The organism is Enterobacter asburiae, from assembly GCF_024599655.1.
Taxonomy (GTDB): Bacteria; Pseudomonadota; Gammaproteobacteria; order Enterobacterales; family Enterobacteriaceae; genus Enterobacter; species Enterobacter asburiae_D.
Genome location: NZ_CP102247.1, coordinates 571368 through 686710 on the forward strand (window position 1 = coordinate 571368; position 115343 = coordinate 686710).

The 115343-nt window shown below is 55.8% G+C and carries 112 protein-coding genes and 2 tRNA genes (2 of these 114 cut by a window edge); 59 read left to right on the forward strand and 55 right to left on the reverse strand.

The features are described 5' to 3' along the window. Positions 1-820: the final stretch of an AsmA2 domain-containing protein YhdP gene (gene yhdP, locus NQ230_RS02750; protein WP_257259845.1), read on the forward strand. The gene continues 2984 nt to the left of window position 1, outside the view; only the last 820 of its 3804 coding nucleotides appear in the window; its start codon lies beyond the left edge, outside the window; its stop codon occupies positions 818-820. A gap of 84 nt (positions 821-904) precedes the next feature. Continuing rightward, positions 905-2350, forward strand: a complete 1446-nt coding sequence (tldD, locus tag NQ230_RS02755) for a metalloprotease TldD (protein ID WP_121424795.1) — start codon at positions 905-907, stop codon at positions 2348-2350. A gap of 47 nt (positions 2351-2397) precedes the next feature. Here the strand turns inward: tldD and NQ230_RS02760 are convergent, their stop codons facing one another. Further along, the gene (locus tag NQ230_RS02760; protein ID WP_121424794.1) at positions 2398-3012 is read right to left on the reverse strand and encodes a YagU family protein; all 615 of its coding nucleotides are present in this window, start codon (positions 3010-3012) and stop codon (positions 2398-2400) included. Between the two features lie 218 nt (positions 3013-3230). Further along, the gene (aaeR, locus tag NQ230_RS02765; RefSeq protein ID WP_023616809.1) at positions 3231-4157 is read right to left on the reverse strand and encodes an HTH-type transcriptional activator AaeR; all 927 of its coding nucleotides are present in this window, start codon (positions 4155-4157) and stop codon (positions 3231-3233) included. A 179-nt stretch (positions 4158-4336) separates the two neighbouring features. On the opposite strand from aaeR, the gene aaeX reads away from it, so the two are divergent. The 5 genes from aaeX (at position 4337) to NQ230_RS02790 (ending at position 9316) form a co-directional block, all read left to right on the forward strand. After that, positions 4337-4540: a p-hydroxybenzoic acid efflux pump operon protein AaeX gene (gene aaeX / locus NQ230_RS02770; RefSeq protein ID WP_003860416.1), complete on the forward strand. Its 204-nt coding sequence runs from the start codon at positions 4337-4339 to the stop codon at positions 4538-4540. Positions 4541-4547: 7 nt separating this feature from the next. Further along, on the forward strand, positions 4548-5480 hold the full coding sequence (gene aaeA, locus NQ230_RS02775) for a p-hydroxybenzoic acid efflux pump subunit AaeA (RefSeq protein WP_032659667.1): 933 nt from the start codon (positions 4548-4550) through the stop codon (positions 5478-5480). 5 nt (positions 5481-5485) lie between these two features. Continuing rightward, positions 5486-7453 (forward strand): p-hydroxybenzoic acid efflux pump subunit AaeB, encoded by a 1968-nt coding sequence (gene aaeB, locus NQ230_RS02780; RefSeq protein ID WP_121424793.1) that lies wholly within the window; start codon positions 5486-5488, stop codon positions 7451-7453. A 90-nt stretch (positions 7454-7543) separates the two neighbouring features. After that, a complete protein-coding gene (locus NQ230_RS02785; protein ID WP_213751841.1) occupies positions 7544-8998 on the forward strand; it encodes an NAD-dependent succinate-semialdehyde dehydrogenase in 1455 nt (484 codons plus the stop codon). Positions 8999-9043: 45 nt separating this feature from the next. After that, positions 9044-9316: a barstar family protein gene (locus NQ230_RS02790; RefSeq protein ID WP_063143598.1), complete on the forward strand. Its 273-nt coding sequence runs from the start codon at positions 9044-9046 to the stop codon at positions 9314-9316. A 62-nt stretch (positions 9317-9378) separates the two neighbouring features. Here NQ230_RS02790 and yhcN (NQ230_RS02795) read toward each other — a convergent pair whose 3' ends face one another. The 3 genes from yhcN (NQ230_RS02795) to argR form a co-directional block, all read right to left on the reverse strand. Continuing rightward, positions 9379-9645 (reverse strand): peroxide/acid stress response protein YhcN, encoded by a 267-nt coding sequence (gene yhcN / locus NQ230_RS02795; protein WP_023333630.1) that lies wholly within the window; start codon positions 9643-9645, stop codon positions 9379-9381. Positions 9646-9756: 111 nt separating this feature from the next. Next, a complete protein-coding gene (gene yhcN, locus NQ230_RS02800; protein WP_023333629.1) occupies positions 9757-10020 on the reverse strand; it encodes a peroxide/acid stress response protein YhcN in 264 nt (87 codons plus the stop codon). 375 nt (positions 10021-10395) lie between these two features. Continuing rightward, the gene (gene argR, locus NQ230_RS02805; protein ID WP_023309388.1) at positions 10396-10866 is read right to left on the reverse strand and encodes a transcriptional regulator ArgR; all 471 of its coding nucleotides are present in this window, start codon (positions 10864-10866) and stop codon (positions 10396-10398) included. Between the two features lie 397 nt (positions 10867-11263). Between argR and mdh the strand changes: the two genes are divergently transcribed. Next, positions 11264-12202: a malate dehydrogenase gene (gene mdh / locus NQ230_RS02810; RefSeq protein ID WP_121424792.1), complete on the forward strand. Its 939-nt coding sequence runs from the start codon at positions 11264-11266 to the stop codon at positions 12200-12202. Between the two features lie 58 nt (positions 12203-12260). On the opposite strand, the gene degS is transcribed toward mdh, so the two are convergent. The 3 genes from degS to zapG all read right to left on the reverse strand — a co-directional run bounded on the left by degS (position 12261) and on the right by zapG (position 15357). Further along, entirely contained in the window at positions 12261-13328 is a 1068-nt protein-coding gene (degS, locus tag NQ230_RS02815; RefSeq protein WP_032659674.1) for an outer membrane-stress sensor serine endopeptidase DegS, read from the reverse strand. 91 nt (positions 13329-13419) lie between these two features. Then, complete coding sequence (gene degQ, locus NQ230_RS02820) at positions 13420-14787, reverse strand: serine endoprotease DegQ (RefSeq protein WP_257259853.1); 1368 nt, start codon at positions 14785-14787, stop codon at positions 13420-13422. A gap of 171 nt (positions 14788-14958) precedes the next feature. Next, positions 14959-15357, reverse strand: a complete 399-nt coding sequence (gene zapG, locus NQ230_RS02825; protein WP_008502832.1) for a Z-ring associated protein ZapG — start codon at positions 15355-15357, stop codon at positions 14959-14961. A 189-nt stretch (positions 15358-15546) separates the two neighbouring features. Between zapG and zapE the strand changes: the two genes are divergently transcribed. The 5 genes from zapE to sspB all read left to right on the forward strand — a co-directional run bounded on the left by zapE (position 15547) and on the right by sspB (position 19247). Further along, positions 15547-16671, forward strand: coding sequence for a cell division protein ZapE (gene zapE / locus NQ230_RS02830; protein ID WP_257259856.1), 1125 nt, complete (start codon positions 15547-15549; stop codon positions 16669-16671). 289 nt (positions 16672-16960) lie between these two features. Beyond that, a complete protein-coding gene (gene rplM / locus NQ230_RS02835; RefSeq protein WP_006178824.1) occupies positions 16961-17389 on the forward strand; it encodes a 50S ribosomal protein L13 in 429 nt (142 codons plus the stop codon). Between the two features lie 15 nt (positions 17390-17404). After that, on the forward strand, positions 17405-17797 hold the full coding sequence (gene rpsI, locus NQ230_RS02840) for a 30S ribosomal protein S9 (protein WP_003860436.1): 393 nt from the start codon (positions 17405-17407) through the stop codon (positions 17795-17797). 308 nt (positions 17798-18105) lie between these two features. Continuing rightward, on the forward strand, positions 18106-18744 hold the full coding sequence (gene sspA, locus NQ230_RS02845) for a stringent starvation protein SspA (RefSeq protein ID WP_023333624.1): 639 nt from the start codon (positions 18106-18108) through the stop codon (positions 18742-18744). 5 nt (positions 18745-18749) lie between these two features. Then, positions 18750-19247 carry a ClpXP protease specificity-enhancing factor gene (gene sspB / locus NQ230_RS02850; RefSeq protein WP_024906337.1) on the forward strand — a complete coding sequence of 166 codons (498 nt, stop codon included), beginning with the start codon at positions 18750-18752 and terminating at the stop codon, positions 19245-19247. 28 nt (positions 19248-19275) lie between these two features. On the opposite strand, the gene gltD is transcribed toward sspB, so the two are convergent. Together gltD and gltB are read right to left on the reverse strand one after the other, a co-directional pair. Beyond that, positions 19276-20694, reverse strand: coding sequence for a glutamate synthase subunit GltD (gene gltD / locus NQ230_RS02855; RefSeq protein WP_023333622.1), 1419 nt, complete (start codon positions 20692-20694; stop codon positions 19276-19278). 9 nt (positions 20695-20703) lie between these two features. Beyond that, positions 20704-25164: a glutamate synthase large subunit gene (gltB, locus tag NQ230_RS02860; RefSeq protein WP_257259859.1), complete on the reverse strand. Its 4461-nt coding sequence runs from the start codon at positions 25162-25164 to the stop codon at positions 20704-20706. A 687-nt stretch (positions 25165-25851) separates the two neighbouring features. On the opposite strand from gltB, the gene mnmL reads away from it, so the two are divergent. After that, complete coding sequence (gene mnmL, locus NQ230_RS02865) at positions 25852-26793, forward strand: tRNA modification radical SAM protein MnmL/YtqA (RefSeq protein ID WP_257261303.1); 942 nt, start codon at positions 25852-25854, stop codon at positions 26791-26793. On the opposite strand, the gene NQ230_RS02870 is transcribed toward mnmL, so the two are convergent. Beyond that, positions 26773-28275, reverse strand: coding sequence for a helicase HerA-like C-terminal domain-containing protein (locus tag NQ230_RS02870; protein ID WP_257259862.1), 1503 nt, complete (start codon positions 28273-28275; stop codon positions 26773-26775). The genes mnmL and NQ230_RS02870 overlap by 21 nt on opposite strands. Before the next feature lie 137 nt (positions 28276-28412). Here NQ230_RS02870 and NQ230_RS02875 point away from each other — a divergent pair, with 137 nt between their 5' ends. After that, the gene (locus NQ230_RS02875) at positions 28413-30050 is read left to right on the forward strand and encodes a dihydroxyacetone kinase subunit DhaK (protein ID WP_257259864.1); all 1638 of its coding nucleotides are present in this window, start codon (positions 28413-28415) and stop codon (positions 30048-30050) included. Positions 30051-30140: 90 nt separating this feature from the next. Here NQ230_RS02875 and ahr read toward each other — a convergent pair whose 3' ends face one another. The 5 genes from ahr to pepA form a co-directional block, all read right to left on the reverse strand. Then, entirely contained in the window at positions 30141-31160 is a 1020-nt protein-coding gene (ahr, locus tag NQ230_RS02880; protein WP_121424784.1) for an NADPH-dependent aldehyde reductase Ahr, read from the reverse strand. An 83-nt stretch (positions 31161-31243) separates the two neighbouring features. Next, positions 31244-31747, reverse strand: coding sequence for a GNAT family N-acetyltransferase (locus NQ230_RS02885; RefSeq protein ID WP_219321611.1), 504 nt, complete (start codon positions 31745-31747; stop codon positions 31244-31246). Positions 31748-31870: 123 nt separating this feature from the next. Continuing rightward, a complete protein-coding gene (locus NQ230_RS02890) occupies positions 31871-34726 on the reverse strand; it encodes a valine--tRNA ligase (RefSeq protein ID WP_121424782.1) in 2856 nt (951 codons plus the stop codon). Continuing rightward, on the reverse strand, positions 34726-35169 hold the full coding sequence (gene holC / locus NQ230_RS02895) for a DNA polymerase III subunit chi (protein WP_008502815.1): 444 nt from the start codon (positions 35167-35169) through the stop codon (positions 34726-34728). Before holC ends, NQ230_RS02890 begins: the two co-directional genes overlap by 1 nt. A gap of 118 nt (positions 35170-35287) precedes the next feature. Continuing rightward, the gene (gene pepA, locus NQ230_RS02900) at positions 35288-36799 is read right to left on the reverse strand and encodes a leucyl aminopeptidase (protein ID WP_023309366.1); all 1512 of its coding nucleotides are present in this window, start codon (positions 36797-36799) and stop codon (positions 35288-35290) included. Positions 36800-37065: 266 nt separating this feature from the next. Between pepA and lptF the strand changes: the two genes are divergently transcribed. From lptF to mtgA, 5 genes are all read left to right on the forward strand, one after another. Next, entirely contained in the window at positions 37066-38166 is a 1101-nt protein-coding gene (gene lptF / locus NQ230_RS02905) for an LPS export ABC transporter permease LptF (protein WP_024906345.1), read from the forward strand. Continuing rightward, complete coding sequence (gene lptG / locus NQ230_RS02910; protein ID WP_029739610.1) at positions 38166-39248, forward strand: LPS export ABC transporter permease LptG; 1083 nt, start codon at positions 38166-38168, stop codon at positions 39246-39248. Before lptF ends, lptG begins: the two co-directional genes overlap by 1 nt. Before the next feature lie 135 nt (positions 39249-39383). After that, positions 39384-41717, forward strand: coding sequence for an aerobic respiration two-component sensor histidine kinase ArcB (arcB, locus tag NQ230_RS02915; protein WP_257259883.1), 2334 nt, complete (start codon positions 39384-39386; stop codon positions 41715-41717). Between the two features lie 232 nt (positions 41718-41949). Beyond that, positions 41950-42603: an isoprenoid biosynthesis glyoxalase ElbB gene (elbB, locus tag NQ230_RS02920; protein ID WP_257261304.1), complete on the forward strand. Its 654-nt coding sequence runs from the start codon at positions 41950-41952 to the stop codon at positions 42601-42603. Next, a complete protein-coding gene (gene mtgA, locus NQ230_RS02925) occupies positions 42600-43325 on the forward strand; it encodes a monofunctional biosynthetic peptidoglycan transglycosylase (protein ID WP_121424779.1) in 726 nt (241 codons plus the stop codon). The genes elbB and mtgA overlap by 4 nt, the downstream gene beginning before the upstream one ends. Before the next feature lie 38 nt (positions 43326-43363). Here the strand turns inward: mtgA and npr are convergent, their stop codons facing one another. The 11 genes from npr to NQ230_RS02980 all read right to left on the reverse strand — a co-directional run bounded on the left by npr (position 43364) and on the right by NQ230_RS02980 (position 51283). Beyond that, a complete protein-coding gene (gene npr, locus NQ230_RS02930) occupies positions 43364-43636 on the reverse strand; it encodes a PTS phosphocarrier protein NPr (RefSeq protein ID WP_003861872.1) in 273 nt (90 codons plus the stop codon). Beyond that, on the reverse strand, positions 43633-44487 hold the full coding sequence (gene rapZ, locus NQ230_RS02935) for an RNase adapter RapZ (protein ID WP_014885397.1): 855 nt from the start codon (positions 44485-44487) through the stop codon (positions 43633-43635). Before rapZ ends, npr begins: the two co-directional genes overlap by 4 nt. A 45-nt stretch (positions 44488-44532) precedes the next feature. Next, positions 44533-45024, reverse strand: a complete 492-nt coding sequence (ptsN, locus tag NQ230_RS02940; protein WP_008501443.1) for a PTS IIA-like nitrogen regulatory protein PtsN — start codon at positions 45022-45024, stop codon at positions 44533-44535. A gap of 82 nt (positions 45025-45106) precedes the next feature. Further along, on the reverse strand, positions 45107-45394 hold the full coding sequence (gene hpf, locus NQ230_RS02945; RefSeq protein WP_008501444.1) for a ribosome hibernation promoting factor: 288 nt from the start codon (positions 45392-45394) through the stop codon (positions 45107-45109). 22 nt (positions 45395-45416) lie between these two features. Beyond that, positions 45417-46850, reverse strand: coding sequence for an RNA polymerase factor sigma-54 (rpoN, locus tag NQ230_RS02950; protein ID WP_063143582.1), 1434 nt, complete (start codon positions 46848-46850; stop codon positions 45417-45419). A gap of 47 nt (positions 46851-46897) precedes the next feature. Continuing rightward, positions 46898-47623, reverse strand: a complete 726-nt coding sequence (gene lptB / locus NQ230_RS02955) for an LPS export ABC transporter ATP-binding protein (protein ID WP_023309359.1) — start codon at positions 47621-47623, stop codon at positions 46898-46900. Positions 47624-47629: 6 nt separating this feature from the next. Further along, positions 47630-48184 (reverse strand): lipopolysaccharide ABC transporter substrate-binding protein LptA, encoded by a 555-nt coding sequence (gene lptA, locus NQ230_RS02960; RefSeq protein WP_023309358.1) that lies wholly within the window; start codon positions 48182-48184, stop codon positions 47630-47632. Next, positions 48153-48728 (reverse strand): LPS export ABC transporter periplasmic protein LptC, encoded by a 576-nt coding sequence (gene lptC, locus NQ230_RS02965; RefSeq protein WP_121424777.1) that lies wholly within the window; start codon positions 48726-48728, stop codon positions 48153-48155. Before lptC ends, lptA begins: the two co-directional genes overlap by 32 nt. Continuing rightward, positions 48725-49291 (reverse strand): 3-deoxy-manno-octulosonate-8-phosphatase KdsC, encoded by a 567-nt coding sequence (gene kdsC / locus NQ230_RS02970; RefSeq protein ID WP_023309356.1) that lies wholly within the window; start codon positions 49289-49291, stop codon positions 48725-48727. Before kdsC ends, lptC begins: the two co-directional genes overlap by 4 nt. Before the next feature lie 14 nt (positions 49292-49305). Beyond that, positions 49306-50292 (reverse strand): arabinose-5-phosphate isomerase KdsD, encoded by a 987-nt coding sequence (gene kdsD / locus NQ230_RS02975; RefSeq protein ID WP_023333606.1) that lies wholly within the window; start codon positions 50290-50292, stop codon positions 49306-49308. 13 nt (positions 50293-50305) lie between these two features. Next, positions 50306-51283 carry a calcium/sodium antiporter gene (locus NQ230_RS02980; RefSeq protein ID WP_023309354.1) on the reverse strand — a complete coding sequence of 326 codons (978 nt, stop codon included), beginning with the start codon at positions 51281-51283 and terminating at the stop codon, positions 50306-50308. Positions 51284-51510: 227 nt separating this feature from the next. Between NQ230_RS02980 and mlaF the strand changes: the two genes are divergently transcribed. From mlaF to murA, 7 genes are all read left to right on the forward strand, one after another. After that, positions 51511-52323, forward strand: coding sequence for a phospholipid ABC transporter ATP-binding protein MlaF (gene mlaF, locus NQ230_RS02985; RefSeq protein ID WP_023309353.1), 813 nt, complete (start codon positions 51511-51513; stop codon positions 52321-52323). Positions 52324-52330: 7 nt separating this feature from the next. Further along, positions 52331-53113, forward strand: a complete 783-nt coding sequence (gene mlaE, locus NQ230_RS02990) for a lipid asymmetry maintenance ABC transporter permease subunit MlaE (RefSeq protein ID WP_023333605.1) — start codon at positions 52331-52333, stop codon at positions 53111-53113. A gap of 4 nt (positions 53114-53117) precedes the next feature. After that, positions 53118-53666 (forward strand): outer membrane lipid asymmetry maintenance protein MlaD, encoded by a 549-nt coding sequence (gene mlaD / locus NQ230_RS02995; RefSeq protein ID WP_023309352.1) that lies wholly within the window; start codon positions 53118-53120, stop codon positions 53664-53666. Positions 53667-53684: 18 nt separating this feature from the next. Then, positions 53685-54320 carry a phospholipid-binding protein MlaC gene (mlaC, locus tag NQ230_RS03000; RefSeq protein ID WP_023333604.1) on the forward strand — a complete coding sequence of 212 codons (636 nt, stop codon included), beginning with the start codon at positions 53685-53687 and terminating at the stop codon, positions 54318-54320. After that, on the forward strand, positions 54320-54613 hold the full coding sequence (mlaB, locus tag NQ230_RS03005) for a lipid asymmetry maintenance protein MlaB (RefSeq protein WP_032639716.1): 294 nt from the start codon (positions 54320-54322) through the stop codon (positions 54611-54613). Before mlaC ends, mlaB begins: the two co-directional genes overlap by 1 nt. A gap of 126 nt (positions 54614-54739) precedes the next feature. Next, positions 54740-54994: a BolA family iron metabolism protein IbaG gene (gene ibaG / locus NQ230_RS03010; RefSeq protein WP_023333602.1), complete on the forward strand. Its 255-nt coding sequence runs from the start codon at positions 54740-54742 to the stop codon at positions 54992-54994. A 50-nt stretch (positions 54995-55044) separates the two neighbouring features. After that, positions 55045-56304, forward strand: coding sequence for a UDP-N-acetylglucosamine 1-carboxyvinyltransferase (murA, locus tag NQ230_RS03015; RefSeq protein WP_023309349.1), 1260 nt, complete (start codon positions 55045-55047; stop codon positions 56302-56304). A 61-nt stretch (positions 56305-56365) separates the two neighbouring features. Here the strand turns inward: murA and sfsB are convergent, their stop codons facing one another. Both sfsB and ispB read right to left on the reverse strand, forming a co-directional pair. Then, positions 56366-56653, reverse strand: coding sequence for a DNA-binding transcriptional regulator SfsB (sfsB, locus tag NQ230_RS03020; RefSeq protein WP_121424774.1), 288 nt, complete (start codon positions 56651-56653; stop codon positions 56366-56368). A 229-nt stretch (positions 56654-56882) separates the two neighbouring features. Further along, a complete protein-coding gene (ispB, locus tag NQ230_RS03025) occupies positions 56883-57854 on the reverse strand; it encodes an octaprenyl diphosphate synthase (protein ID WP_024906360.1) in 972 nt (323 codons plus the stop codon). A gap of 257 nt (positions 57855-58111) precedes the next feature. Between ispB and rplU the strand changes: the two genes are divergently transcribed. The 4 genes from rplU (at position 58112) to cgtA (ending at position 60953) form a co-directional block, all read left to right on the forward strand. Beyond that, complete coding sequence (rplU, locus tag NQ230_RS03030; protein WP_003025032.1) at positions 58112-58423, forward strand: 50S ribosomal protein L21; 312 nt, start codon at positions 58112-58114, stop codon at positions 58421-58423. A gap of 19 nt (positions 58424-58442) precedes the next feature. Then, the gene (gene rpmA / locus NQ230_RS03035; RefSeq protein WP_004385076.1) at positions 58443-58700 is read left to right on the forward strand and encodes a 50S ribosomal protein L27; all 258 of its coding nucleotides are present in this window, start codon (positions 58443-58445) and stop codon (positions 58698-58700) included. 96 nt (positions 58701-58796) lie between these two features. Then, on the forward strand, positions 58797-59762 hold the full coding sequence (locus NQ230_RS03040) for a DMT family transporter (RefSeq protein ID WP_159515010.1): 966 nt from the start codon (positions 58797-58799) through the stop codon (positions 59760-59762). A 15-nt stretch (positions 59763-59777) separates the two neighbouring features. After that, entirely contained in the window at positions 59778-60953 is a 1176-nt protein-coding gene (gene cgtA / locus NQ230_RS03045; RefSeq protein WP_010436018.1) for an Obg family GTPase CgtA, read from the forward strand. A 35-nt stretch (positions 60954-60988) separates the two neighbouring features. On the opposite strand, the gene pmrB is transcribed toward cgtA, so the two are convergent. From pmrB to dacB, 3 genes are read right to left on the reverse strand one after another with little or no spacing between them, the layout of a single operon-like run. After that, the gene (gene pmrB, locus NQ230_RS03050) at positions 60989-62032 is read right to left on the reverse strand and encodes a two-component system sensor histidine kinase PmrB (protein ID WP_159515009.1); all 1044 of its coding nucleotides are present in this window, start codon (positions 62030-62032) and stop codon (positions 60989-60991) included. After that, on the reverse strand, positions 62029-62691 hold the full coding sequence (gene pmrA, locus NQ230_RS03055; RefSeq protein ID WP_023333595.1) for a two-component system response regulator PmrA: 663 nt from the start codon (positions 62689-62691) through the stop codon (positions 62029-62031). Before pmrA ends, pmrB begins: the two co-directional genes overlap by 4 nt. A 2-nt stretch (positions 62692-62693) precedes the next feature. Continuing rightward, entirely contained in the window at positions 62694-64127 is a 1434-nt protein-coding gene (gene dacB, locus NQ230_RS03060) for a serine-type D-Ala-D-Ala carboxypeptidase (RefSeq protein WP_257259901.1), read from the reverse strand. A 228-nt stretch (positions 64128-64355) separates the two neighbouring features. Between dacB and greA the strand changes: the two genes are divergently transcribed. Further along, on the forward strand, positions 64356-64832 hold the full coding sequence (gene greA / locus NQ230_RS03065; RefSeq protein WP_014171793.1) for a transcription elongation factor GreA: 477 nt from the start codon (positions 64356-64358) through the stop codon (positions 64830-64832). Positions 64833-64983: 151 nt separating this feature from the next. On the opposite strand, the gene yhbY is transcribed toward greA, so the two are convergent. Then, positions 64984-65277, reverse strand: a complete 294-nt coding sequence (gene yhbY, locus NQ230_RS03070) for a ribosome assembly RNA-binding protein YhbY (protein WP_003861814.1) — start codon at positions 65275-65277, stop codon at positions 64984-64986. A gap of 127 nt (positions 65278-65404) precedes the next feature. Here yhbY and rlmE point away from each other — a divergent pair, with 127 nt between their 5' ends. The 6 genes from rlmE (at position 65405) to NQ230_RS03100 (ending at position 70997) form a co-directional block, all read left to right on the forward strand. Continuing rightward, entirely contained in the window at positions 65405-66031 is a 627-nt protein-coding gene (rlmE, locus tag NQ230_RS03075; RefSeq protein ID WP_010436004.1) for a 23S rRNA (uridine(2552)-2'-O)-methyltransferase RlmE, read from the forward strand. Positions 66032-66133: 102 nt separating this feature from the next. After that, positions 66134-68068: an ATP-dependent zinc metalloprotease FtsH gene (gene ftsH / locus NQ230_RS03080; protein ID WP_010436002.1), complete on the forward strand. Its 1935-nt coding sequence runs from the start codon at positions 66134-66136 to the stop codon at positions 68066-68068. Positions 68069-68166: 98 nt separating this feature from the next. After that, positions 68167-69015: a dihydropteroate synthase gene (gene folP, locus NQ230_RS03085; RefSeq protein WP_045329744.1), complete on the forward strand. Its 849-nt coding sequence runs from the start codon at positions 68167-68169 to the stop codon at positions 69013-69015. Beyond that, a complete protein-coding gene (glmM, locus tag NQ230_RS03090) occupies positions 69008-70345 on the forward strand; it encodes a phosphoglucosamine mutase (RefSeq protein WP_121424771.1) in 1338 nt (445 codons plus the stop codon). The genes folP and glmM overlap by 8 nt, the downstream gene beginning before the upstream one ends. Positions 70346-70568: 223 nt before the next feature. Continuing rightward, the gene (gene secG, locus NQ230_RS03095; protein WP_023333590.1) at positions 70569-70901 is read left to right on the forward strand and encodes a preprotein translocase subunit SecG; all 333 of its coding nucleotides are present in this window, start codon (positions 70569-70571) and stop codon (positions 70899-70901) included. Positions 70902-70910: 9 nt separating this feature from the next. Continuing rightward, a tRNA-Leu gene (locus tag NQ230_RS03100) sits at positions 70911-70997 on the forward strand. Between the two features lie 191 nt (positions 70998-71188). On the opposite strand, the gene argG is transcribed toward NQ230_RS03100, so the two are convergent. Then, a complete protein-coding gene (gene argG / locus NQ230_RS03105) occupies positions 71189-72535 on the reverse strand; it encodes an argininosuccinate synthase (RefSeq protein WP_024906366.1) in 1347 nt (448 codons plus the stop codon). A gap of 287 nt (positions 72536-72822) precedes the next feature. Between argG and NQ230_RS03110 the strand changes: the two genes are divergently transcribed. From NQ230_RS03110 to mtr, 12 genes are all read left to right on the forward strand, one after another. After that, positions 72823-72899, forward strand: a tRNA-Met gene (locus NQ230_RS03110). A 207-nt stretch (positions 72900-73106) separates the two neighbouring features. Then, positions 73107-73559 (forward strand): ribosome maturation factor RimP, encoded by a 453-nt coding sequence (rimP, locus tag NQ230_RS03115; protein WP_032639709.1) that lies wholly within the window; start codon positions 73107-73109, stop codon positions 73557-73559. Between the two features lie 28 nt (positions 73560-73587). Continuing rightward, on the forward strand, positions 73588-75090 hold the full coding sequence (gene nusA, locus NQ230_RS03120) for a transcription termination factor NusA (RefSeq protein ID WP_063143573.1): 1503 nt from the start codon (positions 73588-73590) through the stop codon (positions 75088-75090). Positions 75091-75114: 24 nt separating this feature from the next. After that, on the forward strand, positions 75115-77802 hold the full coding sequence (gene infB / locus NQ230_RS03125) for a translation initiation factor IF-2 (RefSeq protein WP_121424761.1): 2688 nt from the start codon (positions 75115-75117) through the stop codon (positions 77800-77802). A 106-nt stretch (positions 77803-77908) separates the two neighbouring features. After that, the gene (gene rbfA / locus NQ230_RS03130) at positions 77909-78313 is read left to right on the forward strand and encodes a 30S ribosome-binding factor RbfA (protein WP_003024988.1); all 405 of its coding nucleotides are present in this window, start codon (positions 77909-77911) and stop codon (positions 78311-78313) included. After that, positions 78313-79263, forward strand: coding sequence for a tRNA pseudouridine(55) synthase TruB (gene truB, locus NQ230_RS03135; protein WP_159514995.1), 951 nt, complete (start codon positions 78313-78315; stop codon positions 79261-79263). Before rbfA ends, truB begins: the two co-directional genes overlap by 1 nt. Positions 79264-79417: 154 nt before the next feature. After that, the gene (gene rpsO / locus NQ230_RS03140) at positions 79418-79687 is read left to right on the forward strand and encodes a 30S ribosomal protein S15 (protein ID WP_003861789.1); all 270 of its coding nucleotides are present in this window, start codon (positions 79418-79420) and stop codon (positions 79685-79687) included. A 242-nt stretch (positions 79688-79929) separates the two neighbouring features. Next, positions 79930-82068, forward strand: a complete 2139-nt coding sequence (gene pnp / locus NQ230_RS03145) for a polyribonucleotide nucleotidyltransferase (protein ID WP_121424759.1) — start codon at positions 79930-79932, stop codon at positions 82066-82068. Positions 82069-82176: 108 nt separating this feature from the next. After that, positions 82177-83061 carry a lipoprotein NlpI gene (gene nlpI / locus NQ230_RS03150; RefSeq protein ID WP_023309331.1) on the forward strand — a complete coding sequence of 295 codons (885 nt, stop codon included), beginning with the start codon at positions 82177-82179 and terminating at the stop codon, positions 83059-83061. 108 nt (positions 83062-83169) lie between these two features. Continuing rightward, positions 83170-83250, forward strand: coding sequence for a protein YrbN (yrbN, locus tag NQ230_RS03155; RefSeq protein ID WP_097397692.1), 81 nt, complete (start codon positions 83170-83172; stop codon positions 83248-83250). After that, entirely contained in the window at positions 83243-85138 is a 1896-nt protein-coding gene (locus NQ230_RS03160; protein ID WP_121424758.1) for a DEAD/DEAH family ATP-dependent RNA helicase, read from the forward strand. Before yrbN ends, NQ230_RS03160 begins: the two co-directional genes overlap by 8 nt. A 142-nt stretch (positions 85139-85280) precedes the next feature. Further along, the gene (gene mtr, locus NQ230_RS03165) at positions 85281-86525 is read left to right on the forward strand and encodes a tryptophan permease (RefSeq protein WP_063143618.1); all 1245 of its coding nucleotides are present in this window, start codon (positions 85281-85283) and stop codon (positions 86523-86525) included. An 89-nt stretch (positions 86526-86614) separates the two neighbouring features. Here mtr and NQ230_RS03170 read toward each other — a convergent pair whose 3' ends face one another. The 3 genes from NQ230_RS03170 to ubiU form a co-directional block, all read right to left on the reverse strand. After that, positions 86615-87622, reverse strand: coding sequence for a luciferase-like monooxygenase (locus NQ230_RS03170; protein ID WP_047646424.1), 1008 nt, complete (start codon positions 87620-87622; stop codon positions 86615-86617). A gap of 78 nt (positions 87623-87700) precedes the next feature. Next, positions 87701-88579 carry a U32 family peptidase gene (locus tag NQ230_RS03175; RefSeq protein WP_257259915.1) on the reverse strand — a complete coding sequence of 293 codons (879 nt, stop codon included), beginning with the start codon at positions 88577-88579 and terminating at the stop codon, positions 87701-87703. Positions 88580-88586: 7 nt separating this feature from the next. After that, positions 88587-89582, reverse strand: coding sequence for a ubiquinone anaerobic biosynthesis protein UbiU (gene ubiU, locus NQ230_RS03180; RefSeq protein WP_023309326.1), 996 nt, complete (start codon positions 89580-89582; stop codon positions 88587-88589). Positions 89583-89793: 211 nt separating this feature from the next. Between ubiU and ubiT the strand changes: the two genes are divergently transcribed. Together ubiT and NQ230_RS03190 are read left to right on the forward strand one after the other, a co-directional pair. Further along, on the forward strand, positions 89794-90318 hold the full coding sequence (gene ubiT, locus NQ230_RS03185; RefSeq protein WP_023333580.1) for a ubiquinone anaerobic biosynthesis accessory factor UbiT: 525 nt from the start codon (positions 89794-89796) through the stop codon (positions 90316-90318). Further along, the gene (locus NQ230_RS03190) at positions 90312-90815 is read left to right on the forward strand and encodes a GNAT family N-acetyltransferase (RefSeq protein WP_023309324.1); all 504 of its coding nucleotides are present in this window, start codon (positions 90312-90314) and stop codon (positions 90813-90815) included. The genes ubiT and NQ230_RS03190 overlap by 7 nt, the downstream gene beginning before the upstream one ends. Here the strand turns inward: NQ230_RS03190 and NQ230_RS03195 are convergent. Next, positions 90802-91131 (reverse strand): GIY-YIG nuclease family protein, encoded by a 330-nt coding sequence (locus tag NQ230_RS03195; RefSeq protein WP_257259917.1) that lies wholly within the window; start codon positions 91129-91131, stop codon positions 90802-90804. The genes NQ230_RS03190 and NQ230_RS03195 overlap by 14 nt on opposite strands. Before the next feature lie 14 nt (positions 91132-91145). Between NQ230_RS03195 and NQ230_RS03200 the strand changes: the two genes are divergently transcribed. After that, entirely contained in the window at positions 91146-91580 is a 435-nt protein-coding gene (locus NQ230_RS03200; protein WP_032659732.1) for a YhbP family protein, read from the forward strand. Here NQ230_RS03200 and NQ230_RS03205 read toward each other — a convergent pair. Further along, entirely contained in the window at positions 91560-92078 is a 519-nt protein-coding gene (locus NQ230_RS03205) for a type 1 glutamine amidotransferase domain-containing protein (protein ID WP_023333577.1), read from the reverse strand. The genes NQ230_RS03200 and NQ230_RS03205 overlap by 21 nt on opposite strands. Before the next feature lie 128 nt (positions 92079-92206). Here NQ230_RS03205 and NQ230_RS03210 point away from each other — a divergent pair, with 128 nt between their 5' ends. Together NQ230_RS03210 and NQ230_RS03215 are read left to right on the forward strand one after the other, a co-directional pair. Beyond that, entirely contained in the window at positions 92207-92851 is a 645-nt protein-coding gene (locus NQ230_RS03210; protein WP_257259919.1) for an NAD(P)H-binding protein, read from the forward strand. Between the two features lie 40 nt (positions 92852-92891). After that, on the forward strand, positions 92892-93929 hold the full coding sequence (locus tag NQ230_RS03215; RefSeq protein ID WP_257259920.1) for a permease: 1038 nt from the start codon (positions 92892-92894) through the stop codon (positions 93927-93929). 51 nt (positions 93930-93980) lie between these two features. Here NQ230_RS03215 and dolP read toward each other — a convergent pair whose 3' ends face one another. The 4 genes from dolP to NQ230_RS03235 are packed head-to-tail and all read right to left on the reverse strand — an operon-like array spanning position 93981 to position 97678. Beyond that, positions 93981-94556, reverse strand: coding sequence for a division/outer membrane stress-associated lipid-binding lipoprotein (dolP, locus tag NQ230_RS03220; protein ID WP_029739641.1), 576 nt, complete (start codon positions 94554-94556; stop codon positions 93981-93983). 9 nt (positions 94557-94565) lie between these two features. Further along, positions 94566-95156 (reverse strand): DnaA initiator-associating protein DiaA, encoded by a 591-nt coding sequence (gene diaA / locus NQ230_RS03225; protein WP_003861754.1) that lies wholly within the window; start codon positions 95154-95156, stop codon positions 94566-94568. 21 nt (positions 95157-95177) lie between these two features. Beyond that, complete coding sequence (locus tag NQ230_RS03230) at positions 95178-95573, reverse strand: YraN family protein (protein ID WP_028014533.1); 396 nt, start codon at positions 95571-95573, stop codon at positions 95178-95180. Further along, on the reverse strand, positions 95531-97678 hold the full coding sequence (locus NQ230_RS03235; protein ID WP_257259929.1) for a penicillin-binding protein activator: 2148 nt from the start codon (positions 97676-97678) through the stop codon (positions 95531-95533). Before NQ230_RS03235 ends, NQ230_RS03230 begins: the two co-directional genes overlap by 43 nt. Positions 97679-97740: 62 nt before the next feature. Here NQ230_RS03235 and rsmI point away from each other — a divergent pair, with 62 nt between their 5' ends. Together rsmI and NQ230_RS03245 are read left to right on the forward strand one after the other, a co-directional pair. Further along, a complete protein-coding gene (gene rsmI, locus NQ230_RS03240; RefSeq protein WP_257259930.1) occupies positions 97741-98604 on the forward strand; it encodes a 16S rRNA (cytidine(1402)-2'-O)-methyltransferase in 864 nt (287 codons plus the stop codon). A gap of 5 nt (positions 98605-98609) precedes the next feature. Next, complete coding sequence (locus NQ230_RS03245) at positions 98610-99590, forward strand: Fic family protein (RefSeq protein WP_257259933.1); 981 nt, start codon at positions 98610-98612, stop codon at positions 99588-99590. Positions 99591-99609: 19 nt separating this feature from the next. Here NQ230_RS03245 and NQ230_RS03250 read toward each other — a convergent pair whose 3' ends face one another. The 11 genes from NQ230_RS03250 to kbaZ all read right to left on the reverse strand — a co-directional run bounded on the left by NQ230_RS03250 (position 99610) and on the right by kbaZ (position 111710). After that, positions 99610-101499: an alpha-galactosidase gene (locus NQ230_RS03250; RefSeq protein WP_257259934.1), complete on the reverse strand. Its 1890-nt coding sequence runs from the start codon at positions 101497-101499 to the stop codon at positions 99610-99612. Between the two features lie 17 nt (positions 101500-101516). Beyond that, positions 101517-102689: a MalY/PatB family protein gene (locus NQ230_RS03255; protein WP_257259939.1), complete on the reverse strand. Its 1173-nt coding sequence runs from the start codon at positions 102687-102689 to the stop codon at positions 101517-101519. Between the two features lie 12 nt (positions 102690-102701). Next, complete coding sequence (gene malX / locus NQ230_RS03260; protein ID WP_257259940.1) at positions 102702-104273, reverse strand: maltose/glucose-specific PTS transporter subunit IIBC; 1572 nt, start codon at positions 104271-104273, stop codon at positions 102702-102704. 116 nt (positions 104274-104389) lie between these two features. Beyond that, on the reverse strand, positions 104390-105262 hold the full coding sequence (gene kbaY / locus NQ230_RS03265) for a tagatose-bisphosphate aldolase subunit KbaY (RefSeq protein WP_045134778.1): 873 nt from the start codon (positions 105260-105262) through the stop codon (positions 104390-104392). 12 nt (positions 105263-105274) lie between these two features. Continuing rightward, positions 105275-106423, reverse strand: a complete 1149-nt coding sequence (locus NQ230_RS03270) for an SIS domain-containing protein (RefSeq protein ID WP_257259942.1) — start codon at positions 106421-106423, stop codon at positions 105275-105277. Positions 106424-106669: 246 nt separating this feature from the next. Continuing rightward, on the reverse strand, positions 106670-107803 hold the full coding sequence (gene nagA, locus NQ230_RS03275; protein WP_257259945.1) for an N-acetylglucosamine-6-phosphate deacetylase: 1134 nt from the start codon (positions 107801-107803) through the stop codon (positions 106670-106672). Then, positions 107800-108234, reverse strand: a complete 435-nt coding sequence (gene agaF, locus NQ230_RS03280) for a PTS galactosamine/N-acetylgalactosamine transporter subunit IIA (RefSeq protein WP_023333563.1) — start codon at positions 108232-108234, stop codon at positions 107800-107802. Before agaF ends, nagA begins: the two co-directional genes overlap by 4 nt. Positions 108235-108250: 16 nt before the next feature. Continuing rightward, positions 108251-109129 carry a PTS N-acetylgalactosamine transporter subunit IID gene (gene agaE / locus NQ230_RS03285; protein WP_029739649.1) on the reverse strand — a complete coding sequence of 293 codons (879 nt, stop codon included), beginning with the start codon at positions 109127-109129 and terminating at the stop codon, positions 108251-108253. Beyond that, positions 109119-109898 carry a PTS N-acetylgalactosamine transporter subunit IIC gene (agaW, locus tag NQ230_RS03290; protein ID WP_023309308.1) on the reverse strand — a complete coding sequence of 260 codons (780 nt, stop codon included), beginning with the start codon at positions 109896-109898 and terminating at the stop codon, positions 109119-109121. Before agaW ends, agaE begins: the two co-directional genes overlap by 11 nt. A gap of 10 nt (positions 109899-109908) precedes the next feature. Further along, positions 109909-110382, reverse strand: coding sequence for a PTS N-acetylgalactosamine transporter subunit IIB (gene agaV, locus NQ230_RS03295; RefSeq protein ID WP_023333561.1), 474 nt, complete (start codon positions 110380-110382; stop codon positions 109909-109911). Between the two features lie 20 nt (positions 110383-110402). Beyond that, positions 110403-111710 (reverse strand): tagatose-bisphosphate aldolase subunit KbaZ, encoded by a 1308-nt coding sequence (kbaZ, locus tag NQ230_RS03300; RefSeq protein WP_257261306.1) that lies wholly within the window; start codon positions 111708-111710, stop codon positions 110403-110405. Positions 111711-111949: 239 nt separating this feature from the next. Between kbaZ and NQ230_RS03305 the strand changes: the two genes are divergently transcribed. Further along, positions 111950-112753, forward strand: a complete 804-nt coding sequence (locus tag NQ230_RS03305) for a DeoR family transcriptional regulator (protein WP_063143552.1) — start codon at positions 111950-111952, stop codon at positions 112751-112753. A gap of 46 nt (positions 112754-112799) precedes the next feature. On the opposite strand, the gene garD is transcribed toward NQ230_RS03305, so the two are convergent. After that, positions 112800-114371, reverse strand: a complete 1572-nt coding sequence (gene garD, locus NQ230_RS03310; protein ID WP_257259949.1) for a galactarate dehydratase — start codon at positions 114369-114371, stop codon at positions 112800-112802. 374 nt (positions 114372-114745) lie between these two features. Between garD and garL the strand changes: the two genes are divergently transcribed. After that, on the forward strand, positions 114746-115343 hold the 5' portion of the coding sequence (gene garL / locus NQ230_RS03315; protein WP_159514981.1) for a 2-dehydro-3-deoxyglucarate aldolase. It continues 173 nt past the right edge of the window; the window shows 598 of its 771 coding nt (coding positions 1-598); it begins with the start codon at positions 114746-114748; its stop codon lies off the right edge, out of view.

A 115343-nucleotide genomic window follows, 5' to 3' on the forward strand; every position in this document is an offset into this window, starting at 1 on the left:
TCTCCAGCTGCGCTGTGCGGAGTGCTGGCTGTGGGGGCAGAAATATGGCCGTATCGACGGTGATTTCACCATCCAGGCAAATACGCTTACGCTCTCCGGCGGCCTGGTTGATACCGGCTTTGGCCGCATGACGGCCGCAGGTGAATGGGTGAATAAGCCGGGCGAGCAGCGAACGTCCCTGAAGGGCGATATTAAAGGCAATAAACTGGACGCGGCAGCCAATTTCTTTGGTATCAGCACGCCGCTGCGCGGCTCGTCATTTGACGTCGATTACGATCTTCACTGGCGTGACGCTCCGTGGAAGCCGGATGAGGCCTCGCTGAACGGCATTCTGAAAACCCGCTTTGGCAAAGGTGAAATAGCCGACGTGAGCACGGGGCGCGCCGGGCAGATCCTGCGCCTGCTGAGTTTTGACGCGCTGCTGCGCAAGCTGCGCTTCGATTTCAGCGATACCTTCAGCGAAGGTTTCTACTACGATTCCATCCGCAGCACGGCGTGGATCAAAGACGGCGTTATGCACACGGACGACACGCTGGTGGATGGCCTGGAAGCAGATATCGCCATGAAAGGCTCCGTCAACCTCGTGCGTCGCGAGCTGGATATGGAAGCCGTGGTGGCACCGGAAATTTCCGCAAGCGTGGGCGTTGCGGCGGCCTTTGTGGTGAACCCGATTGTCGGTGCGGCGGTGTTTGCCGCCAGTAAAGTGCTGGGGCCACTCTGGAGCAAGGTCTCCATTCTGCGCTACCGTATTACCGGCCCGGTAGATAAACCGCAGATTAACGAGGTGCTGCGCCAGCCGCGCAAAGAAGCACAGCAATGATTTGACGTGGGCAGGTAATTGCCTCACTCTCAATAAATACGATCTTTATACCGCCACGGGCGGCAACGAACGAGTAGCAATACGATGAGTCTGAACCTGGTAAGTGAACATTTGCTCGCAGCGAACGGCCTGAGCCATCAGGACCTGTTCTCCATTCTTGGTCAACTGACCGAACGCCGTCTCGACTACGGCGACCTTTATTTCCAGTCGAGCTATCACGAATCCTGGGTTTTAGAAGACAGCATCATCAAAGATGGCTCCTACAACATCGACCAGGGCGTCGGCGTCCGTGCCGTCAGCGGCGAGAAAACCGGTTTTGCCTATGCCGATCAGATTAGCCTCACCGCACTTGAGCAGAGCGCGCAGGCCGCGCGTACCATTGTGCGTGATACCGGCGATGGTCGCGTGAAAACCCTGGGAGAAGTGCAGCACTCTGCGCTCTATACCAGTATCGATCCGCTGCAGAGTATGAGCCGTGAAGAGAAGCTGGATATCCTGCGTCGCGTGGATAAAGTCGCCCGTGCGGCGGACAAACGCGTGCAGGAAGTTTCTGCCAGCCTGAGCGGCGTGTATGAGTTGATTCTGGTTGCGGCAACGGACGGTACCCTGGCGGCAGATGTTCGCCCGCTGGTGCGTCTCTCCATCAGCGTGCAGGTCGATGACGACGGCAAGCGCGAGCGCGGCTCAAGCGGCGGCGGCGGTCGTTTTGGCTATGACTGGTTCCTGGGCGACGTTGACGGTGAAGCACGCGCTGACGCGTGGGCAAAAGAAGCCGTGCGCATGGCGCTGGTGAATCTGAATGCCGTCGCGGCGCCGGCGGGCTCATTCCCGGTGGTGCTGGGCGCTGGCTGGCCGGGCGTGCTGTTGCACGAGGCGGTGGGCCACGGTCTGGAAGGCGACTTTAACCGTCGCGGGACGTCCGTATTCAGCGGTCAGATTGGGCAGCTCGTCTCCTCCGAACTGTGTACCGTGGTGGATGACGGTACCATGCTCGATCGTCGCGGCTCGGTGGCTATCGACGACGAAGGCACCCCGGGCCAGTACAATGTGCTGATCGAAAACGGCGTGCTGAAAGGCTACATGCAGGACAAACTCAACGCGCGCCTGATGGGCGTAGCGCCGACGGGCAACGGACGCCGTGAATCTTATGCGCACCTGCCAATGCCGCGCATGACCAACACTTACATGCTGCCGGGCAAATCCACGCCGCAGGAGATTATCGAATCCGTTGATTACGGTATCTTTGCGCCAAACTTTGGCGGCGGCCAGGTGGACATCACCTCCGGTAAGTTTGTTTTCTCCACGTCAGAAGCGTATCTGATCGAGAAAGGCAAAGTGACCAAAGCGGTGAAAGGCGCGACGCTGATTGGCTCCGGTATTGAAGCCATGCAGCAGATCTCCATGGTCGGCAACGATCTGAAGCTGGATAACGGCGTAGGTGTCTGCGGTAAAGAGGGCCAGAGCCTGCCGGTTGGCGTGGGCCAGCCAACGCTGAAAGTGGACAACCTGACGGTGGGCGGCACGGCCTGACCTGACCCTGCATAAAAAAATGGCGCTACTGATGTAGCGCCTTTTTTTTAGCGTAAGTGACCCAGCGGTATCTCCGGATCCGGCTCATGCGTGATGCGGTTACGCAAATCACGACGAATGATTTCGATCGACCAGAACCAGACCAGATGGCCCACGATCTCTGACACGTGTTCATACCACGGCAGCTCAAACAACGGTGGCGTCAGCCCCATCAGAGGGAAGGAGATCATATGAACAAAAAGCTGAGCTAAGGCACCCGCCAGCAAACCCTGCCAGAGTTTAATTTTCGGGAAGACTTCAGCCACTACACAATAACCTACAGCGAACACGATTGAGAAAATAATATGTGTTACGCCGACCCAGTTAAATATATGCCCGGCAAATGTATAAACCGCCGCGTTAGGATCGACGACGCCCAGCCAGTCGCGTAAAAATACATAGGGAGGGTTTAAAAAATTTCGTGAGCAGTCAATCTGGCTGGCGGCTCTTATTAATTGTTCGGGCCCGCATGCGCCGGTGAATAAATCGGTAGGGCTGCGTGGCGGAAGCGGCACCTCGGCTCCCCATTTGACAAAGGCGGAGACAATCCCTGCAATTAAACCGATGAACGCGGCGAGCCCATAGCGCCTGCGTGAAGGCGGTGTTTGTTCAAATAGATTCATTTCTTTTCCTTGTTTAACGTCATCCTGCGGAATACATTTTATTATTCATATCAGCAACAAATTAATAACAGTCTGAAAGGCAGACTGTTATTAAGGTAAAGGGCAGGCGGCGGCAGTGTCAATTCTCTATTCCTGATAGTGACGAAGGAATATTCCAGAATGCAGAGGGGTTTCATCCTGGAAATATTCATCGCTCATATACTTTCAGCGTTAAATCGTTATTCCTTCCTTCTTCCCCGCATCCCCTGAAAGAGCTCGGCCACGTCCACAAAATACTCGGTCAGATAGTTAATACACACCTGTACCTTGAGCGGGAGTTTGTCTTTTTCGGTATACAGGGCGTACACCGGACGCGGATCGGACTGGTAGCGCGGGAAGAGGATCTCCAGCACGCCGCTGTTGATCTCGTTGATCACCCACATTAACGGTACGTAGGCGATCCCGGCCCCGGCCACCAGCCAGCGCGAAATGGTCATCGGATCGTTAGTGACAAACCGCCCTTCCGGCAGCAGTTTGGTAGAAATCCCTTCCGGGGCAATCAGCTCGAATTCATTATCGGGCCGCACGCTGTACTCCAGCCACGAGTGGTTGGTGAGATCGGCGGGTTTCTCCGGAACGCCGTACTGCGCCAGATAGCTTTTCGAGGCGCAGACGACCATCGGCATACTGCCCAGCCTGCGCGAGAACAGGCTGGAATCCTGCAACGCGCCGACGCGGATCACCACGTCCAGCCCGTCGGCAATCAGGTCCGGCGCCGGAATACCCGTCACCAGATTGACGGTAAGCCCAGGGTACTCTTTCAGCATATCCGCGGTCATGGCAGCGAGAACATTTTGTGCCATAGTTGAAGAACACCCGATTCGCAGCGTGCCGATAGGGGTGTTGTTGAAGGCATAGAGCTGTTCGTGAACATCCTGCACTTCAAGCAGCATGCGGCGACAGCCCTGATAGTAAATTTTACCCGCCTCCGTCAGCCCAATGCTGCGGGTACTGCGGTTGAGCAGCTTGACCTGAAGCTCATCTTCCAGTTTGGACACCGTCTGGCTGATGGATGAGACGCTCATCTGAAGCTGGCGGGCAGCGGCGGTAAACGAGCCCAGTTCAACCACTTTGGCGAAGACCGACATGCGTTTTAAACGTTCCATTGTTCACTCTGGCTTAAAAGTGATTTAGATCACATATTATAGATAACAGCATAACAGTTACGTTAATATATTATTAATTACATAACGGCTGCGCCATTCTCGCCCGGCGTTTCTTGCTCTCCCGCGGTGGCGTGCGCTTAAAAATTCTGAAGCCTGCACTCTCTCTTATCAAGGTCAACATGAGTCTGTTTCCCGTTATCGTGGTGTTCGGTCTGTCGTTCCCACCGATATTTTTCGAGCTTCTTTTATCACTGGCGATCTTCTGGCTGGTGCGCAAGGTGCTGGTCCCTACCGGGATCTACGATTTCGTCTGGCACCCTGCATTGTTCAATACCGCGCTGTATTGCTGCCTGTTTTACCTGATATCGCGCATGTTTGTCTGAGGTTGATGTGAAAACGCTAACAAGAAAAATCTCCCGCACTGCCATCACGATGGCGCTGGTTATCCTCGCCTTCATCGCTATTTTCCGCGCCTGGGTTTATTACACCGAATCACCGTGGACGCGTGATGCACGCTTCAGTGCCGATGTAGTGGCAATAGCCCCTGACGTGGCCGGTCTTATCACGGCGGTCAACGTCCACGACAACCAGCTGGTGAAGAAAGATCAGGTCCTGTTCACCATCGACCAGCCTCGTTACCAGAAAGCGCTGGAAGAGGCGGAAGCGGACGTGGCCTATTATCAGGCGCTGGCTGCGGAGAAACGCCGCGAGGCAGGCCGTCGTAATCAGCTGGGCGTTCAGGCAATGTCCCGCGAAGAGATTGACCAGTCCAACAACGTGCTGCAAACCGTGCTGCACCAGCTGGCGAAAGCGCAGGCAACGCGCGACCTGGCGAAGCTCGATCTGGAACGCACCGTGATCCGCGCGCCGTCCGATGGCTGGGTGACCAACCTGAACGTCTATGCCGGGGAATTTATCACCCGCGGCTCAACCGCCGTGGCGCTGGTTAAACAGAACTCCTTCTACGTGCTCGCCTATATGGAAGAGACCAAGCTGGAAGGCGTGCGTCCGGGGTTCCGGGCGGAAATTACGCCGCTCGGCAGCAATCGCGTCTTTAAAGGCACCGTCGACAGCGTCGCCGCAGGGGTGACTAACTCCAGCAGCTCTAACGATGCCAAAGGGATGGCGACGGTAGATTCCAACCTGGAGTGGGTGCGTCTGGCCCAGCGCGTGCCGGTGCGCATCCACCTGGATGAACAGCAGGGAAATCTGTGGCCTGCGGGTACCACGGCGACGGTGGTGATTACCGGTGAAAAGGACCGGGATGCCAGCCAGGACTCGTTCTTCCGTAAAATTGCCCACCGCCTGCGCGAGTTTGGTTAATCGCCATGGGTATCTTTTCCATCGCCAGCCAGCACATTCGCTTCGCCGTGAAGCTGGCGTGCGCCATCGTGCTGGCGCTGTTTGTCGGCTTCCACTTCCAGCTTGAAACGCCTCGCTGGGCGGTATTAACGGCCGCCATTGTCGCGGCGGGTCCTGCCTTCGCCGCGGGCGGGGAGCCCTATTCAGGCGCGATCCGCTATCGCGGTATGCTGCGTATTATCGGGACGTTTATCGGCTGCTTCGCGGCGCTGACCATTATTATTCTGATGATCCGCACCCCGCTGCTGATGCTGATGGTCTGCTGCATCTGGGCGGGTTTCTGCACCTGGATCTCGTCTCTGGTGAAAGTGGAGAACTCCTACGCCTGGGGGCTGGCGGGCTATACCGCGCTGATTATTGTCATCACCATTCAGTCTGAACCGCTGCTCGCCCCGCAGTTTGCGGTTGAGCGCTGCAGCGAGATTGTGATTGGTATTGTCAGTGCGATCGTCGCTGACCTGCTTTTCTCCCCGCGCTCCATCAAGCAGGAAGTCGACCGTGAGCTTGACGCGCTGATTGTTGCCCAGTACCAGCTGATGCAGCTCTGCATTAAGCACGGCGACAGCGAAGAGGTTGATAAAGCCTGGAGCGGGCTGGTACGCCGTACGCAGGCGCTGGAAGGAATGCGCAGCAACCTTAATATGGAGTCCTCGCGCTGGGCTCGCGCGAATCGTCGTCTGAAAGCCCTCAACACAGTCTCTCTGACGCTGATTACCCAGGCATGTGAAACCTATCTGATTCAGAACACCCGCCCGGAAGCGGTCACCGACACGTTCCGCGAACTGTTTGCCGAGCCGGTGGAAACCGTGCAGGACGTGCATAAGCAGCTTAAGCGCATGCGCCGGGTCATTGCCTGGACCGGGGAGCGCGACACGCCGGTGACCATCTACACCTGGGTCGGCGCCGCGACGCGCTATCTGCTGCTGAAGCGTGGCGTGATCGGCAACACCAAAATCAGCGCGGCGGAAGAAGAGGTGCTGCAGGGGGAAGTGGTGATCAAGGCGGAATCCGCCGAGCGACATCACGCCATGGTCAACTTCTGGCGTACGACGCTTGCCTGCATGCTCGGCACGCTGTTCTGGCTGTGGACGGGCTGGACGTCCGGCAGCGGCGCGATGGTGATGATTGCCGTTGTGACCGCACTGGCGATGCGTCTGCCTAACCCGCGTATGGTCGCCGTTGATTTCCTCTACGGCACCATTGCCGCCCTGCCGATAGGCGCGCTCTATTTCCTGGTCATCATCCCGTCGACGCAACAGAGCATGCTGCTGCTCTGTATTAGCCTGGCGGTAATGGCGTTCTTTATCGGCATTGAAGTGCAAAAGCGGCGCCTGGGATCGCTGGGGGCGCTGGCGAGTACGATTAACATCATCGTGCTCGATAACCCGATGACTTTCCATTTCAGCCAGTTCCTCGACAGCGCGTTAGGTCAGCTGGTGGGCTGTTTCCTGGCCATGATGGTGATACTGCTGGTTCGGGATAACTCGCAGGCAAGAACGGGCCGCGTGCTGTTGAACCAGTTCGTGTCGGCTGCCGTGTCGTCGATGACAACCAATACCGCGCGCCGTAAAGAGAACCACCTGCCCGCGCTCTACCAGCAGCTGTTTTTACTGCTGAACAAGTTCCCGGGCGATATCGCGAAGTTCCGCCTGGCGTTAACCATGATCATCGCGCACCAGCGTCTGCGTAACGCGCCCGTGCCGATCAACGACGATCTGTCGGCCTGGCACCGCCAGCTGCGTCGTACCGCCGATCACGTGCTTTCCGCCAGCAGCGATGACAAACGGCGTCGTTACTTTACGCAGCTGCTTGAAGAGCTCGATATCTATCAGGAAAAGCTCAAGCACTGGGAGGCACCGCCTCAGGTGACCGAGCCTGTAGGACGGCTGGTGTTTATGCTGCATCGCTACCAGAATGCTCTCACGGATAATTGACAGAAGTAAAAAAACCGACGCCAAAAGCGTCGGTTTTTTTGTGGCTATACTTATTCCAGCACGTTCTTACATTTCAGAAAGGGAGAACACATGACGACGCAGGCGCTTCAGGACCACATCCTTTTTCAGACCGGTTATCTGGTCAACGGAATCTGGAAAACGCTGGATACAACCTTTGATGTGCTGAACCCCGCGACCGGTGAGGTCATTGCTAAAGTCGCAAAAGCGGGTAAAGCGCAAACCGAAGACGCTATCGCAGCGGCTACCCAGGCCTTCCCGGCATGGCGTGCCAAAACCGCGAAAGAACGCTCGGCCATTCTCTACCGCTGGTACGAACTGATTATTGAGAATAAAAGCTGGCTCGGGCGGTTAATGACCACCGAACAGGGCAAACCCCTGAAAGAGGCGGAGGGAGAAGTCGAGTACGCCGCCAGCTTTATCCAGTGGTTTGCCGAAGAGGCCAAACGCGCAAACGGTGAAATTATTCCGCCGATCAAGCCCGGCTCACGCATTCTGGCGACCCGTGAACCCATTGGTGTGGTCGCGGCGATTACGCCGTGGAACTTCCCGATGGCCATGCTCACCCGCAAGTTGGGTCCGGCGCTGGCAGCAGGATGTACCGGGGTGATCAAACCGGCCAATAATACACCGCTCAGCGCCTTTGCGCTGCTTACGCTGGCTAAACAGGCCGGTGTGCCCGACGGCGTGCTCAACGCCGTGGCCGGGAATACGCATGAAATCAGCGATGCGATCATGGCCAGCCGCGACGTGCGTAAAATCTCTTTCACCGGTTCAACCTCCGTCGGCAAGACGCTGGTGCGTAACGCCGCAGAAACCATGAAGAAAGTCTCGATGGAGCTGGGGGGGAATGCTCCGTATATCGTTTTTGAGGATGCAGACATCGACGCAGCGGTAAAGGGGGCGATCGCCAACAAGTTCCGCAATGCCGGGCAGGTCTGCGTCAGCGTGAACCGTTTTTATATTCAGGAAACCGTTTACGACAAATTTGTGAATAAACTTGCCGATGCGGTGAATGCGCTGAAGGTGGGCAATGGTCTTGAGGAGGGGGTGGTCGTCGGGCCGCTGATTGAATCTTCTGCGGTCAACAAGGTGCGTGAGCATGTTGACGATGCCGTTGCCCGGGGCGCAACCGTACTGGCGGGGGGGAAGCCCCATCCGCTTGGCGGGAATTTCTGGATGCCAACCGTACTGGGCGACTGCCATGAAGGCATGAAGCTGGCAGAAGAAGAGACGTTTGGCCCGGTGGCGGCGTGCTTCCGTTTCACCTCGGAAGATGAAGTCATCCAGCGCGCCAACAATACGCCGTATGGGCTGGCGGCTTACTTCTATACCCAGAATCTTTCCCGGGTCTTCCGCGTTTCACAGGCAATCGAGAGCGGGATGATCGGTATTAACGAGTGCGCCGTCTCCACGGAGCTCGGCCCCTTTGGCGGCGTAAAAGAGTCAGGTCTTGGACGAGAGGGCTCCGTGCTGGGGCTGGAAGAGTATCTGGAAGTTAAAACCCTGCATATTGGGGGATTATAATAGACAGGGCGGCATCTGCCGCTCGCCTGGACTGGGTGGCTGGCAATGAAAACCTATACGTTTGATTTTGACGAGATCGACAGTCAGGAAGACTTCTACCGTGAATTTATCCGGGCGTTTGATCTTGAACGGGAAAGCGTGACGAATCTGGATACGCTGTGGGACGTGGTCACCGGCAGTCTGTTGCCGCTACCGCTGGAAATTGAGTTCATCCATTTGCCCGATAAGCTTCGCAGACGTTTTGGCGCGCTGATATTGCTGTTCGATGAAGCGGAAGAAGAGCTTGAAGGACAGCTGCGCTTTAACGCGCGGCATTGAATGAAAAAAAGCCCCTGACCAAGAGGCCAGGGGCAAGTCGTATGATGAGATACGACGAGGGTTTATTTATACAGCTCTGCCGTTGCATGCCAGTGGTCACCCTGATTCAGTTCGGTGACGCGATAGCTGCTGGCGCCTGCTTTTTCAGCTTTGGCGGCAAGTTCGTGACGGATATCCATCGGTGAACCGGTGACAGACGTTACGGAGATGCTGCCCATACGCTGTAGATTTTGTGCCTGGTCGGCATTCACCTGCTGTACGGCTGCGCTTGCGCCGAAAGAGAGAACAGATGCCAGACCGAGGGTTGCGATGATCAATTTGGTTTTCATAGTCTTTACTCCTGAATAGGGTTTTTTACTCAACGGCGAGAAGGGTTGAACCGCTATTTTTATGCCTGGTGCCGTTGAGTGGAGATTTACGTTTTCAGCTATTACTAAAACTTATTTGTACAGCTCAGCGGTGGCGTGCCAGTGGTCACCGGAACGCGCTTCGATGATGCGATAGGATGACGCACCCTGTTCTTCCGCTTTTTTGTTCAGCATCTCATGCATGTCCATTGGCGATGTGCCGACCGCACCGACAGAAACCGTACCGATGGCCTGACGGGACTGCGCCTGGTCAGCATTGATAGCGTCAGCCGCGAAAGCACCGAATGACAGGACGGACAGGACGCTCAGCGCCGCTACAGTTGATTTGATTTTCATGATTCTTACCTCGTCGAATTTTTTAGTGGGGTCTTGTTTCGTGACCCTCATCACAAAATCAAGTATACACTAATAACGGTAAAAATTAATACCAGACTAATGGTTTCCCTTGTTATTACGTGTTAACCAGTCTGTTTTTTATAACCAAATTGCATAATATTGGGTGTTTTTTGTCCAATTATGGCGGGTATATCTAATTAAATCATATGGATATCTGATTTTGATTTTTTGTGCGATTTTTTGATTTAGCATTCACCAGATGAATGTTAATGGGTGGTAAAAAGCACTATTTGTCAAAGTGAAGGGCAGTGGAAAAGAGGGGGGAACGCAGCAGAAGCAGAACGATCCCCGCAGTGGCGCTACGGGGAGAGGGGATTAGAGTTCCTGTTCGAACAGAACCAGAATCGCTTCGTGGAGATCTTTCACGGAGAAACCGCTAGCCGGTGTGGTAAAGATGGTGTCATCGCCGGCGATAGTCCCGAGGATACCCTCCGTTTTACCCAGCGAGTCCAGCATGCGGGCAATCAGCTGCGCGGCACCCGGGCTTGTGTGGATCACCACGACGGCGTCGTTATGATCGATATCCAGAACCAGATTCTTGAGCGGGCTGGAGGTGGTCGGCACGCCAAGTTCTGCCGGCAGGCAATAGACCATCTCCATCTTGGCGTTACGGGTACGCACCGCGCCAAATTTCGTTAACATGCGGGAGACTTTCGACTGGTTAATGTTATCGAAGCCTTGTTCCTGCAGCGCCTGAACAATTTCTCCCTGAGAACTGAATTTCTCTTCTTTGAGTAGCGCCTTAAACGCCTTTACTAATTCTTCTTGCTTAGACGAGCTTCGCATAAGTCACCCGGAATATGACGATAGAAACAACATTATTATGCATGTGGATGAATTTTTATGCAAATTATCTACCCAGTGGTAGGCTGAAATAATGTTATGAAAGGGAGTGATTTTATCAGATTTCGTTATCAGAAAACATGCCTGGGTCACGCCGCGCAAATAAGCTTAAAAGTAAATTAAATGTTATCAAAATGATGTTGTTTTGGTGGCGGGGCAGGGTGTATTGTAACCACCTCTTAAAGCGTTGCCCTCTGTCCTCAGATAGTCTTCTGATGAGAGATAAAGTCGCGTGACCTCAAATTCTTTAGCTACGAAAATTGTAATTATTTACTTGCTGAATTATGGTCGCCGCAACGGATTTACAGATACTTAAGTTAACCATAATAAGGAGTTTAGGATGAAAGTCGCAGTCCTCGGCGCTGCTGGTGGTATCGGCCAGGCGCTTGCCCTACTACTGAAAACCCAACTGCCTTCAGGCTCAGAACTCTCCCTGTACGATATTGCCCCGGTAACCCCAGGTGTGGCGGTTGACCTGAGCCACATCCCGACCGCTGTAAAAATCAAAGGCTTCTCCGGTGAAGATGCACGTCCTGCACTGCAGGGTGCCGACGTGGTGCTGATTTCTGCAGGCGTGGCGCGTAAGCCAGGCATGGATCGTTCAGACCTGTTCAACGTCAACGCGGGCATCGTGAAAAACCTGGTGCAGCAGATTGCAGAAGTCTGCCCGAAAGCATGCATCGGTATCATCACTAACCCGGTGAACACCACCGTGGCTATCGCGGCAGAAGTGCTGAAGAAAGCGGGTGTTTACGACAAAAACAAACTGTTCGGCGTGACCACGCTGGATATCATCCGTTCCAACACCTTTGTTGCTGAGCTGAAAGGCAAACAGCCAACAGAAGTGGAAGTTCCGGTCATCGGCGGTCACTCTGGCGTCACCATCCTGCCTCTGCTGTCGCAGATCCCTGGTGTGAGCTTCACCGAGCAGGAAGTGGCTGACCTGACTAAACGCATCCAGAACGCGGGCACCGAAGTGGTGGAAGCGAAGGCGGGTGGCGGTTCTGCGACCCTGTCTATGGGCCAGGCTGCTGCACGTTTTGGTCTGTCACTGGTTCGCGCTCTGCAGGGCGAGAAAGGCGTTGTTGAATGCGCTTACGTTGAAGGCGATGGCGAACATGCTCGCTTCTTCTCTCAGCCGCTGCTGCTGGGTAAAAACGGTATCGAAGAGCATAAATCCATTGGTACGCTGAGCGCGTTTGAAAAACACGCGATGGAAGGCATGCTGGATACGCTGAAGAAAGATATCACCCTGGGCGAAGAGTTCGTTAACAAGTAAAACGAACCGTCTCCCGGTAAAAAAAAACGGAGCTTATCGCTCCGTTTTTTTATGCCTGTCAGTTAGTGGCCGGGTATTCCTGAATCGTTACGTGCAGCGTCAGTTTCTTGTCGTTGCGCATGACCTCAACAGGGATGATAGAACCCGGGCGAATTTCTGCCACCTGGTCCATCGTCTCCAGCGCGGAGACCGCTGGCGTGCCGTTGACTGACACAATGACATCGTTTACCTGAATCCCTGCGTTAGCCGCCGGACCTCCTGGTGCCACCTCGTTAACCACGATGCCCTGAATCTGATCGATACCGCCGCCCTGGGTGTGCATCGGCGCAATTTCGCGCCCGCCGATACCGATATAGCCGCGGATCACGCGTCCGTCGCGGATCAGTTTATCCATAATTTTGGTCGCCAGCTGGAACGGAATGGCAAAGCCGATCCCTTCCGGCGTCTCACCGTCGTTACTCTTATCAAACGAGAGGGTATTGATGCCCATCAGTTCGCCCAGCGAGTTGACCAGCGCACCACCGGAGTTACCGTGGTTAATTGAGGCATCGGTTTGCAGGAAGTTCTGCCTCCCGGAGGGGTTCAAACCGATACGACCGGTCGCGCTGATAATCCCCTGGGTGATGGTCTGGCCCAGGTTGTAAGGGTTACCGATAGCCAGTACGACGTCACCAATATGCGGGGTACGTTTACGGTTGATCGGGATGACCGGCAAACCGCCCGTGGCGTTAATTTTCAGAACGGCCAGGTCGGTCAGGCTGTCAGACCCAACGAGTAACGCCTCAAACACGCGGCCATCCTGCAGGGCGACGATGATCTGGTCGGCGTCGTTAATCACGTGCTTGTTGGTAATAATGTAGCCGCGCTCGTCCATGATCACGCCGGAGCCGAGGGTACGGATCTCCAGCTGGTTATGGGCTGAAGCATTCAGGCCACGGTTATAGACGTTAACCACCGCAGGTGCGGCACGGCGGACGCCCTGGTTATAGGTGGCCGGGGTTTCATCCGTGCTATCGAACTGGGGAGCCGACAGTTTATTGAACTGACGTAATGACGGCAGCGCCAGCAGCAGCAGGCCAGCGACAATCAAACCGATGACAATAGAACGTAAGAGCTTTAAAAGCATGATGCGCGTGTCGTTAAAATAGGAACGATTTGCAGCATAACATGAGTTATCCGGACATCACACGCAGCGGTGATGTCCGGGTCGCAAATGCTTAGCGCAACAGAATATAGATGGACTCATTGCCACGCATGACCTGCAGGGCAATAACCGCCGGTTTACTTTCCAGCACCTTGCGCAGTTCGGCAATGGACTGCACGCGATTGCGGTTGACACCGATGATCACGTCATCCTGATGCAATCCAGCCTGTGCCGCAGGGCTGCTCTTCTCGACGGTGTCGATGGTAATGCCTTTCGTACCGTCCTTCAGCTGCCCATCGCTCAACGTAGCCCCTTGCAGCGCCGGGGCGATAAGCTCCGCACTGGCCGAGGAAGAGGTGCTCTTATCCAGCGTCACTTCAACGTCAAGCGGCTTACCGTCACGTATCAGGCCCAGCTTCACTTTGGCGCCAGGTTCCGTTGTGGCAATCCGCGAACGCAGTTCTGCAAAGCTGCTCAGCGGTTTGTCGTTCAGGCTGACGATCACATCACCCGACTTCACGCCCGCTTTTGCCGAGCCGGAGTTTGGCAGCACTTCACTGACAAACGCCCCGCGCTGCACGTTGATGTTGAACGCTTTTGCGATATCCGCGCTCATCTCCATCCCTTTAATACCCAGCAGCCCGCGTTTGATTTCACCGAACTGGATGAGCTGCTGCGCCAGCGTTTTGGCCATATTGCTGGGGATAGCAAAACCGATCCCGATGCTGCCGCCGCCCGGGGCCAGAATCGCCGTGTTAATCCCAATCAGCTCGCCGTTAAGGTTGAGCAATGCCCCGCCGGAGTTCCCACGGTTGATTGAGGCATCGGTCTGGATAAAGTTTTCCAGCCCTTCCAGATTGAGGCCGCTGCGCCCGAGCGCGGAGACGATCCCGGAAGTCGCGGTCTGCCCTAAACCAAAGGGGTTGCCCACGGCGACGGCAAAATCGCCGACGCGCAGTTTGTCCGAGTCCGCGATGGCAATCTGGGTCAGGTTGCTTGGGTTTTGCACCTGCAGCAGCGCGATGTCGCTCTGGTCATCGCCGCCGATCAGTTTGGCATCAAATTCGCGGCCATCGTTCAGCTGGACGCTGATTTTATCGGCCTGGCTGATGACGTGATTGTTGGTGAGAATATAGCCTTTTGACGCATCAATAATGACGCCAGAGCCCAGGCCTTCAAAAGGCTGCGCCTGCTGGTCCGGAGACTCATCGCCAAAATATTTTTTCAGTTCTTCAGGGACGCGTTGGCTTTGTACTGCGGTGCCCTCAACCTGAACGCTGACGACCGCAGGCAACACTTTTTCCAGCATGGGCGCGAGGCTTGGAATGGCCGCCTGGCCAGGCACCTGGGAGGGGATGGCGGCGAATACAGGGACGGACGCCGAGAGAGATAACCCGACACTTAACGCGATAGCGCTCAACAGCTGGTTTTTTTTCTTCATCGATGTTGACTCTCGTAACCTGGAATAAAGGAAAAACGGCCCTAAAAACACGTTGATGTTATTGAATTTTAAACCGCTGAACAATGAGGTGTTTAACTAAATGATAGCTGGGGTCATCAAGAAAGGACGGGCACAATCGCTGCGCCCGTAAAATAAATTCAGGTTGTGCGATTAATCGCGTTTTACACCGCCGCGCAGCAGGCCGGACGCGCCATCGGAATAGTCGCGAGGCATCTGAACGGGCGCCTGATCGTTACCGGCTTCAGAGTCAGCCAGACGGTTGCGGAATGGGTTGGTTTCCGCGGTCATTTCCGGCAGCAGGCTGCTGGAGCTTTTTGCCATATGTTGGTACAGCTGACGATAGTCGGTTGCCATGTTGTCCAGCAGCTCGGCGCTACGGGCAAAATGGCTGACCAGCTCTTCGCGATACTCTTCCAGCTCGGCTTTGTTCTTTTCCAGTTCGTACTGCAGTGACTGCTGCTGACGCAATTTGCGATTACCGAAACGCATGGCCACAGCACCGATGACGATGCCGACGACTAAACCGATTAGCGCATATTCCCAGGTCATGAACTTCTCCCGTTGTCTTGTTGTTCCGTAGGGTGTTGGCTCGGCTCCTGCCTGTGCCTGATAATGCCACTATAACCGCTATTTCTGCAGAAGTGGAATCCTGACGTATCATCGCGTAGTGTAGAACGGCCTTTTTTTCATCAGTCACGTCTGCTGGTGAGCGTTAATTGAAGGAATAACAATAAGATTATGCAAAACCTGTCCCCTGCATCGCGATATCAACTGGCCCTAAACGAGGGCACTCATCAGCCTGATGACGTTCAACGTGAGGCGGTAAACCGTCTGGAGATGATTTACCAGGAGCTCACGGCAAAACCCGCTGAAGTCGAACAGAACGGTGGGCTAAAGGCGGCGTTTGGGCGGTTGCTCGGTAAAAAAGCGCCACAGGCTCACGCGCCGGTGCGCGGTTTATATATGTGGGGCGGGGTCGGTCGCGGAAAAACCTGGCTGATGGACCTGTTCTATCTGAGCCTGCCTGGCGCACGTAAACAGCGTCTGCACTTCCATCGTTTTATGCTGCGGGTGCATGAAGAGCTGACCGCACTGCAGGGCAAGAGCGATCCGCTGGAGATTGTGGCCGACAGGTTCAAGGCGGAAACCGACGTACTCTGCTTCGACGAGTTTTTTGTGTCTGACATCACCGATGCCATGCTGTTAGGCGGCCTGATGGAAGCGCTATTTGCCCGCGGGATCACGCTGGTGGCCACGTCGAATATCCCGCCGGATGAGCTCTATCGTAACGGCCTGCAGCGGGCACGCTTCCTGCCCGCCATCGATGCCCTCAAGCAGCACTGCGACATCATGAACGTCGATGCCGGTGTTGATTATCGTCTGCGCACGCTGACCCAGGCGCACCTGTGGCTTTCGCCGTTAAATGCAGAGACCACCCGCGAGATGGATACACTTTGGCTGGCGCTGGCGGGGGCAAAACGCGAGCACGCCCCGGAACTCGAGATTAACCATCGCCCGCTGCCCACCCTTGGCGTCGAAAACCAAACGCTGGCGGTCTCCTTTACGACGCTCTGCGTGGATGCCCGCAGCCAGCACGACTACATTGCGCTTTCGCGTCTGTTTCACACCGTGATGGTGCTGGATGTGCCGGTGATGACGCGGCTGATGGAGAGCGAAGCACGCCGCTTCATTGCGCTGGTGGACGAGTTTTATGAGCGCCACGTCAAGCTGGTGGTCAGTGCCGAGGTACCTTTATATGAGATTTACCAGGGCGAGCGGCTGAAGTTTGAGTTCCAGCGCTGCCTGTCGCGCCTGCAGGAGATGCAGAGCGAAGAATACCTGAAGCTGGAGCATATGCCATAAATGCCACCCTCTCCCGTGGGAGAGGGGCTGGGGGTGAGGGTACCAGACAGCACAATACCCACCCCCGAAAAACCCATTCCAAATCGCATTTAAGGGTCGATCTTTGACCTCAACTTCTCTATAATCTTGCGACCCCACGTTACGAGAAGGTTTTTTTCCCAAAACTTTCTATGTGTCGGCATGTGCTATTCGAAGGGGTAGGTTTGCCGGACTTTGTCGTGTGAGCCTCAACTGACTAAACGTTTGGGTGTTCACCAACGTGTAACTTATTTATTTGGGTAAGCTTTTAATGAAAACTTTTACAGCTAAACCAGAAACCGTACAGCGCGACTGGTATGTTGTTGACGCGACCGGTAAAACTCTGGGCCGTCTGGCTACTGAACTGGCTCGTCGCCTGCGCGGTAAGCACAAAGCGGAATACACTCCGCACGTTGATACCGGTGATTACATCATCGTTCTGAACGCTGATAAAGTTGCTGTAACCGGCAACAAGCGTACTGACAAAGTGTACTATCACCACACCGGCCACATCGGTGGTATCAAAGAAGCGACCTTTGAAGAGATGATTGCCCGCCGTCCTGAGCGTGTGATTGAAATCGCGGTTAAAGGCATGCTGCCAAAAGGCCCGCTGGGTCGTGCTATGTTCCGTAAACTGAAAGTTTACGCAGGCAACGAGCACAACCACGCGGCACAGCAACCGCAAGTTCTTGACATCTAATCGGGATTATAGGCAATGGCTGAAAATCAATACTACGGCACTGGTCGCCGCAAAAGTTCCGCAGCTCGCGTTTTCATCAAACCGGGCAGTGGTAAAATCGTAATCAACCAGCGTTCTCTGGAACAATACTTCGGTCGCGAAACTGCCCGCATGGTAGTTCGCCAGCCGCTGGAACTGGTTGATATGGTAGAAAAACTGGATCTGTACATCACCGTTAAAGGTGGTGGTATCTCCGGTCAGGCAGGTGCGATCCGTCACGGTATCACCCGCGCTCTGATGGAGTACGACGAATCCCTGCGTTCTGAACTGCGTAAAGCTGGCTTCGTTACTCGTGACGCGCGTCAGGTTGAACGTAAGAAAGTGGGTCTGCGTAAAGCACGTCGTCGTCCACAGTTCTCCAAACGTTAATCCATTCTGCTTACGCAGAACGATTGGCGAAAAACCCGCTTCGGCGGGTTTTTTTATGGATAATGTGCAGGTTATCCACAATCTCCATGCATATATCTTCTCTTTTTCCACATTTCCAGAATCCCCTCACCACAAAGCCATCAAAATCTGGTAAACTATCATCCAATTTTCTGCCCAAATATCGGTGAATACTCGATTTTTGTTCGTTTCTTGAACAATGTGTTTTCTCTGGGATGGGCGATACAACATCTGGCTGGCCCCTGTTGGGCTGGTAGCAGTAAAAATTCTGAATATACCTGGAGGTTTTCATGGCTGTCGCTGCCAACAAACGTTCGGTAATGACGCTGTTTTCTGGTCCTACTGACATTTATAGCCATCAGGTTCGTATCGTGCTGGCCGAGAAGGGTGTCAGTTTTGAGATCGAGCATGTGGAAAAGGATAACCCGCCTCAGGATCTGATCGATCTCAACCCGAGCCAAAGCGTACCGACGCTGGTGGATCGCGAGCTGACCCTGTGGGAATCCCGTATCATTATGGAATATCTGGATGAGCGTTTCCCGCATCCGCCACTGATGCCTGTTTACCCTGTCGCGCGTGGCGAAAGCCGCCTGTACATGCAGCGTATCGAAAAAGACTGGTACTCGCTGATGAACGTTATCGTCAGCGGTTCTGCTTCTGAAGCCGACGCTGCGCGTAAGCAGCTGCGTGAAGAGCTGCTGGCTATCGCCCCGGTGTTTGGCCAGAAACCGTTCTTCCTGAGCGATGAGTTCAGCCTGGTGGATTGCTACCTGGCACCGCTGCTGTGGCGTCTGCCAACCCTGGGCGTAGAGTTCAGCGGTCCTGGCGCGAAAGAGCTGAAGGGCTATATGACTCGCGTATTTGAACGCGACTCTTTCCTGGCATCTTTAACTGAACCGGAACGTGAAATGCGTCTCGGCCGAGGCTAATGACTGTGGAAATGTCACAACTTACCCCACGCCGTCCGTATCTGCTGCGCGCCTTCTATGAATGGCTGCTGGATAACCAGCTCACGCCGCACCTGGTTGTGGATGTGACGTTGCCTGGCGTGCTGGTTCCAATGGAATACGCGCGTGACGGACAGATTGTACTGAACATTGCGCCGCGTGCGGTGGGTAACCTGGAGCTGGCAAACGATGAAGTGCGCTTCAACGCGCGTTTCGGCGGCGTGCCGCGTCAGGTTTCCGTACCTCTGGCAGCCGTGCTGGCTATCTACGCGCGTGAAAACGGTGCGGGTACCATGTTCGAGCCGGAAGCGGCGTATGATGAAGATGTTGCCAGCCTGAATGATGACAACGCATCCGATGAGCGCGAAAGCGACACGGTGATGTCACTTATTGATGGCGATAAACCCGATCATCACGACGACAATGACCCTGATGACGATCCGCCTCCGCGCGGTGGTCGTCCGGCACTTCGCGTCGTGAAATAAAAAACAGGCCCAATCGGGCCTGTTTTTTTTATACTTCCAGGTAGTTCAGTATACCGTCAGCCGCCTTGCGGCCTTCGGCAATCGCCGTCACCACCAGGTCAGAACCGCGAACGATATCGCCACCGGCGAAGATTTTCGGGTTGCTGGTCTGGAACGCATTATCGCTACCTTCTGGCGCAATCACGCGGCCCTGTGAATCCAGCTCGACGCTGTGCTTCGCCAGCCACTCCATGCTGTGAGGACGGAAACCGAACGCCATCACCACGGCATCGGCCGGGATCACGTGTTCAGAACCGGCGACGATCTCGGCGCGACGACGGCCTTTCGCATCCGGTGCGCCCATCTCGGTGCGCGCCATCTTCACGCCGCTCACTTTACCGTTGGCATTCACTTCAATACCCAGAGGCTGGATGTTGAACTGGAATTCCACGCCCTCTTCACGCGCGTTTTTCACTTCGCGTTTAGAGCCCGGCATGTTCTCTTCGTCACGACGGTAGGCGCAGATCACGTGTGCCGCGTTCTGACGAATAGACGTACGCACGCAGTCCATCGCGGTATCTCCCCCGCCCAGCACCACCACGCGTTTGCCTTCCATGCTGACGAAAGGTTCTTCGGCCGTTTCGCCATAACCCATGATCTGCTTGGTGTTGGCAATCAGGAACGGCAGCGCATCGTACACGCCCGGCGCGTCTTCGTTCTCCAGACCGCCGCGCATGGACTGATAGGTGCCCACGCCCAGGAACACGGCGTCGTAATCCTTAAGCAGGTCGTCGAGCTGCACATCGCGGCCCACTTCCACGTTCAGTTTGAACTCAATACCCATGCCGGTGAAAATTTCACGGCGACGGGTCATGACCTCTTTCTCCAGCTTGAAGGCCGGGATACCGAAGGTCAGCAGACCGCCGATTTCCGGATGACGGTCAAAGACCACCGCCTTCACGCCGTTGCGGGTCAGCACGTCCGCACAGGCCAGGCCCGCCGGGCCCGCACCGATGATTGCCACGCGCTTGTCGGTTTGCTTCACGCCGGTCATATCCGGACGCCAGCCCATCTCGAACGCTTTATCGTTGATATAGCGCTCGATGTTGCCGATGGTCACCGCACCGAACTCGTCGTTCAGCGTACAGGAGCCTTCGCACAGACGGTCCTGAGGACACACGCGGCCGCACACTTCCGGCAGGGTGTTTGTCTGGTGAGACAGCTCGGCGGCTTCAAAAATACGCCCTTCATTGGCCAGCTTCAGCCAGTTCGGGATGTAGTTGTGTACCGGACACTTCCATTCGCAGTAAGGGTTACCGCAGGACAGGCAGCGGTCTGCCTGCGCTTTGGCCTGGCCTTCTGAAAACGGCTCGTAGATTTCAACAAATTCAATTTTGCGGATCTTCAGCGGTTTCTTTGGCGGATCAACACGCTGCAGGTCGATAAACTGGTATACGTTCTGGCTCATCTGAATTCCTTACTGCGCCTGCACGCGCAGCTCTGCTGCGCTACGACTACGGTGACCCAACAGGGCTTTAACATCGCTGGACTTCGGCTTAACCAGCGCGAATTTCGCAGAGAACGCCGGCCAGTTCGCCAGGATCTCTTCGCCGCGCGAAGAACCGGTATGCTGCACGTGTTCGGTAATCAAACCGCGCAGGTGTTCCTCATGGATAGCCAGCGTATCAACGTCCAGCACTTCTACCAGCTCCGGGTTCACGCGTTTGCGGAACTCACCGTCTTCATCCAGGACGTAGGCAAAACCGCCCGTCATGCCCGCGCCGAAGTTCACGCCGGTTTTACCCATTACGCAAACAATCCCGCCCGTCATGTATTCACAACCGTTATCGCCAATGCCTTCCACCACGGTGATAGCACCGGAGTTACGCACCGCAAAACGCTCGCCCGCACGGCCTGCTGCGAACAGACGACCGCCGGTCGCGCCGTACAGGCAGGTGTTACCGATGATGCTGGCTTCGTGGCTGCGGAAGGCTGAGCCGACCGGAGGACGCACCGCCAGCAGACCGCCTGCCATGCCTTTACCGACGTAGTCGTTGGCATCGCCGGTCAGGTACAGCTCAACGCCGCCTGCGTTCCATACGCCGAAGCTCTGACCCGCGGTACCGCTGAAGTGCGCGGTAATTGGATCCGCTGCCAGCCCCTGGTCACCGTGCGTTTGCGCGATATAACCGGAAAGGGAAGCGCCCACGGAGCGGTCGGTGTTGCGGATATCAAACCAGAACGTTTTGCTCTGCTTGTCGTCCACGTACGGCTTCGCCTGCTGCAACAGCTGCGCGTTCAGCACGCCGTTATCGAACGGCGGGTTGTTCTCGGTGCAGTAGACCGCTTTGCCAGGGTGCGGCTGCGCGGTTTCCAGCAGCTTAGACAGCTCAAGCTTCTGCTGCTTCGCCGTGAAGCCTTCCAGCTCTTTCAGCAGGTCAGTGCGGCCAATCAGGTCCACCAGGCGTTTAACGCCCAGCTGCGCCATCAGCTCGCGGGTTTCGCGCGCGATGAAGTCAAAGTAGTTGGTTACTTTGAACGGCAGACCGTGATAGTGGTTCTTACGCAGCTTCTCGTCCTGGGTAGCCACGCCGGTTGCGCAGTTGTTCAGGTGGCAAATACGCAGGTATTTACAGCCGAGCGCAACCATCGGGCCGGTACCGAAGCCGAAGCTTTCCGCGCCGAGGATCGCCGCTTTGATGATGTCGAGGCCGGTTTTCAGGCCACCGTCCACCTGCAGGCGGATCTTGTGACGCAGACCGTTAGCCACCAGCGCCTGCTGGGTTTCCACCAGGCCAAGCTCCCACGGACAGCCCGCGTATTTCACGGAGGAGAGCGGGCTAGCGCCGGTACCGCCGTCGTAGCCGGCGATGGTGATGAGATCCGCATAGGCTTTCGCCACGCCGGTGGCGATGGTGCCGACGCCCGGTTCGGAAACCAGCTTCACGGAGATCATCGCCTTCGGGTTGACCTGCTTCAGGTCGAAAATCAGCTGCGCTAAGTCCTCGATAGAGTAGATATCGTGGTGCGGCGGCGGGGAGATCAGCGTCACGCCCGGCACGGAATAGCGCAGTTTGGCGATGTACGGGGTAACTTTATCACCCGGCAACTGACCGCCTTCGCCCGGTTTAGCACCCTGAGCGACTTTAATCTGGATCACGTCGGCGTTGACCAGGTACGCAGGCGTCACGCCAAAGCGACCGGATGCCACCTGCTTGATGCGGGACACTTTGTTGGTGCCGTAACGCGCAGGGTCTTCACCGCCTTCGCCGGAGTTGGAGTTGCCACCGATGCTGTTCATGGCTTCCGCCAGCGCTTCGTGGGCTTCCGGGCTCAGCGCGCCGATGGACATCGCCGCGGTATCGAAGCGTTTGAACAGTTCGGATGCAGGCTCAACCTCGTCAATGCTGACCGCTTCATCACCCGGGTTCAGGGCAATGAGGTCGCGCAGCGTTGCCGCAGGACGGTTGTTGACCAGTTCAGCGTACTGCTGATAATCGCTGTATTCACCGCTCTGAACCGCCTGCTGCAGCGTGCGCACCACGTCCGGGTTATAGGCGTGGTATTCGCCACCGTGGACGTATTTCAGCAGACCGCCCTGATCCAGCGGCTTACGTGCCAGCCATGCGCGTTTGGACAGGTTCACCAGATCCTGCTGGAAGTCAGCAAAACCGGCGCCGCCGATGCGGCTGACCACGCCCTGGAAGCAGAGGTTGGCGACTTCGTCATGCAGGCCGACCGCTTCAAACAGCTTCGAACAGCGGTAGGAGGCAATGGTCGATATGCCCATTTTGGACATGATCTTGTACAGACCTTTGTTGATGCCGTTACGGTAGTTCAGCATCACCGCGCGGTAATCTTTATCGATCGCGCGGGTATCCACCAGGCGTGCCAGCGTTTCGTAGGCCAGGTACGGGTAGATCGCCGTCGCACCGAAGCCTAACAGCACGGCAAAGTGGTGCGGGTCGCGGGCGCTGGCGGTTTCAACAATGATGTTGGCGTCGCAGCGCAGGCTCTTATCGACCAGACGCGTCTGGATAGCGCCAACCGCCATCGGGGCAGGCACCGGCAGACGGTTTTTCGCGATATTGCGGTCGGACAGCACCAGCAGAACGGTACCGTTACGCACCATCTGTTCGGCTTTGTCACACAGCGCATTCACCGTCTCTTCGAGGCTCGCTTCGGTCACGTCGAAGGTAATATCGAGCGTGTCGGCGCGGTAGTGCTCCTCTTTCATGGTGGTGAGCTGTTTGAAATCGGAGTACAGCAGGATCGGGGATTTAAAGGTCAAACGGTGCGCCTGGCCTTCTGCTTCGCAGAAAACGTTCATCTCGCGACCGATGCTGGTCGCCAGCGACATCACGTGCGCTTCACGCAGCGGGTCGATCGGCGGGTTGGTGACCTGCGCGAACTGCTGACGGAAGTAATCGTAAATGATGCGCGGCTGGCTGGAGAGCACGGCAAACGGGGTATCGTCACCCATGGAGCCGACCGCTTCCTGACCGTTTTCACCCAGTACGCGAATAACAGAGTCCAGCTCTTCCGCGCTGTAGTTAAATTGTTTCTGGAAGCTCGCAAGCATATCGTCGTCCAGTTCGCGACGACCCACTTCTTCATCCGATAAATCTTCGAACGGCACGAGGCGACGCACGTTCTTCTCCATCCACTCTTTGTACGGATGGCGGCTTTTCAGATCGTGATCGGTTTCGGCTGAGTGCAGAATGCGCCCGCCGCGGGTGTCGATAACCATCAGCTCGCCCGGGCCGACGCGGCCCTTCTCGACCACTTCGTCAGGCTGGTAATCCCAGATACCGACCTCAGAGGCGCAGGTGATGAGCTTGTCTTTGGTGATGACGTAGCGTGCCGGACGCAGACCGTTACGGTCCAGGTTACAGGCAGCGAAGCGACCGTCGGACATGACAATGCCCGCCGGGCCGTCCCACGGCTCCATGTGCATGGAGTTAAAGTCGAAGAACGCGCGCAGCTCGGGGTCCATATCCGGGTTGTTCTGCCAGGCCGGTGGCACAAGCAGACGCATGGCGCGCACGATGTCCATCCCGCCTGCCAGCAGCAGTTCCAGCATGTTATCCATTGAGCTGGAGTCAGAGCCGGTTTCGTTCACGAACGGCGCGGCATCGTGCAGGTCAGGGATCAGTGGCGTCTGGAACTTATAGGTACGGGCGCGGGCCCACTGGCGGTTACCGGTGATGGTGTTGATCTCGCCGTTGTGCGCCAGGTAGCGGAACGGCTGAGCCAGCGGCCAGCGTGGAACGGTGTTGGTGGAGAAGCGCTGGTGGAACAGGCAAATGGCCGATTCCAGACGCAGGTCCGCCAGGTCCAGGTAGAAGCGCGGCAGGTCAGCCGGCATACACAGACCTTTATAGATGTTCACCAGGTTAGAGAGGCTACAAACGTAGAACTCTTTATCATCCTGGAGACGTTTTTCAATGCGGCGGCGGGCGATAAACAGACGGCGTTCCATATCACGTGGACGCCAGCCCGCAGGCGCGTTAACAAAAATCTGTTCAATACGAGGCAGCGAGGAGAGGGCGATTTCACCGAGCACCCCTTCGTTGGTTGGCACATTGCGCCAGCCGACAATCGACAGGGTTTCACGCTGAAGTTCTTCTTCGACGATGCGGCGTGAGGCGGCAGCCTTTTCAGGATCCTGGTTCAGGAACAGCATACCGACAGCGTAGTTTTTGGCTAAACGCCAGCCGCGCTCTTCCGCCACGATGCGGAAGAAACGATCCGGTTTTTGCAGCAGCAGTCCGCAACCGTCGCCCGTTTTACCATCGGCAAGAATCGCGCCACGGTGCTGCATTCGGGCCAGTGCGTGAATAGCAGTACGCACTACCTTGTGGCTAGGTTCGCCTTCTATGTGGGCGATCAGGCCGAAACCACAGTTATCCTTCTCAAGGGATTTATCGTACAACATATCAGTGAACCTCCCCAGGCTCGTCGGGCTTCCCACTGAACTTTACCGTGGCGCACAGGCACAGAAAGAGCATGGCGACGGGGTTTGCGTTTCATACGCGGACCTCGCATTCGCCCTCTTTTTCATCCTTTCGCGCAGGTAAACAAGTTTGAGGACTTGCTTCAGAGGGAATCTCAATTACTGCATAAATATGATGAGCAGGCCGCTCATCCAGAAAGCTTCCAGCGGATTTCCAACTTATCGGGAATTGGTACACAGGTCAAATGGCAATCTTATTTATACAAAAATGTGCTAAATAGAGTTTATGTCATTGTAATTAAAGGGTATTTAACTATTTTTACATTGATTGCATGCCCTGACAGGACGTAGCGGAGTGTGATCTGACTCACTATATGAAAGCGGTATTATCAATGTAGCGTGCTGAATAGCCGTTTTATAGCAGAATAATAATCTGGCATTGACTGCGAACCCGCATAAAGTCACTGTTTTTCAATGGTGGCGCTATAAATGAAAAAAACAATCAGAACATAAGGAAAAGTAATCACGGGCAGCGTGAATGAAATTGCAGTAATCCTGAGTATTTATTCATATAGATAAAGGCCGTCCAGGGCGATTGATCCAGGTCATCGCCGACAGAGGCTAAAAGTGGCAGGCTTGTCCCCTTTCTCCGGGACGGTCTATCAGATTATGCAGTTACAGAAATTAGTCAATATGTTTGGTGGGGATCTTTTGCAGCGGTACGGGCAAAAGGTTCATAAGCTGACGCTGCACGGCGGGTTTAGCTGCCCGAATCGCGATGGCACCATCGGGCGCGGCGGCTGCACCTTCTGTAACGTAGCGTCCTTTGCTGACGAAGCCCAGCAGCATAAATCTATCGCGGAACAGCTCGCCCATCAGGCCAGCCTGGTGAACCGCGCGAAGCAGTATCTGGCCTATTTCCAGGCCTACACCAGCACGTGGGCGGAGGCGCAGGTGCTGCGCGCTATGTATCAGCAGGCCGTCAGCCAGGCTAACATCGTTGGGCTGTGCGTGGGCACGCGCCCGGACTGCGTGCCGGACGCGGTGCTGGACCTGCTCAGCGAGTACAAAGAACAAGGCTACGAGATCTGGCTGGAGCTGGGCCTGCAAACCGCGCACGACAAAACCCTGCACCGCATTAACCGTGGCCATGATTTTGCCTGCTACCAGCGCACCACGCGCCTGGCCCGTGAGCGAGGGCTGAAGGTCTGTTCACACCTGATTGTTGGGTTACCCGGTGAAGGTCAACAGCATGGCCTTGAAACGCTGGAAAAGGTGGTTGAGACCGGCGTGGACGGCATTAAGCTGCACCCGCTGCATATCGTTACGGGAAGCATTATGGCGAAAGCCTGGGAAGCGGGGCGGTTAAGCGGAATTGAGCTTGAGGACTATACGGTGACGGCGGGGGAGATGATTCGCCACACGCCGCCGGAAATCGTCTACCACCGCATCTCGGCCAGCGCCCGCCGTCCAACGCTTCTGGCACCGCTATGGTGTGAGAACCGCTGGACGGGGATGGTGGAAATCGACCGTTATCTGCAGGAGAACGGCGTGCAGGGTTCGGCGCTTGGCCGCCCGTGGATTCCCCATCTACCGGCGACGGCCGCCTAACAGACTCCCCAGCATGCCGCGCACTATCTGATTGGTGACCTGTCGCGCCGCGCTTTTCGCCATGGTTTGTACCACGCCGTCGCGCTTGCCGCCGCGCGGCCCGGTGCTGCCGAACAGAATGTCTTTGAGCTCCCCGAGAATACCGTCATCCACGGCGACAGACTGCCCTTTAGCGGCAGGCGCATCCTGCGATTCGGTGGTCGCCTGCACCCCTTTTTGCAGCATCTCGAACGCGGACTCGCGATCCACCTCGTCTTCGTACTTCCCGTAAACCGGAGAGTGGTTAATCAGGCCGTTACGTTCATCGTCGGTAACCGGCCCCATGCGCGAGCAGGGCGCGATCACCATGGCGCGTTCCACCACGGACGGGCTGCCCTTCGCATCCAGGAACGAGATCAGCGCTTCACCGGTGCCTAACGCCTGAATCGCCGCTTCGGTATCAAAGGCAGGATTGGCGCGCATGGTTTGCGCGGCGGCTTTCACCGCTTTCTGATCCTTCGGCGAAAAGGCGCGCAGGGCGTGCTGCACGCGGTTACCAAGCTGGCCGAGCACGTTATCCGGGATATCCGACGGGTTTTGTGAAACAAACCAGACGCCGACCCCTTTGGAGCGGATCAGGCGGATCACCTGTTCAATTTTATCCAGCAATACCTGCGGCGCGTCGTTAAACAGAAGGTGCGCTTCGTCAAAGAAGAACACCAGCTTCGGTTTTTCCAGGTCGCCCGCTTCCGGTAACTGCTCGTACAGTTCGGAGAGCATCCACAGCAGGCTGGCGGCGTAGAGCTTTGGCATCTGGTAGAGCTTCTCGGAGCTCAGAATGTTGATGATGCCTTTGCCGCTGCTGTCGGTGCGCATCCAGTCTTTGATATCCAGCATCGGCTCGCCGAAGAAGTGTTCGGCACCCTGTTGCTCCAGGGTTAGCAACCCACGCTGAATGGCGCCCACCGAGGCGCTGCTGATATTGCCGTACTGGTTCTGGAAGGATTTGGCGTTATCGCCGATGTACTGCGTAATGGCGCGCAGATCTTTAAAATCAAGCAGCAGCAGTCCCTGATCGTCGGCAATGCGGAAGATAATATTCAGCACACCGGACTGCACGTCGTTGAGGTTAAGCAGACGGGCCAGCAGCAGCGGGCCGAGATCGGAGACGGTGGCACGCACCGGATGGCCTTTCTCACCAAAGATATCCCACACCACCACCGGATTGTTATGCGGCGTCCAGTCCGTGATGCCAATATTCTTCAGCCGTTCGAGCAGTTTTTCAGAGGCCGTCCCTTCCTGAGCCACACCGGTTAAATCGCCTTTCACGTCAGCCATAAAGACCGGTACGCCAATCTCCGAAAGCGATTCCGCCAGCTTTTGCAGGGTGACGGTTTTCCCCGTCCCGGTCGCTCCGGTGATCAGACCGTGGCGGTTCGCCATCGCGGGCAGTAAATACAGCTCTTTTTCCAGCGTCCGGGCAATTAACAATGGTGTACTCATGATGCGCTTCCTCTCTTTGTCCTGGGTGGAGTATAGGCAACCTGATAGCAATTTGGTTGAGTAAATTCCTGACTTTGCGGCGCATTATCCAGTGCGGACTATGCTTTTGCATACGGTTCACAAAATAGTGGGAAACTATGTCCAGATTCTTCTTTAACGATCGCAAACAGCTGGTCAACGATGCCATTGAAGGCATACTGCTTTCTGCGCCACACTCAAACCTCGTCAAACTTGATATCGATCCGGCCATCAGGATCGTCGCGCGCGGCGACTGGGACAAAAGCCGCGTAGCGGTGATCTCCGGCGGCGGTTCAGGCCACGAACCCGCGCACGCCGGGTTTGTCGGCAAAGGGATGCTGACGGCGGCAGTGTGTGGCGATCTGTTTGCCTCGCCGAGCGTGGATGCGGTGCTGAATGCCATTGTGGCGGTCACGGGCGATCGCGGCTGTCTGCTGATCGTCAAAAACTACACTGGCGATCGCCTGAACTTTGGCCTGGCGGCAGAAAAGGCCAAACGCTATGGCCTGAAGGTGGAGATGGTGATCGTGGCGGACGATATCGCGCTGCCGGATAACAAACAGCCGCGCGGTATTGCCGGTACGGCACTGGTGCATAAGATTGCGGGCTATGCAGCGGAGCACGGGAAATCGTTGAGCGAGGTGCGGGATATTGCGCAACAGGCCTGCGACAACCTGTGGAGCCTGGGCGTCGCGATGCAAACCTGCAACCTGCCGGGCAGCGACGAGGAAGAGGGGCGCATTAAGCAAGGTCACGTCGAGCTGGGTCTGGGCATTCACGGCGAGCCGGGAGCTTCCGTCGTGGATACGCAGAACAGCAAAGCCATTATCGACACGCTGGTGACGCCGCTGCGCGCGCAGGCGGGAGAGGGGCGCTTTGCGGTATTGATTAACAATCTTGGCGGCGTCTCGGCGCTGGAGATGGCCCTGCTGACCAAAGAGCTGGCGCATTCGGCGCTGAAAGAGGAGATCGCGTACCTGATTGGCCCCGCGCCGCTGGTGAGCGCGCTGGACATGAAGGGCTTTTCGCTCACGCTGCTGAAGCTTAACGATTTCTTCGAAAAGGCGATTCACGCCGAGGTCGAGACGCTGGGCTGGCAGAAGCCCGTGGCGTTTGCGCCACTGCGCACCGTGTCGCATAGCGCCATCCACGATCGCGTGGAATACACCCCGTCGGACAATCTGCGGGTGGGCGAATATGTCTCCTCGGTGACCAGCACGCTGCTCCAGCTGGAAAACCGACTGAACGCGCTGGATGCCAAAGTGGGCGACGGTGATACCGGCTCTACCTTTGCGCAAGGCGCGCGGGATATTGCGCAGCGCCTGGAGGAGCATAAACTTCCGCTGAACGACGTGTCGACGCTGCTGCTGCTGGTGGGCGAGCGGCTGGCCACGGTGATGGGCGGATCGAGCGGGGTGCTGATGTCGATCTTCTTCACGGCGGCCGGACAAAAGCTTCACGATGGGCAGCCGCTACCGGAGGCATTGCTCGGCGGGCTGGCGCAGATGAAGCAGTACGGCGGGGCAGATCTCGGCGATCGTACCCTGATCGACGCGCTACAGCCGGCGCTGGAGGCGTTGCAGAAAAAAGATCTTCAGTCAGCGGCGCAGGCGGCACAGCAGGGGGCAGAGGCAACGGCGAAAATGGCGAAAGCCGGAGCAGGGCGCTCGTCGTATGTGAATAAAGAGAATCTGGACGGCGTGATGGATCCGGGGGCGGTCGCGGTGGCAGAGGTGTTTTCTGCACTGGTGCGATAGGTGAGAATAGCCCGGTGGCGCTGCGCTTACCGGGCCTACAAAACCGGATCCAGGCCGGGTAAGGCGAAGCCGCCACCCGGCAATGTCACATCAAAAATCCGCTTTCAACACCACGCGGTAGCGGGCTTTGCCGTCACGCACGTGCTGGATCGCTTCGTTAATTTTCGACATCGGATACAGTTCGGTGGTCGGGGCCACTTTGGTGCGTCCGGCAAACTTCATCAGCTTGCGCAACTCAAACGGCGTACCGGTCGCGGAACCTGACACGCTGCGATCCCCGCCGATCAGGGTAAACGCCGGAACCGGCAGCGGCTTCATTACGGCACCTACGGTATGGAAGTTACCGCCGTAGGCCAGTGCTTCAAAGTACGGCTGCCAGTCGAGATCCACGTTCACGGTGTTGATGATCAGGTCAAACTGCCCAGCCAGCGCGTTCAGTGCGTCAGGATCGCGGCTGTTTACGACTTTATCCGCACCCATCGCCAGCACTTCTTTCTCTTTCGCCGGGTTCGAGCTAAACGCCGTGACTTCACAGCCCATCGCGTGCAGCAGCTTGATGGCGATATGCCCCAGACCGCCAATACCGATCACGCCCACGCGGCTGGTGGCGGTGATATGGTGCATCAGCAGGGGTTTAAAGACGGTGATACCGCCGCACAGCAGCGGACCAGCGGATTCGATATCAATGCTGTCCGGCAGCGGGATGACCCATTGCCAGTCGGCGCGCAGCTTATCGGCAAAACCGCCCTTGTTCAGAATGGTGGGAATGGCGCCTTCGAGGCAGTTGATCTGATTGCCGCTGATACAGGCATCGCAATGACCACAGCTGCGTGCCGTCCAGCCAATGCCCACGCGCTGGCCCACTTTCAGCCCTTTGTCCTGCGCGGCGCTACCGAGCGCCACGACGCGGCCAATGACTTCGTGCCCGGCAACCAGCGGATAGCTCGAGAAGCCCCATTCGTTGTCGATCATCGAGAGATCCGAGTGGCAGATCCCGCAGTAATCAACCTGTACTTCGACGTCTTCTGCTTTTAGTTCGCCCGCATCGTACTCGTACAGCTCAAGTTCTGCACCCGCCTGCGGTGCGGCGTAGCTTTTTATCTTCGACATCGTGTTTCCCCCGTTATGGTGTGAACTGAGAGTGTAGAGCATTCAGTTTACAGCCGCTTAACAGAAGAGGGCAGGAACGAAAGTTACAGACTTTTCAGCATCCTGACTTCGCAATCAACGTGGCCGGTACAGCCCAGCGGCGCATCGATATGCTCAAAGCCCAGATGTTCATACAGGCCGATGGCCTCTTTGAGGAAAGCGGTGGTTTCAAGGTAGCAGCGGGTAAACCCCTGCTTGCGCGCATGGTCCAGCGCAATCAGCGCCAGCTTTTTCGCCAGCCCTTGCCCGCGCGCCGTTGGCAGAAAATACATTTTCTGTAGTTCGCAGATATCCGGCTCGCTGCAGCTGAGGGGTGCCACGCCGCCACCGCCCACAACCTGGTCGTTCTGCTCGATTACCCAGTAGGCATGCCCTGGCTGGCTGTAGAGCTGGAAAAGCTCGTCCAGGTTCGGGTCTGCAACCGTGTAGCCTTTGTCAGCCGTCAGGCCATATTCGGCAGAAACGGTGCGGATAACGGCGGCGATAGCCGGATTATCCTGCTCAGTGATCCGACGCATCGTCGTCGCGACGGGGGTAATCACGCTCATAGCATTACTCATTACAAAAATTGACACATAACTGCTGTTAATAGCACCGCAGAAAGGGGAGTGCAAGCGAGGAGTTTTCAGGAAGGTTACCCCTTACGCTCTGAAGCGTAAGGGGTAAAAGCATTACAGTGCGGCAATAACCGCCTGCTGCTCAATCAGCTTGGTCTTCGCATCGGCGAAAGCAACCAGACGCTCACGCTCTTTCGCGATGACTGCTTCCGGCGCGCGGGCGACAAAGCCTTCGTTCGCCAGCTTGCTTTCGATTTTGCCAATTTCCACGTCGACTTTCGCCACTTCTTTCGCCAGACGCGCCAGCTCGGCGTCCTTGTCGATCAGGCCTGCCATCGGGATCAGCAGCTCGGCGCCGTCGATGATTTTGGTCACGGAAACCGGACCTTTGTCATCCGCAGGCAGCACGGTGATGCTTTCCAGACGCGCCATGGTCTTGAGGAAGGTGTTGTTCTCGGTGACGCGACGAACAGCCGCTTCGCTGCAGCCACGAAGCAGCAGCTCCAGCGGTTTGCCAGGGGCGATGTTCATTTCAGCACGGATGTTACGTACCGCGACGATCGCCTGTTTCAGCCACTCGGTATCCGCGGACGCCGCTTCATCAACCTTAGCCGCATCGAATTCCGGGAACGGCTGCAGCATGATGGTATCGGCGTTGATGCCTGCAATCACCTTCACGCGTTGCCAGATAGTTTCGGTGATAAATGGAATGACCGGATGCGCCAGGCGCAGAAGACCTTCCAGAACGGTAATCAGCGTATTGCGCGTGCCGCGCAGTTCCGCCTCAGTACCGCCGTTCATCACCGGCTTCGCCAGCTCCAGATACCAGTCGCAGAACTGGTTCCAGGTGAATTCATACAGGATGCCCGCCGCGATATCGAAGCGGTAGCTGTCCAGCGCCTCGCGGAACGCTTTCACCGTCTGGTTGAATTCCGCCAGGATCCAGCGGTCCGCCAGAGACAGGGTCATTTCGCCGCCGTTGAAGCCGCAGTCCTGATCTTCGGTGTTCATCAGCACGAAGCGGCTGGCGTTCCACAGCTTGTTACAGAAGTTACGGTAACCTTCCAGACGCTTCATGTCCCAGTTGATGTCACGTCCGGTAGAGGCCAGTGCCGCCAGGGTGAAGCGCAGGGCGTCGGTACCGTGAGACTCGATCCCGTTCGGGAACTGTTTCTCGGTGCGCTTGCGGATTTTCTCAGCCAGCTGCGGCTGCATCATGTTGCCGGTACGTTTTTCCAGCAGGTCTTCCAGAGAGATACCGTCAACCATGTCCAGCGGGTCAATCACGTTACCCTTGGACTTGGACATCTTCTGGCCTTCGTCGTCGCGGATCAGACCGGTCATGTAGACGGTATGGAACGGAACCTGCGGCTTGCCGTCTTCGTCTTTGATGAAGTGCATGGTCATCATGATCATGCGGGCAATCCAGAAGAAGATGATGTCGAAGCCGGAGACCATCACGCTGGTTGGGTGGAACTGACGCAGCGCGTCGGTGTTTTCTGGCCAGCCGAGGGTGGAGAACGTCCACAGCGCGGAGGAGAACCAGGTGTCCAGCACGTCTTCGTCCTGACGCAGCGCAACATCCGCGCTCAGGTTATTTTCCTGACGCACTTCGTCTTCGGTGCGGCCAACGTAGACGTTTCCTTCGTTGTCGTACCACGCCGGAATACGGTGACCCCACCACAGCTGACGGGAGATACACCAGTCCTGAATGTCACGCATCCAGGAGAAGTACATGTTTTCGTACTGCTTCGGCACGAACTGAATGCTGCCGTTCTCAACCGCTTCAACAGCTGGTTTCGCCAGCACGTCGGCACGCACGTACCACTGGTCGGTCAGCATTGGCTCGATCACCACGCCGCCACGGTCGCCGTACGGCACGGTCAGATCGTGAGGTTTGATCTCTTCGAGCAGGCCGAGCGCGTCAACGGCAGCCACAATCGCTTTACGCGCGGCAAAGCGTTCCAGCTTCTGGAACTCCGCCGGGATGTCGCTGGAGTAAACGTCAGACTCTTCGCCTTTGGTGTCGTACACTTCTGCGCTTTCACGGATATCACCGTCAAAGGTCAGGATGTTGATCATTGGCAGGGCGTGACGACGACCAACTTCATAGTCGTTGAAGTCGTGCGCAGGGGTGATTTTTACACAACCGGTGCCTTTTTCCATGTCGGCGTGTTCGTCGCCCACAATCGGAATACGGCGGTTTACCAGCGGCAGCACCACGAATTTGCCGATCAGATCTTTATAACGCGGATCTTCCGGGTTAACGGCCACGCCGGTATCGCCCAGCAGGGTTTCCGGACGGGTGGTCGCCACCACCAGGTAATCTTTACCGTCGGCGGTTTTTGCGCCATCGGCCAGCGGATAGCGGATGTGCCACATGGAGCCTTTAGACTCGCGGTTTTCCACTTCCAGGTCAGAGATGGCGGTGCGCAGTTTCGGGTCCCAGTTTACCAGGCGTTTGCCGCGGTAAATCAGGTCTTCTTTGTACAGGCGGACGAAAACTTCTTTAACGGCGTTGGAAAGGCCTTCATCCATGGTGAAGCGCTCGCGCTCCCAGTCCACGGAGTTGCCGAGACGGCGCATCTGACGGGTAATGGTACCGCCGGATTCCGCTTTCCACTGCCAGATTTTGTCGATGAACGCGTCGCGACCGTAGTCGTGGCGGGTTTTACCTTCTTCAGCGGCAATTTTACGCTCAACCACCATCTGGGTCGCGATACCCGCGTGGTCAGTCCCCGCCTGCCACAGGGTATTTTTACCCTGCATGCGCTGGTAGCGGATCATGGTGTCCATGATGGTCTGCTGGAAAGCATGACCCATATGCAAACTGCCGGTGACGTTCGGCGGCGGGATCATGATGCAGAAGGACTCTTTGCTTTCGTCGCCGTTAGGCTTGAAATAGCCCTGCTGTTCCCAGTGCTCGTAAAGCGGCTGCTCGATATCGCGTGGGTTATATGTCTTTTCCATTATTTCCAGGTTGCCGTATTCAGGTTAAAACCAGCCAGGCGGTACGCTTTATAGCGTTCGCGCGCCAGTTGTTTCAAAGATTCTTCGTAAGGGACAAAGTCTACCACTTCTGTGAAAGCGGTGGCAAAATCTGCAAAATCTATCCGCAGGCTAATCAGAATATCGCGCGCGCTGCTGTTGCGCTTTTGCGGCCAGGCAATTTCAACCGGTGCTCCACCGCGCGGCCCTTCGCCCGACAGGTTATGCGGGACAAAACTCTCCGGCGGGCGCGCCCACAGCGCCTCATCAAGGCGAATGGCCTGCTGTTCATCTTCACAGGCAATCAGAACGCGTTTACCTGCGCGCCAACGTTCTGCGGCAATTTCACACACCAGCTGTTCGACGGCGCTGAGGCCATCCTGATGGGTGTCGTTGTCCAGAAGGTAGAACGTTGCATTCTTCATATATGGGGCTTCTTGTCGTGGATTTAAATGCAAAGCCGGGTGGCGCTACGCTTACCCGGCCTACGGTTGAGTGACGCTGTAGGCCGGGTAAGGCGAAGCCGCCACCCGGCGTTTTACATCACTCGTCGCCGTTAAAACCCGCACGATTGAGCAGGAACTGCGACAGCAGCGCCACTGGACGGCCGGTTGCGCCTTTGGCTTTACCGGAACGCCATGCGGTGCCCGCGATATCCAGGTGCGCCCAGTTGTACTTGCGGGTGAAGCGTGCCAGGAAGCAGCCCGCGGTGATCGCACCGCCAGGACGTCCGCCAATGTTCGCCATATCCGCAAAATTAGACTCCAGCTGATCCTGATACTCGTCACCTAGCGGCAGACGCCATGCGCGGTCCCCGGCCTGCTCTGAGGCACCAATAAGCTCGTGCGCCAGAGGATTGTGGTTCGACATCAGGCCGGTGATGTGGTGGCCCAGCGCAATCACACAGGCACCGGTGAGGGTGGCGACGTCAATCACCGCTTCAGGCTCGAAGCGCTCAACGTAGGTCAGCACGTCACACAGCACCAGACGGCCTTCGGCGTCGGTGTTCAGCACTTCAACGGTCTGGCCGGACATGGTGGTCAGCACGTCACCCGGACGATAAGCGCGGCCGCCAGGCATGTTTTCGCAGCCCGCTAGTACGCCGATCACGTTGATAGGCAGCTGAAGTTCCGCAACCATGCGCATCACGCCGTAAACCGCCGCCGCGCCGCACATGTCGTACTTCATCTCGTCCATGCCTTCGGCAGGCTTGATGGAGATACCACCGGAGTCGAAGGTCAGGCCTTTACCGACCAGTACAATCGGGCGCGCGTCTTCGGACGGGTTGCCTTTGTACTCGATGACGGACATCAGGGATTCATTCTGCGAGCCGTTACCGACCGCCAGGTAAGAGTGCATCCCCAGCTCTTTCATCTGCTGTTCGCCGATGACGCGGGTAATGACGTTTTTGCTGTAGGCGTCGGCCAGCTGACGTGCCTGAGAGGCCAGGTACGCCGCGTTACAGATGTTAGGCGGCATGTTGCCGAGATCTTTGGCCGCTTTAATGCCGGCTGCGATCGCCAGACCGTGCTGGATCGCGCGCTCGCCGCTGGTCAGTTCGCGACGGGTTGGCACGTTAAAGACCATTTTACGCAGCGGACGACGCGGCTCGCTTTTATTGGTCTTCAGCTGATCGAAGCTGTACAGGCTCTCTTTTGCCGTTTCAACCGCCTGACGCACTTTCCAGTAGGTGTTACGTCCTTTGACGTGCAGCTCGGTCAGGAAGCAGACGGCTTCCATTGAGCCAGTATCATTCAGCGTATTGATTGTTTTCTGAATCACCTGCTTATACTGACGTTCATCCAGCTCGCGCTCTTTGCCGCAGCCAATCAGCAGAATACGCTCTGACAGTACGTTCGGAACATGGTGCAGTAACAGCGTCTGCCCAGGTTTGCCTTCCAGTTCGCCACGGCGCAGCAGGGCGCTAATATAGCCGTCACTGATTTTATCGAGTTGCTCGGCGATCGGGGAGAGTCGGCGTGGTTCAAAGACGCCCACAACGATGCAGGCACTCCGCTGTTTCTCCGGGCTACCGCTTTTTACACTGAACTCCATGCACTACGCTCCTGAATCTTAAAGACAACGGCGGCTGCTACGGATAGAATTGAAACCTTTCGTAACTCATGTCCGCTGTTGTGGTGACTTCGTGTTAATCTTACGTTACTACGGTTTCGACACGTCAGAAAAAGTCCTGAAGCGTGAATCCGCTGGATGTTTTAATCTTAGCGATGATTTCGACGACTCAAGAGAATAAATGACGTTTAAGCCATGAAACAAGCGAAATTCCTGCAAAGAGACGGGTTTTTACGGGCGTATTTAAAGTGATAATCATAAGATATCTGGTGCGGGAGACGCTCAAAAGCCAACTGGCGATCCTCTTCATCCTGCTGCTGATTTTTTTCTGTCAGAAGCTGGTTAAGATCCTCGGTGCGGCCGTTGACGGCGAAATTCCAACAAATCTGGTGCTTTCCCTGCTTGGTTTAGGGATCCCGGAAATGGCGCAGCTCATCCTGCCGCTAAGTCTTTTCCTTGGCCTGCTCATGACGCTTGGGAAACTCTACACCGAGAGTGAAATCACGGTGATGCATGCCTGCGGCCTGAGTAAAGCCGTACTGGTGAAAGCGGCCATGATACTGGCGCTGTTCACGGGCATTGTTGCGGCGGTGAATGTGATGTGGGCGGGCCCCATGTCTTCCCGTCATCAGGACGAAGTGCTGGCCGAGGCGAAAGCCAACCCTGGCATGGCGGCGTTAGCCCAGGGGCAGTTCCAGCAGGCGACCGACGGCAACTCCGTGCTGTTTATTGAGAGCGTTGACGGCAGTAAATTCAACGACGTATTCCTGGCGCAGTTACGTCCCAAAGGTAACGCGCGTCCGTCAGTGGTGGTTGCAGACTCCGGCCAGCTTGCTCAGCGCAAAGATGGTTCTCAGATCGTGACGCTGAACAAAGGCACCCGTTTCGAAGGCACCGCGATGCTGCGCGACTTCCGTATTACGGATTTCCAGAACTATCAGGCCATTATCGGCCATCAGGCGGTGGCGCTCGATCCAACGGATACCGAGCAAATGGACATGCGGACCCTCTGGAATACCGATACCGACCGAGCGCGCGCTGAGTTCCACTGGCGTATTACGCTCGTCTTCACCGTGTTTATGATGGCGCTGATTGTCGTTCCGCTGAGCGTGGTTAACCCGCGTCAGGGACGCGTGCTCTCTATGCTGCCGGCGATGCTGCTTTACCTGATCTATTTCCTGCTGCAAACCTCGATTCGTTCTAACGGCGCGAAGGGTAAGCTGGACCCTATGGTCTGGACATGGTTCGTCAACAGCCTGTACATCTTACTGGCGCTGGGATTAAACCTGTGGGATACGGTGCCTGTGCGCCGCATACGTGCCCGATTCTCGCGTAAAGGAGCCATCTAATGCAGGCGTTTGGCGTTCTTGATCGCTATATCGGTAAAACCATTTTTACCACCATCATGATGACGTTGTTCATGCTGGTGTCGCTCTCCGGTATTATCAAATTTGTCGACCAGTTGAAAAAAGCCGGGCAGGGGAGCTATGACGCGATGGGGGCGGGGATGTATACCCTGCTCAGCGTGCCGAAAGATGTGCAGATCTTCTTCCCGATGGCGGCCCTGCTGGGCGCGCTGCTGGGGCTGGGAATGCTGGCGCAGCGCAGTGAGCTGGTCGTTATGCAGGCCTCGGGCTTTACCCGCATGCAGGTCGCGCTGTCGGTCATGAAAACCGCGATCCCACTGGTGCTGTTGACCATGGCGATTGGCGAGTGGGTCGCACCGCAGGGCGAACAGATGGCGCGTAACTACCGTGCGCAGGCAATGTACGGCGGTTCACTGCTCTCGACTCAACAAGGTTTATGGGCAAAAGACGGTAAAAACTTCGTCTACATCGAACGAGTAAAGGGAAATGATGAACTCGGTGGGGTGAGCATCTACGCGTTCGATGACCAGCGCCGTCTGGAGTCAGTCCGCCACGCCTCTTCGGCGAAATTTGACGCCGAACATAAACAGTGGCGTTTGTCCCAGGTAGATGAGTCTGACCTGACCGATCCGAAACAGATCGCCGGTTCTCAGACGGTCACCGGGACGTGGAAAACCAACCTGACGCCCGATAAGCTCGGGGTCGTGGCGCTGGATCCTGACGCGCTCTCCATCAGCGGGTTACACAACTATGTGAAATACCTGAAGTCGAGCGGGCAGGATGCAGGACGTTATCAGCTCAACATGTGGAGCAAAATCTTCCAGCCGATGTCCGTGGCGGTGATGATGCTGATGGCGCTGTCGTTTATCTTTGGCCCGTTGCGCAGCGTGCCGATGGGCGTGCGCGTGGTGACCGGTATCAGCTTCGGCTTTGTGTTCTACGTGCTCGACCAGATCTTCGGTCCGCTGACGCTGGTTTATGGCATTCCACCGATCATTGGTGCGCTGCTGCCAAGCGCCAGTTTCCTCCTTATCAGCCTCTGGCTGTTGTTGAAACGCTCCTGATTGACCTCTCCTCGCTTCCGGTTAACCGGGAGCGAGGCTAATCTCCTGTTTCACCCCGCACTTTTTCTCACAACCTTCAACGCCTCGCCCTGAATTTGAGTATTATTGAGCGATAAAGTCGTGAAGGGATCCTCTATGAAGCAAATTCGAATGCTTGCCCAGTATTACGTCGACCTGATGATGAAGCTTGGGCTGGTGCGTTTCTCCATGCTGCTTGCGCTGGCGCTGGTCGTTCTGGCCATTGTCGTGCAAATGGCCGTCACCATGGTTCTGCATGGTCAGGTCGAGAGTATCGACGTCATCCGCTCCATCTTCTTTGGCTTGCTCATTACTCCCTGGGCGGTCTATTTCCTTTCCGTGGTGGTTGAACAGCTGGAAGAGTCCCGTCAGCGTTTGTCAAAACTGGTCGATAAACTGGAAGAGATGCGCGAGCGTGACCTGAAGCTCAACGTCCAGCTCAAAGACAACATTGCGCAGCTGAACCAGGAGATTTCAGATCGTGAGAAGGCGGAGGCCGAGCGTCAGACCACGCTGGAGCAGTTGAAAATAGAAATGAAAGAGCGCGAGGTCACGCAGATCCAGCTTGAGCAGCAATCCTCTTTCCTGCGGTCGTTCCTCGATGCTTCACCGGATCTGGTGTTTTACCGTAATGAAGATAAAGAGTTTTCCGGCTGTAACCGGGCGATGGAGTTGCTCACCGGGAAAAGCGAGAAGCAGCTGATTAACCTGAAGCCGCAGGACGTTTATTCTGAAGAGGCGGCGGCCAAGGTCATGGAGACGGACGAAAAAGTATTCCGCCATAACGTTTCGCTGACCTATGAACAGTGGCTGGATTACCCGGACGGACGTAAAGCCTGCTTTGAGATCCGTAAGGTGCCCTACTATGACCGCGTGGGGAAACGCCATGGCCTGATGGGCTTTGGCCGCGATATCACCGAGCGTAAGCGCTATCAGGACGCCCTGGAGCGCGCCAGCCGCGACAAGACTACCTTTATCTCTACTATCAGCCACGAGCTGCGTACGCCGCTTAATGGCATTGTCGGGCTGAGCCGTATTCTGCTGGATACCGACCTGACCGCTGAGCAGGAAAAATACCTCAAGACTATCCATGTCTCAGCGGTCACGCTGGGTAATATCTTCAACGATATTATTGATATGGATAAGATGGAGCGCCGTAAAGTTCAGCTTGATAATCAGCCTGTTGATTTCACCAGCTTCCTTGCCGATCTCGAAAACCTGTCCGGCCTGCAGGCGCAGCAGAAGGGACTGCGTTTTATCATGGAGCCAACCCTGCCGCTGCCGCATAAAGTGGTGACTGACGGCACGCGTCTGCGCCAGATCCTGTGGAACCTTATCAGCAACGCGGTGAAATTTACCCAGAAGGGGCAGGTGGCGGTGCGCATCCGTTTTGACGAAGGCGATATGCTGCACTTCGAGGTGGAAGACTCCGGGATGGGGATTCCGCAGGAGGAGCAGGACAAAATTTTCGCGATGTATTACCAGGTGAAGGACAGCAACGGCGGGAAACCGGCTACCGGAACGGGCATTGGCCTGGCGGTCTCTAAACGGCTGGCGAAAAGCATGGGGGGCGATATCACCGTTGCCAGCCAGCCGGGTAAAGGGTCAACCTTCACGCTGACGGTGCATGCGCCGGCGGTGGCTGAGGAGGTTGAGGATACCTTTGAAAACGACGACATGCCGCTGCCTGCGCTGCACGTCCTGCTGGTGGAAGACATTGAGCTGAACGTGATTGTGGCGCGCTCCGTGCTGGAGAAACTGGGCAACAGCGTGGATGTCGCGATGACCGGTAAGGCCGCGCTCGAGATGTTTAAACCGGGCGAATACGATCTTGTCCTGCTGGATATTCAACTACCGGATATGACCGGGCTGGATATCTCGCGTGAGCTGACGCGTCAGTATGCGGCCGACGAACTGCCGCCGCTGGTGGCGCTGACGGCGAACGTGCTGAAAGATAAAAAAGAGTATCTCGATGCCGGTATGGACGATGTACTCAGCAAGCCGCTGGCGGTGCCTGCTCTGACCGCCATGATTAAGAAGTTCTGGGATACCCGTGATGAAGAGGAGAGCACCATGACGTCTGTTGATAGCGCAAAAGCCCAAACGATACTCGATACCGCGATGCTGGAGCAGTACATCGATTTGGTCGGCCCGAAACTGATTACCGATGGTCTGGCGGTGTTCGAAAAAATGATGCCGGGCTATCTGAGCGTGCTGGAATCAAACCTGACGGCTCGTGACCAGAAGGGCATTGTGGAAGAAGGACATAAAATTAAAGGTGCCGCCGGCTCGGTTGGCTTACGCCACCTGCAGCAGCTGGGTCAACAGATTCAGTCGCCTGATTTACCTGCATGGGAAGATAACGTGGGTGATTGGGTTGAAGAGATGAAACAAGAGTGGCAAAACGATGTGGCGGTGCTTAAAGCCTGGGTCGATGCCAGAAAAAAATGACCCCGGCTTAACCGGGGTGCGCGAATACTGCGCCAACACCAGGGAAATCGTGGCTGCGCCTGTTTTTTAAAGTTATTTTCGAAAGGGCGCTGCCTGAAAAATTTAGGCCGCACGCAGATAAGATAGCAAATCTTAAATGGTTTGTTACATGAATCAGTGAAATGTGTGAAGCATAGCGTTTTAATCAAAATTATTAATGTGCTTCAGCAAGTTGCAGAAAAGGATTGTCATGATGAAAAAAATTGGTGTCGTGCTGAGCGGATGCGGTGTTTACGATGGTTCTGAGATACATGAAGCCGTAATCACGCTGCTGGCCCTGGCTAAGCACGGAGCAGAGATTATTTGTTTTGCGCCAGACAAAAATCAGGCGGATGTAATTAATCATCTGACCGGTGAGCCGATGGCGGAAACCCGTAATGTACTGATTGAAGCCGCGCGTATTGTGCGAGGTGATATCCATCCTCTTATTCAGGCAGATCCTACAGAGCTTGATGCGCTCATTGTGCCGGGTGGGTTTGGCGCGGCCAAAAATCTCAGTACCTTTGCTGCGCAGGGCGCGGAGTGTCAGATCGATCCTCATTTAAAGGCACTGTCGCAGGCCATGCATGCGGCAGGAAAACCGCTGGGCTTTATCTGCATCGCGCCGGCAATGCTGCCCAGGATTTTTGATTTCCCGCTGCGCCTGACTATCGGGACGGATATTGATACCGCAGAGATCGTCGAGGAAATGGGGGGCGAACACGTTCCGTGCCCGGTTGATGACATTGTGGTTGATGAAGATAACAAAATTGTCACTACACCAGCGTATATGCTGGCGAATAATATCGCTGAGGCGGCCTCAGGGATTGAAAAGCTGGTGGCCCGCGTGCTGGTGCTGACTGAATGAGGCGTAAATTTGCCGCAGGCGCAGGGGTGAAACGTATTCTCTGGCGTATCGTTCTTGTACTGGCGGTATTCTGGGGAGGCGGGCTGGCTTTATTCAGCATTATGCCGGTTCCGTTCTCTGCCGTTATGGTTGAGCGCCAGCTCGGCGCGTGGTTCAGCGGCGATTTCGGCTATGTTGCCCACTCTGACTGGGTGAGCATGGACGAGATCTCCCCGTTCATGGGGCTGGCGGTCATCGCGGCGGAGGACCAGAAATTCCCGGAGCACTGGGGGTTCGACGTGGCGGCCATTGAGAAGGCGTTAGCCCATAACGAACGCCATGAAAACCGCGTGCGCGGTGCGTCAACCTTGTCGCAGCAGACGGCCAAAAATCTGTTTCTGTGGGATGGTCGAAGCTGGGTGCGAAAAGGGCTGGAAGCGGGGCTGACCCTGGGGATGGAAACGGTCTGGAGCAAAAAACGCATTCTGACCGTCTATCTCAACGTCGCTGAGTTTGGCGACGGTGTTTTCGGCGTGGAAGCTGCCGCGCAGCGTTATTTCAATAAGCCAGCCAGCCGTCTGAGCATGTCAGAAGCAGCGCTATTAGCCGCGGTTTTACCGAATCCCATCCGCTTTAAAGCCAGTGCCCCATCAGGGTACGTGCGAAGCCGTCAGGCGTGGATCATACGCCAGATGAATCAGCTGGGCGGAGAGGGTTTTATGCAGCGTAATAATCTTATGTAGGGCGGGTAAGCGCAGCGCCACCCGCCGAGGGGCGAACGTTAGTCTTCGTCAAAGCCAGCGTTAAACAGGGCAATCACCGCCGCCAGCGCTTCCTCTTCCTGAGGCCCGGTGGCTTCAACTTCAATCTGGCGCCCTTTGGCGGAATCCAGCATCAGCAGGGCGATCACGCTGTTCGCTTCCGCTTCGGTACCTTCGTCATTCCGCAGCAGAACCTCTGCATCGAAACCCTGCATCAGCTCAAACAGTTTCATCGCCGGGCGTGCATGCATACCCAGCTTATTGGTGATCTCAACGGTTTGTTTTACGGTCATGTTTTACGTTTTTCCAGCGTGCGATGACGGGACTGAACGTTCTTCCCGCGCGAGCGGAAATAGTCGGCCAGCTGTTCGGCGATATAAACCGAACGATGTTTACCGCCGGTACAGCCAATCGCCACCGTCAGGTAGCTACGATTGTTTGTCTCCAGCATAGGTAACCATAGCTCAAGGTAGCTTCGCGTCTGGTAGATAAAATTGTGAACTTCTGTGTGCCGGTCGAGGAAGGCCGCGACGGGTTTATCCAGACCGGTCATTGGACGCAGCTTCGGATCCCAGTGCGGGTTCGGCAGGAAGCGCACGTCGAAAACGTAATCCGCATCGATCGGAATACCGTGCTTAAAGCCGAAGGATTCGAACACCATCGTCAGTTCACGCTCGCGTTTACCCAACAACCGGGTACGCAGCATTTCCGCCAGCTCGTGAACGGACATCTCAGAGGTGTCGACAATCAGGTCGGCACGAGAACGCAGCGGCTCCAGCAGGTCGCTCTCTTCATCGATAGCGCTCTCCAGAGAGAGGTTCTTACTGGAAAGCGGATGCAGGCGACGGGTATCGCTGTAGCGGCGGATTAGCGTATTGCGGTCTGCATCAAGGAACAGCAGCTGAGGCGAGAACGCATCAGGCAGGTTGCTCATGGCCTGTTCGAAGATCTCTGGCGATTCAGGCATGTTACGGACGTCGATACTGACGGCGGCAGAGGTTTGTCTCTCCGCAAGCGTGCGTGCCAGATCGGGCAATAACACGACCGGCAGGTTATCGACGCAGTAAAAACCCATGTCTTCCAGCGCGCGCAGAGCAACGGATTTCCCCGACCCTGAACGACCGCTGACAATCATCAGCACCATGTTCCGTTTCTCCTCAGGACAACAGATGTGAAGGCCATCTCCTGGTTATGCATCATCCTGATTGCCTTCTGCTTCAGTGATAATCTGATAGAGCTCTTCATCACTTTGGGCCGAGCGCAGTCGACGGCAAATGGTTTTATCGGCCAGACGTTTTGCGACCAGCGACAGCGTATGCAGATGGGTTTTCGTCTGATCGGCAGGCACCAGCAGCGCGAAGAGGAGATCGACGGGCTGGTTATCAATGGCATCGAAGGCGATGGGTGTTTCAAGCTGCACAAACACACCAACGGCACGCAGGGTATCCTCTTCCAGTTTGCCGTGCGGGATCGCGATGCCGTTGCCGATACCGGTACTGCCCATTTTTTCACGGGTCAGAATCGCTTCGAATACCACCTGCGGCGGCAGGCCCAGCTGTTTTGCAGCCAGTTCACTGATGATCTCCAGCGCACGTTTTTTGCTCTGGCAGTGAACCGCACTGCGGGTACATTCCTGGTTAAGGACATTGCTCAGTTGAAGAGCGGAATCGTTGTTCATCATAATTTCACCTAAGCGCTAACTGTACAAATGGCCTGTTGTGTTTCACAACAGGCCGTCCTGCACCCGTTAACTGCCCGGACAATTAGTGTTGTTTCAGTTTATCTTTATGTTTATTGAGCTGTCGTGCAAGCTTATCAATCAAGCCGTCGATAGCAGCGTACATGTCTTGCCCTTCCGCACTGGCATGCAGTTCACCCCCGTTAACATGCAGGGTGGCATCCGAGATATGAGTCACTTTCTCCACTTTCAACACAATATAGACCTGATTGATCCTTTCGAAATACTGCTCGAGTTTTGCAAACTTCGCGTTCACAAAGTCGCGTAAAGCCTCAGTAATTTCGACGTTTTGTCCAGTGATGTTGAGCTGCATAGTGTCTTCCTTATCGGTTGTGTCAGACCAGCTGTTTACGCTGGTTGGACGGCGGAATGGATAAAGACTCTCGATACTTCGCAACAGTACGACGTGCCACCATAATACCCTGATCGGACAGCATGGTGGTTAACTTACTGTCGCTTAGTGGCTTCGCGGGGTTCTCCGCGGCGATCAACTTCTTCACCAGGGCACGAATGGCCGTTGACGACGCTTCGCCGCCGCCCTCGGTATTCACATGGCTGGAGAAGAAATACTTAAGCTCAAAAATACCGCGTGGACTGTGCAGATACTTCTGCGTGGTGACACGGGAAATGGTTGATTCATGCATTTCGACGGCCTGGGCGATATCCGCCAGTACCATCGGTTTCATATACTCTTCGCCCTGCTCAAAGAACGCCTGTTGCTGTTCGACAATACAGCGGCTGACGCGTAGCAGCGTATCATTTCGGCTCTCCAGACTTTTGATCAACCATCGCGCTTCCTGAAGATTGCTACGAATATATTGATTGTCGGAGTCGTTACGCGCGCTGGTGCACATGGAGGCATACTGCTGGTTGATTTGCAGGCGAGGGATGCTGTCTGAATTCAGTTCAACGACCCAGCGGTCATTGTGTTTTCTGACCAGCACGTCCGGGATCACGTACTCGGGCTCGCTGGTCTGGATCGACTGTCCCGGGCGCGGATCGAGCGACTGGATCAGATTCACCGCTTCTTTCAACACCTCTTCCTTCAGGCGCGTGACGCGCATCAGGGAGCGGAAATCGTGGTTGGCCAGCAGATCCAGATGATCGCTGATGATTAAGCGCGCCTCGTCGATCCATGGCGTCTCTTTGCTGAACTGAGAAAGCTGGATCAGCAGGCAGTCACGCAGATCTTTTGCGGCCACGCCTACCGGATCGAAACGCTGGATGCGCTTCAGAACGGCTTCGATCTCCTCAAGCTCAATCTCTTCGTCGCCCATGCTTTCCAGAATATCGTCCAGCGTGACGGTCAAATAGCCGGTGTCGTCAACGGCATCGACAATTGAGGTGGCAATCGCGCGGTCGGTATCGGAGAAGGGGGTGAGTTCCACCTGCCACATCAGGTAATCCTGCAGCGACTGGGTGGTTTCTCCCTGATAGACCGGTAGCTCATCATCCTGGTAGTCTGCACGCGTACCGGAAGGGGTTCCGGCGGTGTAGATTTCATCCCAGCTGGCATCCAGCGGTAGCTCGTCGGGCATCTCTTTTTGTTCGAGTGCATCCGCGGTGTCAAGCGCTTCTGTATCCTGAGATTGCTGGGTATCTACCTCGTCATGAAGATCGGTTTGTTCCAGCAGGGGGTTGCTGTCCAGCGCCTGCTGGAGCTCCTGCTGAAGTTCTAACGTGGACAGTTGCAACAGGCGAATTGCCTGCTGTAGCTGCGGCGTCATCGCCAGTTGTTGGCTGAGCCTTAATTGCAAACCTTGCTTCATGTTCAGAGCATTTTTCTCCGGTTCGGCGTTACGTTACCTCTACCCTATCAGAGTCTGAAGTCTTCCCCAAGATAGACGCGCTTAACATGATCGTCTTCGAGGATCTGCTGCGGCGTACCGTGGGCGATCAGATTGCCCTGGCTCACAATATACGCGCGTTCACACACGGCCAGCGTTTCACGGACGTTGTGGTCGGTGATCAGTACGCCAAGCCCGCTGTCACGCAGGTGTTCAATGATACGTTTAATGTCGATAACCGAGATCGGGTCAACGCCCGCAAACGGTTCATCCAGAAGGATAAATTTCGGGTTTGCGGCCAGCGCACGTGCAATCTCAACGCGGCGGCGTTCACCCCCGGAGAGTGCCTGACCGAGGCTATCACGCAGGTGCTCGATGTGGAACTCTTCCATCAGCTCGTTGGCACGATCCTGACGCTGTTCGCTGGTCAGGTCGTTACGAATTTGCAGGACCGCCATCAGGTTATCGTAAACGCTAAGACGACGGAAAATGGAGGCTTCCTGCGGCAGATAGCCGATCCCGCGACGCGCGCGCGCGTGCAGCGGCAGAAGGCTGATGTCTTCATCGTCAATGATAATGTTGCCGGCATCGCGCGGCACAATGCCAACGACCATGTAGAAAGTGGTGGTTTTACCCGCACCGTTAGGGCCAAGCAGCCCTACAATTTCGCCGGAGTTGACGGTCAGACTGACATCTTCTACGACACGGCGGCCCTTATAGGCCTTCGCGAGATTTTTTGCAGTTAATGTTGCCATAACGAATTAGTTACTCTTCTTCTGTGCCGGGGCCTGGCCTTTGCCTTTATCCTGCAGCTGCGACGGAACCAGTACGGTCGTGACGCGTTTGCCTTTCTCGCTGGAGGCCTGCATTTTTTGCTCTTTCACCAGATAGGTGATCTGGTCGCCGGTAATGTTGCTGTCCAGCTGTTCCAGATACGCATTTCCGGTCAGGATGACCAGGTCCTTCGCCAGCTCGTAGTGCATATGCGAGGCGTGACCTTTCACCGGCTTGCCGTTGTCCTGCATCTGGTAGAAGGTCGCCGGGTTGCCGTAACCATCAATGATCTCTTTGCCCTGCTCGCCACCCGGACGAGTCACGACCACTTTGTCGGCGTTAATTTTGATGGTGCCCTGAGTCATGACGACGTTACCCGTGAAGGTGACGACGTTACCCTGCATATCGAGAGACTGGGTATCGGACTCGATATGGATCGGTTGGTCGGTATCGCCCGTTACAGCAAGCGCGGGGAGACTGGTCGCCAGCATCGCGCTGGCGATAATTACTTTAAGGCTGAGTTTGTTTGTTTTGAATTTCATAGGAGGTTCTAACCTTTTCAATCAGCTCGGCGTTTTTGCTGCGTAAGTTCCCGCGCATTCTCAAACCGCTGGAATTAAATGTTGTGCCATACAGTGTGACCAGATCCTGCGAGGTCACGTCCTGGGTTACCAGGTTAATCTGGGCATTATCCGTCGTAATTTTTCGCAGTTGCGAGTCAGCGGTCAGGGCGTTGACTTCAACGTGGCCATACAGATAAAGCATACGGTCATTTGTCAGTTTTGCCCGATCTGACTTAATTGACCACGTCGGGACTTTGTCCTTATCAAAGGTGGTCATGACAGGCTGGGTAAACCACGAAATACCGTCATCTGAAAAATATTCAACATGCTGGGCAATCAGGCGATAGTTCAGCGCGCCTTCCGGGCTGTAGACCACGGTGTCGCTGTGATCGCTTTTATAGGTTGGATCGTTATTGTTGACCACTTGCGTTTGCGTATCGTCGCGATCGGCAAGGTTCACGCCAATCAAGACCAGTGCGACAAGCGACAGCAAAATGATAATCCAGCGTCTGGTTTTACTCATATCGATTGCCCTTTGGCCTCATCAAGCTTGCCCTGCGCCAGCAAAAGCAGATCGCAGACTTCACGTACGGCACCACGGCCCCCGTTGATGTGGGTAACGTAGTCAGCGCGCGGGATCAGCAGCGGATGCGCATCGGCAACGGCGATGCTCAGCCCAACTTCAGCCATCACGGGCCAGTCAATCAGATCGTCCCCGACGTAGGCCACGTTTTCCGGTGCGATAGCCAGTTTACCCAGTAAATCCTTAAACGCCGCCATCTTATCGGATTGACCCTGATACAGATGGGTAATACCTAAGGTTTCACAGCGATCTTCTACCAGTTTAGCTTTTCGTCCGGTGATGATAGCAACCTCAATACCCGAGGTGAGCGCACAGCGGATACCGTAGCCGTCGCGAACGTTAAACGCCTTCAGCTCTTCACCATTATTGCCCATGTAAATCAGGCCATCGGAGAGTACCCCATCCACATCCAGGATGAGCAGACGAATGTTTTCCGCCTTTGCCATCATCTGGGTACTGACCGGACCATAACAGGTTGCAAGGGATGCACCCGCATTACTCATTGTCTTATCCTTCATTACACTACGCCTGCGCGCAGCAGATCATGCATATGTACCACACCCAGCAACTGGTCGCCATCGGCAACCATAACGGAGGTGATATGGCGGGACTGCATCAGGTTCAGCACATCCACGGCCAGCGTACCCGGACGCACGCGGATACCGCCCGGCGTCATCACGTCGGCAATGCCGAGCGTGCGGACATCTACACCCATGTCGAACACGCGACGCAGGTCGCCATCGGTGAAGATCCCCTGAATTTTCATCAGATCGTCGCACACGACCGTCATACCCAGATTCTTGCGGGTGATTTCCAGCAGCGCATCACGCAGGGAGGCTTCTTTACTGACGTGAGGGATCTCATCCCCGGTGTGCATAATATCGTTTACCCGAAGCAGCAGCTTGCGCCCCAGCGCACCGCCCGGGTGGGAAAGCGCGAAATCTTCCGGCGTAAAACCGCGGGCTTCGAGCAGCGCGACGGCAAGCGCATCCCCCATGACCAGCGCGGCGGTGGTGCTTGACGTCGGCGCCAGGCCGAGCGGACAGGCCTCCTTGGGCACTTTCACGCACAGGTGAATATCAGCCGCGCGCGCCATGCTGCTTTCAGGGCGGCTGGTCATGCAAATAAGCGGCACCTGCAGACGCTTCAGTACCGGGATCAGCGCCAGGATCTCATTGGACTCACCGGAGTTGGACAGCGCGATGACGATATCCTGCGGCGTGACCATACCCAGGTCGCCGTGCGCGGCTTCCCCCGGGTGTACAAAGAAGGAAGAGGTTCCGGTGCTGGCAAATGTTGCCGCCATTTTGCGTCCAATGTGGCCGGACTTGCCCATCCCCATCACCACGACTTTGCCGGCACAGTAGAACATCTTCTCACATGCCAGACTAAAATCCTGATTAATGTACTGATCTAACTGCGCCAGACCTTCACGTTCAATCTCCAGAACCTCTTTGCCTGCTTTCTGAAAGTCAAAACCCGGCTGCAATTCTATTTGCGACATAATGCGTTTCCGTTTACCCAGAGAGAAGAGGCGAGAGCCAGTACAGCATCGCCATCCATACGATAAATCCACCCGTCAGCAGCGCGCCTGCGCCTTTGCCGATCTGTCGTTGCCGCCGCCAGCAGAGCAGGGCAAATATCACGCTGACCAATAACATCACGCCGTAGTCGCGTGAGAACGCCAGGGGATTAAAGGGCCCTGGCGTAATCAGGGCCGGCAGACCCATCACAATGGCGATATTAAAAATGTTAGAACCGATGATATTACCAATGGCAATGTCATCCTCACCTTTACGCGCCCCCGCAATGGCCGTGGCGAGCTCCGGCAGGCTGGTACCGATGGCAATCACCGTCAGGCCGATGGTCAGTTCACTGATGGCGAAATAGTTCGCCAGCACCGTCGCGTTATCCACGACCATGCGCGTGGCCATCGGCATGATGATCAGCGCAACGCCAAGCCAGAGCAGGGCAACTGGCAGCGTGCCTTCTCGCGGAAGTTCGGCGACCTGCTCACGCGTGAGGCTATCCTGGCCCTGCTTCTCAGCCAGACGGGCGATTTTAACACTATACAGCAGCCAAATAACGGCCAGCGCCAGCAAGAAAATGCCGTCGCTGTAGCTCAGTACACCATCGTAAAAAACGCAGCCTGCCAGCAGGCTTACGATTAACATTAGCGGCAATTCACGGCGCAGAACATCAGAATGCACGCGAAATGGATGGAGCAGGGCGGCCAGGCCTAAAATCAAGAGTATATTGACGATGTTAGAGCCAATCGCGGTACCGACTGCCAGGTCTAACTGACCATGCAGCGATGCCGAGACAGAGACGATGATTTCAGGAAGTGACGTTCCAACACTGACCACGGTCATCCCGATGACGACAGGCGGTACGCCCGTCAGGCGACACAGGATAGATGCAGCAAACACTAAACGGTCAGCACTGTAGACCACCAATAGTAAACCAATTATTAACAGTGCTGTTGCTAAAAGCATCAAAAGTCCTTTCTTCAGGTATACTCGTCGGTCCATCGCGCGCGAATGGCTGGACTGCATACAGTCTGAGGCGTAACGAATTCCTAATTTTGACTTTATGCGCCGGAAAAGTAAAACAAATGCCAGCTTTCGCTAACCTCAACGGCTATTATTCTGTAAAAATGCGGAGTTGAGGGCTGATTCAGGCGGCATGCCTTAACGTGAGCAGGGTAATAAAGGAACCATAAATGAGCCAAACGATGGCGAATTTAGTCGATGTTCGCGGTGTGAGTTTTTCTCGCGCCAACAGATTGATATTTGATGATATTTCGTTGACCGTACCGCGTGGCAAGATCACTGCCATCATGGGGCCGTCCGGGATCGGTAAAACGACCCTGCTGCGCCTTATTGGTGGGCAGATCCCACCCGATCGCGGTGAAATCCTCTTTGATGGCGAAAACATCCCGGAGATGTCACGCTCGCGCCTGTATACTGTCCGCAAACGCATGAGCATGCTCTTTCAGTCTGGAGCCTTGTTCACCGACATGAATGTCTTTGATAACGTGGCCTACCCGCTGCGCGAGCATACCAGCCTGCCGCCGGAACTGCTGAAAAGCACGGTGATGATGAAGCTTGAAGCCGTCGGTTTGCGGGGCGCCGCGAAGCTGATGCCTTCGGAGCTGTCCGGTGGGATGGCGCGCCGTGCCGCGCTGGCGCGAGCCATTGCATTAGAACCTGATTTAATCATGTTCGACGAACCGTTTGTTGGACAGGATCCCATCACGATGGGCGTGCTGGTGAAGCTCATCTCTGAACTGAACAGTGCGCTTGGCGTCACCTGCATTGTGGTATCTCACGATGTACCGGAAGTTTTGAGCATTGCCGATTACGCCTATATTGTGGCGGACAAAAAGATCGTTGCACACGGTAGCGCCCAGGCGCTGCAGGAAAATTGCGATCCGCGCGTGCGGCAGTTCCTCGACGGTATTGCCGATGGCCCTGTGCCGTTCCGCTACCCGGCGGGCGACTATCGTGACGATTTACTGGGAATAGGGAGTTAAGCCACTCATGCTGTTAAATGCGTTGGCCGCTCTCGGACACCGTGGCATAAAAACCATCAGGACGTTCGGGCGTGCCGGATTGATGTTATTCAACGCGCTGGTCGGCAAGCCGGAATTCCGTAAGCACGCGCCGCTATTGGTGCGGCAGCTTTATAATGTCGCCGTGCTGTCGATGCTCATCATCATTGTTTCCGGTCTGTTTATCGGTATGGTGCTTGGGCTACAGGGCTACCTGGTTCTGACAACCTACAGTGCGGAAACCAGCCTCGGGATGCTGGTGGCGCTCTCGCTGCTGCGTGAACTGGGGCCGGTTGTGGCGGCGCTGCTGTTCGCCGGGCGTGCGGGGTCGGCATTAACGGCTGAAATTGGCCTGATGCGTGCGACCGAGCAGCTCTCCAGCATGGAGATGATGGCGGTCGATCCGCTGCGTCGCGTGATCTCACCGCGTTTCTGGGCGGGGGTGATCTCTTTACCGCTGCTGACTATTCTGTTTGTCGCCGTGGGTATCTGGGGCGGTTCGCTGGTTGGCGTGCACTGGAAAGGCATTGATGCCGGTTTCTTCTGGTCCGCGATGCAGGACGCCATTGACCTGCGAATGGATCTGGTTAACTGCCTGATTAAAAGCGTGGTATTTGCCATTACGGTCACCTGGATTGCATTGTTCAATGGTTACGATGCCATCCCGACGTCGGCGGGCATTAGCCGTGCAACTACACGTACAGTCGTACATTCGTCGCTGGCCGTACTGGGTCTGGATTTTGTGCTCACCGCACTGATGTTTGGGAATTGAGTTCATGCAAACGAGAAAAAATGAAATTTGGGTCGGTGTATTCCTGCTGCTGGCGCTGCTGGCCGCGCTGTTTATCTGCCTGAGAGCGGCGGATATCACGTCTGTGCGCACCGAGCCGACGTATCGCATCTATGCCACCTTCGATAACATCGGCGGGCTGAAGGCGCGTTCACCGGTTCGTATCGGCGGCGTGGTGATCGGACGCGTCTCTGACATTACGCTTGATGAGAAAACCTATCTGCCACGCGTCGCGATGGATATCGAAGAGCGTTACAACCATATCCCGGACACCAGCTCCCTTTCTATCCGCACTTCCGGCCTGCTGGGCGAACAATATCTGGCGCTTAACGTCGGCTTTGAAGACCCCGAGCTGGGAACGACTATCCTTAAAGACGGTAGCGTCATTCAGGATACGAAATCCGCGATGGTGCTGGAGGATATGATTGGTCAGTTCCTTTACAGCAGTAAAGGGGATGAGAAAAAATCCGACGCTGCCCCAGCGCAGAGCGAAGATCATACCGACGTCGCACCGACGCCAGGTGCTGCGAATTAATATCAGGAGAAGTCATTCATGTTTAAACGACTGTTAATGGTTGCCATGCTGGTCATCGCCCCTCTTACCGCCGCTCACGCTGCGGATCAGAGTAACCCGTACAAACTGATGGACGAAGCGGCGAAGAAGACCTTCGACCGTCTTAAAAACGAACAGCCTAAAATTCGTGCTAATCCTGATTATCTGCGTGACGTCGTTGACCAGGAGCTGCTGCCGTACGTGCAGATTAAGTATGCGGGTGCGCTGGTGCTGGGACGTTATTACAAAGATGCGACCCCTGCGCAGCGTGATGCCTACTTTGCCGCGTTCCGTGAATACCTGAAACAGGCTTATGGCCAGGCGCTGGCGATGTACCACGGTCAGACCTATCAGATTGCGCCTGAGCAGCCGCTGGGCGATGCGACCATCGTCCCTATCCGTGTGACGATCATCGATCCTAACGGTCGTCCGCCGGTTCGTCTGGATTTCCAGTGGCGTAAAAACAGCCAGACCGGTCACTGGCAGGCGTATGACATGATTGCCGAAGGGGTAAGCATGATCACCACCAAACAGAACGAATGGAGCGACCTGCTGCGCACCAAAGGCATTGATGGCCTGACCGCGCAGCTGCAGTCTATCTCTCGTCAGAAAATTAGCCTGGATGAGAAGAAGTAATGTCACAGCAACTCAGCTGGTCGCGTGAAGGCGAGACATTAAAGCTGTCCGGCGAGCTGGATCAGGATCTGCTGAACCCACTGTGGGACAAACGCCATGAAGCGATGCAGGGCGTGACGCTCATCGACTTAACCGACGTCACGCGGGTGGATACGGCGGGTGTTGCGCTGCTGGCCCATCTGGTTGCGGTAGGGAAAAAGCAGGGGGCTAGCGTTACGCTTCACGGCGCGAGCGATAATGTCGTGACCCTTGCGCAGCTCTACAACCTCCCTCAGGACGTACTGCCTCGTTAATATTTTCAGTGCGTTACTTCCGAAAGCCCTGACAGTTTCATCGTCGGGGCTTTTTGCTTGTTTAAGACAACTCCACTTTGCTCTAAGATGTTGGGCTTGTTTTCACTATCAGATGATTAAGAGCCCATGGAAAATCATGAAATCCAGACAGTGCTGATGAATGCACTCTCCCTTCAGGAAGCCCACGTCTCTGGCGATGGCAGTCACTTCCAGGTTATTGCTGTGGGTGAGATGTTCGACGGTATGAGCCGTGTGAAGAAACAGCAGGCTGTGTACGCGCCGCTGATGGAATATATTGCGGATAACCGCATCCACGCCCTGTCGATTAAAGCGTTCACCCCGCAAGAGTGGGCACGCGATCGCAAACTAAACGGTTTTTGAGCTGAGGGCGACAGGCCCGCAGCACGGTTGAATTTATAAGAGAGCACACAATGGATAAATTTCGTGTACAGGGGCCAACGCGTCTCCAGGGCGAAGTCACAATTTCTGGCGCCAAAAACGCCGCGCTGCCAATCCTCTTTGCTGCGCTGCTCGCGGAAGAGCCGGTAGAAATTCAGAACGTACCGAAGCTGAAAGATATCGACACCACCATGAAGTTGCTCACCCAGTTGGGCACGAAAGTTGAGCGTAACGGTTCCGTCTGGATCGACGCCAGCAAGGTGAATAACTTCTCAGCCCCATACGATCTGGTGAAAACCATGCGCGCATCCATCTGGGCGCTTGGCCCGCTGGTGGCGCGTTTTGGTCAGGGTCAGGTCTCTCTGCCGGGCGGCTGCGCTATCGGTGCGCGTCCGGTTGACCTGCACATCTTTGGTCTGGAGAAACTGGGCGCAGAGATCAAGCTGGAAGAAGGTTACGTTAAAGCGTCCGTCAATGGTCGTCTGAAAGGCGCGCACATTGTCATGGACAAAGTGAGCGTGGGCGCAACGGTCACCATTATGTCTGCGGCGACGCTGGCAGAAGGGACCACTATCATCGAAAATGCCGCGCGCGAACCGGAAATTGTGGATACTGCCAACTTCCTCGTGGCGCTGGGTGCGAAGATCTCCGGTCAGGGGACCGACCGTATCACCATCGAAGGCGTTGAGCGTCTGGGCGGTGGTGTCTATCGCGTACTGCCGGACCGTATCGAAACCGGTACCTTCCTGGTCGCTGCGGCGATTTCTGGCGGAAAGATTGTGTGTCGCAACGCGCAGCCAGATACCCTGGATGCGGTGCTGGCGAAACTGCGCGATGCGGGTGCGGATATCGAAATCGGTGAAGACTGGATCAGCCTTGATATGCACGGCCAGCGTCCAAAAGCGGTCAATGTGCGTACGGCACCGCATCCGGCGTTCCCAACGGACATGCAGGCGCAGTTCACTCTGTTGAACCTGGTCGCCGAAGGTACTGGCTTCATCACAGAAACCATTTTCGAGAACCGCTTTATGCACGTACCGGAGCTGATCCGTATGGGTGCGCATGCTGAGATCGAAAGCAATACCGTGATTTGCCATGGCGTTGAGAAACTCTCTGGTGCTCAGGTGATGGCAACCGATCTGCGTGCGTCTGCAAGCCTGGTGCTGGCGGGTTGTATCGCGGAAGGCACAACGATCGTGGATCGTATTTATCACATCGATCGTGGCTATGAGCGTATCGAAGATAAGCTGCGCGCGCTGGGTGCCAATATCGAGCGTGTGAAGGGCGAGTAATCGTTCCGGCAGCCCCCTGCCAGCAATGACCGGGGGGTTGCTGTTCCTGTCAAAAAACGCGTTACTCCTGCGGTTCTCTTTTTGCCTTTCTCTGGCGAATCATGCGCGATCTGTCGATAAATTCATGGGTAATGGGATCGTGGTAGCGCGAAGGCCAAATCACCCACGGATGCGTATCCAGCGCCGTCGCGATGATTAATTCTCCCTTGGGCCAGGGGCGGGTGAGGGCGTTTGCCAGAGTTGAAGAACTCAGTCCATGGCGGCGGGACTCTGCTGCCAGTGAAGTGCCTCTTTTGCGCAGTGCGGCAATAATATCAGCCGTGTGCCAGTCGATAAATTTCGTATCCATAACGCCGTCCTTAAGTTCGGATTCACCTACGCCGTTTCTTCTGAAACGACGGGGTTACTATACCCATTTCAAACTCTTGTTCTAAAAAGTTCGCGTTACTTGAAGGGATATTCAGAATAAGACATGGCTTTATTCATGCGGTCTCTAAACCGATGAATTTACAGGAATACGGAATTTACAGGAGTTTATTGGAATCTCCCCGCCATAGCCGCGGGGAGAGACAGGAGGATTAACGGTCGCGCTGAACGGCAATGTGGGCAAGACCAATCAGCGCCTCGCGCCACGGGCTGTCGGGAATGACCTGGAGAGCTTCGATGGCTTTGTCGGCTTCTTCTTCCGCACGCTGACGCGTCCATTCCAGCGATCCGCAGATTGCCATGGTTTCCAGCACAGGTTCCAGAAGATGGCGGCCATTTCCCTGCTCAATCGCTTCACGGATCATTTTCGCCTGGTCGGCCGTTCCGTTGCGCATAGCATGGAGCAGCGGCAGGGTTGGTTTGCCTTCGTTCAGGTCATCGCCAACGTTTTTGCCGAGCGTCTCGCCGTCCGCACTGTAGTCCAGCAAATCGTCAATCAGCTGGAATGCCGTACCCAGATAGCGGCCATAGTCCTGCAGGCCTTTCTCCTGCGCTTCGGTACAGTCAGCCAGAATGCCGGAACACTGGGCAGCCGCTTCAAACAGGCGCGCGGTTTTGCTGTAGATCACCCGCATGTAGTTTTCTTCGGTGATGTCAGGGTCGTTGACGTTCATCAGCTGCAGCACTTCGCCTTCAGCAATGACGTTTACGGCTTCGGACATCACCTCCAGCACTTTCAGGGAGCCCAGACTGGTCATCATCTGGAAGGCGCGGGTATAAATAAAATCCCCCACCAGTACGCTGGCTGCGTTCCCGAAAGCGGCGTTTGCCGTGGCTTTGCCACGACGCATATCCGATTCATCCACCACATCGTCATGCAGAAGCGTCGCCGTGTGAATAAATTCGATGAGCGCTGCGATAGTGATGTGAGCATTTCCCTGATAACCAACGGCTCTGGCAGCCAGAATGGCGATCATCGGACGAATGCGTTTACCGCCGCCGCTGACGATGTAATAGCCCAACTGATTGATCAGCTGAACGTCAGAGTTGAGTTGCTCCAGGATTGCTGCATTCACACCCGCCATATCTTGCGCGGTTAACTCGTTGATTTTTTCTAAATTCATCGCAAAAGCCGGGCTTTTTATCCTGTTGATCCCATCTTCAATGGGGTAACGAAGGGTTTCGGTTTATCAATAGTAGTGCTGATTGTACTGAAAAAACGGCACAGATAAACGTTACCGTACGTGTTGTGTTTTTTTTCTTCATGTATTGACGGTAGCACTTGTCAAAGGCTCGCGTTTTGCGTAATATTCGCGCCCTATTGTGAATATTTATAGCGCACTCTGAATCATACGAGGATGTGCGCGGAAGCGGAGTTTATATGTACGCGGTTTTCCAAAGTGGTGGTAAACAACACCGAGTAAGCGAAGGTCAGACCGTTCGCCTGGAAAAGCTGGACATCGCAACTGGCGAATCTGTTGAGTTCGCAGAAGTTCTGATGATCGCAAACGGTGAAGAAGTCAAAATCGGCGTTCCTTTCGTTGATGGCGGCGTTATCAAAGCTGAAGTTGTTGCACACGGTCGTGGCGAGAAAGTTAAAATCGTTAAGTTTCGTCGTCGTAAGCACTACCGTAAGCAGCAGGGCCACCGTCAGTGGTTCACTGATGTGAAAATTACTGGCATCAGCGCCTAAGACCTGAGGAGAGATTTAAATGGCACATAAAAAGGCTGGCGGCTCCACACGTAACGGTCGCGATTCAGAAGCTAAACGCCTGGGCGTTAAGCGTTTCGGTGGCGAATCCGTTCTGGCGGGTAGCATCATCGTTCGTCAACGTGGTACCAAATTCCACGCTGGCAACAACGTAGGTTGCGGTCGTGACCACACTCTGTTTGCTAAAGCAGACGGTAAAGTGAAATTTGAAGTTAAAGGCCCGAACAACCGTAAATACATCAGCATCGTTGCTGAGTAAGGTTTTCTCGGTCCGGTAACGGATTAAAGCCCCGCAACCTGTTGCGGGGCTTTTTACATTGGAAACCCGGTAATTTTTTCTGTAGGGAAAACGGGCATGAAGCAGCAGGCCGGCATGGGCATTCTTTTGGCACTCACCACCGCAATGTGCTGGGGTGCGTTGCCAATTGCAATGAAGCAGGTACTGGAAGTGATGGAGCCGCCTACGGTGGTCTTTTATCGCTTTCTGATGGCAAGCATCGGCCTCGGGGCCATTCTGGCTATCAAAGGTAAGCTTCCATCCTTGCGGCTCTTCCGTAAACCGCGCTGGCTGGTATTGCTGGCTATCGCGACGGGGGGTCTGTTCGGTAACTTCATCCTGTTCAGCTCTTCCCTGCAATATCTCAGCCCCACGGCGTCGCAGGTGATAGGTCAGCTTTCACCGGTGGGCATGATGGTCGCCAGCGTCTTTATCCTCAAGGAGAAGATGCGCGGTACGCAGATTATCGGGGCGAGCATGCTGTTATGCGGTCTGGTGATGTTCTTCAACACCAGTCTGATAGAGATTTTTACCCGCCTGACGGATTACACATGGGGTGTCATTTTCGGTGTGGGGGCAGCAACGGTCTGGGTGAGCTATGGCGTCGCGCAAAAGGTGTTATTGCGTCGACTTGCCTCACAGCAGATCCTCTTTTTGCTGTACACTTTGTGTACAATAGCATTGCTGCCATTAGCAAAGCCGGGCGTGATTACCCAGCTTAGCGACTGGCAACTGGCGTGCCTCATTTTTTGTGGGCTGAACACGCTGGTCGGTTATGGCGCGCTGGCCGAAGCGATGGCGCGCTGGCAGGCAGCACAGGTGAGCGCGTTAATTACGCTTACTCCGCTGTTTACGCTGTTATTTTCAGATTTGTTATCAATGGCCTGGCCCGATGTCTTCGTCAGACCGATGCTCAACCTGTTGGGTTATCTCGGTGCGTTTGTCGTGGTTGCGGGCGCGATGTATTCCGCCATTGGTCATCGTCTTTGGGGACGTTGGCGCAAAAATGAAGCGGTTGTAGTAGTCCCCCGCTCAGGCGAATGAGTTACGGAGAGTAAAATGAAGTTTGTTGATGAAGCGACGATCCTGGTCGTGGCTGGTGATGGCGGCAATGGTTGCGTGAGCTTCCGCCGTGAAAAGTATATCCCACGTGGCGGTCCTGATGGCGGCGACGGCGGGGATGGTGGTGACGTGTGGCTGGAGGCGGATGAAAACCTCAACACGCTGATCGACTACCGTTTCGAAAAATCTTTCCGTGCCGAGCGCGGCCAGAACGGCCAGAGCCGTGACTGTACCGGTAAACGTGGTAAAGACGTCAACATCAAGGTTCCGGTCGGTACGCGTGTGATTGACCAGGGCACCGGTGAAACCATGGGTGATATGACCAAACACGGTCAGCGCCTGCTGGTTGCTAAAGGTGGCTGGCACGGTCTCGGTAACAGCCGTTTTAAATCATCGGTTAACCGTGCTCCGCGTCAGAAAACCATGGGGACACCGGGCGATACGCGCGAGCTGCAGCTGGAACTGATGCTGCTGGCTGACGTCGGTATGCTGGGTATGCCTAACGCCGGTAAATCGACGTTTATCCGTGCTGTATCAGCCGCGAAGCCAAAAGTGGCGGATTATCCGTTTACGACGCTGGTGCCAAGCCTGGGCGTTGTTCGTATGGACCACGAAAAGAGCTTTGTTGTCGCTGATATCCCGGGTTTGATCGAGGGCGCAGCAGAAGGCGCAGGACTGGGTATTCGCTTCCTGAAACACCTTGAGCGCTGCCGCGTATTGCTGCACATCGTTGATATCAATCCAATCGATGAGTCCGATCCGGTCGAAAACGCCCGTATCATCATCGGTGAACTTGAAAAATACAGCGAAAAACTCGCAGGTAAGCCACGTTGGCTGGTCTTCAACAAGATCGACCTGATGGACAAAGCCGAAGCGGAAGCAAAAGCGAAAGCGATTGCTGAAGCGATGGGTTGGGAAGATAAATACTACCTGATCTCTGCGGCAAGCCAGGTTGGCGTGAAAGATCTGTGCTGGGATGTGATGACCTTTATCATCGAGAACCCAATCGTTCAGGCGGAAGAAGCGAAACAGCCTGAAAAAGTCGAATTCATGTGGGATGACTACCACCGCCAGCAGCTTGAAGAGCTGGAAGCTGAAGAAGATGATGAAGACTGGGACGATGACTGGGATGAAGACGACGAAGAAGGCGTCGAGTTCATCTACAAGCACTAATATCTGCTCAAAGCCCCCATTATGGGGGCTTTTTTTTATTCCAGCGTTGCGGGTAGCCAGCAGCTGGCGATCAAACCACCTTCAGCGCCATTCTCAAGCGTCAACCTGCCGTGGTGGAGCTGGACGATGCGCTGCACGATACTCAGGCCCAGACCGCTGCCTCCGTAGCGCTGGTCAAGACGGCGGAATGGCTCGGTAATTGACTGTCGGTGTGCTTCATCAATCCCTGGACCCTGATCGATAACCCCGATCTGCGTCCCCCCATCGACCTCGGTTAAAGTCACCGTAATCGTTGTCCCTGTCGGGCTGTAGCGCCCGGCATTCTCCAGCAGGTTGCGCAGCATCAGGCGCAAGAGCACGGCGTCTCCCTGAACCGTGAGCGCGCTTTTAGCAGGCCAAATCACCGTATGCTCTTTGGCTTCATGCCCCAGGCCGAGAGGTTCAATGATATTTTCCGTCCAGCTCACGGTTTCGTAGTGGCCGCTCGCCATTGCCTGTCCGGCGCGGGCCAGCATCAGCAGCTGTTCGACGGTATGCATGAGCTGATCGATACGGCTAATTAACGTCGCGGCCTGTGGCGCGCCTGACTGCGCCATGAGCTCCAGATGGAGCCGGATACCGGCAAGGGGCGTTCGAAGTTCGTGTGCGGCGTCAGCGGTGAAGAGGCGCTCCTGCTGAATGGTATTGTCCAGCCGGGCGAGCAGCTGGTTCAGGGAGGTTGTCACCGCGCCGATTTCTTCCATGTCGGAATACATGGGAAGCGGAGTTAAGTTATCCGCCGAGCGGTTAGCCAGGCTGTCACGCAGTTTATTCAGCGGTCGGGTTATCCAGGTAACCGCCCAGAATGAGAAAAACAACGTAAAGCCTACCATCACGAGCGAAGGGACCAGCAGTGAGGCAATTGCTTCGCGGATCTCTTTCTCGACATGGTTATTACGAGCTTTCGCCGACAGCGTTTCATTAACGAGAAAACCGATCTGCTCACGGCTTTCATGCCACAGCCAGATGACGCTTATCAGCTGAAAAAATAACAGAATGACCGCCAGCAGCACCATCAAACGCCGACGCATGCTGTTCATTTCTGGCTCTCCAGGCGATAGCCAACGCCACGGACGGTTTTGATTCTGTCCTTGCCGAGCTTGCGACGCAGGTTGTGAATGTGCACTTCAAGGGTATTGGATCCTGGATCGTCCTGCCAGGAGTAGATATCCTGCTGGAGCGTTTCTCTGTGCACCGTTTGCCCGCTGCGCATGATCAGACGCGTAAGCAAGGCAAACTCTTTTGGCGTCACCTCTACCGCCTGATCCTGGCGCAGTACCTGCTGGGTTTGCAGATTCAGCGTAATATCGCCGTCGGTCAGTAAGTTATCACTATGGCCCTGATAGCGGCGAATCAACGCTCGCACCCGTGCCTGCAGCTCCGCGAGCGCAAAAGGCTTCACCAGGTAATCATCTGCGCCTGCATCGAGGCCGGTGATACGATCCTCAATGGCATCGCGTGCCGTCAGGATCAATACCGGGTTGGCGATGCCGCGGCGTCGCCACTGGCTGAGCAGCGTGGCGCCGTCTTTATCAGGCAGGCCCAAATCGAGGATCACCAGACTGTATTCGCCGCTCTGAATCAGGGAGTCCGCCTCCGCTGCGGTGCCGGCACAGTCGAGGGCATACCCTTCATTGGCTAGTCCCAGCGCCAGCCCTTCCTGCAATAACAGATCGTCTTCAACTATGAGTAGTTTCATCGCTAGTTATTCTGGTAGATGTCCTTGTAAAGCCTGCTTTCGAAGCGAACAAGCGGAATACGACGATTGCGCTGGTCGGTCGGTTCGACGGCATAGCCGGAAAGATACTGCACGAATGCCATGCGTTGTCCGCTGGCGGTAGTGATGAAGCCTGCAAGGTTGTAAACCCCCTGCAGTGAGCCTGTTTTCGCGGATACTTTGCCATCCACACCGGCAGCGTGAAGCCCGGCGCGGTACTGCAGTGAACCGTCATGCCCGGCCAGCGGTAGCATTGAAATAAAGTTTAGCTCAGTGTCATGCTGTGCAATGTACTGAAGCACCTGCATCATTGTGGCCGGGGAGATCAAATTATGACGCGATAATCCGGAGCCATCGACGGCGATAGTATTACCCAGCTCGATCCCGGCCTGCTGGCGCAGGATCTGACGAACGGCGTCTGAACCCGCACGCCAGGTGCCCGGCACGCCGAAACGCGCGTGACCAATCATGCGAAATACGGTGTCGGCAATCATGTTGTCAGACTTTTTCAGCATGATTCGCAGTAAATCGTGCAGCGGCGGAGACTGTTTGCTGGCGATGACCGTGCCGGGCTGGTTAACCTGCGTCTGGCGAAGCAGCGTGCCGGAGTAGGTGATTCCCGCCTGCTTCAGTTCATCTTTCAGAATGGCGCCCGCATAGCTTGCCCCGTCCTGTATTGCAAAGGCCAGCGGCAGCGGATCGGCGCGCTGCGTCAGACAGCCGGTAAGCGTGAAGCGGTTAAGATCGCCTGGCACCACGTCCAGCTCACAATATTGCGCATCCGGGGAGCCTTTCGCCAGCGTGCGGACCTGGCTAAACATCGTGACCGGGTAGTAGGACGCTATGCGGATAAACGCTAAATCATCTGGCTTCGGCGCGCTGTAAAGCGAAACCGAGAAGCAGTTACGGTCGACAATCGCGGCGGCGGGCGGGGCGCTAAAGCACTGGATCATGTCGTTCCACGGCCAGCCAGGGGCTTTATCGTGGCTGGCAAAGATCGACGTGTCGATCAGCACATTGCCATCAATTTTTTGCACGCCAGATTTTTTCAGTACCGCAACCATATTGCGGATATCCTGACGCTTAAAGGTCGGATCGCCGCCAAAACGGGCGATAAGATCGCCTTTCAGTTCGCCACCCTCGACGTTACCTTTGGTTTCAAGGGTGGTCGTAAAACGGAAGTCAGGCCCGAGCTGGAGCAGGGCGGCAAGGGCAGTGATCACCTTTTGGGTACTGGCAGGCAGGGCCATCTGTTGACTGTGATAGTCAATCTCGGGAGCCTGTGCGCCAACCTTCTGCACCATCAGGGCAAGGTTCGCGCCTGCGGGGAGCTGATTAATGTACTCATCAACATTCGCGGCCTGGGCGGTGAACGTTATACTGGTAGTCAATCCGATGATAAATCTGGAAAATCGCATAATCTCGCGCTAACAACCCGAAAACAAACCGTCATACTACGGTGCATAGCACTGCAAAGTAAACGATGACCCATAGTGAACTTCGCGGTAAAATGCGTATCAAATTGAAAAATTGCTGCTGACCTGGGGCGTTGCTCCCGGGTCGGTTTTCTTTTTGCTTCTTGCCCGCTTAGGGGGGCAGGAGCAGGGAACACTGCTCCCAACAGGAATGTTTAAGAGGTATAACAAATGCAAGCTATTCCGATGACCTTACGTGGTGCCGAAAAACTGCGCGAAGAGCTGGATTTTCTGAAATCCGTGCGTCGCCCTGAAATCATCGCCGCTATCGCGGATGCGCGCGAGCATGGCGACCTGAAAGAGAACGCTGAATACCACGCCGCGCGTGAGCAGCAGGGCTTCTGTGAAGGGCGTATTAAAGATATCGAAGCAAAACTGTCCAATGCGCAGGTTATCGATATCACCAAAATGCCTAACAATGGGCGTGTGATCTTTGGTTCTACCGTGACCGTGCTGAACCTCGACAACGACGAAGAGCAGACCTATCGCATCGTGGGTGATGATGAAGCAGACTTCAAACAGAACCTGATTTCAGTGAACTCCCCGATTGCTCGCGGCCTGATTGGCAAAGAGCAGGACGATGTTGTCACCATCCGCACCCCTGGTGGTGAAGTGGAATACGAAATTATTAAGGTTGAATACCTGTAATTCGCTTCTCTACTAAGATGTTGATACATTGTAAAGAAAAGAAAAAGGCCGCATAGCGGCCTTTTATCAACTCAAGGAGCATGGCATTTTGCTCGCCTGCTGACAGAAATCCCTCGTTTCACACAGAAAATGTGTTTGATTCAGGATATCCTTAGCGTGGCAGCGAGATTTTGCGCTCTTTAGATGGGCGATAGAGCACCAGCGTTTTACCGATGACCTGTACATTACAGGCGCCGGTTTCGCGCACGATGGCTTCCACGATCAGGTTTTTAGTGTCTCTGTCTTCAGAGGCGATTTTCACCTTGATCAGCTCGTGGTGTTCCAGCGCTTGTTCAATCTCGGCAAGCACCCCTTCGGTCAAACCATTGTTGCCAAGCATGACTACAGGCTTGAGCGGATGTGCCAGACCTTTAAGGTGCTGTTTTTGTTTAGTACTCAGATTCATCGTATATTTTTGCTTACGTTGGGATTGAAAACGGTTCATTCTACCGCCATCTCCCTAATATCGCCAAATAGCAGCGTAGAAATTTACGCCAAAGGTAAGCAACGATGAACCCGGACGGAAAAGTTAAATGACAGGTAAAAAGCGTTCTGCCAGTTCCAGCCGCTGGCTTCAGGAACACTTTAGCGATAAATATGTTCTGCAGGCGCAGAAAAAGGGGTTGCGTTCCCGCGCCTGGTTTAAACTTGATGAAATACAGCAAAGTGACAAACTTTTTAAGCCGGGGATGACGGTTGTCGACCTCGGTGCTGCCCCTGGCGGATGGTCCCAGTATGCGGTCACGCAGATCGGCGGAGCGGGTCGAATCATCGCATGCGATCTTTTACCAATGGATCCCATCGTCGGTGTCGACTTCCTTCAGGGCGATTTTCGTGATGAATTAGTGCTGAAAGCGTTACTTGAACGTGTGGGTGACAGTAAGGTTCAGGTTGTCATGTCTGATATGGCACCAAATATGTGTGGAACACCGGCGGTGGATATCCCCCGCGGCATGTATCTGGTGGAGCTAGCGTTAGAAATGTGTCGTGATGTTCTGGCGCCTGGTGGTAGTTTTGTTGTGAAGGTGTTTCAGGGCGAAGGTTTCGAGGAGTATCTTAAGGAAATTCGCTCCCTGTTTGCGAAGGTTAAAGTTCGTAAGCCGGACTCTTCCCGGGCGCGTTCCCGAGAAGTGTATATTGTAGCGACCGGGCGAAAATGATAACCGGTAGATTTCAGGCGAAAGTTTGAATGAAACTGGATATAGAGTATCCTGACGCTGTTTTTAACACAGTTGTAATGTGAGGTTAATCCCTTGAGTGACATGGCGAAAAACCTAATTCTCTGGCTGGTCATTGCCGTCGTGCTGATGTCAGTATTCCAGAGCTTTGGGCCCAGCGAGTCGAATGGCCGCAAGGTGGATTATTCTACCTTCCTGCAGGAGGTCAATCAGGACCAGGTTCGCGAAGCGCGTATCAACGGACGTGAGATCAACGTTACCAAGAAAGATAGTAACCGTTACACGACTTACATCCCGGTGAACGATCCTAAGCTGCTTGATAACCTTCTGACCAAAAACGTCAAGGTAGTTGGCGAGCCGCCAGAAGAACCAAGCCTGCTGGCTTCTATCTTCATTTCCTGGTTCCCGATGCTGCTTCTTATCGGCGTCTGGATCTTCTTTATGCGCCAGATGCAGGGCGGCGGTGGCAAAGGTGCCATGTCGTTCGGTAAGAGCAAGGCGCGTATGCTGACGGAAGACCAGATCAAGACCACGTTCGCTGATGTCGCCGGTTGTGACGAAGCGAAAGAAGAGGTGGGTGAACTGGTTGAGTACCTGCGTGAACCGAGCCGTTTCCAGAAGCTGGGCGGTAAGATCCCGAAAGGCGTGCTGATGGTTGGCCCTCCGGGTACCGGTAAAACCCTGCTGGCGAAAGCCATCGCGGGCGAAGCGAAGGTGCCGTTCTTTACTATTTCAGGTTCTGACTTCGTTGAAATGTTCGTTGGTGTCGGTGCATCTCGTGTGCGTGACATGTTCGAGCAGGCCAAGAAGGCAGCACCGTGCATTATCTTCATCGATGAAATCGACGCCGTAGGCCGCCAGCGTGGCGCAGGTCTGGGCGGTGGTCACGATGAACGTGAACAGACGCTGAACCAGATGCTGGTTGAGATGGATGGCTTCGAAGGTAACGAAGGTATCATCGTTATCGCGGCGACTAACCGTCCGGACGTACTTGACCCTGCGCTGCTGCGTCCAGGCCGTTTCGACCGTCAGGTTGTTGTGGGTCTGCCGGATGTTCGCGGTCGTGAACAGATTCTGAAAGTTCACATGCGTCGCGTACCGCTGGCGCCAGATATCGACGCGGCAATCATTGCGCGCGGTACCCCGGGCTTCTCCGGTGCGGACCTGGCTAACCTGGTCAACGAAGCCGCTCTGTTTGCCGCTCGCGGTAACAAGCGCGTCGTATCGATGGTGGAGTTTGAGAAAGCGAAAGACAAAATCATGATGGGTGCGGAACGTCGCTCCATGGTGATGACGGAAGCGCAGAAAGAGTCCACGGCATACCACGAAGCGGGTCACGCGATTATCGGTCGCCTCGTGCCGGAACACGATCCGGTGCATAAAGTGACGATTATTCCGCGCGGTCGTGCGCTGGGTGTGACCTTCTTCCTGCCTGAGGGCGACGCGATCAGCGCCAGCCGCCAGAAACTGGAAAGCCAGATTTCTACCCTGTACGGTGGTCGCCTGGCAGAAGAGATTATCTACGGTGTGGAACATGTTTCTACCGGTGCGTCCAACGACATCAAAGTCGCGACAAACCTGGCGCGTAACATGGTGACGCAGTGGGGCTTCTCCGACAAACTCGGTCCGCTGCTATATGCAGAGGAAGAGGGTGAAGTATTCCTGGGCCGTTCTGTGGCTAAAGCGAAACATATGTCCGATGAGACGGCTCGTATCATCGACCAGGAAGTAAAATCTCTGGTAGAGCGTAACTATGCACGTGCTCGCCAGATCCTGAACGACAATATGGACATCCTGCATTCGATGAAAGATGCGCTCATGAAATATGAGACCATCGATGCACCGCAGATTGACGACCTGATGGCGCGCCGTGAAGTACGTCCGCCAGCAGGCTGGGAAGACCCAGGCGCTTCCAATAATTCTGACAACAATGGCACCCCGCGTGCGCCGCGTCCGGTTGATGAACCGCGTACGCCAAACCCGGGCAACACCATGTCAGAACAGTTGGGCGATAAGTAAGTCACTGCTGTTGACGCGTTTGTCTGTACCTCAAACCCTGGAGCTTGCTCCGGGGTTTTTCATTTCTGTTTAACGATATAAATATCAGGGATTTCGCCATGAAATTATTCGCTCAGGACTCGCATCTCGATCTTTCCCATCCCCATGTGATGGGGATCCTGAATGTTACCCCTGACTCCTTCTCTGACGGCGGCACGCACAACACGCTTATTGAGGCGGTTAAGCACGCGAATTTAATGATTAATGCGGGTGCCACCATCATTGACGTTGGCGGCGAATCGACGCGTCCTGGTGCGGCTGACGTGTCTGTGGAAGAAGAGTTGGCGCGTGTGGTGCCGGTGGTTGAAGCGATTGCCCAGCGGTTTGAAGTGTGGATCTCCGTTGATACCTCCAAACCGGAAGTGATTCGCGAAGTGGCGAGAGTGGGCGCTCACATTATTAATGACATTCGCTCACTGACTGAGCCTGGCGCGATTGAGGCGGCAGCGGAAACTGGCCTGCCGGTCTGCCTGATGCATATGCAGGGCCAGCCGAAAACCATGCAGGAAGCACCGAAGTATGACGATGTCTTTGCCGACGTGAATCGCTTCTTTATTGAGCATATCGCGCGCTGTGAACGTGCAGGTATCCCAAAAGAGAAATTGCTGCTCGACCCGGGGTTCGGTTTCGGTAAAAATCTCTCACACAATTATGCGTTGCTTGCGCGCCTGTCGGAATTCCATCACTTTGGTCTGCCGCTGCTGGTGGGTATGTCGAGAAAGTCGATGATTGGGCAGTTGCTGAACGTGGGGCCGAGCGAGCGCCTGAGCGGCAGCCTGGCCTGCGCGGTGATTGCGGCAATGCAGGGTGCGCACATAATTCGTGTCCATGACGTCAAAGAAACAGTAGAAGCCATGCGTGTGGTGGAAGCCACACTGGCAGCGAAGGAAAACAAACGCTATGAGTAATCGTAAATATTTTGGTACCGATGGTATCCGCGGGCGTGTAGGCGATGCTCCCATCACCCCTGATTTTGTCCTGAAGCTCGGCTGGGCTGCCGGTAAAGTGCTGGCGCGTCATGGTTCCCGTAAGATCATTATCGGTAAAGACACCCGTATTTCGGGCTATATGCTGGAATCTGCGCTGGAAGCGGGTCTGGCGGCGGCCGGACTGTCCGCCTCCTTTACGGGGCCAATGCCAACGCCTGCAGTCGCGTATCTGACGCGCACCTTCCGTGCGGAAGCGGGGATTGTCATCTCGGCTTCTCACAACCCGTTCTACGACAACGGGATTAAATTCTTCTCCATTGACGGCACCAAGCTCCCGGATGACGTAGAAGAGGCTATTGAAGCCGAAATGGAAAAAGAGATCACATGTGTTGATTCCGCAGAGCTGGGTAAAGCCAACCGTATCGTTGATGCGGCGGGTCGTTATATCGAATTCTGTAAAGGCACCTTCCCGAATGAGCTGAGCCTCGCTCACCTCAAAATTGTGGTGGACTGTGCAAACGGCGCGACCTATCACATCGCCCCGAATGTCTTCCGCGAGCTGGGTGCGAAAGTGATCACCATTGGCTGCGAGCCGGATGGTCTGAACATTAACGAGCAGGTAGGGGCAACTGATGTTCGTGCCCTGCAGGCGCGTGTTCTGGCAGAGAAAGCCGATCTGGGTATTGCCCTGGACGGCGACGGTGACCGCGTGATCATGGTCGACCACGAAGGTAACAAGGTCGACGGCGATCAGATCCTCTACATCATTGCACGTGAAGGTCTGCGTCAGGGCCAGCTGCGCGGTGGTGCGGTGGGTACCCTGATGAGTAACATGGGGCTGGAACTGGCACTGAAACAGCTCGGTATTCCGTTTGTCCGCGCGAAAGTGGGTGACCGCTATGTGCTGGAAAAACTGCAGGAGAAGGGCTGGCGCATCGGTGCAGAAAACTCGGGTCACGTGATCCTGCTCGACAAAACCACCACCGGTGACGGTATCGTGGCCGCGCTGCAGGTGGTTGCCGCGATGGCGCGCAACCATATGAGCCTGCACGATCTGTGCAGTGGGATGAAAATGTTCCCACAGATCCTGGTAAACGTACGTTTCACTGCCGGTAAAGGCGATCCGCTGGAAAATGAGAACGTCAAAGCGGTGATGGCTGACGTTGAAGCGGCCCTGGGCACTCGTGGACGCGTGCTGCTGCGTAAGTCCGGTACCGAACCGCTGATCCGCGTGATGGTGGAAGGTGAAGACGAAGCGCAGGTAACCGAATTTGCACACCGTATTGCGGATGCCGTGAAAGCTGCATAATCTTGCACGCTAAATGTTTAAAAAGGCGGCGTTTGCCGCCTTTGTTTTAAGCAATTTATGGCTTTTTGCTGTTTTTTTCCGCAGTTGATACAATGCGTCAAAAATGCCCTTGCGAAGGTCATTCGCTTTGGTTAGTATTCACACCCGCTTCAGTGGGAAACAAAAATCCTGCTAATTGGTCGAAGCATTGGTATGCGGCAAATCCGCAAGGAACAGGTTGATTATGTACGAAGCTCTTTTAGTTATTTTCCTTATTGTAGCCATCGCTCTCGTAGCGCTGATTATGCTGCAGCAAGGTAAAGGCGCTGATATGGGAGCCTCCTTCGGAGCAGGCGCTTCCGGTACACTGTTTGGCTCAAGTGGTTCTGCGAACTTCATGACCCGCACAACGGCGATTCTGGCTACGCTGTTCTTCATCATCAGTCTGGTGCTTGGCAATATCAACAGCAATAAGACCAGCAAAGGAAGCGAGTGGGAAAACCTGAGCGCGCCAGCGAAAACTGAGCAGACTCAGCCAGCTGCACCGGCTAAGCCAACCAGCGATATCCCGCACTAAGTATTCTGTACCGAGGTGGTGGAATTGGTAGACACGCTACCTTGAGGTGGTAGTGCCCTAACGGGCTTGTGGGTTCGAGTCCCATCCTCGGTACCAATATTCCAGAAAAAAGACGTCGAAAGACGTCTTTTTTTTCGTCTGTAGACTGCGAGATCTCCGATCTTTTGTAGGGCGGGTAAGCGCAGCGCCACCCGCCATGTTGCCCGGTGGCGCTGCGCTTACCGGGCCTACGAAAATCAAAATAAAAAAGGCGCCCTGTGGGCGCCTTTTGCATGTTACATCAGCGATTACTTCTTATCGCTGTGTTCCAGGTTTTCAACCTGCGGCAGGCCGTTACCGGAACTGGCGGAGAGCAGGCCATTCTCAACATAGTTGAACAGCTTCTCGCGGGTATCGGTGATGTCCAGATTACGCATGGTCAGCTGACCGATACGATCGTCCGGCGAGAACACGGACTCACCTTTCTCCATGGTCAGACGCTCTGCTTTATAGGTCAGGTTGTCAGACACGGTATTCAGGATGGAGTAGTCGTTACCGCGGCGCAGTTCCAGCGTCACTTCACCGGTGATCGCGCTTGCCACCCAACGCTGCAGCGCATCGCGCAGCATCAGCGCCTGTGGATCGAACCAGCGGCCCTGATACAGCAGTTTACCCAGCTGACGGCCATGAGAGTGGTACTGCTCAATGGTGTCTTCGTTGTGAATGCCGGTCAGCAGACGCTCGTATGCGATGTGCAGCAGCGCCATTCCCGGGGCTTCATAGATGCCGCGGCTTTTCGCTTCGATGATGCGGTTTTCAATCTGATCGCTCATGCCCAGACCGTGACGACCGCCAATACGGTTAGCTTCCAGCATCAGCTCAACATCATCAGAGAAGGTTTTACCGTTCAGCGCAACCGGATGGCCGCGTTCGAAACGCACGGTCACTTCTTCAGCCTGGATTTTGACGTTCTCGTCCCAGAACTTCACGCCCATGATCGGGTTAACGATCTTCACGCTGGAGTTCAGGAATTCCAGGTCTTTCGCTTCGTGCGTCGCGCCCAGCATGTTGGAGTCGGTGGAATAGGCTTTCTCGACCGACATCTTATAGTCGAAACCGCAGGCGATCATAAACTCGGACATCTCATGGCGGCCACCCAGCTCGTCGATGAAGTCGGTGTCCAGCCACGGCTTGTAGATCTGCAGTTCGGCGTTGGTCAGCAGGCCATAACGATAGAAACGTTCAATATCGTTACCTTTATAGGTGCTACCGTCACCCCAGATATTGACGCCGTCTTCTTTCATCGCAGCAACCAGCATGGTGCCGGTGACCGCACGGCCCAGCGGGGTGGTGTTGAAATAGGTCAGGCCGCCGGTGGTGTTATGGAACGCACCACACTGAATAGCCGCGATACCTTCAGCGACCAGTTGCTTACGGCAGTCAATCAGGCGCGCGTTCTCTGCACCATACTCTTTAGCGCGACGAGGAATGGCATCATAGTCGTCCTCATCCGGCTGACCCAGGTTCGCAGTATAGGCATACGGAACCGCTCCCTTCTGGCGCATCCACAGCAGTGCAGCGCTGGTATCCAGGCCACCTGAGAAAGCGATGCCAATACGTTGTCCAACCGGAAGATGCTTGAGAATCGTCGTCATAGAATAAAACCCTGCTTGATTGACTGATTAGAGACCGCTTTCGCTCTCTTGTGCATTTTTATGCAAAATAAGTGAGTATTCATTTAATCATCTTTTGGCGAAGACCGGAAGAGAGTCGTGCGTTTTTTGTAAAAATTTTGGTCTGATCGCTCTGGCGGAAGTTGGGTTGACAGGTGGGGTCAACTATCAATATACTAAACGCCGATTTTACGTCCCGTCTTCGGTACCAAATCCCAGCATTATTTGCAAATTCTGTCCAAAACGCGTAGAATTTGCCACGTTTCAGGCGCGGGGTGGAGCAGCCTGGTAGCTCGTCGGGCTCATAACCCGAAGGTCGTCGGTTCAAATCCGGCCCCCGCAACCACTTTCCCATAAAGTTCTTTTTCAAATATACTGTGAAGACTTAGAGCCTTCGTAGCTGGATTTGAAAAAATTCTTTCGGAAAGTGCTCCAGGCCACAGTTGTGGCTATAGGGTTCAGTTATCTAAAGCCCCGATTTATCGGGGTTTTTTGTTATCTGACTACAGAATAACTGGGCTTTACGCCCTTTTTTTATGTCTTGGGGGTGGGCTTGTCCACATTAGAGCAAAAATTAACAGAGATGATTACTGCACCGGTCGAAGCACTGGGCTACGAACTGGTCGGCATCGAATTCGTTCGCGGCCGTACATCGACGCTGCGCATCTATATTGATAGTGAAGATGGCATCAATGTTGATGATTGTGCTGATGTCAGCCACCAGGTGAGTGCGGTTCTTGATGTTGAAGACCCGATTACCGTTGCGTACAACCTGGAAGTTTCCTCACCTGGCCTCGATCGCCCGATGTTCACGGCCGAGCACTACGTGCGCTTTACCGGTGAAGAAGTGGCTCTCGTTCTGCGTATGGCCGTACAGAACCGCCGTAAATGGCAGGGAATTATCAAAGCCGTTGATGGTGAAATGATCACGGTGACAGTCGACGGCAAAGATGAAGTGTTCGCGCTGAGTAATATCCAGAAGGCGAACCTGGTTCCCCACTTTTAACAGTCTGGATTGAGGTGAAAAGCCCGCGATGAACAAAGAAATTTTGGCTGTTGTTGAAGCCGTCTCCAACGAGAAATCACTGCCGCGTGAGAAGATTTTCGAAGCGCTGGAAAGTGCACTGGCTACTGCAACCAAGAAAAAATACGAACAAGAGATCGATGTTCGCGTAGAAATCGATCGTAAAAGCGGTGACTTCGATACATTCCGTCGTTGGGTAATCGTAGAAGAAGTGACCCAGCCGACCAAAGAGATCACGCTGGAAGCCGCCCGTTTTGAAGACGAAAGTCTGAACGTAGGCGAGTACGTTGAAGATCAGATTGAATCTGTCACCTTCGACCGTATCACGACCCAGACCGCTAAACAGGTTATCGTGCAGAAAGTTCGCGAAGCCGAGCGCGCGCTGGTTGTCGATCAGTTCCGCGATCAGGAAGGCGAAATCATCACCGGTGTGGTGAAGAAAGTGAACCGCGACAACATCTCCCTGGAGATCAAATCCGAAGGGTTGCCGGGTAACGCTGAAGCCGTGATCCTGCGTGAAGATATGCTGCCGCGTGAAAACTTCCGTCCGGGCGACCGTATTCGTGGCGTTCTGTACGCCGTTCGCCCTGAAGCGCGTGGCGCACAGCTGTTCGTGACCCGTTCTAAACCAGAAATGCTGGTAGAACTGTTCCGTATCGAAGTACCGGAAATCGGTGAAGAAGTTATCGAGATTAAAGCGGCGGCTCGCGATCCGGGCTCCCGTGCGAAAATTGCGGTGAAAACCAACGACAAGCGTATCGACCCGGTCGGTGCTTGCGTCGGTATGCGCGGTGCGCGTGTCCAGGCAGTTTCTACTGAGCTGGGCGGCGAACGTATTGATATCGTTCTGTGGGATGACAACCCGGCGCAGTTCGTGATCAACGCAATGGCTCCAGCTGATGTGGCGTCTATCGTTGTTGACGAAGACAAACACACCATGGATATCGCTGTTGAAGCGGGCAACCTGGCGCAGGCAATCGGCCGTAACGGTCAGAACGTACGCCTGGCGTCACAGCTGAGCGGCTGGGAACTCAACGTTATGACCGTTGATGACCTGCAGGCTAAGCATCAGGCTGAAGCCCATGCGGCGATCGATACCTTCACTAAATACCTGGATATTGACGAAGACTTCGCCACTGTTCTGGTTGAAGAAGGTTTCTCTACGCTGGAAGAACTGGCCTATGTGCCAATGAAAGAGCTGCTGGAAATTGACGGTCTGGATGAACAGACTGTTGAAGCCCTGCGTGAACGCGCTAAAAACGCACTGACCACCCTGGCGCTGGCTCAGGAAGAAAGCCTTGGCGATAAGAAGCCGGCTGATGACCTGCTGAATCTGGAAGGTCTTGATCGTGCGATTGCGTTCAAGCTGGCTGCCCGTGGTGTTTGTACGCTGGAAGATCTCGCTGAGCAAGGCGTTGATGACCTGGCTGATATCGAAGGTTTAACCGACGAGAAAGCCGGCGAGCTCATCATGGCCGCACGTAATATTTGCTGGTTCGGCGACGAAGCGTAATAAACTGTAGCAGGAAGGAACAGCATGACTGATGTAACTGTAAAATCGCTGGCTGCTGAGATTCAGACCTCCGTGGACCGCCTGGTACAGCAATTTGCTGATGCAGGGATCCCGAAGTCCGCTGATGACTCGGTGACCGCGCAAGAAAAACAAACCTTGTTAACGCACCTGAACCGTGAACACGGTTCTACGCCTGACAAGTTAACGCTGCAGCGCAAAACGCGTAGCACGTTAAACATCCCTGGTACCGGTGGCAAAAGCAAATCGGTACAAATTGAAGTCCGCAAGACGCGCACCTTTGTAAAACGTGATCCGCAAGAGGCAGAACGCCTTGCCGCGGAAGAGCAGGCACAGCGTGAAGCGGAAGAACAAGCTCAGCGTGAGGCGGAAGCAACCGCCAAACGTGAAGCAGAATTAAAAGCTGAACGTGAGGCCGCAGAAAAAGCGAAACGCGACGCAAGTGATAAAGTGAAGCGTGACGCTGCGGAAAAAGACAAAGTGAGCAATCAACAGACAGACGAAATGACCAAAACCGCCCAGGCTGAAAAAGCCCGCCGTGAAAATGAAGCTGCCGAGCTGAAGCGTAAAGCGGAAGAAGAAGCCCGCCGTAAGCTGGAAGAAGAAGCTCGCCGCGTCGCCGAAGAAGCGCGCCGCATGGCAGAAGAAAACGAGAAGAATGGTGTGAATACCGTTGAGCCGACTGAAGACACCAGCGACTATCACGTGACCACTTCTCAGCATGCGCGTCAGGCTGAAGATGATAACGACCGTGAAGTTGAAGGCGGTCGCGGCCGTGGCCGTAATGCAAAAGCTGCGCGTCCGGCGAAAAAAGGCAACAAGCACGCTGAATCCAAAGCTGATCGTGAAGAAGCACGCGCTGCTATTCGCGGCGGTAAAGGCGGTAAGCGTAAAGGTTCCGCTCTGCAGCAGGGCTTCCAGAAGCCAGCTCAGGCGGTTAACCGTGACGTCGTGATTGGCGAAACCATCACCGTTGGCGATCTGGCGAACAAGATGGCGGTTAAAGGCTCTCAGGTCATCAAAGCGATGATGAAACTGGGTGCCATGGCCACCATCAACCAGGTGATCGATCAGGAAACCGCACAGCTGGTTGCTGAAGAGATGGGCCACAAAGTTATCCTGCGTCGTGAAAACGAGCTCGAAGAAGCAGTAATGAGCGACCGTGATACTGGCGCTGCGGCTGAACCGCGTGCACCGGTTGTGACCATCATGGGTCACGTTGACCACGGTAAAACCTCTCTGCTTGACTACATTCGTTCTACTAAGGTTGCCTCTGGTGAAGCGGGTGGTATTACCCAGCACATCGGTGCTTACCACGTAGAAACCGAAAACGGCATGATCACCTTCCTGGATACCCCGGGCCACGCAGCGTTTACCTCAATGCGTGCTCGTGGTGCTCAGGCGACGGATATCGTTGTCCTGGTTGTCGCAGCAGACGACGGCGTGATGCCACAGACCATCGAAGCTATCCAGCACGCGAAAGCGGCGCAGGTGCCTCTGGTTGTTGCAGTCAACAAGATCGATAAGCCAGAAGCCGATCTGGACCGCGTGAAGAACGAACTGTCTCAGTACGGCGTTATGCCGGAAGAGTGGGGCGGTGAAGCGCAGTTCATCCCAGTATCTGCTAAAGCAGGTACCGGTATTGACGACCTGCTGAACGCGATCCTGCTGCAGGCTGAAGTTCTGGAGCTGAAAGCGATCCGTAATGGTATGGCGAGCGGCGCGGTGATCGAATCCTTCCTGGATAAAGGTCGTGGCCCGGTTGCAACCGTTCTGGTTCGTGAAGGTACCCTGAACAAGGGCGACATCGTTCTGTGTGGCTTCGAATACGGCCGCGTTCGTGCGATGCGTAACGAACTGGGTCAGGAAGTTCTGGAAGCGGGTCCGTCCATTCCAGTGGAAATCCTGGGTCTGTCCGGTGTTCCGGCTGCCGGTGACGAAGTGACCGTTGTGCGTGACGAGAAGAAAGCGCGTGAAGTGGCACTGTATCGTCAGGGCAAATTCCGCGAAGTTAAACTGGCTCGTCAGCAGAAATCTAAACTCGAGAACATGTTTGCCAACATGACCGAGGGCGAAGTTCACGAAGTGAACATCGTTCTGAAAGCTGACGTACAGGGTTCTGTGGAAGCGATCTCCGACTCCTTGCTGAAACTGTCTACCGACGAAGTGAAAGTGAAGATCATCGGTTCTGGCGTAGGTGGTATCACCGAAACCGACGCGACCCTGGCTGCTGCGTCCAACGCTATCCTGGTTGGCTTCAACGTTCGTGCGGATGCGTCTGCGCGTAAAGTAATTGAAGCCGAAAGCCTGGATCTGCGTTACTACTCCGTCATCTATAACCTGATCGACGAAGTGAAAGCAGCGATGAGCGGCATGCTGTCTCCTGAGCTGAAACAGCAGATCATCGGTCTGGCTGAAGTACGTGACGTGTTCAAATCACCGAAATTCGGTGCGATCGCGGGCTGTATGGTTACCGAAGGTAACATCAAGCGTCACAACCCAATCCGCGTACTGCGTGACAACGTGGTTATCTACGAAGGCGAGCTGGAATCCCTGCGCCGCTTCAAAGATGACGTTAACGAAGTCCGTAACGGCATGGAATGTGGTATCGGCGTGAAGAACTACAACGACGTTCGCGTTGGCGATATGATCGAAGTGTTCGAGATCATCGAAATTCAGCGTACCATCGCGTAATCTTCGTCGACAGAAGATTGTTTAGCGTAGGCCGGGTAAGCGAAGCGCCACCCGGCAATAATTTAAAAAAGGGGCTTTAGCCCCTTTTTTGTCTGGAGAATTTATTATGGCGAAAGAATTTGGTCGCCCTCAGCGCGTAGCGCAGGAAATGCAGAAAGAGATCGCACTCATTCTGCAACGTGAAATTAAAGACCCGCGCGTCGGCATGATGACCACCGTTTCCGGTGTCGAAATGTCCCGCGATCTGGCGTATGCAAAAGTGTTCGTCACCTTCCTGAACGATCAGGACGAAGCGGCAGTAAAAAACGGCATTAAAGCGCTGCAGGAAGCCTCTGGCTTCATCCGCTCCCTGCTTGGCAAAGCGATGCGCCTGCGTATCGTGCCTGAACTAACCTTCTTCTACGATAACTCGCTGGTCGAAGGTATGCGTATGTCCAACCTGGTGACCAGCGTGGTTAAACATGACGACGAGCGTCGTGTTAACCCGGCGGACGACAGCAAGGAGGACTGATGAGTCGTCCTCGTCGTCGCGGTCGCGACGTGCATGGTGTGCTGCTGCTGGATAAACCCCAGGGCGCTTCCAGCAACGACGTGCTGCAAAAAGTTAAGCGTATTTATAACGCCAACCGTGCGGGCCATACGGGCGCGCTGGATCCGCTGGCAACCGGTATGCTGCCGGTCTGCCTGGGAGAGGCGACAAAGTTTTCCCAGTACCTGCTCGACTCCGATAAGCGTTACCGCGTTATCGCTAAACTGGGCCAGCGCACGGACACCTCCGACGCGGACGGCCAGGTAGTAGAAGAGCGCCCGGTGACCTTCAGCGCGGAACAGCTTGATGCGGCGCTGGAGAGCTTCCGTGGGGACACGATGCAGGTGCCGTCGATGTATTCTGCGCTGAAATATCAGGGCAAGAAGCTCTACGAATATGCGCGCCAGGGCATTGACGTCCCGCGTGAAGCCCGCCCGATAACCGTGTACGAGCTGCTGTTTATTCGCCATGAAGGCGATGAGCTGGAGCTGGAAGTGCACTGTTCGAAAGGCACCTATATTCGCACCATCATCGACGACCTCGGTGAAAAGCTGGGCTGCGGCGCGCATGTGATCTACCTGCGTCGTCTGGCGGTGAGCAAATACCCGGTGGAGCGGATGGTGACCCTGGAACATCTGCACGCGCTGGTTGAACAGGCGGAAGCGCAGGGGATCGCGCCGGCAGATTTGCTGGATCCATTGCTGATGCCGATGGACAGTCCGGCAGCGGACTTCCCGGTTGTTAATCTTCCTTTAACATCGTCCGTTTACTTTAAGAACGGCAACCCGGTTCGTACGGCACAAGCGCCGCTGGAAGGACTGGTACGCGTGACCGAAGGTGACGAAGGGAAATTCATCGGTATGGGCGAAATGGACGGCGAAGGTCGCGTTGCGCCGCGTCGTCTGGTCGTCGAATATCCGGTCGACGCGTGACGGTGATAACGGCTCACCTTGCGATAAGCAGGGGAGACGAGTAGAATATCGCCGCTTAACGCCTGGTAAATTGTTTAACAATCTGCGGGGCGTACATTGGATTGCTGAATTAGAGATCGGCATCCTTACATTCTTTATACTTTGGAGTTTGAAAATGTCTCTAAGCGTTGAAGCTAAAGCTAAAATCGTTTCTGAGTTTGGTCGTGGTACTAACGACAGCGGTTCTACCGAAGTTCAGGTTGCACTGCTGACTGCACAGATTAACCACCTGCAGGGTCACTTTGCAGAGCACAAAAAAGATCACCACAGCCGTCGTGGTCTGCTGCGTATGGTTTCTCAGCGTCGTAAACTGCTCGACTACCTGAAACGTAAAGATGTTGCACGCTACACCGCGCTGATCGAGCGTCTGGGTCTGCGTCGCTAAGTCTTGCGAGTTTCAGAAAAGGGGGCCTGATGGCCCCTTTTTTCAACCAGACGGCAGCAATTCACTGGAAACTATTGTATTGTTGCTATAAATGATCTTCATTGCAGAGGTTCGCGCGGCTAATGAGAGGCTTCACCCATGGGGGTGTTGGTTGTCATTAGTCGCGAGGATGCGAAGAAGGTCGGGTTAAATCGACAGCACACCGGTGGTGTGCTGTCAAACATTTAAGAAAGGACAGAACTTTGCTGAATCCGATCGTTCGTAAATTCCAGTATGGTCAACATACCGTCACGCTGGAAACCGGCATGATGGCACGTCAGGCTACTGCTGCCGTTATGGTAAGCATGGATGACACTGCGGTATTCGTTACCGTTGTTGGTCAGAAAAAAGCTAAACCAGGTCAGGACTTCTTCCCGCTGACCGTTAACTACCAGGAGCGTACCTACGCTGCCGGTAAAATCCCGGGTGGTTTCTTCCGTCGTGAAGGCCGTCCAAGCGAAGGCGAAACCCTGATTGCGCGTCTGATTGACCGCCCGGTTCGTCCGCTGTTCCCGGAAGGCTTCGTTAACGAAGTACAGGTGATCGCGACCGTTGTTTCCGTTAACCCACAGGTTAACCCGGACATCGTTGCCATGATCGGCGCATCTGCTGCCCTGTCACTGTCTGGTATTCCATTCAATGGCCCAATCGGTGCCGCGCGCGTTGGCTACATCAACGACCAGTACGTGCTGAACCCAACTCAGGAAGAGCTGAAAGAAAGTAAGTTGGACCTGGTTGTTGCGGGTACTGAAGCCGCTGTGCTGATGGTTGAATCCGAAGCTGAGTTGCTGAGCGAAGACCAGATGCTGGGCGCTGTGGTATTTGGCCACGAGCAGCAGCAAATCGTTATCCAGAACATCAACGACCTGGTGAAAGAAGCCGGTAAACCACGTTGGGACTGGCAGCCAGAAGCGGCAAACGACGCGCTGAACGCACGCGTTGCAGCCCTGGCAGAATCTCGTCTGAGCGATGCATACCGCATCACTGACAAGCAGGAGCGTTACGCTCAGGTTGACGTGATCAAGTCTGAAACTATCGCGACGCTGGTTGCTGAAGACGAAGCGCTGGACGCTAACGAACTGAGCGACATCCTGCACGCTATCGAGAAAAACGTTGTTCGTAGCCGCGTACTGGCAGGCGAGCCGCGTATCGATGGCCGCGAAAAAGACATGATCCGTGGTCTGGATGTGCGTACTGGCGTTCTGCCACGTACTCACGGTTCCGCGCTGTTCACCCGTGGCGAAACGCAGGCGCTGGTTACCGCGACCCTGGGTACCGCACGTGACGCACAGAACATCGACGAACTGATGGGCGAGCGTACTGACAGCTTCCTGTTCCACTATAACTTCCCTCCGTACTCCGTAGGTGAAACCGGTATGGTTGGCTCGCCGAAGCGTCGTGAAATTGGTCACGGTCGTCTGGCGAAGCGCGGCGTGCTGGCAGTGATGCCAGAAGCTGACAAATTCCCGTACACCGTTCGTGTGGTTTCTGAAATCACCGAATCCAACGGTTCCTCTTCCATGGCTTCCGTGTGTGGTGCCTCTCTGGCGCTGATGGATGCAGGCGTGCCAATCAAAGCCGCCGTTGCGGGTATCGCAATGGGTCTGGTGAAAGAAGGCGACAACTTCGTTGTTCTGTCTGACATTCTGGGCGACGAAGACCACCTGGGCGATATGGACTTCAAAGTAGCGGGTTCCCGCGAAGGTATCTCTGCGCTGCAGATGGATATCAAAATTGAAGGTATTACCAAAGAGATCATGCAGGTTGCTCTGAACCAGGCTAAAGGTGCGCGTCTGCACATCCTGGGCGTGATGGAACAGGCGATTAACGCGCCGCGTGGCGACATTTCTCAGTTCGCTCCACGTATCCACACCATCAAGATCAATCCAGACAAGATCAAAGATGTTATCGGTAAGGGCGGTTCCGTAATCCGTGCGCTGACCGAAGAGACTGGCACCACGATCGAAATCGAAGATGACGGTACTGTGAAGATCGCAGCAACCGACGGCGAGAAAGCGAAATTCGCTATCCGTCGCATCGAAGAAATCACTGCAGAGATCGAAGTGGGCCGCGTCTACGCAGGTAAAGTGACCCGTATCGTTGACTTTGGCGCGTTCGTTGCCATCGGTGGCGGTAAAGAAGGTCTGGTTCACATCTCTCAGATCGCTGACAAGCGCGTTGAGAAAGTGACCGATTACCTGCAGATGGGTCAGGAAGTCCCGGTGAAAGTTCTGGAAGTTGATCGCCAGGGCCGTATCCGTCTGAGCATTAAAGAAGCAACCGAGCAGTCTCAGCCAGCTGCTGCGCCAGAAGCACAGGCAGCAGAACAGCAAGGCGAGTAAGTTGCCATTTGCCCTCCGCTTTGCGGAGGGCCTATTATCAGGCAGGACGCCTTGTTAAGCCGCCGGGGGACAGGACGTTCATCCAATAGTTGTCTTCGGGAGTGGGAAATGAAGCCTTTTTTGCGCTGGTGTTTCGTTGCGACAGCTTTAACGCTGGCAGGATGCAGCAACTCTGCCTGGCGTAAGAGCGAAGTCCTCGCAGTGCCATTGCAACCGACTTTGCAGCAGGAAGTGATTCTGGCACGCATGGAACAAATTCTTGCCAGTCGGGCTTTAACCGATGAAGAACGCGCACAGCTTTTATATGAGCGCGGAGTGTTGTATGATAGTCTCGGTCTGAGGGCATTGGCGCGAAATGATTTTTCACAAGCGCTGGCTATCCGACCTGATATGCCTGAAGTATTCAATTACTTAGGCATTTATTTAACGCAGGCAGGCAATTTTGATGCTGCCTATGAAGCGTTTGATTCTGTACTTGAGCTTGATCCAACTTACAACTACGCGCACTTGAATCGCGGTATCGCACTGTATTACGGCGGTCGTGATAAGTTAGCGCAAGATGATCTGCTGGCGTTTTATCAAGACGATCCTAATGATCCTTTCCGTAGCCTGTGGCTTTACATCGTTGAGCGGAAGCTCGATGAGAAGCAGGCAAAAGAGGCACTGAAACAGCGCTTCGATAAATCGGACAAGGAACAGTGGGGATGGAACATTGTCGAGTTCTACCTGGGCAACATTAGCGAAGCAACGCTGATGGAACGCCTCAAGGCGGACGCAACGGATAACACCTCGCTCGCTGAGCATCTCAGTGAAACCAACTTCTATTTAGGTAAGTACTACCTAAGTCTGGGGGATATGGACAGCGCTACGGCACTGTTCAAATTAGCGGTTGCTAACAACGTACACAACTTCGTTGAGCACCGTTATGCATTGTTGGAATTATCGCTCTTGGGCCAGGAGCATGACGACCTGGCAGAATCGGACCAGCAATAGCTGACGACATAAACATCAGCCCGTAATCTTTTTGATTGCCATCACCTTAACTGGTGAGGGCGTTGTTGTTCGTCAATACACCTACTTTGAGCCGGTTCACACTTTTCAATGAAAATTGCTAATCATTTTCACGATGAGCTAAGTAGACTGGCCGCCATTAATATCGAGGCACTTGTACTACATGGCTGAATTCGAAACCACTTTTGCAGATCTGGGCCTGAAGGCTCCTATCCTTGAAGCCCTTAACGATCTGGGTTACGAAAAACCATCTCCGATCCAGGCTGAGTGTATCCCACACCTGCTTTCTGGTCGTGACGTGCTGGGCATGGCCCAGACTGGTAGCGGTAAAACTGCAGCATTCTCGCTGCCGCTGCTGAACAACATTGATCCGGACCTGCGTGCACCGCAGATCCTCGTCCTGGCTCCAACCCGTGAACTGGCTGTTCAGGTTGCAGAAGCAATGACGGAATTCTCTAAACATATGCGCGGCGTAAACGTGGTAGCCCTGTACGGCGGCCAGCGTTATGACGTGCAGTTACGCGCCCTGCGCCAGGGCCCACAGATTGTTGTCGGTACGCCGGGCCGTCTGCTGGATCACCTGAAGCGCGGTACTCTGGACCTCTCTAAACTGAGCGGCCTGGTACTGGATGAAGCAGATGAAATGCTGCGTATGGGCTTCATCGAAGACGTCGAAACCATCATGGCGCAGATCCCGGACGGTCATCAGACCGCGCTGTTCTCTGCCACCATGCCAGAAGCGATTCGTCGTATCACCAAGCGCTTCATGAAAGATCCTCAGGAAGTGCGTATTCAGTCCAGCGTAACCACTCGCCCGGACATCAGCCAGAGCTACTGGTCTGTGTACGGCATGCGCAAAAACGAAGCGCTGGTACGTTTCCTGGAAGCGGAAGATTTTGATGCGGCGATTATCTTCGTGCGTACCAAAAACGCGACTCTGGAAGTGGCTGAAGCCCTGGAGCGTAGCGGCTACAACAGCGCAGCGCTGAACGGCGACATGAACCAGGCCCTGCGTGAGCAGACTCTGGAGCGTCTGAAAGACGGTCGTCTGGATATCCTGATTGCAACCGACGTGGCAGCACGTGGTCTGGACGTTGAGCGTATCAGCCTGGTTGTGAACTACGACATCCCGATGGATTCCGAGTCTTACGTTCACCGTATCGGCCGTACCGGTCGTGCGGGTCGTGCTGGCCGCGCGCTGCTGTTCGTTGAGAACCGCGAGCGTCGTCTGCTGCGTAACATTGAACGCACCATGAAGCTGACCATTCCAGAAGCTGACCTGCCAAACGCAGATCTGCTGGGCAAACGCCGTCTGGAAAAATTCGCCGCGAAAGTACAGCAGCAGCTGGAAAGCAGCGATCTGGATCAGTACCGTGCGCTGCTGTCGCAGATTCAGCCTACCGCTGAAGGCGAAGAGCTGGACATGGAAACCCTGGCTGCAGCACTGCTGAAAATGGCTCAGGGCGAACGTAGCCTGATCGTGCCACCAGATGCGCCGATGCGTCCTAAGCGTGAATTCCGTGACCGTGACGATCGCTTCGAACGTCGTGGCGACCGCAATGACCGTGGCCCACGTGGTGACCGTCCAGAGCGTGGTGGTGAAGACCGTCCACGTCGTGAACGTCGTGACGCGGGTGATATGGAACTGTACCGCATTGAAGTGGGCCGTGATGATGGCGTTGAAGTTCGTCACATCGTTGGCGCGATCGCTAACGAAGGCGACATCAGCAGCCGTTACATCGGTAACATCAAGCTGTTCGCATCCCACTCTACCATCGAGCTGCCAAAAGGCATGCCGGGCGAAGTGCTGCAGCACTTTACGCGTACCCGCATCCTGAACAAACCGATGAACATGCAGCTGATGGGCGATGCACAGCCACGTCCAGACCGCGGTGGTGAACGTCGTGGCGGTGGTCGCAGCTTCGGTGGCGAGCGTCGTGAAGGCGGCCGCAGCGAAGGTCGCGGTGGTGAAGGTCGTCGTTTCTCCGGCGAGCGTCGCGAAAACCGCGGCCCACGTCGTGAAGAAGGCACCAGCCGTCGCCGTTTCGGTGACGCGTAAGCCTCACTCTTCTGACGTAAAGTAAAATATACAGCCCCGATAAACGCTATCGGGGCTTTTTTTATTCCTTTTGTACTCTTGTACTGGTACAGTGCGTCACATTAAAATGCAGAACCGCATGATTGACTGGAGAAAAGGCTGTATGGCGACACTAACCACCACCCAAACGTCACCTTCGCTGCTTGGCGGCGTGGTGATCATCGGCGGAACCATCATTGGTGCCGGGATGTTTTCCCTGCCTGTGGTCATGTCCGGTGCGTGGTTCTTCTGGTCGCTGGCCGCGCTGGTCTTCACCTGGTTCTGCATGCTCCATTCCGGGCTGATGATCCTCGAAGCAAACCTGAACTACCGCATTGGCTCCAGCTTCGACACCATTACCAAAGATTTGCTGGGCAAAGGCTGGAACCTGGTGAACGGGCTATCCATCGCGTTTGTGCTCTATATCCTGACCTATGCGTATATTTCGGCGAGCGGCTCGATTCTGCATCACACCTTCTCGGAGATGTCGCTGAACGTTCCGGCGCGTCTGGCGGGGCTGTGTTTTGCGCTGGCTGTGGCGTTTATCGTCTGGATGAGTACCAAAGCGGTGAGCCGCATGACGGCGATTGTATTAGGCGCTAAGGTCATCACCTTCTTCCTGACCTTCGGCAGCCTGCTGGGGCACGTGACGCCCGCCACGCTGTTTAACGTTGCCGAAGTGAACACCTCCTATACGCCGTACCTGCTGATGACCCTGCCGTTCTGTCTTGCGTCGTTTGGCTACCACGGTAACGTGCCGAGCCTGATGAAGTACTACGGCAAAGATCCGCGCACCATTGTGAAGTGTCTGGTCTACGGCACGCTGCTGGCGCTGGGGCTGTATGTGATTTGGCTGCTCGGGACGATGGGCAACATCCCGCGTCCGGAATTTATCGGCATTGCCCAGAAGGGCGGTAACATCGACGTGCTGGTGCAGGCGCTGAGCGGCGTGCTGAACAGCCGCAGCCTGGATCTGCTGCTGGTTATCTTCTCTAACTTTGCGGTGGCGAGCTCTTTCCTCGGCGTAACCCTGGGCCTGTTTGACTACCTGGCGGATCTGTTCGGCTTTGATGATTCTGCGATGGGGCGTTTTAAAACCGCGCTGCTGACCTTCCTGCCACCGATTGTGGGCGGCCTGCTGTGGCCGAACGGCTTCCTGTACGCCATCGGCTATGCAGGGCTGGCGGCAACTATCTGGGCGGCGATTGTGCCAGCGCTGCTGGCACGTAAATCACGTAAACGCTTCGGCAGCCCGAAATTCCGCGTGTGGGGCGGCAAGCCGATGATTGCGCTGATCCTGGTGTTTGGTGCTGGCAATGCCCTGGTACACGTGCTGTCGAGTTTTAACCTGTTGCCTGTGTATCAGTGAGTCTTTTGTGCCGGATGGCGGCTACGCCTTATCCGGCCTACGCGATCCCGTAGGCCCGGTAAGCGTAGCGCCACCGGGCGAAACAATGGCTACCCCACCAACTCTTCTTTCACCTGCATCGCCAGCTCAAACGAATGCAAACGCGCCTGGTGATCGAAAATCTGGCCGTTAACCATAATCTCATCCGCCTGCGTTTCGCGCAGCACCGCGTCCAGCCCGTGGCGCACTTTCGCCTTATCACCCACCAGCGACATGCTCAGTGCCTGCTGAACGCCATACTGTTCGGAGGCTGACCACAGCTGATGCATATTCTCCACCGGAGGCGGAAGCTGGCCCGTCTCACCGCGACGCAGCTTCACAAACGCCTGCTGCATGGAGGTGAACAGGAATTCCGCGTCGCGATTGCTGTCGGCGGCAATGATGTTGATGCACACCATCGCGTAAGGTTTCTCAAGACGCTCGGACGGTTTGAAGTTCGTGCGGTAAAGATGCAGCGCCTGATGCAGCATATCCGGCGCGAAGTGCGAGGCGAAGGCAAACGGCAGTCCCAGCTGTGCGGCGAGCTGTGCGCTGTAGAGGCTTGAGCCTAACAGCCACACCGGGATCTTCTCACCGTAGCCCGGTACCGGGCGCACGTGCGGGTTCGGATCGCGCGCGTCGAACCAGTCCACCAGCTCGGCCACGTCGCGCGGGAAGTTGTCGATATCGCCGCTCATATGGCGACGCAGGGCGCGCATGGTCGGCTGGTCGCTGCCGGGCGCACGACCAAGGCCCAAATCAATACGCCCCGGATAGAGCGTATTCAGCGTACCAAACTGCTCGGCAATCACCAGCGGGGCGTGGTTAGGCAGCATTACGCCGCCGGAGCCCAGGTGCAGGGTGGTGGTATTTGCTGCCAGATAGCCAATCAGTACCGAGGTGGCGGCGCTGGCGATGCCCACCATGTTGTGATGCTCGGCCAGCCAGTAGCGGTGATAGCCACGCTTTTCGGCCAGCTGAGCGAGATCGAGAGAGTGCGAAAAGGCTTCTCTTGCCGAGGAGCCTTGTGGGATCGGCGCCAGATCCAGCACCGAAAACGGAATGGTTTTGTCAGTCATAACAGCTCACTTTGTTGACGGTGAATCTTTAATACTGCATTAAAAAATGATAACCGTTGTTAACAAAGTGAGCCTTTTTTACGCCTGCAATTCCAGCCCGGCCAGACGCTTCCAGTAGCCGTTGCAGTCGCTGTTTGCCGTCAGCGGCAGCGGAGCGGCACCGTTTTCGTTGGCGCGGAAGGCGTCAAGCATCGCGAACACGCCGGTATCCAGCGGCGATAGCCGAACCATATCCACCAGACCGTCCATCGACGCCAGCTCGTTGCCGAGGTTATAGACATAGCCGCTCATGGTCTGAATGCCGTTCAGGACAAACACCTGCTGATTCTCCTGCGACAGCACGCTGCGTCCGTTCGGGTACTTAATGCAGCAGGTTTCGCATTCGTCTTTCGGGCGGTCTTCCGAGCGCGCGGTAAAGCAGCGGGCGGAGTAAGCCAGCGGCAAATGACCGTAGCTCAGCACCTCCACTTCAAACTGATTGCGAATGCCCAGCTCGTCGCACTGAGCGAGCAGGTTAGCCAGCCAGTCGCGAGAGAGTTCTACCGGCATACACCAGCGCGTCATCCCCTGTTTGAGCAGCAGACGCAGGGTGACGGCGTTGTAGCAGTTCAGGGCATGGCCCGCGACAAACGGCAGCTTGCGTTCAGCGCACATGTTCACCACGCCGAGATCGCTCGCTTCCAGCAGGAACTCGCCGTTTTCGACGTAGCGCTTCAGCTCGCCCAGTTCGGAAGACGCTTGCACCAGGGCGAGCGTGGAGAGCACCACCTGCTTGCCGCTGCCGGCCAGGCTTTTCGCCATATCCAGCCAGTCGCCCACTTTGGTGGCGCGGCGCTTGCTGCACACCGCTTCGCCGAGGTAAATCACATCGGCGCTGCTGGTGGCGGCCTGTTGGTAAAAATCTTCCAGCGTCTCTTTTGGCCAGTAGTAGAGCACCGGTCCTAATGAATATTTCATGATTATCTCACTGCCATTTACGGTGATACGCGCCCAGCGTGGTTTGCGTGCCTTCGGACATCGATCCGAGCGTCTCCATCCAGGCCTGCTGCGGAGCGTAGTTCTGCGGATCCGCCATGCAGCGGTCGATGGCCTGACGCCACACTTTCGCCACCTGGCTTACATAGGCCGGGCTGCGCTGGCGACCTTCGATTTTCACCGAGGCAATATTGGCCGCCAGCAGTTCCGGCAGCAGCTCTAGCGTGTTAAGGCTGGTAGGCTCTTCCAGCGCGTGGTAGCGCTCGCCGTCGACCAAATAGCGGCCTTTACACAGGGTTGGATAACCGGCGTTTTCACCGTCCTGATAGCGGTCGATCAGTACCTCATTCAGACGAGACTCCAGCCCCTGCGGGGTCTGCTGCCAGCGGACAAAGCGAGCAGGGGAGCAGGCTCCGACGGTATTCGGCGATTCACCGGTTAAATAAGAGGAAAGATAGCAACGGCCTTCGGCCATGATGCACAGGCTGCCAAAGGCAAAAACCTCCAGCGGTACTGGCGTGACGCGCGCGAGTTGCTTAACCTGATGAATAGAGAGCACGCGCGGCAGCACCACGCGGGCCACGTCGAAGTGTTGATGGTAAAAACGTACGGCCTCTTCGTTGGTGGCAGATGCCTGAACAGAGACGTGGCGCTCAATATGGGGATAGCGTTCTGCCGCATACTCAAGCATGGCGAGGTCGGCCAGGATCAGCGCATCGGCGCCCAGCTGTGCCGCCATATCCACCGCGCGCTGCCAGCGGGCGTAGCCGTCAGGATGAGCAAAGGTATTGATGGCGATATGCAGCTTGCGGCGGTGCTGGTGAACGAAGTTAACGGCTTCCTGAAGCTTTTTCTCCGTAAAGTTGAGGCCAGCAAAATGGCGGGCGTTGGTGTCATCTTTCAGCCCGATATAGACCGCATCGGCCCCATTTTCGATGGCCGCCTTAAGCGCCGGAAGATTTCCGGCAGGGCAGAGCAGCTCCATAATTTATCCTGATGTAGTCGATCGCAAAATTGTTAACGAGCTGGGATTTTAATTAACCCATACGCGACAATTTTTGATTTAAGGCAGCTAATGGCGTATTGATGGCACCAATAATGAGGTACGACGGACGACGGTTTGTTGATTTACGCCGCTATGTTGCGCTTCGGATATGGCAAAATAGCAGGACTATAGATATCAGGGAGTAAAGCTCGTGCTGGATAAACTGCGTTCACGTCTCGTACAATTTGGTCCATCAATGCTGAGCGTGCCGGTCAAGCTGGCGCCGTTCGCGCTTAAACGCCAGGTGCTGGAGCAGGTCCTGAGCTGGCAGTTCCGCCAGGCGCTGCAGGACGGCGAGCTGGAATTCCTGGAAGGCCGCTGGTTAAGCATTGAAGTGCGTGACATCGGGCTGCGCTGGTTTACCTCCGTTGAGAATGACCAGCTGATCGTACGCGAATCCGCCGAGGCGGATGTGAGTTTTAGCGCCAACGCTAGCGATCTGCTGATGATCGCCGCGCGTAAGCAGGATCCGGATACGCTCTTCTTCCAGCGCCGTCTGGTGATTGAAGGCGACACGGAGCTGGGCCTGTACGTTAAGAATTTAATGGATGCCATTGAGCTGGAGCAGATGCCGAAAGCGCTGCGCGTGATGTTAATGCAAATGGCAGATTTCGTTGAGGCCGGGCTGAAAACCCCGCCGGACGGTAAACACACTTCAGTAGGTGAGCCATGCTGATTCGAGTCGAAATTGGGATTGATGCGCCGGGGATCGATGCGTTGTTACGCCGCGCCTTTGCGAGCGATGCCGAAGCCCAACTGGTCCACGACCTTCGCGAAGACGGCCTGATTACGCTGGGGCTGGTTGCCACCGATGACGAAGGTCAGGTGGTGGGCTATGTTGCCTTCAGTCCGGTCATCGTTCAGGGCGAAGAGCTGCAGTGGGTAGGCATGGCGCCGCTGGCGGTAGATGAAAGCTATCGCGGGCAGGGGCTGGCGCGCCAGCTGGTCTATGAAGGGCTGGATTCGCTCAATGAGTTCGGTTACGCGGCCGTTGTCACGCTGGGCGATCCGGCGTTCTATGGCCGTTTAGGCTTTGAGCAGGCCGCGCATTACGATCTGCGCTGCCGCTGGCCGGGTACGGAATCCGCTTTCCAGGTCCATCGCCTGGCGGACGATGCGCTCAACGGCGTCAATGGCCTGGTCGAGTACCACGACCATTTCAATCGCTTTTAATCAGGCTCTCGCGTAGCGCCTCAAAGGAGCCGTCTCCGGTCACGAGGCGCTCTTTCTGGCGCTTCGTCAGCTGCTTGATGCGATATTCCAGCCTCAGCGCCAGCGAACGGTCGCCGACGGCCGCTGAGAAGGCGAGCTGTAATTCCCCTTTCCCCCGCAGCGCCTTTGCCCCTTTTCCCGTTTGATGTTGTAAAAAACGCCGCGCCACATCGGTGGTGATCCCGGTGTAGAGGGTGTTATCAGCGGTTCGGACAAGATAGAGAAACCAGCACACGGTAAACAGATTCAGTATGTTAAGGTGAACGCACCATAGCATGAGAGAGAACGAAAATGGAAACACTGGCCGCCATTAACCGCTGGCTGGCGAAGCAGCATGTAGTCACCTGGTGCGTCTGTGACGAGGGTGAGATGTGGTGCGCAAATGCGTTTTACTACTACGACCCAGAGCGCGTGGCGTTTTATGTCATGAGCGAAGACAAAACGCGTCATGCGCAGATGACCGGCCAGCAGGCAAAGGTCGCAGGCACGGTAAACGGCCAGCCAAAGACGGTCGCGCTGATCCGCGGCGTGCAGTTCAAAGGGGAGATTCGCCGTCTGGACGGCGAAGAGAGCGACGCGCGCCGTAAGCTCTACACGCGCCGCTTTCCCGTTGCCGCTGCGCTAAAAGCCCCGGTGTGGGAAATCCGCCTGGATGAGCTAAAATTTACCGACAACACCCTGGGCTTTGGCAAAAAGCTACACTGGCTACGCGCCGAGCAGGCGTAGCGCTTCGCGGTTAAACGCCGGGAGATCGTCCGGGGTACGACTGGTGATCAGCTGGTCTTTGTCGTTGACCACCTCCTGATCGTAAAACTCGGCCCCCGCATTTTTCAGATCGATAACGATCGGCTTCACGGCGGTGAGCTTACGCCCGCGGACCACTTCTGCGCTGATGAGCAGCTGCGGGCCGTGGCAGATGGCAAAGACCGGTTTGCCGGTGGAGACAAAGTCCCGGGTGAAGGTCACGAAGCGCTCGTCCCCGCGCAGGGAATCCGGGGAATGGCCGCCGGGTAACAGCAGGGCGTCAAAATCTGAGGGGCTCACGTTATCGATGGTCTCATCGATGGTTACGGTCGCCTCGCCCTTATGGCCTGTCACCGTTTTACCCGCTTCCTTCTCAATGGTAATGACCTCATGTCCCGCCTTGCGGAACGCCTCTGCTGGAGAGGTGAATTCTGAATCTTCAAACTCGTCGGTAATCAAGACTGCGATTTTCTTGCCCATGCTTCCTCCGTTGTTTTGGCTTCAGACTGATTTTTCTCCGCTTGTGGTAAATACTTACCTGTAACAGACTTCTAAGTGTGGTCGACGACGCTGAGTTCGCAAACGGACAATTCTGTAAAGGGGAAAAGATGAGTCAGGTAATGATTACGGGTGCTACCGGGTTAGTGGGCGATCATCTGCTGCGGCTGCTGATTCAGGATCGGCGCGTGAACTATATCGCCGCCCCGACGCGTCGACCGCTGGCAGATTTATCCGGCGTCTTTAATCCGCACGATCCTCAGCTGACGGACGCGCTGGCGCAGATCCAGGATCCTATTGATATTGCCTTTTGCTGTCTGGGCACCACGCGGCGGGAGGCGGGCAGCAAAGAGGCATTTATCCACGCCGACTATACGCTGGTGGTGGACACCGCACTCACGGCGAAAAAGCTGGGGGCCAAACATTTTCTGGTGGTCAGCGCGCTGGGTGCCAGTGCTGGATCGCCTTTCTTCTACAACAAGGTGAAGGGCAAGATGGAGGATGCGCTGATAGCGCAGAAATGGGAGCAGCTGACGATTGTGCGCCCGTCGATGCTGATCGGCCACCGGGACGAACGCCGATTTAACGAGTCGATACTGGCCCCGCTGTTTCGCATTCTTCCCGGCAACTGGAAATCCATCGAGGCGCGGGACGTCGCCCGCGCGATGTTAAAAGAGGGGCTGGCCCCGTCGAAAGCGGGCGTAAACATTATCCCATCGGCAAAACTGCGTGAAATCGCGCAGGGCGAGGCGTAAACTCCCCCGGCTAATAACCTAATACTCTCCGGGGAATGCTATGACTGGTCAGTCTTCATCTCAGGCGGCAACACCTGTTCAATGGTGGAAGCCCGCACTCTTCTTTCTCGTGGTCATTATTGGCCTCTGGTACGTGAAATGGCAGCCATACTACGGCAAAGCCTTCACCGCCGCCGAAACGCACAGCATCGGTAAATCTATTCTCGCGCAGGCTGATTCCAGCCCGCTGCAGGCGGCGTGGGATTACGCCATGGTCTACTTCCTTGCCGTCTGGAAGGCCGCCGTCTTAGGCGTGATCCTGGGGTCACTGATTCAGGTACTTATCCCCCGCAACTGGCTGGTGAAAACCCTCGGGCAGCCGCGCTTTCAGGGCACGCTGCTGGGAACGATTTTCTCCCTGCCGGGCATGATGTGCTCCTGCTGTGCCGCGCCCGTGGCCGCAGGGATGCGCCGTCAGCGCGTGTCGATGGGCGGCGCGCTGGCGTTCTGGATGGGTAACCCGCTGCTCAACCCGGCAACGCTGGTGTTTATGGGCTTTGTGCTGGGCTGGCATTTCGCGTTCATCCGCCTGGTCGCCGGGCTGCTGACCGTACTGGTGGTGGCGACGCTGGTGCAAAAACTGGTGAAGGATACTGCCGCAGAACCCGCAGCCGTTGAGCTGGACGTCAGCGAGCCGCAGGGTGGCTTCTTTGCGCGCTGGGGCAGGGCGCTATGGCAGCTTTTCTGGAGCACCATCCCGGTCTATATCCTGGCGGTACTGGTGCTGGGGGCGGCGCGCGTCTGGCTCTTCCCGCATGCGGATGGCGCTATCGACAACACGCTGATGTGGGTCATTGCGATGGCCGTTGCAGGCTGTCTATTTGTGATCCCAACAGCGGCGGAGATCCCAATTGTTCAGACCATGATGCTGGCGGGAATGGGCACCGCCCCGGCGCTGGCGCTGCTGATTACGCTGCCTGCGATCAGCCTGCCGTCGCTTATCATGCTGCGTAAGTCATTCCCGGCGAAAGCGCTGTGGCTGACCGCGGGGCTGGTGGCGTTGAGCGGGATGATCGTGGGGAGTATTGCGTTGCTGTAAAAAAAAGCCCGGTAGGCGCTAGCGCCTATCGGGCCTACAGTCAGGTGTGGCTTACTTAATGTACGTAAACGCGGTGGTGACGTGCTTCACGCCGCTCACCCGGCTGGCGATATCGGCCGCCGCTTTCCCTTCACGGTCGGTCACCAGACCCAGCAGGAACACTTCGCCGTTTTCAGTCGTCACTTTCACGTTGGAGGATTTCACCTGGTCCGAGCCCAGCAGCTGGGAACGCACTTTGGTGGTGATCCAGGTATCGGAAGAGGCGTCACCCAGGCCAATTGGCTTGCCCTGACGCACTTCGTTAAACACCTCTGTGGTCCCTTCAACGCCCATCGCAATCTGTTTCGCACGAGAGGCGAGCTCCAGATTCGGCGCCTGGCCTGCCAGCAGCACTTTGCCCTGATAAGCCGTCACGTTGATACGCGCTTCTTTCTTGATTTGTTCGTCTTTCGACAGCGCACTGTTGACGCGCAGCTCCAGCGTACCGTCATCCACCTGCGTCCCCACAGTGCGTGGATCGGTTGCCGCTTTGGTGCCTACCGCGGCGGTACCCACAACGGCCGCAGCGATACATCCCTGAAGCAGTAATGCAGACATAAGGACTGCGAGGGTCGATAAAGCCTTCATAAGAACTCCTTAATCATCCTGGTGAGGGAAAAGCGTGTTATCGATCAAATCACATAAGCAGTTCACCGTGAGCATATGCATCTCCTGAATACGCGCGCTCCGGTGAGAAGGAATGCGGATTTCCACATCCTGCGGCCCAAGCAGACCCGCCAGCTCACCACCGTCATAGCCGGTTAAGGCCACGATTGTCATGTCGCGGGTGACGGCAGCTTCAACGGCTTTGACAATATCCCGGCTATTGCCGCGCGTGGAGATGGCCAGCAGCACATCTCCGGCGTGACCCAGGGCTCGCACCTGCTTTGCGTAAATTTCGTCATGCAGACGATCGTTAGCAATCGCCGTTAAGACCACATTATCGGTATTAAGTGCAATGGCGGGTAAACTCGGGCGTTCTGTTTCAAAGCGATTGATCATGCTGGCAGCAAAATGCTGTGCGTTGGCGGCTGACGTGCCGTTGCCACAACAGAGGATTTTGTTGCCATTAAGCAGGGATTGCACCAGCGTCATTGCGGCACGCGAGATAGCATCCGGAAGGGCTTCCGCCGCGGCAATCTGAGTCTGGATGCTTTCTGTGAAGCACACTTTAATTCTTTCGAGCACGTTATCCCTTTTAAATCTTAATTATGCGTCTTCGCCAAAAGCGTTTTTAAGCCATTCGATCTCATTTCCGGTGAAGGCTATCACATCGAACCGGCAATCCACAGTATCAAAGCTCCCATTATGGCGGGCAAGCCACAAGTGGGCAGTCTGTAATAATTTATGTTGTTTGGCGAGCGTCACGCTGGCGGCAGCACCGCCAAAACGGGAGGACTGTCGAAAGCGGACTTCTACAAACACAATGACCTGACCGTCTTTCATGATCAGGTCGATTTCGCCGCCGCGCCCTCGGACGTTAGCGGCGATAAAGCGCAGTCCTTTGCCTTCAAGCCAGCGACGCGCCTTTAACTCCCACGCATCGCCGGTCTCTTTACGGCTTAACTGGCCGGGACGATTTGCCCCTGCTGGTATTTGAGCCATGATAACTTCCTGTTGATCACGCAATCCTGAGTCGCGGTCAGATCGCCGGTGTTGCCGTTAAGCTCAAAGCCCGGCACCTGACGCATCTGGGTAAAGTGGTTCGCCAGCGCCCATGCATCGACACCCATCGCATACAGACGCGCCAGCGAATAATCGTTACGTACGGTACTCAGCGCCTGCTGCATCAGCGCCGGGTTGCTGCCTGCCAGCATCGGGATTTCGCTGTACTGCAGACCGTCCATTTCCAGACGGAAATCCGGGCCTGCGGTACCCTGCGCGCTGCGCGAGCTGGCGTAGAGCGTTGCGCCGCTCTGGCTGCCGTTACGCATCGCGATCATCGGTTTGATAAAGGCAATCTCCTGCGGCGTGGCAACGATATAGGCCGCATCCACTTTACCGCCACCGCTAATCTGCGCGTCGGTAGGTGGGGCAGGGATCGTCAGGCCGCCAATCGTCACGCTCTGCTGCTGTGGCAGGCTCGCGGTGACAGGACTGCCGTTAAGCGCGATACCCGCTCCACCGTTTACGCCCGCGCGCAGTTCAGAGACGGAACCGAATTTCTGCTGCAGCACCACGCCGCCGCCGAGCTTCTGCCACTCATCGGCAAAGGCATTGGCCACGCGATCGCCCAGCGCGCTGCGTGGGATGAGCAGCAGCGGAGCCTGTTTGCCCTGCTCGTGAATATGGCGTGCTGCATCGCGGGCTTCATCTTCAGGGGAAAGCGCGAAGTAGCAAATATTGGCCCGGTTCTGAACCTGCTCGGGCTGGTTGAGCGCCAGCACGTTCAGCGTGGTATTGCTCTTCATCAGCTCTTCCACGTTGTTTTTCAGCAGCGGACCGACAACGATGCTTGCCCCGTCCTGTTGGACCTGCGCCAGAACCTGGTCAAGCGGCTGCGAGCTGGTGTCGTAGATTTTCAACTCAGCGCCCGGGTTGGCGCTGGTAGTTGCCACGGCCTGCGGCTGCGCGGCAGGTTGAGTCGCGGGTTGTGCAGTCTGCTGTTGAGGCTGTTCTGCTGTTGCGTCAGGTGCTGGTGCCGCTTGCGTCTCGGCCGGAGCCTGGGCAGCAGGTGCTGCTGAAGCCGGAGGCGTCGTCGGAGCCGTCACCGGGTTTTGCATCGTACCCTGCGCCGGCGCTTGCGTCGTGGTCAGGTCGCTGGTCTCTGCGGCGGACGGGCTGACAACGTCATTCACGTTAGCCGCCTGAGCCGCCTGCGCGGGAACCGCACTGCCGGTTACCGACGTCGTGCCGTTTTTCGCTGCTTCAAAACCCTGCTGAATAGTTCGGCCAAACACCGCCGCCTGGCCGTTGAGCGGCAGAAGCAGGGCGATTTTGCTGGTGGACGCTGGCTTAAAGTTCTGCACGTTCACCAGCTGGGTTGGCAGCATTTTCGCCCCGGGGTTTTGCGGGTAGCGCGTCTGCCAGTCCGTAATACCGGCCTTCAGCATCTTTGGATCGCTGCGGTTGTTCATCCACATCTGCTGCAGATCCAGCCAGCCCTGAAGAACGTTTTCATCCGCGTTGATGACCAGAGCCTGCGCCTGTTCCTGGGTCATCGAAGCCAGCGCTTGCCAGGTGGCATCAATATTTTTCTGCTTATCGGCACCGCCGAGCAGCGGCTCTTGCGCGATGAGGGCGCGGAGCAGCGTCAGGGAAGGGCGCCCCTGCTCTGCGGTAATGCCCGCCTGCCAGAAGCGAGCCTGCTGATTTTTATCCAGCGCGCTCACGTCAATGTCCCCGAGGATCTTCTTCGCGGCGGCGTAATCCTTCAGCGCGACCTTCAGCTCGGCAGAGAGCAGGCTCTGCTCACGACGCTGGGCGTCGTTAAGATCTTTCGGCAACTGGTTAAACAGTTCGGCAGCCTGCTGGGTTTTACCCTCTTTCAGCAGTGCACGAATGGCGAGTAATTGCCAGTTGGTCTTGGTATCATTTGAACTCTGCGACATTTGTTGCAGATAAAAGCCAGAATCAGCCTGAGCAGAACCCTGAAGATGGGCGGTGCTCTGGTCAGGTGCCTGGGTGCCACAGCCTGCAAAGATCAGGGCTGCCAGCAGAAGCGGCACGCTGCGCGTGGCTTTTTTTCGAAGAAACGTTAACGGTACCATACTGTATCCAGTGATTTTTTTTACGCAATGCTCAATATTAAATCGGCAATACGGACGAAACAATGAAACAACACGAAACGGCAGATAATTCTCAAGGCCAGCTTTATATTGTACCTACTCCTATCGGGAATTTGTCTGATATTACCCAACGTGCGCTCACCGTACTGCAAGCTGTTGATTTAATTGCCGCTGAAGATACCCGCCACACCGGCCTGCTGCTGCAACACTTCGCGATTAACGCCCGTTTGTTTGCTCTGCACGATCACAATGAGCAACAAAAAGCCGAAACGCTGGTGGCGAAGCTGAAAGAGGGGCAGAACATTGCGCTGGTCTCCGACGCCGGTACGCCGCTGATCAACGATCCTGGCTATCACCTGGTGCGTACCTGTCGTGAAGCCGGTATTCGCGTTGTGCCCCTGCCGGGGCCGTGCGCCGCCATTGCTGCGCTGAGCGCGGCGGGTCTGCCGTCTGACCGTTTCTGCTATGAAGGCTTCCTGCCAGCCAAATCCAAAGGCCGTCGCGACGTGCTAAAGGATCTGGAAGCGGAACCGCGCACCCTGATTTTCTACGAATCCACGCACCGCCTGCTGGAGAGCCTGGAAGATATGGTGACCGTCTGGGGAGAGGCCCGCTACGTGGTGCTGGCGCGCGAGCTCACCAAAACCTGGGAAACGATCCACGGTGCGCCAGTGGGTGAACTGCTGGCGTGGGTGAAGGAAGACGAAAACCGCCGCAAGGGTGAAATGGTGCTGATTGTCGAAGGACATAAAGCGCAGGAAGACGCGCTGCCAGCCGACGCGCTGCGCACGCTGGCGCTGCTGCAGGCGGAACTGCCGCTGAAGAAAGCGGCGGCATTAGCGGCGGAAATCCACGGCGTGAAGAAAAATGCGCTGTATAGGCATGCGCTGGAGCAGCAGGGGGAGTAATCCAGATGAGCCGCTATCAGCCTCCGTTCACCATCACACCCTTTATCCTCAATCAGGTGGTTGAGATTGGTGAGCTATTGGGGCACTGGGCGGCACATTCAGGTAGAACTTCGCCACTTCTCCGTAAAGAGAACCGTATTCGAACCATTCAGGCCTCGCTGGCCATTGAACACAACTCGCTAACGACAGGACAGGTGACGGCAATCATGGATGGCAAACGCGTGCTTGCACCTGAAAAAGATATTCAGGAAGTACGTAACGCTATCCTGGCATATGAAAAATTGCCCGAATGGAAGCCCTGGAAGCTCAATGACTTACTCAGTGCGCACCGATTATTGATGATGGGGCTGGTTGATCATCCCGGAAAGCTCAGAAATGGGGACGTAGGGGTGTACCGTGGAAACCAGTTAGTCCACATGGCTCCGCCTGCCTCGCAGATGAACCGCCTTATCGACGATCTTCTTTCCTGGCTTAAGCAAACCGATCTTCACCCGCTGATTGCCAGCTCGGTATTTCATTACGAGTTTGAGTTTATTCATCCCTTTTCGGATGGAAATGGCCGCATGGGGCGGCTGTGGCAAACTCTGATCTTAAGCCAGTGGCGTGCAGAGCTTGCATGGCTGCCCGTTGAGACACTCATTCACTTCCAGCAAGCGCGCTATTACCAAATTTTAGGACAATGCGATCGGGCCAGTGATTGCACGGCATTCGTGGCGTTTATGCTGCAAAATTTGGCCGAAGCTTTGCGGGAAAGCATCGATATGACATCCATTATGTCGGAAAAAGTGTCGGAAGAATTGTCGGAAAAGGAAAACACTATCCTTGAGCTTCTTACCGTTCAACCGCAAATGACTGCGGTGATGTTGGCCTCTGTATTGGGCGTGACTTCCCGCACCGCGGAACGCTATCTCCATTCTTTGCAAACAAAAGGTAAATTAAAACGCCTGGGGGCAAGGAAAGGGGGAAGCTGGCAGGTTATGGCTTAACCTGCCAGCCGAACACTTTTTATTTTCCTGGCACCGCCTCAAACACCAGTGTTTCCAGCGGCTGCAGCGTAATCACCACCGCGTTTTTGTACGCCTCCGGTACGGTTGAATTACTGCCGTACACCGCTTTCAGACTAAATTGCGCCGCGTTTCCCGTTGGGATTTCGAAATCTTTCGCCAAATCCAGGAAGTAGCTTTGCGGCTTATCCGACGGGTTACGCAAGCCGAGAATCGCTTTGTCCTTGCTCCAGGATGCCCAGCCGTAAACCTGCAGCGCGGTTGGATCGCCACCAATCCAGTGCGTATCCACCAGCACGCTGGCATTTTCCCGCGACCACTTCGCCGCCTGCGCAAGGGTATCCCACTTCGCCTTGTTCAGCATTGAAGGAGTGATATACAGCTCCTGCAGCTGCGTGCCGGTCGCGAAGTAGCTCCAGACCTGATCGGCAAAATCGCTGTCCGTTTGGACTTTCTCCAGCCCGTAATAGGCATTTTCCGCGCTGACGATCCCGTGGTACATCAGGGAGTTCAGCGGGAACAGCGGGCCTTTGCGCACAATGGAGCGGTACGTTTCCGCATCGCGGTAGGTCATCCACTGCTGCACCGGCGTGCCGGGGCCGTACAGGTTGATGTCATCGCCCTGGCGCCAGATCGAGTCGGCGTAGAACAGCCAGGACGGGCTGGCGTTGGTACCTGTTGTCAGGTTGATAAACAGATTCGGGTTGGCGCTGCGCATGTTATGCAGCAGGGCGATAGAGGCGTCAAAATCCGAGGCATACGGGCTACCCTGGATATGCGCGTTGGCATTACCCATCCCGTCCAGCTTGAATGAGGTAATGCGTTCGTTTTTGATAAGCTTAACGATCTGCTCATTGAAGTTCTTAAAGTAGTTCGGCCCTGACAGCGCAAGCTTCCCGTCGACGGTTTCGAACCCATACTCTTTTGCATGCGAGACGCGAACGTCGCGCGGCTTGTTGTAGCCTCCCCACGGTGAGAGCCACAGTCCGACCGAGCTGTGCAGGCTGTCGGCTTTTTCCCGAACCTTGCCAAAACCGTTGCTGAATGCCGGGCCAAACAGCCAGCGCCCGGTAAGGTCGTCCCAGCCGTCGTCCAGCAGGAAGGCGTCCAGCGCCACGCCGCGTCCGGTAATAAACTCCTTATTCCACTCGTCCATCCGCCCCAGCACATCCTGCTCGGTGTACGGATTGAAAAAGCCGATATCCATCCAGCTGTTGTAGTGCAGATAAGGCTTGTACGGTCGCGGACGCACCGCATCAATAAACTGGTTCACGCTGCGGCGCAGCTGGCTGATTTCCGGGAAGGTGCCGAACCAGGTGGTAAAGCTGACCGGCGACTCTGGCTGGATCGGCGTTTTCAGCTCTACGTTGAGATTGGTGGTCGCTTCATAGGCGTAAGTGTTAACGATGGGCTTGTCTGGCAAAATAAAGAACGAATCAGCAACGATCGGCGAGCTGTTAATCGCCCCGTCCACATAGGGTGCCTGAGACTGCTTTTTCGTCGGGAAGAAGGTAATTTTCGCCACGTCTCGCGGCTGGCCGACTGCGGCAACGGTGTAGTCGATGCTGGCGTATTTTCCCTTCACCAGGTTCAGCTTCACCGTTACGTTAAAGTGCGGATGGGTAAAGTCGACGACAATTGCGTTGTCCTGCTTTTCGACGTGCTTAATGGTGAAATCCGCGGTGTGGATTTTTGTCTCATCCGGTAGCGTCAGAAAGAACAGCTCCTGCGGCGTGAGCGGATGGTTAGCCTTATTGTCCTTAACCACTACCGTTGAGTTTGCGTCATCAAACGACAGAGCAATATTGTCGTTATCCAGCGCGTAGTTGGCGGCCAGAGCGCCGTGAGAAACAAACAGGGCCAGCATCGAGAGTGTGAGCACTTTTTTCATCAGGGTAAGATTCCTTATTAGTAATGCTTCAGCATTCGGTTGATGGATTGCTCCAGCCAGTAGCGCTGGGTGCCGAAGTTAATCCGCAGGTAGTTTTCGCCGTTTTGCACGTAGTGGCTGCCGTCTTCAATCACGACACCGGCCTGCTGGGCGAAATGTTGGGTCAACGTTGTGGCGCTGCGGTCGTCGGCGCTTACGTCTACCCAGGCCAGATACGACGATTCCGGGTTCATCATCTTCCACGCCGGGAAGTGGGTCTGAATAGCGTCCGCAAGGTAGCGGGCGTTCCCTTGCAGATACCCGTTCAGCGCGTCGAGCCACGGCAGGCCGTGCTGGTAGGCCAGGATAATCCCCCATACGCCGAACATATTGGGTGAGGTAATCGAGTTCTTCTCAAGCTGCTGGCGGAAGCGCTGGCGCAGCGAATCGTCCGGGATCATGGAGTAGGACGTTTTCAGCCCGCCCAGGTTGAAGGCTTTATTTGGCGACGTCAGCACGATCAGGTTGTCCAGTGCGGCACAGCCCGAGGTCAGACAGCTGACGAATGTGCCGTCCAGAATGTGCTCAGCGTGAACCTCATCGACCACCAGAATCGTGCCGTAGCGCTTACAGAGATCGGAGACCTGGCGTATCTCATCCGCGCGCCAGATCCTGCCCGAGGGGTTATGCGGCGAGCAGAAGAACCACAGTTTTGGACGGTGGGTTTTGAGCTGCTCTTCAATCAGATCAAAATCCAGCTGATAGCGGTTTTGCTTCACTGATAGCGGGTTAGCAAGCACCCGCACGCCCTGGCGCTGCGCCGCCATCGCAAACGGATCGTAGACCGGCGTGTTCATCATCACGCTATCGCCAGGCGTGCAGAACGCCTGGACCGTGTAATGGAGCGTGGAGACGGTGCCGTAGGTCAGGGTAATCCACGACTTCTCAACCTCAACCTGATGACGCGTGCGCTGGAAGGCCATCACCGCGTCGTAAAATTCGTCGAAGCACCAGGTATAGCCAAAGGTGCCGTGCTCCACGATGCGCTGGAAGCCCTCAATAACGGCCGGTGGCGAGGTGAAATCCATATCTGCGATCCACAGCGGGATAAACCCCTGCGGGACATCACCAAAGCGTGAGCAGACAAATGCATGGTCCCATTTACGGCACTTATCGCTTTTACGCTCGATGATTTTGTCGAAATCAAACACAACAACCCCCTGTTAGATTAAGGCTTCAATGCCGGTTTTGACGCTTTGCACCTGCGGGCCGATGATCACCTGAACGCTGTGAGCATCCAGCACCACCACCGACAGGGCGCCAGCCACTTTCAGCGCCTGCTGATCGATAAGCCCCATCTCCTTCACGACCAGGCGCAAGCGGGTGATGCAGTTGTCGAGCGACTCGATGTTCTCTTTGCCACCGAGCGCGCGCAGGATAAGCCCGTGATCGTATTTCGATTTTCCACGTGCGCGGGTGTTGGCTTCGACGGCCTGCTGCGCGCCCTGCGCGTCCACTTCACGTCCCGGCGTCTTGATATCGTGTTTGAGGATGTACCAGCGGAAGACGAAGAAGTAGATGGCAAACCAGGCGATACCGACCGGGAACAGCAGATACCATTTGGTCGACATCCCCTGCATCACGCCGAAGATCAGCAGATCCAAAATCCCGCCGTCGGTGTTGCCGATGGTGACCCCCAGCAGGGCCATCACCATCAGCGCCAGGCCCGACATCACGATATGGAAGGCGTAAAGCGCGGGGGCGATAAACAGGAACAGAAACTCAATCGGTTCTGAAATACCGGTGACGACGGAAACCAGCACGCCGGAAAGCAGCAGCCCCTTAATTACAGGGCGGTTTTCCGGACGCGCGGTGCGGTAGATGGCGTACGCCACGGCAGGCAGGCCAAAGATAAAGGTCGGCATAAAGCCTTGTGACAGAAACGCGGTAACGTGCGGGCTAAACGGCAGTCCGGCTTTCAGCTCGGCGTAGAAGATATTCAGCGCGCCAGCCACTTCATGGCCGTTGACCATCTCAATGCCGCCTGCCGGCGTGAAGCGTACCATCGCCAGCAGGATATGGTGCAGACCAAAGGGTTTAAGCAGCAGCACGCCTACGCCGTACAGGAACGGTCCGAAAACGCTGGTGCTCTGAATGATATGGCCAATTCCGGCAATCCCCAGCGCCACGTACTCCCATAACAGCGGGATAAACAGACCAACCAGCGACAGCGTAAGGGCGGTGATAATCGGCACGAAACGAATGCCGCTGAAAAAGGCAAAGGCATCGTGTAACACGGTGTCCTGAAAACGCTCGTGTAGGAAGTAAGTGATTACCCCGACTACGATGCCGCCCAGTACGCCCATTTCCAGCGTTTGAATGCCCAGCACGATCGATTGTCCTACCTGTCTCATGGTGGCGGCGTCGGCAAGCTGGTGGGTGGCGGTCAGGTAGTAGTTGATGCTCATGTTCATCAGCATGTAGCCAACGAACCCGGCAAAGGCGCCCACGGCCTTGTTGCGTTTGGCGAGGCCCATCGGGATAGCCATGGCAAACATCAGCGGCAGATAGGTAAAGGCGAACCCGCCCACCATGGCGATAAAGCCAAAGGTCAGCTGCGTTAACTCGCCGCCCAGAAAGGGAAAGCTTTTAATAGTGGAAGGGCTGGTGACGGAGCTACCGATACCCAGCAGCAACCCCATAAAGGCCAGCAGAGAGACCGGGAACATAAACGTCTTTCCCAGGCTTTGGAAAAATTCCCACGCTTTCGATTTAAACGACTTTTCCTGTGTCATGTAGGGACTCCTCGGATTTTTAGGATAATGGAAGGCGCTGTCCGGCTTAAGGACGCGCCTTCATATTTGCGAGGCTTATAGTTATTTTTTAGGTATTGACGTAATGCGCGATGGGATCAGGCTTCGGCAGGAAGCAGGAGCCGGTTTGCCGAGCCGCAAACGGCGATCTTGCTTCTGACCACCTCTTTCATGGCGTCCATGCCGACCCGCATGTAGAAGCGCGGATCGTTACCCTGCGGGTTTTCGGCAAACCAGGCTTTAACCGCGTCAGAGAAGGCAATTTTCAGCTCGGTGGCCACGTTGACTTTGCATACGCCCAGCTCGATGGTGCGGCGAACAAACTCATCCGGCACATCGCTCGCGCCGTGCAGCACCAGCGGCACGGTGACCACTTCGCGAATTTCCGCCAGCCGCTGGAAGTCGATTTTCGGGCGTTTGGTATACAGGCCGTGAGCGGTGCCGATGGCGACGGCAAGGCTATCGACGCCGGTCAGTTCGACGAAGCGTTTCGCCTCCTGCGGATCGGTGAGGAACGCGCTTTCGGCGTCCACGCTCATGTCATCTTCCACGCCGCCCAGGCGGCCCAGTTCGGCCTCGACGCTGCAGTCGTTGAGGTGGCAGAAATCGACCACCGACTTCACCAGCTTCACGTTTTGTTCAAACGGATAGTGGCTGCCGTCGATCATCGCGCTGCGCACGCCCGCGTTGACCTTGCGGCGTATATCGTCCAGCGATTCGTGGTGATCGAGGTGCAGCGCCAGCGGCATGTCGTAGGTGTGGGAGTACGCGCTGCACAGGGCGTAGATCTCTTCCAGCGCAATATGCTTAAAGGTGCCCGGCGTGCCCGCGAGGATCACCGGCGATCGCATTTCGCTGCACGCTTCGAGGATCGCCTGGATCGTCTCCGCGTTGTGGATGTTGAACGCCGGCACGGCGTAGCCTTTTGCCTGCGCGTCCTGCAGAAGATATTTGGTAGAAATAATACTCATGATCCGATCCTCTTAAGCCTGCCACGGGTGAATAACAACGCCCTGCACCACGCGGTTGACCGTCCCGCTGGCGGATGGCGTATCGGGCGTATTGCCTACGCTGAGCGACTGGGTGAGCGCAAAGACCTGGGCATACATCAGGAAGCAGAACGCCTGTTCCATATCGATAAACGGACGTGAAGGCGGCAGCAGAATGTGCGGACCCGCTTCAATGACCGGATCGTTTTCAGCGGCGATGGCGACGACGCGCAGGGCCTGGCGATCGCGGCGCAGCTCGGCCAGCAGATCCAGATCGTACTGACGCGTATACGGATGGCTGGAGATAAACACCACCACCAGCGTTTCGCTATCGACCAGCGACTTCGGCCCGTGACGGAAGCCCGTCGGGGAATCGTAAAACGCCGCCAGCTTGCCCGCCGTCAGCTCCAGCACCTTCAGCGCCGATTCGCGCGCCGCGCCCTGCAGGCCGCCGCTTCCCAGATAGACGACGCGTTTCCACGCTTCATTGCCAAAGGCGCCGTGGCTGAAATCACCGAGCGTAGTGAGGATCGCCTGACAGCGATCTGCCACGTCGCGGAAGGTGTGGCTATTGATCGCTTCCGGCGCGAACACCGCCAGACAGCTCGCCATCATGGTGGTGATGCTGCTGGTCATCGCGAACCCGCGATCGTGCGTTTCGGCAGGCATCAGCAGGGCAAAGGCGTTATCGCTGTCGACGGCGTTCTGATAAAGGCTGCCCGCCTCGTTGCAGGTGATCGACAGGTGGTAGCACTCCGGCACGAACTGGTTTGCCAGCTCAACGGCCGCGACGCTTTCCGGGCTGTTGCCGGAGCGGGCAAACGAAATCAGCAGCAGCGGATGCGCAGGGCTGAAGTAGTCCATTGGGTTCGTGACCAGATCGGTTGTCGGGACGGCAGTGAAGTTTTTCCCGGTGTAGCTCGCGAGCCAGGGAGAAACGATATCGCCGATAAAGGCGGACGTGCCCGCGCCGGTCAGGACGATCCGCAGATCGTCCTTGCGCAGCAGCGGCGTCAGGAAACTGTCGATCGAAGCACGCAGGTTATCGATGTTGTTGAGCGAGCGGATCCAGCTGGCAGGCTGCTGGCGGATCTCTTCCTCGGTCCAGGTGCCGGTTGTCGCGGCGGTAGTGGTTTGTGGCATAACTCAGTCCTTAGTCGTGTGAATTCCACATCAGACGCTGGCAATCGTGTCGCTATCTTTCGTTTCGTTTCACTTGTTCACTTAAGCAGTTAAATAAAATCTATAGAAAAGAAATCGAAACTTCAATGAAAGAAAAGAAATAAAACGAAAAGTGTGATCGTGAAAGGAAAGGGAAGAGTTAAGGAAAGGAAAAGAAAGGCCTTACGATCGGGTGCCGTAAGGCCAACAGGAGACACAATGAAAGGCCTAAAGGGGGAGAGCCTGGCCCTGAATCCAGATCTGCTGGAGGTGTAAACCCCCGTCCAGCGCAATGACATTGGCGCGTTTACCCGGGGCTAAGGAGCCGAGCTGACCGTCAACGCCTAGCAGCCGGGCAGGGTGCAGCGAGGCCATATGGATAGCGTCTTCGGCGGTTACGCCCGCATGCTCCACCATATTCCTGACCGCGGCATCCAGCGACAGCGTGCTGCCCGCCAGCCCGCCGGAGCCGGTTCGAACCACGCCGTTTTGCATCGAGACCTCTTCGCCACAAAGCGTATACCGTCCGTCCGGCATACCTGCCGCCTGCATGGCATCGGTAATCAGCACCACGCGCTCCTGCGCGCAGCAGCAGCATAAGCGCATCGCCCCCGGATGGACGTGGTGCCCGTCGGCAATCAGCTCCAGCCACGCCCGTTTGTCCGTAAGCCCTGCGCCGACCATTCCTGGCTCTCTGTGGTGCAGCCCCGTCATACCGTTGTAGCAGTGAACCAGCCCGTCGGCACCCGCATCAAACGCGGCAAGAGTTTGCCGGTACGTGGCAGCGCTGTGGCCCAGCATCACGCGTATACCGCGCTGTTTAAGATGGCGAATCGCCCGCAGCGCGCCGGTTTTTTCTGGCGCGAGCGCCACCACCCGTAGCGTGCCCTGTGAAACGTCAGCCAGTCTGTCCAGCTCGGCGATATCCAGCTCCCGGAACAGCTCCGGCGGATGCGCCCCTTTGTTCTGCGGCGTAAAGTACGGTCCTTCCAGATAGCTGCCCAGGATCTGCGCGCCGGGGCCGCCGGACCGAGTGCGCCAGGCGATACGCATCAGCGCGGCGTGGATACTCTCCAGCGGTGCGGTCACGGTGGTGGGCAGAAATGCGCCCACGCCTTCACGCGCTTTATGCATTGCCAGGGTGTCCAGCACGTCGGGCGCATCATCCATGACGTCCACGCCCGCGCCGCCGTGGACGTGCGTATCGATATAGGCCGGGCAAAGCAGCTCCGCATCACGCGTCGTAACGCCCGCCGGAATGGGTTCAATCGCCGCAACCGCGCCGCTTTCAATGCGTAGCTGGTGGTCGTTCAGCCACCCCCGTTCGGTAAGGATCCGTCGCGCGCGCAGCAGCTGGCTCATATCCCTTCCTCGGCAGGGGCTTCCTCGCGACAGCGCCCCAGCTCGTCCACCAGGCTCGTCAGGCCGCGGTGTCCACACTCCAGCGCCTGCAGACGAAACGCTTCGCTGCTTAATCCGTCGCGCTCCAGCACCATCTCCAGCAGCAGCTGAAGGTTGGTGCCGGTGATCACTTCGCTGCCCGGCCTTTGCATCGCGAGCGTTGACGCCACGCGGAACGGCGTGCCGCCGAGCAAATCGGTGAGAAACACAATATCGTGCTGCGCATCGAGTTCGCTTACCGCCTGCTCAAGCTGAGCGGTCAGCCGCGCGGTGGTGGAGGTTTCCGGAAAATCGATGGCGATAAACTGCGGCTGCTCGCCGAGGATCTGCTTCATCGCCTGCTCAAGCCCGCTGGCAAACCCGCCGTGACCCGTCAAAATAATGCCTAACATCGCAACCTCTTTGCTTTTACAGGAAGTGACAGAATTTACCAACAACGCCCAGCAGCACGGTGATACCGATTAGCCGCAGCGGGCTCCAGCCGCGGCGTACCAGCCAGAACATGGTCAGGGTGTAGACCAGCGGCAGGAACGCGGGCATCAGCTTGTCGATGACGTCGGCCTGCAGTTTGACAACGGCATCACCCGCCTTGATTTCGAGCGTAGTATTGAGGCGGACGTAGGTTGCCACCAGCGCGCCGATCACCGTCATCCCGACGATAGATGCCGCGTGGCCGACCTTTTTGGTGTTGGCTTTAATCAGCGGAATGGCCGCGACGCCCATCCGATAAGCGTAGTGCGCCAGGCCAAAACGCAGGCCGAGGTGTACCACGTTAAACAGCACGATAAAGACCACCGCGCCCAGAATCGATCCTTGCAGCGCCAGGCTGGCACCAATACCGCCGCAGATGGGCAACAGGGTCAGCCAGAACATGGCGTCGCCAATACCGCCAAGCGGCGCGCCGACGGCAATTTTGGTGCTCTGGATGCTGTTTACATCCTGCTTGGATCGCTCCATCGCCAGAATGATGCCGATAACAAAGGTCACCAGGAACGGGTGGGTGTTAAAGAAGCCCATATGGCCTTTCATCGCCCGCGCCAGGTCCCGCTTGTTGGTGTGGATCTTTTTCAACGCGGGCAGCAGCCCGTACAGCCAGCCGGAGGCCTGCATACGTTCGTAGTTAAACGAGGCCTGCAGCAGCATGGAACGCCAGGCCACGCGGTTAATATCCTTTTTCGTCAGCTCGGCACCGATGTTTTGATCTTCGTAGACGTTTTCATTTACGCCGGTCAACAGCGTCTCTTCGCTTTCAGACACGCCCGGCAGGGTGGTTTGGTTAGATGCCATCTTCGAATTCCTCTTTCTGAGCGGCGGGAGCCGTCGGTTCAGGTGATTTACGCATCAGGTCGATCAGCGCCATGGCCAGCGCGGCCGCCGCAATCGCCAGCACCGGAAGCTTGAGCCAGGCGGCGGCGACAAAACCGATAATGAAGTAAGGGATGTAGACGTTTTTCATCATGATCTTCAGCAGCACGGCGAAGCCAATGGCTGGCATGATGCCGCCCGCGACGCCGAGGCCGTCAATCAGACGCGCTGGCAGAACGTCAATGGCGGTTTTCGCATGTTCCGCACCGAAGTAGATCGGCAGGAACGCGCACAGAAAATAGAAGATGCCGAGCGCCAGCAGCGCAAGATAGTTAACCCGTTCAATACCGTTTGTATCTGCATTGGCCGCCATGCGATCGCAGCGCGACATGACGCCGGACATCACCGAGAAGAGGAACGTAATCCCCATCTGAACCGCCACGGCAAATGGCACGGCGACGCCAACCGCAACTTCTGGCTTCACGCCGGTGCTGATGGCAAATGCGGTACCCACGATGGTGCCGATAATGACGTTAGGCGGCTGGGCACCGGCGAGCGGGGCCAGCCCCATCCAGACCAGCTCTAACGTACCGCCGGTCAAAATGCCGGTGTGCAGATCGCCCAGAATCAGGCCGACCAGCGGCCCGAGTACCACCGGGCGGTGCATGTGCGTTAACCCGTTAAACATATCCAGACCGGCGATAAAGGCGAGTATGCCCAACCCCAGCGCCTGCAACAGACTGATTTCCATTATGAATCCCTCAGAGCAGTTTAAAGAGATCCAAAGCAGTTTCTGTTGGAACGCCCTGAACGAAGCATTCCACACCGGCCGCTTTCAGGCCGTTGAACGCGGCGATATCGTTCGCGTCGACAGAGACCGTTTTGGCAATTTGTTGTTTGCCACTGGCGTAGTGCATGTTTCCGACGTTAATACGGGTGATGGGCACGCCGCCCTCAACCAGCTTCAGAAAATCGGCGGGTGATTTGCAGACCAGCAGGATTTTCTGGCGGTCAGCGGCGCGGTGAATGTTGTCGATCACTTTTTGCAGCGACCAGAAGCGCACGGCGATCCCTTCCGCGAGCACCATTTCCATCAGGTTCTGTTGAACCGGATCCTCAGCGACCTCATCGTTAGCGACCAGCACCAGGTTTGCCCCCGCAAACCCCACCCACTGCACGCCCACCTGACCGTGGATCAGGCGTTCATCGATGCGGCATAAGACAATGTTTGGCATAGCGTTTTCCTCTTTTTTAATTATGCGTTTTGAGTCGTTACGCCTTCGCAGGCGGCGTGGTACTGCTGGAGTATGTCCTGAATGTGGTCGATGATGAGTTCCCGTGGCGTTGACTTGAGAGCGCCCTCGCGAACTTTGCCGTACTGCAACGGCAGGTACTGGCTGATCAGCGGCAGAGGAATAGGCTCGTCTGCCAGGTTACGCACCAGACGTTCAAAAGCGTCGTCAATCTGGCTGTCCGGCCAGTAGTAGCGCACGCGGTCAGAGTAGCTGTAGCCGCGCGCCAGGCGACGCGCGTTGCCGTCACCGTGGTAATGGCTTTGCCAGTATTCCGGGCGATCGAGCATGACGTTTTCCAGCACGTGACGCAGGCCGGAGCTGGCTTTTGCCGGCAGCAGCTCCTCTTCTATGGCGGCCAGCGAGAACAGCGCTTCGCGCAGGGCGAAGGTCAGGGCGGGGCCAACTTTTAGAATCGCAAAGTGATCGTTAACCAGCTGGCGCAGCGCCTGCGGCGTCTGGTAGTCGGTGGAGTGCGCTTCAAACACCAGCGTATCGTAGGCTTCAACCATTTTGCTCAGGGCAACGGCTTTCTGCGGCTGATAGTCGCAGACGTGCGCGTGGTCGAACTCCACGCCAGGCTGGACCACCAGGCCAATAATGCGCGGCCAGATGTCGCTCAAACCTTCCTTTTCGAACGCATGGCGGTGCGCTTCAAGCGTGGCGCGTGCAGCGTCCGGCGTGGTGACGGCAAGTTCGGTGAGCGTTTCGTGCGCGCCACCGGGAACCGGTACTTCCGTGCCGATAACGTAGACCAGATTGGATTCACCAAACTGCTCGCGACAGGTCGCTTCGGCAATCTTCGCCAGGCGTGCGGCGCGTCCGGCAACGATCGCGTCGGTCAGGGGAACCGGATCGTCCTCACAGGACATGCTGCAGTCCAAGTGGATCTTTTTGAATCCGGCAGAAACATAGCTTTTGATCAGATCGTCGGCATTCGCCATCGCCTGTTCCGCAGGGAGATTTTGCCAGCGGTTAGGGCCCAAATGATCGCCGCCGAGGATAAGCTGTGACGTCGGGAAGCCGAGCGACTCGGCCAGCTGGCAGACAAACCCGTGAAAATCCGCAGGCGTCATGCCGGTATAGCCGCCAAACTGATCCACCTGGTTGGAGGTGGCCTCGATCAGCAGCGGCGACTGATGCGAATGCGCGTAACGAATGGCAGCTTCAAGTACCAGCGGATGTGCGGAACAGACGGCATAGATCCCGTTTGAATTCCCTCGTTTATGTTGTTCCACCATTTCTGTCAGATGTTTCACTTTCCTCTCCATTTCGGATGGTAATGATACTTGTCTTTCGTTTTGTTTCATTTAATCCTGCATCATGGTGATATAAAAATAAAACGAAAGATAATAGATTTCCGATCTGTTTCACAAAAGAAACATAATGAAAGGTTTCAGCGCAGTGTTGGCTTGCGTCTGGACGTAAGGCGGGACTTGCATTCCCGCAAAAGAAAGGACTTAATAGGCAAAACGAAATGAAACGAAAGACTATTTATTAAGGAGCTCGTATGAGCAGCACCGATTCATCCGCGGAAAAGCGCATCACCGGCACCAGTGAAAGGCGAGAGCAGATCATTCAGCGGCTGCGGGCGCAGGGAAGCGTGCAGGTTAACGACCTGTCTCATCTGTACGGCGTATCGACGGTGACGATCCGCAACGACCTGGCGTTTCTGGAGAAGCAGGGCATTGCCGTTCGCGCTTACGGTGGGGCATTGATTTGCGAAGGCAACATGCCGGGCGCTGAGCCTTCCGTGGAGGATAAAAGCTCGCTGAATACGGCGGTGAAGCGCAGCATCGCGCAGGCCGCTGCCGCGCTGGTCAAACCCGGGCACCGTATTATTCTGGACTCCGGCACCACGACGTTTGAAATCGCCCGCATGCTGCGCCAGCACACGGACGTCATTGCGATGACCAACGGGATGAACGTAGCGAATGCGTTGCTGGAAGCGGAAGGGGTGGAATTGCTGATGACCGGCGGGCATCTACGCCGTCAGTCGCAATCTTTCTACGGTGACCAGGCAGAACAGTCGTTACAGAATTACCATTTTGACCTGCTGTTCCTGGGCGTTGACGCCATCGATCTCGATCGCGGCGTGAGCACGCACAACGAGGATGAAGCCCGTTTGAACCGCAAAATGTGCGAGGTGGCGGAGCGCATTATCGTTGTCACTGACTCCAGCAAGTTTAACCGCTCAAGCCTGCATAAAATCATTGATACGCAAAGGATTGATATGATTATTGTCGATGAAGGCATTCCGGCGGAGAGCCTGGACGGGCTGCGGAAAAGCGGGATTGACGTAGTGTTGGTTTAAGTTTTTTACCCTCTCCCCTAGGGGGAGAGGGCAGAGTGAGGGGAAGTCACGTCACCGGTGCCGGGTTGAACACCGCCAGCTGATTATGCAGCCCCCACTGATCGGAGAACGTTTTCTTCCGCCCGCTGGCGACATCCAGAATGAAGTGGAACAGTTTCCAGCCCACGTCCTCAATACTCTCTTCTCCGGTGGCGATGGTGCCCGCGTTGATGTCCATTAAGTCATACCAGCGGTTTGCCAGCTCGGTGCGGGTCGCCATCTTAATCACCGGTACCGCCATCAGGCCGTACGGCGTGCCGCGCCCGGTGGTAAAGACCTGCACCGTAATGCCGGACGCCACCTGCTGCGTGCCGCAGACGAAGTCGCTGGCCGGTGTTGCCGCGTAAATCAGGCCGCGTTTCGTCGGGCGCTGGCCCGGAGAGAGCACTTCCACAATCGCGCTCTGGCCGGATTTGGCAATCGATCCAAGGGCTTTTTCCACCACGTTTGCCAGACCGCCTTTTTTGTTGCCCGGAGACGGGTTGGCGCTGCGGTCGGTTTTGCCCATATCGAGATAACTATCGTACCAGGCCATTTCCTCGAGCAGGCGCTTGCCCACCTCTTCATTAACGGCGCGTGGCGTAAGCAGATGGATGGCGTCACGCACTTCGGTCACCTCGGAGAACATCACCGTGGCGCCGCAGCGCACGAACAGATCGGATGCATAGCCCACCGCCGGGTTGGCCGTCACGCCGGAGAAGGCATCGCTGCCGCCGCACTGGGTGCCCACGACCAGTTCCGAGGCCGGACACGTTTCACGCTGGCGCCGGTTGAGTTTGTCCAGATGACGCTCTGCCACCTGCAGAATATCGTCGACCATTGAGCGGAACCCAACGTGGCGTTCGTCCTGCAGGCGCACGATGCTGGCATCGTCTACCGGAATGGCTTTGACATCTTCGGTGCCCTGCAGCAGGCGCTCGGGCTGCAATTTTTCACACCCCAGGCCGATGACCATCACCTCGCCGCCAAAGTTCGGGTTCAGGGCGATATTGTGAATGGTACGGATAGGCACTACGGCAGCGGGTGCATTAATCGCCACGCCGCAGCCGTAGAGGTGGTTCAGACCCACTACGCCATCCACGTTCGGGTATTTCGGCAGCAGATCGCGCTCGATGATTTTCACCACATAATCCACTACGCCCGCCACGCAGTGCACGCTGGTGGTAATGCCGAGTAGGTTCTTGGTGCCGACGCTGCCGTCCGCGTTGCGGTAGCCTTCGAAGGTATAGCCCTCCAGCGGAGGAAGCGGCTCCGGCACGCGGGTCGCCAGCGGAAGCGTGTTAAGCGGCGGCGCTTCCGGCAGCGCCACCAGCGACTCCTCAACCCAGCTACCCTGTGGTATAGCGCGGACGGCATAGCCGATGACTTCACCGTAACGTACGATTTCGCTATTAGCAGGGATATCCACCAGGGCGACTTTATGTCCCTGTGGAATATGCTCAATCAGTTCCAGCCCGTCCGGGAAACGGGTTCCCGCTTTTAAGCCGTTGTCGTTGACAATAATCGCCACATTATCGGTGTCGTGTACTTTTATATAAAACGCCGTCGGCGATGCCTGTCGAATTTCAATGTCGGCCATTGTTCAGTATTCTCCAGCAAGGTGTCTGATAATAAATTCAGCCAATTTTCTAATGGTAGAAATAAATACGCGGCTTTCAGAATTAAAGCATGTCAGCATAGGGAGCATGAAAATGTGATCGCGATCGCTCCCTAACCGGTAATCCCTGATTCTGTGCATTAGCGCCCAGTGCTTTGTGCATATGCAAAAATTTTTATCAAAATGTATCGCAATGCTTGAGCATTACAACAATGTGTGGTCGTGGATTGCGTCTTATACTGAATGACGATTTTATAACGCCAAAATACGTCAGAATAATAAATATAATGCTGGCGCGGTGTCTGAATAAATAAAATGATACTGAAAAAGGCTGCGGAATAAAAAAGGTAAATACGATGAGTAACGATATCTTCCCGAATAAATTTAAAGCGGCCCTCGCGGCGCACCAGATTCAAATTGGCTGCTGGTCCGCGCTGGCAAACCCAATCAGCACCGAAGTGCTGGGCCTGGCCGGTTTCGACTGGCTGGTGCTGGACGGCGAACATGCGCCGAACGATATCAGCACGTTTATTCCGCAGCTGATGGCGCTGAAAGGCAGCCGCAGCGCCCCGGTAGTGCGTGTACCCACCAACGAGCCGGTGATTATCAAGCGTCTGCTGGATATCGGTTTCTACAATTTCCTGATCCCGTTTGTGGAGACGGAAGAACAAGCGGCGCTGGCCGTAGCCTCAACGCGCTATCCGCCAGAAGGGATCCGCGGCGTTTCCGTTTCGCATCGCGCCAATATGTTTGGCACCGTGCCGGACTACTTCGCGCAGTCTAATAACAACATCACCATTCTGGTTCAGATCGAGAGCCAGCAGGGCGTTGATAACGTCGACGCGATTGCAGCCACAAACGGCGTGGACGGTATCTTCGTCGGCCCAAGCGATCTGGCTGCCGCCTTTGGCCATCTGGGTAATGCCAGCCACCCTGACGTGCAGCGCGCGATCC

Coding starts and splice junctions, on each gene's coding strand:
- tldD (WP_121424795.1), top strand. CDS start 905: ATGAGTCTGAACCTGGTAAGTGAACATTTGCTCGCAGCGAACGGCCTG.
- NQ230_RS02760 (WP_121424794.1), bottom strand. CDS start 3,012: ATGAATCTATTTGAACAAACACCGCCTTCACGCAGGCGCTATGGGCTC.
- aaeR (WP_023616809.1), bottom strand. CDS start 4,157: ATGGAACGTTTAAAACGCATGTCGGTCTTCGCCAAAGTGGTTGAACTG.
- aaeX (WP_003860416.1), top strand. CDS start 4,337: ATGAGTCTGTTTCCCGTTATCGTGGTGTTCGGTCTGTCGTTCCCACCG.
- aaeB (WP_121424793.1), top strand. CDS start 5,486: ATGGGTATCTTTTCCATCGCCAGCCAGCACATTCGCTTCGCCGTGAAG.
- NQ230_RS02785 (WP_213751841.1), top strand. CDS start 7,544: ATGACGACGCAGGCGCTTCAGGACCACATCCTTTTTCAGACCGGTTAT.
- NQ230_RS02790 (WP_063143598.1), top strand. CDS start 9,044: ATGAAAACCTATACGTTTGATTTTGACGAGATCGACAGTCAGGAAGAC.
- yhcN (WP_023333630.1), bottom strand. CDS start 9,645: ATGAAAACCAAATTGATCATCGCAACCCTCGGTCTGGCATCTGTTCTC.
- yhcN (WP_023333629.1), bottom strand. CDS start 10,020: ATGAAAATCAAATCAACTGTAGCGGCGCTGAGCGTCCTGTCCGTCCTG.
- argR (WP_023309388.1), bottom strand. CDS start 10,866: ATGCGAAGCTCGTCTAAGCAAGAAGAATTAGTAAAGGCGTTTAAGGCG.
- mdh (WP_121424792.1), top strand. CDS start 11,264: ATGAAAGTCGCAGTCCTCGGCGCTGCTGGTGGTATCGGCCAGGCGCTT.
- degS (WP_032659674.1), bottom strand. CDS start 13,328: ATGCTTTTAAAGCTCTTACGTTCTATTGTCATCGGTTTGATTGTCGCT.
- degQ (WP_257259853.1), bottom strand. CDS start 14,787: ATGAAGAAAAAAAACCAGCTGTTGAGCGCTATCGCGTTAAGTGTCGGG.
- zapG (WP_008502832.1), bottom strand. CDS start 15,357: ATGACCTGGGAATATGCGCTAATCGGTTTAGTCGTCGGCATCGTCATC.
- zapE (WP_257259856.1), top strand. CDS start 15,547: ATGCAAAACCTGTCCCCTGCATCGCGATATCAACTGGCCCTAAACGAG.
- rplM (WP_006178824.1), top strand. CDS start 16,961: ATGAAAACTTTTACAGCTAAACCAGAAACCGTACAGCGCGACTGGTAT.
- rpsI (WP_003860436.1), top strand. CDS start 17,405: ATGGCTGAAAATCAATACTACGGCACTGGTCGCCGCAAAAGTTCCGCA.
- sspA (WP_023333624.1), top strand. CDS start 18,106: ATGGCTGTCGCTGCCAACAAACGTTCGGTAATGACGCTGTTTTCTGGT.
- gltD (WP_023333622.1), bottom strand. CDS start 20,694: ATGAGCCAGAACGTATACCAGTTTATCGACCTGCAGCGTGTTGATCCG.
- gltB (WP_257259859.1), bottom strand. CDS start 25,164: ATGTTGTACGATAAATCCCTTGAGAAGGATAACTGTGGTTTCGGCCTG.
- mnmL (WP_257261303.1), top strand. CDS start 25,852: ATGCAGTTACAGAAATTAGTCAATATGTTTGGTGGGGATCTTTTGCAG.
- NQ230_RS02870 (WP_257259862.1), bottom strand. CDS start 28,275: ATGAGTACACCATTGTTAATTGCCCGGACGCTGGAAAAAGAGCTGTAT.
- NQ230_RS02875 (WP_257259864.1), top strand. CDS start 28,413: ATGTCCAGATTCTTCTTTAACGATCGCAAACAGCTGGTCAACGATGCC.
- ahr (WP_121424784.1), bottom strand. CDS start 31,160: ATGTCGAAGATAAAAAGCTACGCCGCACCGCAGGCGGGTGCAGAACTT.
- NQ230_RS02885 (WP_219321611.1), bottom strand. CDS start 31,747: ATGAGCGTGATTACCCCCGTCGCGACGACGATGCGTCGGATCACTGAG.
- NQ230_RS02890 (WP_121424782.1), bottom strand. CDS start 34,726: ATGGAAAAGACATATAACCCACGCGATATCGAGCAGCCGCTTTACGAG.
- holC (WP_008502815.1), bottom strand. CDS start 35,169: ATGAAGAATGCAACGTTCTACCTTCTGGACAACGACACCCATCAGGAT.
- pepA (WP_023309366.1), bottom strand. CDS start 36,799: ATGGAGTTCAGTGTAAAAAGCGGTAGCCCGGAGAAACAGCGGAGTGCC.
- lptG (WP_029739610.1), top strand. CDS start 38,166: ATGCAGGCGTTTGGCGTTCTTGATCGCTATATCGGTAAAACCATTTTT.
- arcB (WP_257259883.1), top strand. CDS start 39,384: ATGAAGCAAATTCGAATGCTTGCCCAGTATTACGTCGACCTGATGATG.
- elbB (WP_257261304.1), top strand. CDS start 41,950: ATGAAAAAAATTGGTGTCGTGCTGAGCGGATGCGGTGTTTACGATGGT.
- mtgA (WP_121424779.1), top strand. CDS start 42,600: ATGAGGCGTAAATTTGCCGCAGGCGCAGGGGTGAAACGTATTCTCTGG.
- npr (WP_003861872.1), bottom strand. CDS start 43,636: ATGACCGTAAAACAAACCGTTGAGATCACCAATAAGCTGGGTATGCAT.
- rapZ (WP_014885397.1), bottom strand. CDS start 44,487: ATGGTGCTGATGATTGTCAGCGGTCGTTCAGGGTCGGGGAAATCCGTT.
- ptsN (WP_008501443.1), bottom strand. CDS start 45,024: ATGATGAACAACGATTCCGCTCTTCAACTGAGCAATGTCCTTAACCAG.
- hpf (WP_008501444.1), bottom strand. CDS start 45,394: ATGCAGCTCAACATCACTGGACAAAACGTCGAAATTACTGAGGCTTTA.
- rpoN (WP_063143582.1), bottom strand. CDS start 46,850: ATGAAGCAAGGTTTGCAATTAAGGCTCAGCCAACAACTGGCGATGACG.
- lptB (WP_023309359.1), bottom strand. CDS start 47,623: ATGGCAACATTAACTGCAAAAAATCTCGCGAAGGCCTATAAGGGCCGC.
- lptA (WP_023309358.1), bottom strand. CDS start 48,184: ATGAAATTCAAAACAAACAAACTCAGCCTTAAAGTAATTATCGCCAGC.
- lptC (WP_121424777.1), bottom strand. CDS start 48,728: ATGAGTAAAACCAGACGCTGGATTATCATTTTGCTGTCGCTTGTCGCA.
- kdsC (WP_023309356.1), bottom strand. CDS start 49,291: ATGAGTAATGCGGGTGCATCCCTTGCAACCTGTTATGGTCCGGTCAGT.
- kdsD (WP_023333606.1), bottom strand. CDS start 50,292: ATGTCGCAAATAGAATTGCAGCCGGGTTTTGACTTTCAGAAAGCAGGC.
- NQ230_RS02980 (WP_023309354.1), bottom strand. CDS start 51,283: ATGCTTTTAGCAACAGCACTGTTAATAATTGGTTTACTATTGGTGGTC.
- mlaF (WP_023309353.1), top strand. CDS start 51,511: ATGAGCCAAACGATGGCGAATTTAGTCGATGTTCGCGGTGTGAGTTTT.
- mlaE (WP_023333605.1), top strand. CDS start 52,331: ATGCTGTTAAATGCGTTGGCCGCTCTCGGACACCGTGGCATAAAAACC.
- mlaD (WP_023309352.1), top strand. CDS start 53,118: ATGCAAACGAGAAAAAATGAAATTTGGGTCGGTGTATTCCTGCTGCTG.
- mlaC (WP_023333604.1), top strand. CDS start 53,685: ATGTTTAAACGACTGTTAATGGTTGCCATGCTGGTCATCGCCCCTCTT.
- mlaB (WP_032639716.1), top strand. CDS start 54,320: ATGTCACAGCAACTCAGCTGGTCGCGTGAAGGCGAGACATTAAAGCTG.
- ibaG (WP_023333602.1), top strand. CDS start 54,740: ATGGAAAATCATGAAATCCAGACAGTGCTGATGAATGCACTCTCCCTT.
- murA (WP_023309349.1), top strand. CDS start 55,045: ATGGATAAATTTCGTGTACAGGGGCCAACGCGTCTCCAGGGCGAAGTC.
- sfsB (WP_121424774.1), bottom strand. CDS start 56,653: ATGGATACGAAATTTATCGACTGGCACACGGCTGATATTATTGCCGCA.
- ispB (WP_024906360.1), bottom strand. CDS start 57,854: ATGAATTTAGAAAAAATCAACGAGTTAACCGCGCAAGATATGGCGGGT.
- rplU (WP_003025032.1), top strand. CDS start 58,112: ATGTACGCGGTTTTCCAAAGTGGTGGTAAACAACACCGAGTAAGCGAA.
- rpmA (WP_004385076.1), top strand. CDS start 58,443: ATGGCACATAAAAAGGCTGGCGGCTCCACACGTAACGGTCGCGATTCA.
- NQ230_RS03040 (WP_159515010.1), top strand. CDS start 58,797: ATGAAGCAGCAGGCCGGCATGGGCATTCTTTTGGCACTCACCACCGCA.
- cgtA (WP_010436018.1), top strand. CDS start 59,778: ATGAAGTTTGTTGATGAAGCGACGATCCTGGTCGTGGCTGGTGATGGC.
- pmrB (WP_159515009.1), bottom strand. CDS start 62,032: ATGAACAGCATGCGTCGGCGTTTGATGGTGCTGCTGGCGGTCATTCTG.
- pmrA (WP_023333595.1), bottom strand. CDS start 62,691: ATGAAACTACTCATAGTTGAAGACGATCTGTTATTGCAGGAAGGGCTG.
- dacB (WP_257259901.1), bottom strand. CDS start 64,127: ATGCGATTTTCCAGATTTATCATCGGATTGACTACCAGTATAACGTTC.
- greA (WP_014171793.1), top strand. CDS start 64,356: ATGCAAGCTATTCCGATGACCTTACGTGGTGCCGAAAAACTGCGCGAA.
- yhbY (WP_003861814.1), bottom strand. CDS start 65,277: ATGAATCTGAGTACTAAACAAAAACAGCACCTTAAAGGTCTGGCACAT.
- rlmE (WP_010436004.1), top strand. CDS start 65,405: ATGACAGGTAAAAAGCGTTCTGCCAGTTCCAGCCGCTGGCTTCAGGAA.
- ftsH (WP_010436002.1), top strand. CDS start 66,134: ATGGCGAAAAACCTAATTCTCTGGCTGGTCATTGCCGTCGTGCTGATG.
- folP (WP_045329744.1), top strand. CDS start 68,167: ATGAAATTATTCGCTCAGGACTCGCATCTCGATCTTTCCCATCCCCAT.
- glmM (WP_121424771.1), top strand. CDS start 69,008: ATGAGTAATCGTAAATATTTTGGTACCGATGGTATCCGCGGGCGTGTA.
- secG (WP_023333590.1), top strand. CDS start 70,569: ATGTACGAAGCTCTTTTAGTTATTTTCCTTATTGTAGCCATCGCTCTC.
- argG (WP_024906366.1), bottom strand. CDS start 72,535: ATGACGACGATTCTCAAGCATCTTCCGGTTGGACAACGTATTGGCATC.
- nusA (WP_063143573.1), top strand. CDS start 73,588: ATGAACAAAGAAATTTTGGCTGTTGTTGAAGCCGTCTCCAACGAGAAA.
- infB (WP_121424761.1), top strand. CDS start 75,115: ATGACTGATGTAACTGTAAAATCGCTGGCTGCTGAGATTCAGACCTCC.
- rbfA (WP_003024988.1), top strand. CDS start 77,909: ATGGCGAAAGAATTTGGTCGCCCTCAGCGCGTAGCGCAGGAAATGCAG.
- truB (WP_159514995.1), top strand. CDS start 78,313: ATGAGTCGTCCTCGTCGTCGCGGTCGCGACGTGCATGGTGTGCTGCTG.
- rpsO (WP_003861789.1), top strand. CDS start 79,418: ATGTCTCTAAGCGTTGAAGCTAAAGCTAAAATCGTTTCTGAGTTTGGT.
- nlpI (WP_023309331.1), top strand. CDS start 82,177: ATGAAGCCTTTTTTGCGCTGGTGTTTCGTTGCGACAGCTTTAACGCTG.
- yrbN (WP_097397692.1), top strand. CDS start 83,170: ATGAAAATTGCTAATCATTTTCACGATGAGCTAAGTAGACTGGCCGCC.
- NQ230_RS03160 (WP_121424758.1), top strand. CDS start 83,243: ATGGCTGAATTCGAAACCACTTTTGCAGATCTGGGCCTGAAGGCTCCT.
- mtr (WP_063143618.1), top strand. CDS start 85,281: ATGGCGACACTAACCACCACCCAAACGTCACCTTCGCTGCTTGGCGGC.
- NQ230_RS03170 (WP_047646424.1), bottom strand. CDS start 87,622: ATGACTGACAAAACCATTCCGTTTTCGGTGCTGGATCTGGCGCCGATC.
- NQ230_RS03175 (WP_257259915.1), bottom strand. CDS start 88,579: ATGAAATATTCATTAGGACCGGTGCTCTACTACTGGCCAAAAGAGACG.
- ubiU (WP_023309326.1), bottom strand. CDS start 89,582: ATGGAGCTGCTCTGCCCTGCCGGAAATCTTCCGGCGCTTAAGGCGGCC.
- NQ230_RS03190 (WP_023309324.1), top strand. CDS start 90,312: ATGCTGATTCGAGTCGAAATTGGGATTGATGCGCCGGGGATCGATGCG.
- NQ230_RS03195 (WP_257259917.1), bottom strand. CDS start 91,131: ATGCTATGGTGCGTTCACCTTAACATACTGAATCTGTTTACCGTGTGC.
- NQ230_RS03200 (WP_032659732.1), top strand. CDS start 91,146: ATGGAAACACTGGCCGCCATTAACCGCTGGCTGGCGAAGCAGCATGTA.
- NQ230_RS03205 (WP_023333577.1), bottom strand. CDS start 92,078: ATGGGCAAGAAAATCGCAGTCTTGATTACCGACGAGTTTGAAGATTCA.
- NQ230_RS03210 (WP_257259919.1), top strand. CDS start 92,207: ATGAGTCAGGTAATGATTACGGGTGCTACCGGGTTAGTGGGCGATCAT.
- NQ230_RS03215 (WP_257259920.1), top strand. CDS start 92,892: ATGACTGGTCAGTCTTCATCTCAGGCGGCAACACCTGTTCAATGGTGG.
- dolP (WP_029739641.1), bottom strand. CDS start 94,556: ATGAAGGCTTTATCGACCCTCGCAGTCCTTATGTCTGCATTACTGCTT.
- NQ230_RS03230 (WP_028014533.1), bottom strand. CDS start 95,573: ATGGCTCAAATACCAGCAGGGGCAAATCGTCCCGGCCAGTTAAGCCGT.
- NQ230_RS03235 (WP_257259929.1), bottom strand. CDS start 97,678: ATGGTACCGTTAACGTTTCTTCGAAAAAAAGCCACGCGCAGCGTGCCG.
- rsmI (WP_257259930.1), top strand. CDS start 97,741: ATGAAACAACACGAAACGGCAGATAATTCTCAAGGCCAGCTTTATATT.
- NQ230_RS03245 (WP_257259933.1), top strand. CDS start 98,610: ATGAGCCGCTATCAGCCTCCGTTCACCATCACACCCTTTATCCTCAAT.
- NQ230_RS03250 (WP_257259934.1), bottom strand. CDS start 101,499: ATGAAAAAAGTGCTCACACTCTCGATGCTGGCCCTGTTTGTTTCTCAC.
- malX (WP_257259940.1), bottom strand. CDS start 104,273: ATGACACAGGAAAAGTCGTTTAAATCGAAAGCGTGGGAATTTTTCCAA.
- kbaY (WP_045134778.1), bottom strand. CDS start 105,262: ATGAGTATTATTTCTACCAAATATCTTCTGCAGGACGCGCAGGCAAAA.
- NQ230_RS03270 (WP_257259942.1), bottom strand. CDS start 106,423: ATGCCACAAACCACTACCGCCGCGACAACCGGCACCTGGACCGAGGAA.
- nagA (WP_257259945.1), bottom strand. CDS start 107,803: ATGAGCCAGCTGCTGCGCGCGCGACGGATCCTTACCGAACGGGGGTGG.
- agaF (WP_023333563.1), bottom strand. CDS start 108,234: ATGTTAGGCATTATTTTGACGGGTCACGGCGGGTTTGCCAGCGGGCTT.
- agaE (WP_029739649.1), bottom strand. CDS start 109,129: ATGGCATCTAACCAAACCACCCTGCCGGGCGTGTCTGAAAGCGAAGAG.
- agaW (WP_023309308.1), bottom strand. CDS start 109,898: ATGGAAATCAGTCTGTTGCAGGCGCTGGGGTTGGGCATACTCGCCTTT.
- agaV (WP_023333561.1), bottom strand. CDS start 110,382: ATGCCAAACATTGTCTTATGCCGCATCGATGAACGCCTGATCCACGGT.
- kbaZ (WP_257261306.1), bottom strand. CDS start 111,710: ATGGAGAGGAAAGTGAAACATCTGACAGAAATGGTGGAACAACATAAA.
- NQ230_RS03305 (WP_063143552.1), top strand. CDS start 111,950: ATGAGCAGCACCGATTCATCCGCGGAAAAGCGCATCACCGGCACCAGT.
- garD (WP_257259949.1), bottom strand. CDS start 114,371: ATGGCCGACATTGAAATTCGACAGGCATCGCCGACGGCGTTTTATATA.